Source organism: Spirosoma horti (assembly GCF_054776595.1).
This window is the reverse complement of sequence record NZ_BAAHBQ010000004.1, coordinates 461,371-576,713: the sequence shown is the minus strand read 5'-3', so window position 1 is coordinate 576,713 and position 115,343 is coordinate 461,371. Positions and strand designations below refer to the sequence as shown.

Genomic DNA, 115,343 nt, shown 5'->3' with positions numbered 1-115,343 from the left:
CGACTCCCGATTATAACTGGTAAAATCCAGATCGGTGATGTCTTTTCGGTACCCGTTTGTAATCAGCAAATCCCGACGTCCATCGTTATCCAGATCCGAAAAGAGCGCGCTCCAACTCCAGTCGGTTGCGGCCGTTCCCGCCAGATAACCAATATCGGAAAACAAAGGCAGTGTCGGCGAAAGAGCGGCAGAATTCGTGCCCGGCCAGAAACCTCTGTTCAGTTGTAGCATATTTCGGATATACTGTGGTTGATAACCAAGGCGTCGGGCCATCTGGAAGCGGTCGTAGGGAATTGACGCAAACATAGTTTTCTGCCGCAGATTATCTTCGGGTAGCATGTCAACCACAGCGAGGTCGTTCAGCCCGTCGTTATTCATGTCGGCCATATCCATGCCCATGCTATTATGGCTCTGGTGCTTGAGGGTCTCGGCAATTCGGTTACTGAACGTTTTATTCTGATTATTTACCAACCAGACATCATTGGACTGAAAGTCGTTGGCAACATAAATGTCTGGCCAACCATCCTGGTTTACGTCGTTTACGATCACGCCCAGCCCCCAGCCTTCATGCACCAGCCCCGCCTGATCGGAAACGTCTGTAAAGTGGAGGGCGGTATGGCTTGGCGATTTGGCCTGAGTAGACGTTCGCAACGTGGAATCAGGGGATGCTCCCGACGTGATGGCGTCATTCCGAAAAAGTTTATCCCGGCTTCGGGCAGAACCGTCGTTATGTGGGCCGATAACGTTGTTTCGGTTAAATGTCTCCAGGGCATTCGTCAGCAAGAAAACATCTAAATCACCATCGCGGTCATAATCCAGAAAGGTGGCCTGAGTCGAGTAACTCGAATCGGCCAGACCGGCTGCCTGGGCCGACTCCTGAAAGTGTGGAATACCATTGGCGTCGTTTCCCTGATTAAGGAATAGAAGATTCGGGACGGCCTTTTTGCGATCAGGATGAATCGTCGATACATAAATATCCTGTCGGCCATCCTGATTGATATCTGCTACGGCAACGCCCGTACACCAGTATGCCGTATGCACACCCGCCGAATCGGTTATATCGCTGAAGCGAAAGTCCCCTTTGTTCAGATACATCCGGCTCGACACCTGATTCCCGGCAAAAAACACATCGGCCAGTCCATCGCCGTTAAAGTCGCCGACGCCAACACCGCCACCGTTGTAGAGGTATTCGAATTCCAGGACATTGAGCGAGTCGCTTTCGGTAATGGTATTGGCAAAGTCAATACCAGTATGGCTGGCGGTTACTCGTTCGAAGCGCGTAGGCGTTTGTGTACAGCCGATCAGCGTGAGCAACCCTAATCCAATTAGCCTGACGAAGTAATGCATGAGTGAAATGTAGCCAAAATCCCCGGCCTGGCAACGAGGCCAGCCGGGGATTTAATCGATTGGGTGGAGCATCCGCTCGGCCCGGATATGGGTATTAGTAGCCCGGATTCTGGTCTTTTTGGGTCAATTTGCTGTTATTGTCCAGTTCCTGCTGAGGAATGGGGAGCAACTCCTGCTTACCTTTCATGAAATAGGGAATCGGGTCTGTTTTGAATTTATTTTGTGCCCGCCAGCGCAGAATGTCACGGTTGCGAATTTGTTCACCGGCCTGTTCGACCCGCTTTTCGTGCATAACCGCCCGAAGAACTTCATCTTTGCTATTGACCGGGTACTTCGCCGTTGGGTAAGCGGGCATGGCTACGCTTTTCCGAGCCCGAATTTGGTTGAGGAGCGCAATGGCGTTGGCACTGTTACCCGTTTCATTCTCCGTTTCGGCCATCATCAGCAAGACTTCGGCGTAGCGAATCAGGCGCATGTTAATGCCCGATGTGTAAAACGTTTCATTGTTTTTATACATAGCCGTGTATTTCCGCCAGCTGATTTTCTGAGCCGTACCATTGAAAACTGACGTATTGCCCTGTACCTGCGAATCCATCAGCGTGTTGAGTCCGTTGTTGTACGTATCGCCAATGAAGTAAAAATTATACTTCAGGCGGGGGTCCGTTTTGGCATCGCCTTTGGCCGTATTCTCATACTCGGCCAATAAGCTCTCCGACGGGATCAGGTTCCGCCAGCCAATGGCCGAATATTCCTGACTACGAGTCATGTTTTCGTTGGCGCCGTTATCGTTGCCGTCGCCATCCCAGTTAAACCCACCGATTAGCGAAAACCCGATTTCGAAAATTGACTCGGAGTTAAACTCGGCTTCCTCGATGAAGTTGTCGGTATATTGATCCGTCAACTTGTAGAGACCCGAATTGATAATTGACTGGAGTTGAGTTTTGGCGCTGGCATAATCACCCTTTTGCATGTAAACCCGCGCCAGTAGCGCCTGGGCGGCTCCTTTGGTTGCACGGCCAAGATCCGCTCCGCTAAAGCTGGCTGGCAGGTCGGTCTGGCTTGCCAGCAGATCAGTGGTTAACATGGTGTAGATCTCGTCTACCGAAGATTTGGCTTTTGTGCCATTGACTTCGGTTACGTAGTCTGTATACATGGGCACCGCACCCCAAAGCGTTACTAAATCGAAGTAAGCTAATGCCCGCAAGAATTTAGCTTCGGCCACTACCCGTTTGGCCAGCGTTGGGTTGTCTTTAACCGCCGGGCCGTTATCAATTACCACGTTGGCCCGGTGAATGGTCCGGTAAAGACCGTTCCAGACGGAAAAGGCTACGGGATTCGTCGGATTTTGAGTACCAATTAGGATTTGGCTGCGAGGGGCTTCCAACTGGCCACCACCCGATGCTACGTCGTCCGAACGGAGGTCCTGCACAAAGAACCACTCGCGGCCGGTCAGGTTGGCACTTTGCCAGACGGCGTAGACGGAGTTGACGCCTTTAAGCAGTTCGTCGGACGTTTTGTAATAATTATCCGTAATAACCTGATTCGGATTCACTTTGTCGAGGCTGTTGGTACTGCATCCGAAGAACAGTCCCATGGCCACTATACCCGTTGTCCAGTATGTCGATTTCATTGTGACGTTAGTTATATCTAATTTCTTAAAAACCAAGTTGTAAGCCTACCATAAACGTGCGGGCCTGTGGAAACTGGCCGTAGTCAATTCCGTTGGTCAGCGTCGGGTTGGTATTGCTGGTCCGTGAGCCGACTTCAGGGTCGTAGCCTGTGTATTTAGTGAAGGTTAGCAGGTTCGTTGAGGCTACGTACACCCGTGCCCGACTAAGCGTTCCGCGGGAGAACGATTGGAGAACGCCCGCTGGTACCGAATAACCGATGCTCAGGTTTTTTAGTCGCAGGTAAGAGCCGTCTTCAATAAACCGGTCTGATGTACGGGTATTCCCGTTAGGGTCGCCGTCGACAGCCCGGGGCACGTCCGTATTGGTATTGGTTGGTGTCCAGGCCCGTAGTACATCCGTCCCGGCGTTGAACAACCGCAGCATTCCCTGCTCCAGCACTTTCACGCCATTATAAATTTTATTGCCCTGAACACCCTGGAAAAAGAGAGACATATCGAACCCTCTGTAATTGGCAGACAGGTTCAGGCCATACGTAAATTTAGGCAGGAAGCTACCCAGATTTACACGGTCATTAGCGTCAATTTTACCATCGCCGTTTGTATCCACGAAGCGTAGATCACCTGGCTTGGCATTGTCCTGCGTAGGCGCTGCTTTAATCTCATCGGCGTTCTGGAAGATACCCGCCACCCTATAACCATAGAAATACTGAACCGACTGGCCGGCTTCGGTCCGGGTGATGTCGCCCCCGCCGTAATCGGCATTGGCTCCATTGAGCAGTGGCGAAACTGTTGGTCCTAGGCTCAGTACTTTGTTGCTGATAAAACTAATGTTACCCGATGCATTAAAACGAAAAGCGCCTTTTGTTTTATTGTAGCCCAGCTGCATTTCTACCCCATTGTTCCGCATGCTGCCCACGTTCACAATCGGCGACTGCGAATAGCCGATGGAAGGCGCGATGGGTTGATTCAGAATCAGGCCGTCTGTGTTGCGCTGGTAGACTTCGGCAGACAGGGTAATGCTGTTGCTGAATAAGCCCAAATCCACGCCGAAGTTGCTCATTTTGGTTACCTCCCATCTCAAATCGGTGTTGCCCAACCGGTCGAAATAGGTTCCCTGTGCCCGGGCGTCGCCCAGAATAGCATTGGTGTTTTGCGAAACCGCCACCTGCCACGAGTAATCGCCGATTCCGTTGAAGCCCATCGTGCCATAACTTGCCCGAAGTTTCAGTTCTGAAATAGCCGGAACATTTTTCAGGAACGCTTCTTCGCTGACCCGCCAGCCTGCCGATACGGATGGGAAGTTACCCCACTTATTACCGGGTGCAAACCGCGAAGAGCCATCCCGACGGAATGAAGCTCCCAGTAAATACTTGCCGGCATACTCATAATTGACACGGCCCAGATACGAGAGTAGCACGTTTTGCGAGCGGGTACCCGTCAAACCGGCACTCGTGCTGATAACGGCGCTCAATTCGCGAATAGTATTTGAGGCCGCCTGGCCCGTACCAATTATTTCCAGGGTATTACCCGCCTGCCGTTCAGCCACTGCCACAACATTCAGCGAATGCTTGCCAAAAGTTTTTTCGTATGTCAGCTGATTCGAGATAAGAGGAGACGCGTAGGTATATCGGTCATCGGATAGACTGGCTAGGGCACGTGCGTTGAAGCTTTCGCTATAGATAGGCTGGAAGGAGAACGTACGCGCCGACACATAGTCGATACCACCCCGCAACCGGTACGTCAGGCCGTCGATGATTTTCACATCGACATACGCGCTACCCAGAATCTTCATGCGTTGCGTATTACTTTGGTCTTGTAACGCAGCGCGCACCGGATTCTGCGGATCGGAACCGTCCGACCCATCGGGCCCACGGTAGCCACCAGGCAACGTAGGATCTTCAACGGGCATGTAGGGCGTCATCCGGATCATGTTTTGCACCTGCGTCCGGCCACCGGCACTTACTTCATTGAGTTTGTCATCGTACGAGATGGTAAGCGTCTGGCCGAACGAAAAACGCTTGCTGATGGCATGGTCGGAGTTGATGCGGAAGTTACCACGCTTGTAGCCCGTACCAATCATGATGCCCTGTTGATTGAAATAGCCTACAGACGAATAAAAACGGGATTTCTCATTGCCACCCGATAATTGAACGCTATGCTGAGTAATGGGCGCATTCCTAAATACAGCCTTCTGCCAGTCGGTATCCGTTTGGGCGTAGGTTTGCGTAGCCCCGGCGTAAATGGGCTGATTCAGATTGGCAAAGCGGGTAGGCACGGGCTGGCCGGCATTGGTCCGCAACGCCGTTCCAAACTGAATGTACTCATCCCGATTCAGCAGGTCAAGTTGACGCCAGGCACTTTGCGTACCCACGTATCCGTCGTAGCTAACGTGCAGTTTACCATCGCCGGTCCCCTTTTTCGTTGTCACGATGATAACACCGTTGGCCGCCCGCGACCCATAAATAGCTGCTGAAGAAGCGTCTTTCAACACATCGACCGACTCGATGTCGCGGGTGTCGAAATTATTCAGATCACTGGTCGGAAAGCCATCGATAACATACAGCGGATTGGCCGCATAATTGATCGAGCCAATGCCACGGATGCGGACAATCGGCGTTTCACCAGGTGAACCGTTGCCCACGACGGTCACGCCGGGTACCCGCCCCTGAATGGCCTGCTCGACACTGGGCACTGGTAACTGGGTCACTTCCTGCGCGGATACGGACGAAATGGCACCGGTTATCGATGCCCGCTTCTGCGTACCATAGCCGACAACAACGACTTCGCTGAGGGCTTTTACATCATCCAGCAACGTGATGTTGATGCGACTGCGGCTGGATACGGGTACTTCCTGAGACACGTAACCCACGAAGCTGAAAACCAGTGTGGCGTTGTCGGGTGCATTCAGGCTGTAGTCGCCGGTGGCGCTGGTCGTCGTGCCCCGGTTGGTGCCTTTAATAATGACGCTGACGCCGGGAATACCCTGTCCGTTCTTATCCAGTACCTTCCCATTGATATCAGCCAGCGGTTGGGCAGACGTCATGGACCAGCCAATACGTTCGAGTTTGTTAATTGTCTGGGCTGGCAACGTCACGGTCTCGCTCGTCTGATCGGGGTTAGTCTTTGTTTCGATGTGCTCGATTTTACGAAAAAGCCGATTGCTCTTTTCCTTCGTTGACACGATGGCGTAAAAATTTGGCTGGACTTTTCGGAAAGTCAGCCCTGTGGTGGTCAATAGACTCGTCAATTCGGACTCCAGATTCTGGTCATGCCGGTTGGCCATAATGACTTTCGTATTGACCAGATTGGTTGGGTAAATAAAGGATACGCCATAATGCTTCTCAAGCTCGCCCAGGGCACTTTTGAGCGAGATCAACCGGGTGTCAGCGGATTGACTCTGATAGGGTGTGTACCGATTGTTGGAAGCCAGAAGCTGAGCCTGAACGGGTATACGGCCCATTAGAAGCAGCAAGCCAAACGCAACTAGTTGTTTAGTCATAGTTTTGGGAGGGTGGTTCATTGGATAATGATACGGTTTGCGTGTTGAGTAATGTGGAGATCGAATACGGTGGAAAGGCCGTTCAGAATGGTATGCATAGATTGATTTGGAATGGTGCCAGATAGGGTCTGCTGGCGTAAGTCGGGGTCGGAGATAATGACGGTTACACCGTAAGTGTCCTCCAGCATCTGCGCGACTTCCAGTAGCGTTGTGCCATCAAAAGTTAATTTACCGGTTTGCCAGGCCGATTGAGCCGCTGCATCAACTCGTTTGCGGTAGTACACTTTGGCCTTTACATCCGCGTAGAACAGGTCGCCGGGTTGCATGACGAGTTTATCTTTTGCCTGTTCGCCCACATCGAGTCGAATTTTGCCGTTGTTCAGCACGACCTTCGCCCGATTTTCCCGTGCCATTACATTAAACTGGGTTCCCAACACCTCGATATTCAGCTTATTGGGTAAGTGGACCACAAATCGCTCATGATTTCGCTGATGCGTTACCCGAAAAAATCCTTCGCCATTGAGCCACACTTCGCGGGTCTGGTTGCCTACCCAGCGAGGAGCATAGCGCAGGCGACTGTTGCCATTCAAGGTGACGACCGAGCCGTCGGGTAGGGTCAGCGTCGACATTTTTCCGAAAGCTGTTTGGTAAATCAGATCGTCCGGATGTAGTTCCTTGTAGCCGTAAAAAGCACCCGTTGCCAGCAGCAAAGCCCCGATAAGTACGGCTGCCCAGCGCATGGGTTGATGCCACCAGATTAGTTGCCGGATGGGTGTCTCCACGACGGGTAATGTCGCAGCAGGCATTCGCTGGCGGATTGCGTTCAACAATTGATCCGCATCAGGAGCAGGAACGTTGGGCGGAGCATGCCAGTCTGCTTTCCCGAATTGGGTATCGAGCCGATGGGTCAGGTACGCTTGTCCCTCATCGCTAGTAAACCAATCCAGTACCTGTTGTGCTTCAAGGGCTGTAAGCTGGTTGGCGAAGTAGTCATTGAGTAGCTGTTCGGTCATAGGTATAGAAAGCCTGATTGCTTACCTATACACCAGCTATACGAGAAAGTATTATTGGAAAGGAAAAAATATTTCTGGGTTAATTCCAAAAAGTAGCTACAAACAGCAGCATGGCTTCAATTCCCGCGTGTTGACGTAAGTAGTTCCGGAGAAACTGGCAGGCCTGGTAATAATGAACCTTAACCGTGTTGATGGAAATATGGAGTTTAGACGCTACTTCTTCATTCGATAGTCCTTGCTCGGAGCGAAGCATAAAAACTAATTTTCGCTGGGCGGGAAGCTGACGGAGACCATCCAGAAAAACCGAGCCGTATTCGTTGAGAATAAGGGTTTCTTCCGTAGTTGTATCTACCTTAGACTGGGTCGTCTGATGCTCTAAGTGACGTAGGATCGCCCGTTTTTCATTACGAATGATATTCAGCACCTGATGCCGCATGGCTATAGCCAGGTAGTTTTTAAGGCACTGCGATTCGTCTAACTGTGCCCGGTTTGTCCATAACTTAAGATAAACCTCCTGGAGTGCATCCTCGGCCAGATTGGGATCTTTCACATATTGAATAGCAATACTGTATAGATAATGGTAATATCGCCGAAACAATGTCTCGAACGCTACCTCGTCGTGTTGTTTCAAACGAAGCGTTAACTCCATATCTGTCAGTTCCATATCGTTTCGTCGAAAGAACTTGCCAAGTGGCTATATTCAAAATGAGTTTTTGAACCAGCATTACCGACAAATTTAAAAAAGAATAACCTGATTAGGAAAAGAATACTTTTTATTTGCTGTGTGCAATCCTGAACGTACATTTATTCACCGTTACTTGTCTTTATGATGCGTTATATGAAGGCGATAATTGTTTCGCTAATTACAGTGGTCGTTGTCTGGGCCCTAAATCGCCCCTGGGGAAGTATTCCTGCCTTTGCCCCCCTGCTAAGTCCCTTTGTTGGCTTTTGGCAAAACGCGGAATCCGTCAACAATGTCGATGAAGAGATTATTCTCAATGGGACTAAATCGCCCGTTACGGTTGTCTTTGATGAACTGGCTATTCCCCACGTATTTGCCCAGAACGACCACGATGCTTACTTCGCGCAGGGATACCTCACAGCCCGCGATCGGCTCTGGCAAATGGAATTTCAAACGCACGCGGCTGCCGGTCGCGTTTCCGAGCTGGTGGGCGATAAAGCTCTAGAACTGGATCGATACAATCGGCACCTCGGCATGGGTTTCGGCGCTGAACGGGCTGTAAAAGAAATGCTGACAGACCCGCGTTCGAAAGAGTCGGTCGAAGCGTATACGGCGGGTGTAAATGCCTGGATCAACCAATTAAAACCAGCCCAATACCCACTGGAATATAAATTATTGGGATATGCGCCCGAACCCTGGCAAGCCATTAAATGTGCCTACTTTCTCAAATACATGTCGGGTGTGTTGGCCCTCGGTGCCGATGACCTGAACATGAGCAATGTCTTGAAAAAGGTTGGACCCGTTGTTACGGCCGACCTTTTTCCGGATTATCCATACCGGGAAGATCCTATTATTCCGGTGGGTACAAAATGGGATTTTACCCCCGTTAAAGTGCCTGCTATGCCCGCCAGTATATTGCCCGATACAAAGCCCGTAGCTATGCAATGGCAGGAGCATGACCCCGGTATTGGTAGTAACAACTGGGCCGTTGGTCCCCAGAAGTCAGCAACGGGCTATCCCATTCTCGCCAATGATCCACACTTGTCGTTGAGCCTCCCCTCGATCTGGTACCAAATGCAGTTAGTGACGCCAACCATGAATGTCTATGGCGCGACCATGCCTGGCTCGCCGGGCGTCATCATCGGCTTCAACAAGCAGGTTGCCTGGGGTGTCACGAATGTAGGCGCTGATGTACTCGACTTTTATCAGATTCAATTCAAAGATGCATCCCGTCGTGAATATTGGCACGACAACCGCTGGAAACCTGTTCGCCGTCGCCTGGAGATCATCAAGGTAAAAGGCAAACCAGATGTTGTCGATACGGTGCTGTATACCCATCATGGACCGGTTATGTACGAGGCTGGTCAGAAGCCCTTTGCCAAAAACGTTCCCGTTGGTTATGCGGCCCGCTGGATCGCCCACGAAGCGTCCAATGATTTCCTGACCTATTATTTGCTCGATCGCGCCAAAAACCACGATGATTACCGGAAGGCTTTGTCCTATTATGGTGCCCCGGCTCAGAATTTCGTCTTTGCCGATGTTGCCAAAGACATTGCCATATCGCCCAATGGCCGTTTTCCACTCAAATGGAAAGATCAGGGTAAATTTTTGCTGGATGGTACCAATCCCACTCACGACTGGCAGGGCTGGATTCCGGCCAGTCAGAATCCCCACGTAAAAAATCCGCCCAGAGGGTTTGTCAGTTCGGCCAACCAATCGTCTACCGACCCAACCTATCCTTATTATATCAATTGGCAATTTGCACCCGCCGAGCGGGGAACTCGCATTAACCAGCGGTTGGCTGCCATGCAACAGGTCACCCCCGACAGTTTGCGGATGCTGCAGAACGATAACCTGAATTTGCGGGCGGCCCATGCGTTGCCGGTTTTTCTGCCTTATGTGCAGGAGAAAGAATTGTCGGGAGAGCAGGCTAAGGCGTTGGCCATCATGAAGACATGGCGGTATAATCACGACGTTGCTGAAACGGCACCAACCATTTTTACAGAGTGGATGCGCCAGTTCATGGATAGTGTCTGGAAAGATGATTTCCCTAGCAACGATACGACCACACTCCGCTACCCAAGCTTTGATCGGACGCTTCAGCTTTCAGAAAAAGAGCCTAACGCCCATTGGTTCGACGATGTCACAACGCCCGCCCGCGAGACAATCGGTACCGTGATGACCCAAAGCTTTCGAATGGCCGTTGACTCGCTTACCCGCCAGCATGGACCCATCGGTACGGCCTGGCAGTGGGGGAGTCATAAGGGTACCCGAATCGCTCATTTAGCCCGATTAGATGCACTAAGCGCTTTGAATGTACAGATTGGTGGAGGGCGCGATATTGTCAATGCGACCACCGAACGAACCGGTCCATCGTGGCGGATGGTTGTCGCCTTAGGGCCGACCCCTAAAGCCTACGGCGTCTATCCGGGTGGGCAATCAGGTAATCCCGGCAGCCCGTATTATTTGAATATGCTCGAAACCTGGCGGACTGGTCAGTTGAATGAATTGCTGTACTTACAGTCAGCGCAGGACAAAAGTCCCCGGATTAAACGGAAACTAATTCTGAAGTAAGACGGGCTTCTCATTAATCAGCTAAACGTATAATTTTTATCAAAGTGGTATTCCGGCCGCTCCATGTCGTATGATCGAATTCATTCTTATTGCCATAGTAAGCCTGTTGGCTCAACTTGTTCTGCCGTGGTGGAGTCTTGCCATAGTGGCGTTTATTATCTGCTTCTGGCGTAGTCCTGGCGGTGGATGGGCCTTTTTATCCGGGTTTGTCGGTATTGCTCTGGTATGGTTGGTTTATGCTACTATCATTCATACGCGTACCGATGGTGTGTTTACCGGCCGAATGAGTGAGTTGCTTTTTAAAACCAATGCAAGCGTACTGCCCCTGTTGGTGACGGCGCTGGTTGGCGGTCTGGTTGGTGGGCTGGCCGGATTGTCTGGCTACTTCGTTAAACAGGCCATCGGAAATCAACCGGAAAACCGCACCGCCAGTCGTTCCCGCGCATAATTCCATAAATCCCTGTACCTTTGTATTATAAACTGCTAACTAACTGATTCGTTTCCTGTGAAGAATGCCTCGTTAATTCTAAACGTCATCCTGACGATTGCCGTAGCCGTACTGTACTACCTGCACTTTAAAGATCACCAGCCTGAAGCCGTTTCTACCGTAAAAGCACCCGCTGAAGCAAAAGGTAAGGCGATCGTTTATGTAAACGTTGATTCGCTGTTAACAAAGTACGACTATTTCAAAGACACGCAGAAAGTCTTGGAAAGCAAGCGTTTTCAGTTAGAAAACGATTTGGCTACCAAAGGTCGTAATCTGCAAAACAAAGTTGCCTTTTTCCAGCAGCGGGCGGCTACCATGACTCAGGAACAGGGTCGTGCTACCGAAGCATCGCTCCAAAAGGAGCAGCAGGATATTCTGGCCTACCGGGAGCGGGCTGCCCAAAACCTGGCTGCTGAAGAGCAGGCAAAAAACAAACAGCTTTACGACCAGATTTTTGATTATCTGAAGAAGGAAAACGGCCAGAACAAGTACGAATTCGTTCTGGGTTACACAAAAGGTGGCGGAATTCTGTTCGCTGATCAATCGGGCGACCAAACCAGTAAAATTCTAGCCGGTCTGAATAAAGAATATCAGGAAAAACAGACAAAAAAATAAAGTCTGATCGGTTCTCCCGATGGCCTATTTATCCGGCTACTAAACGAAGGTTTGGTAGCCGGATTCGTTTTTGTCATTCTGACAAGAAAGTAAAGAAGGCGATTTTTTTAGCTCTGGTAAACCTCTCTTACTTTTCAGGTGTTGCTGCTCTTACCGGGTTACCTGATTCGCCCGACTGGCCACTGCTTAGTCTGTTGGAGAATTACCGGTACGGCCTATTATCCAATATCATATATCCAACATCAATACATGGCTTCTGCGTCTATTGTTAAACAAGTTGATATCCGAAATCGTCGGGCTTCATTCGAGTATTCGTTTTTAGAGACGTATACCGCTGGTATCGTGCTGACGGGGACTGAAATAAAATCTGTTCGGCAAGGGAAAGTGAATTTGCAGGATGCTTATTGCCTGATTCATGGCGAAGAGCTCTTCATTCGCCAGATGAGCATTGCTGTGTATACGGAAGGTACTCATTATAATCATGAACCGCTCCGGGATCGCAAACTGCTGCTGACAAAGCGGGAGATCAGGCGGCTCGCCGAAAAATTGAAAGATCAGGGCCTGACTATGGTGCCCATCCGCATGTTTACGAATGAGCGTGGCTTTGCCAAGGTCGATATTGCCTTGGCAAAAGGTAAAAAGCTGTTCGACAAACGGGATAGTATTAAAGAGCGGGACGTGGAGCGGGAAATGCAGCGGGAGCGGTATTAGGGCATCTAAAGGCCAAAAACCAGTGACTTTGTAGGGTAAAATACTTTCTACGGGCTTTTTGGCTGTGTTACTCGGATTTTATTTTCACTCTATATTGTCTGATATATTTTTCACAAGTATTGCCGATATGTGGATAACTCTGTAACTTGCTACCGTACAGAGGCTCTAAACGCAATATGGGTAGGAAAGTATTAGTCTTAAATCAAGATTACAGTGCCTTCAGCATCTGCTCCGTTCCCAAAGCATTTTTGCTGGTTTATCTAGATAAAGCCGAACTCGTTGCTGAATCGGAGCAGTTCATGCTCCGTACCGTTTCGGCAGAGTACCCGATGCCATCGGTCATTCGCCTGCACCGGTACATAAGTTTACCCTACAAAGGGGTTATGCTCACTCGGCAAAATATCTTCAAACGGGATGGCCATCACTGCCAATACTGTGGTACCACGGACGATTTGACCCTCGACCACGTGCTGCCAAAGTCGCGGGGGGGCAAAACCAGTTGGGACAACCTGACTACAGCCTGCAAGCGGTGTAACTCACGGAAAGGTGATTACACGCCTGAAGAAGCTAACCTTAAATTACGACAGCGGCCCTTCAAACCTACCTTTCTGGTGTTTCTGCGTGAGTTTTCGGGCTCTCTCGAACAAAGCTGGATGCCATTTCTGGCCAAGAAAGAAAAGGCCTTTAAGTAGGACAATCGGGTAGAAAAGGAAAATGCCCTGGGTGTGATCCATGAAATCAGCGCAAGCCGCCTGTTTCATGGATCACACCCAGGGCATTTTCTGTCTTTGGCCCTCAACCTCAAAGAGTTTTGCCTCCAGCGAAACTTTTTATGGAAAGCAATTGCTATCTTTGCAGTCCTTTTTCGAAAGGAAAAAATTTCACAACTAAAGTCAGCCCGCCATTGACCCACGGACTGATGTACTGAGCGGGTCAGGAAACATTTTTTTATGAGCAAAACGCAGCAACGCGAACTGCCGGCATTTGATTGGGACCGGGCAGACAACAAAGGGTTTGGAAGCGGCTATTCGGTTGAAGAACACAACCGGATGTTGGAACTTTACGACAACACACTGTCGGAAGTAAAAGAGAAAGAAGTGGTCATGGGAACCGTCGTTGGGATAACGGATCGGGAAGTACTACTCAACATCGGCTTCAAGTCGGATGGCTTAGTGCCAGCTTCTGAATTCCGGGATATGCCGGACCTGAAGATGGGTGATGAAATTGAAGTTTACGTAGAAAATCAGGAAGACCCGAACGGTCAGCTGGTTCTGTCGCGCAAGAAAGCGAAAGTGATCACTGCCTGGCAGAAAATTCAGCGTGCGCTGGACGAAGACCTCGTTATCGATGGTTTCGTGAAGCGCCGGACGAAGGGTGGACTGATTGTTGATATTTTCAGCATCGAAGCGTTCTTACCGGGCTCGCAGATCGACGTGAAGCCAATTCGCGACTTCGATGTGTTCGTTGGCAAGAAAATGGAGGTTAAAGTCGTCAAGATCAATTATGCTAATGACAACGTTGTCGTTTCGCATAAAGTCCTGATCGAGAAAGACCTCGAAGCACAACGCGCTCAGATCCTGAACAACCTCGAAAAAGGTCAGGTACTGGAAGGCGTTATCAAGAACATGACAAACTTCGGTGTGTTCATCGATCTTGGTGGCGTAGACGGTCTGCTGCACATCACGGATATTTCGTGGGGCCGCATCAGCCACCCATCCGAAGTACTTCACCTCGACCAGAAGGTCAACGTGGTTGTTCTTGACTTCGACGAAGACAAGAAGCGTATTTCGCTGGGCATGAAACAACTTCAGGCTCATCCATGGGATGCACTGGCCGAAGACATTCAGCTTGGCTCGAAAGTGAAAGGTAAAATCGTGAACGTAGCTGATTACGGCGCGTTCCTTGAAATCCAGCCGGGTGTAGAAGGTCTGATCCACGTATCCGAAATGTCGTGGTCGCAGCACCTGCGTAACCCACAGGAGTTCCTGAAAGTTGGTGACGAAGTAGAAGCGCAAGTGCTGACACTGGACCGTAACGACCGCAAAATGTCGTTGGGCATTAAACAACTGACGGAAGATCCCTGGACTCGTCCTGAACTGCGTACGAAATACGCCGTTGGTACGAAGCACAAAGGTATGGTACGTAACCTGACGAACTTCGGCCTGTTCCTCGAACTGGAAGAAGGTATCGATGGACTCGTACACGTATCGGATCTGTCGTGGACGAAAAAGGTGAAACATCCTTCGGACTTCATTAAAGTTGGTGACGAACTCGAGGTTGTTGTACTGGAACTGGACGTCGACAACCGTCGTCTGGCCCTGGGTCACAAACAACTCGAAGAGAACCCATGGGATACGTTCGAAACCGTATTTGCTGTTGGCACTATTCACCGTTGCACGATTCTGAACAAGAACGACAAGATGGCTACCCTCGAACTGCCGTATGGTATCGAAGGCTTCTCGTCGCTCAAGAATCTGGGTAAAGAAGATGGTACCTTCGCTGAAGTTGGTGAAACACTCGACTTCAAAGTAACGGAGTTCTCGAAAGAAGAGAAACGCATCATGCTCTCGCACACCAAAACGTGGCAGGAGAAAAATGAGCCAGTAAAAGAAGCAAAAGCACCGAAAGCTGCTACACCGAAGACAGCATCGGCACCAGCTCAGGCTGAACGTGGTGCTACGCTTGGCGATCTGGACGCTTTAGCTGCTTTAAAAGAGCAACTAGAAGGCCGGAACTAAGCTAGTTCGGTTTAGTCTACCTATATGGAATGCCCCTAACCTTTTGGATTAGGGGCATTTTTTTGGACAGGGGTTTCCTTATACCGGATAAAATCGTATGTTTGCACTCCCGAATTCGTGATCTGTCCTGAATTCGGGCTCATAAGGTTCCGTGGCCGAGTGGCTAGGCAGTGGTCTGCAAAACCTCGTACAGCGGTTCGAATCCGCTCGGAACCTCTCATATGTAAAAGTGCCATTTGACTAACATTCTCGGTTGAGAACTGGTCAAATGGCACTTTTTTTTGTTTGAAAAAGATTAAAACCAGAGCCTAAAATCGGGCTATATCAGGCTTCTTAATTAGAAACAATATAAATAAAATAGGCAATCAAATAACTAAAGAGCAAGTTTTGACTATACAGCAATCGTGTCGTACTTTTGGGCGCTAATAAAATGGCGGTGGTGATTATGTCAATCAACTCAATAAATATAGTTCATAAAATGAGTCGCTTCTATAAGCTTTGCGTGGCTATTGTTCTATCGCTGACACTGTTGGTTTCCAACAGCCAGGTGAAAGCGCAGGATGCAGCAGCCGGTGGTGCTCCAGCTGCAGGTGCGGCAGCCCCTGCTGGGGGCGGTGGTGATGCCGAAAAAGGGAAATCGCTGTTCACAAATAACTGTGCTCAGTGCCATGCGGTAACGGATGAGAAAGTTGTTGGTCCTGGTCTAAAAGGAATTGAAGGACGGGCACCTAGCAAAGACTGGTTACACAAATGGATCAGGAATTCATCGGCGGTGATTGCCTCGGGTGATGCTTATGCAAACCAGGTTTTCAATGCCAATGGCAAAGTACAAATGTCAAGCTTCCCGAACTTGTCGGATGCAGACATCGATGGTATTCTCGCTTACATTGATCAAGCTGGTAAGCCTGCTGCAACGGCTGCTGTAGCAGGGGCTGACAATACAAAGAATGCTGGTGGTGCAGGTGGATCTGGTCCGTCTACAAGCGGAGGCCCTTCTGAACTGTTCACGTTTGTTCTGGTTGCGCTTCTGATCGTTATGTTGTTGGTGCTCGGCGTATTGTTAGCGATTGTAACGATTCTGTCGAAAGCCGTAACGCCTGCAACGATCGATGGTACACAGCCTGCCGGTTCGCTAGGCCAACGGATCAAAACGGGTCTTTCGGACGCGTTCAACAACCCAACCCTTCGTTCGATTGTGATCTGGTTGTTTTTGCTGGTCGTCACAAAAGCGACCATCGATGGAGCTTATGGCGTAGGTATCCAACAGGGTTATGCTCCAAAGCAGCCAATCGCTTACTCGCACAAACTACACGCTGGCCAGTACAAGATCGATTGTAATTACTGCCACACGGGTGTTAACAAAGGCAAGAGTGCTACGATCCCATCGGCGAACATCTGTATGAACTGCCATGGTGTGATCAAAAAAGAGTCGCCGGAAATTCAAAAGATTTACGCGGCCATTGAGAATAACCAACCTATTGAGTGGGTTCGGGTTCACAACCTGCCTGATCTGGCTTACTTTAACCACGCCCAGCACGTAAACGTGGGTAACGTACAATGTCAGACTTGCCACGGTGCCATTGAGCAAATGGAAGTAGTTGAACAACGGTCATCATTGACGATGGGCTGGTGTATCGACTGTCACCGTCGGACTGAAGTTAACACCAAAGACAACGCTTACTATGACAAGTTGGTCGCTCTGCACCGCAAGGAAAGCAAAGAACCACTCAAAGTAGCGAACATCGGTGGTCTGGAATGTTCTAAATGTCACTATTAATTTGATGTATCACGAACACCAGGGGGAAACACTGATTCCTGGCTGATCTCACTGTATACATTACTCATTTTAACCATTGCCGCATACAACACGCATGGAAAATACATCTAAACGGTATTGGAAAGGGGTTGAGGAGTTACGCAATGACGCGACGTTTGTCAAGAACGCCAATAGCGAATTTGCTAACCCCGATCTGAGTGAATCATCGAAAGATCTGGACGGTCTGCTCGGTGGTTCCAACACCCAACGCCGTGACTTTTTAAAAGTAATGGGCTTTGGTATGGCCGCTGTCTCACTGGCCGCCTGCGAAACGCCGGTACACAAGGCTGTTCCCTATATTAACAAGCCAGAGTTCACGTTCCCTACAATCTCCGATTATTACGCGTCAACCTATGTTGAGGGGGGCGATTACTTAGCTGTTCTGGTAGAAACCCGTGAGGGAAGACCTATCAAAATAGAAGGTAACCCACAGTCAAGTATCACGAAAGGTGGTACGACGGCTCGTGCTCAGGCATCTCTTCTGTCACTTTATGACATCGATAAGCTGAAAGGCGCGAAGCGTGGCGAAACAGATATCGACTGGTCTACTGCTGACCGTGAAATCGTTAGTCAGCTGAATTCTGTTGCGGCTAAAGGGGGAGCGATTCGGATTGTCTCGTCAACTATTCTTAGCCCGGCTACGAAAGCAGTTATTGCTGACTTTGCCGCTAAATATCCAACCGTACGCCACATTACCTACGATGCAAACTCTGTGTTCGGCATTGTGCAGGCTAACCAGGCATCGTTTGGCAAAGCGGTTATTCCTTCCTACGATATAAGCAAAGCCGAAACGATTGTCAGTGTCGGTGCTGATTTTCTGGGTGCATGGATAGCCCCCATTGAATTCATGGGTAACTACGCCAAAACGCGCAAGATTGGTGCTGTTGGTGGCGGAAGCAAAGCGATGTCACGCCATTATCAGTTTGAAACTGGCTTGTCTATGTCAGGTGCTAACGCTGATTATCGGACGGCTATCAAACCTTCACAGGAAGGACTGGTAGTAGCAGCGCTTTACAACAAAGTTGCGGCTAAACTAGGTGGTACGGCGATTAGTACACCATCAGTAACGGTTGATAACTTAGACAAAGCCGCTAACGACTTAGTTAAGTCACGCGGTAAGGCTGTAGTTTTATCAGGGTCTAATGATCCAAATGTACAGATCGTTGTCAACGCGTTGAATAGCCTGTTGGGCAGCTACGGAACGACAATCGATCTTAATACGCCTGTTAATTACCGTCAGGGTAACGATCAGCAAATGAATGCCTTCATCAATGAGGCAAAAGCTGGTCAGGTTGGCGCTGTTCTATTTTATGGGGCCAATCCGGTATACGATCATCCAAGAGGTGCTGAACTTGCCGAAGCGCTGCCAAAAATTCCGCTGTCTGTTTCTTTCGCTGACCGTGCAGATGAAACGGCTTCGTTGGTTAAATACATTACGCCCGCTCCTCATTACCTGGAGTCGTGGAACGATGCTGAACCAAAACAGGGCTATTATAGCCTGATGCAGCCTGCCATCACCCTGATCTACAAAACGCGTCAATTCCAAACGAGTCTGTTAACATGGGCTGGCAAGCCAAGTGACTATCAGGCTTACCTGAAAAATTACTGGCGTGCAACACATTACCCAAAAACATCAGGCTTTAGCTCATTTGATGCCTTCTGGGTGCAGTCGTTGAATGACGGCGTATTTGAGCCAAATAAGGGCCAGGCTGTAGCAGGTGGTGCTTCGTTTACAGGTAATGTAGCCCAGGCGGCAGCCGGTATTGCTCAACGATACAAGCCAACGACGGGCATGGAGCTTTCTTTATACGAAAGTTTTGCTATCGGCACAGGATCAATGGCAAACAACCCCTGGTTGCAGGAGTTGCCTGATCCCGTCTCGAAAGCTTGTTGGGACAATTATGCAGCTGTTTCCCAGAAAACGGCCAAGGATATGGGCGTAGCTCAAAATGACCTGGTGACGGTTTCGGCAAATGGTAAATCAATCGAATTACCTATCCTGATTCAGCCTGGACAGGCAGATAACACCGTTTCTATTGCCGTGGGTTATGGTCGCGAAAAAGCGGGCCGGGCCGCCAATGGTGTTGGTAAAAATGCATATCCGTTTGTAACGTTGACCAATGGCTACGTAACCTACGGGTCAACGGGTGCGAAAGTTGAAAAAGCAAGTGGTCGCCATGAGATTGCCCAGACGCAGACACATGACACAGTTATGGGACGTCGGGCTGTACTACAGGAGGCACGGTTAGCGGCTTATCAAAAAGATTCACAAGCAGGCCGTTATAAGCCGAAAGTACAAACTTCAGTAGGGCCGACAGATCCAACCGACATTACACTGTGGAATGGGTATGGTAAGCCAAACCATTCGTGGGGTATGGTTATTGACCTGAACTCCTGTATTGGTTGTAGTACGTGTATAGTGGCCTGTAACGCAGAAAATAACATTCAGGTTGTTGGTCGTCAGGAAGTGTTGAATCGGCGTGAAATGCACTGGATGCGGATCGACCGCTATTACAGTAGTGATGCAGAAGCCGAAGATTACTCGGCTCTGGAAGTAGCTTCGGCTAACCCTGAAGTCACGTTCCAGCCAATGCTTTGTCAGCATTGCAGCAATGCACCCTGCGAAACGGTTTGTCCGGTTTTGGCCACGACACACAGTACAGAGGGCTTGAATCAAATGACGTATAACCGTTGTGTGGGTACTCGTTATTGCGCAAACAACTGCCCTTATAAAGTACGACGATTCAACTGGTTCAAGTATTTTGACAATGATAATTACGATTATCATTTCAACAACGACCTTGGCAAAATGGTCATCAACCCTGACGTAACCGTTCGTTCACGTGGGGTAATTGAAAAGTGTTCGTTCTGTGTACAACGGATCCAGGAAACAAAACTAACGGCGAAAAAAGAACGCCGTCGGTTAGCACCTGATGAAGTTCAAACGGCTTGTGCTCAGTCTTGCCCAACCAACGCCATTATCTTTGGCGACATGAACAATCCAGAAAGTACAATCTCTAAAGTGCTTGAAGTTGAAGGCGAAGGCCGGGCTTTCCATGTATTGGAAGAGATTAACGTGAGACCGCAGATTTCGTATCTGACGAAAATCCGGAACAAAGACGAAGAGCCTAAGCAGAACAAAAACGCTACTCAAGAGTCACACGCTTAAAATAACCGCGAATTGTTAGGGCTGGTAACTGAATTTAGAACAATCCATTACCACAAATCGTAATTCGTGTATCATAAATCATACATTGTAAATTAGTAAGATATATGTCGCATGTAACATCAGCCGTTAGAACTCCCCTCGTCACCGGTGGCAAGACCTATGCCGATGTGACGGAGGATATCAGCAGGCAGGTTGAGGGAGCCCCTACCCGAGAGTGGACCATTGCCTTTACCATCGCTGTGGTTGTGCTAATCTACGGGGCCGCCTGTGTATTCTGGACCTGGTGGGAAGGTTTAGGGGTTTGGGGCCTGAACAAAACCGTCGGTTGGGCGTGGGATATTACCAACTTCGTATGGTGGGTAGGGATCGGTCACGCTGGTACACTGATTTCAGCAATCCTTTTGTTGTTCCGTCAGAAATGGCGGACAGCGGTAAACCGGGCTGCTGAAGCTATGACCATTTTTGCGGTATTATGTGCTGCCAGCTTTATCCTGATGCACATGGGCCGTCCATGGTTAGCCTACTGGGCGTTACCGTTGCCTAACACATTTGGTTCATTGTGGGTGAACTTTAAATCTCCCCTTGTGTGGGACGTATTTGCCATCAGCACTTACTTCACCGTATCGCTGGTGTTCTGGTACATGGGTCTAGTCCCTGATTTAGCTACGATTCGTGACCGTGCCCGTAGTAAAGTGTCCCGCTATATCTATGGTGCCTTTTCCTTAGGCTGGAATGGTTCAGCAAAAAGCTGGGCACGGTATGAATACATGAGCTTAATCCTGGCTGGTCTGTCTACGCCACTTGTATTGTCTGTGCACACAATTGTAAGTATGGACTTTGCTACGTCGGTTATTCCGGGCTGGCATACGACCATCTTCCCTCCATACTTCGTTGCGGGTGCTATCTTCTCCGGATTCGCCATGGTGCAGAACCTGGTGCTGATTATCCGGGTGGTTTTCAAACTGGAAGATTACATTACAATCGAGCACATTGAGTCGATGAACAAAGTCATTACGCTGACGGGTTCTATTGTAGGGGTGGCTTACCTGACAGAATTCTTCATTGCCTGGTATTCGGGCGTTGAATTTGAAAGTTATGCCTTCATTAACCGGGCAACGGGACCATACTGGTGGGCCTACTGGGCGATGATGACCTGTAACGTAATCACACCTCAGCTGTTCTGGTCACGGGCTATTCGCCGTAGCATTGTCTGGACATTTGTGCTGTCGGTTATTGTAAACATCGGTATGTGGTTTGAGCGGTTCGTTATCATTGTAACTTCCCTTCACCGCGATTACCTGCCATCGAGCTGGGCTATGTTCCACCCAACCTTGTTTGACATCAGCGATTATATTTTCTCGTTTGGTTTCTTCTTCACTTTATTCCTGCTGTTCTCGAAATTCCTGCCAGTAGTGAACATGGCCGAAGTAAAAACTGTCATCAAGTCATCATCTGAGAAATTACCCCTTTCTGTATCGGGTGTAGCTAAAGGTGAGCGTGTTACAAATCCAACGTTCAACAAAGACGTAGAATAAGACTGTTTCAAGTTCCAGGCTATTGTGAAGCTAGAAGCAACGCTCACAATAGCCTGAAGGTTGAAACTTGAAACTTGAAATAGACTAACAAAAGTATGTCAGACGTAAATGGTAACGGTAAATTCTTAGTCGGCATCTATGATGATGATGATGTCGTATTGAAAGCCGTTAAAGATGTTAAGGAGGCAGGTGTTCGGATTCATGAAGTCTACACCCCATTTCCAATTCACGGACTAGATATCGCGCTTGGCCATCCCCGTACTCGTCTGGGTATCGCTGCCTTTCTGTTTGGCTTAAGTGGTACGCTTACAGCGTTAGCCCTAACTTATTACACAGAAGGTTTTGACTGGCCTATGATTGTTGGCGGTAAGGATTCTTATTCGCCAGTCATATACGTGCCGATCATATTCGAATTAACGGTTCTCTTTTGCGCTTTAGGCATGGTTGCTACCTTTTTGGTATCTAATGGCCTGGGCCCAACCGTAAAGCCGTTGATGTATGATTTAAGAACAACCGACAATAAGTTTGCTATGGCTATTGACTTAAGCAAAAACAATATTGTCGAAAGTGATATTGAGCAGATCCTGAAAAAATCAGGTGCTGCTGAAGTAAATGTTAAGCAGTTCTAATAGTCAGAATAGGAATGATTACGAAACATACAGGTATAGCAACACTAGCTGTTATTGGACTGTTATTTGTAGGGGCATCCTGCACCGATAGCCATAATAACACAGGCGTTGTTTATGCACCGCAGATGTACGAACCTGTTGGTTATGAGCCTTACAAACAAGTGAGGGCTAATCCAATTAATGCCAGAGAGCATGGTCTGAATATGCGTCTTCCGGCACAGGGTACGGTAGCACGTCCAAATTATCATACGACATTCGGTGAAGGCGCCAACAAGACGACGGATCTGATGATGTATAATATTCCAGCTGATAGTATTGGAATCGCTGAGCGGGTCTTAACGAACCCAATTGCAGATTCTGAGAAAACACAGGCTGAAGGCCAGGTTCTATACACACGCTATTGTAGCCATTGCCACGGTGCTACCGGTAAAGGAGATGGTCCTGTAGCAGCGCAGTATAAAGGCGTACCAAACTACTCGGCCGACGCTTACAAGACAATGAATGACGGACACATTTTCCACGTCATCACTCATGGTAAAGGCCGTATGTGGCCACACGGCTCGCAGGTAACACCGGAGGATCGGTGGAAGATTGTACAATACGTTCACAAACTCCAGCAAGGATAATTTAACGTAAGGCGCGACGAAAAGGATTGGTGAGTACCAGTTCATAACACCCTGCGTCCATCGTATTTTAATTAATTGACAAACCAATAAGAATGGCATCGGCTCACGCAATACCGTCCTTAGACGAAGAATTTGAATTTACTGCGGACTCCAAACGCCGGTTAATGATTGGCATTGGGGCTGGAGTCGCGTTAGTAGCAATTGGCGCCTATCTGTTAGCGTCTGGTGCTGGTTCGCACGAAACTCATGCCGTGGCGCATAGCGCTGGAGGGCATGAAGCACATGGCGCAGGCCATCATGCGTACAAGTGGACGAATCGTTTGTGGGCTAACGTTTGGTTGAATGCCATTTATTTTACTGGCGCAGCTGTTATCGGAATGTTCTTTATTTCCTATAACTACCTGGCTCAGGCAGGGTGGTCATCGGCCTTTAAACGGATTCCTGAAGCGTTACCGGCTTTTCTGCCATTTACAGGAATCGCTATAGTCGCCGTGTTTTTTATTGCAGGACATGATTTATTCCACTGGACTAATCCGGCGCTGTATGATGCCAGTAGTCCTGAATTCGATCCGATCATCAACGGTAAAAAAGGCTTCTTGAATACGCCTTTCTACTTGGGTCGTATTGTCGCTTATTTCGGCTTATGGTACTTTATGTGGCGTATGATCCGCAACTACTCATTGCAAGAAGATTTACAGGGTGGTACGGAATATTATGACAAGAGTATCAAACTAGGAACGGCGTTCCTGCTGGTATTTGGTGTTACATCATCGACTTCAGCCTGGGATTTTGTTATGTCGATTGATACCCACTGGTTTAGTACAATGTTCGGCTGGTATACACTAGCTAGCTGGCACGTAACAGGTTTAGCAATCATTACGCTAACAGTCGTTACACTAAAAGAGCAAGGGTATCTTAAGATCGTGAATGACAGCCATTTGCAAGATCTGGGTAAGTTCATGTTTGCTTTCAGTATCTTCTGGACTTACGTATGGTTTGCTCAATTTATGCTGATCTATTACGCAAACTTACCTGAAGAAACAATTTACTACAGAGAGCGTTTCAGCGGGTTTGGTGGTATTTATAAAGCTCCATTTTTTGTTAACTTGTTCCTGAACTTTGTTTGCCCATTTCTCATTTTAATGACAAGGGATTCAAAGCGTACGTACATTATTTTAAAACTGGCGGCATGGTGTATTATCATTGGTCATTACTTTGACTTCTACGTTAATATCATGCCTGGAACGGTAGGTGAGCACGGTGGTTTTGGACCGGTTGAGTTCGGTATGATTCTCATTTTTGCGTGTGGTTTTATCTGGACAGTTTCTTCGCAGCTGGCAAAAGCTAATTTGATTCCTAAGAATCATCCGATGCTCGAAGAAGCAATACACCATGATATTTAATTAATAACCTGTATCGAAATGGTTTATATAATCGCTTTATTATCGGTAATCTTTTTGGGTCTGGCGGCTATGGTCGTTTCCAAGATGGGCGCCGTTGTGAAAAATGCAAGCGGGCCTTCCGTGGACGGTCAAATAGGCATGAGCAACCGGATTAACGGAGCAATGTTCATGATCTTCTTTATTGTCGGTTTGATTGGCGCTGTGTGGTCATTCATGTATGCCCGTCAATTCTTCTTACCCGAAGCCTCGTCTCCACACGGTCGGCGGACAGACAATTTGTTCTGGATCTCCATGGCTATGATTACAGTAGCGTTTGTTATTACAAATGCGCTGTTATTCTTCTTCGCTTGGAAATACCAGCATAAAGAAGGCCGGAAAGCTGCTTACTATCCAGAAAACCACAAGCTGGAATTGATCTGGACGATTGTTCCTGCTGTAATCATGGCGGTCATGGTTTTCACCGGATGGCGTGCATGGCGCGACATTATGGCTGAAGCGCCGGCTAATGCTCAGGTATTTGAAATTGTAGGGAAACAGTTTAACTGGATTGTGCGCTACCCAGGTGTAGACAACAATAAACTTGGTTCGTACAATTACAAGCTGATCGACAATAACAACGATACCGGGATTGACTATACCGATGAAGCATCGTTCGATGACTTCACCTCTACATCGGAATTACACATTCCTGCCAATAAGCCAGTTTTATTGAAAATCCGTGCTCGCGACGTATTACACAGTGTATTCATCCCTCACTTACGCGTTAAAATGGATGCTGTGCCAGGTATGCCAACACGGTTTTGGTTTATTGCGGATAAGACGACGGATGAAATGCGGAATATCACAGGTAATCCAGATTTCGGTTATGAAATTGCCTGTACAGAAGTTTGTGGTCAAGGCCACTTCTCAATGCGTATTCGCCTGATCGTTGAAGACGAAGCTTCATGGGCAGCCTGGTGTAAACAGCAAAAGCCTTTGTTGACATCGACTCCGGAATTGGCTGCTCGTATTCCTGCCAATTTGAAAGCAAAAGCAGCCAAGTACCTGCCTGCTGATGCTACGGCCGCTCCAGCGGATAGTTCAACTGCGTCACTACCCAAAACAGGTGGAGTAACAACAGCCGTTGCGAAACTCCGTTAAATCTAACCTTACAACAAACCAAATACTATGGCGACTGTAGCAGCTAATTCGGCGGTAGTGGCACATGCAACTGAGCATGACCATCATGAACCGCAAAGTTTTTGGCGCACGTATATTTTTTCTGAAGATCATAAAACCATTGCCAAACAATATCTGATTTCAGGTATCATTTGGTCGATCATCGGAATTAGCCTGTCTGTTATGTTCCGGCTTCAATTGGGTTTCCCAACGATGAAGCTTGAATTCCTGCGTCCTATCTTAGGAAGCTGGATCAATGAAACAGGCAAGTTGGATCCTGATTTTTATCTGGCGCTGGTTACCATGCATGGTACCATTATGGTGTTCTTCGTATTAACGGCCGGTTTGAGCGGTACTTTCTCGAACTTCCTGATTCCTCTGCAGATTGGTGCCCGCGATATGGCATCGGGTTTCCTGAACATGTTATCCTACTGGTTCTTCTTTATTGCCAGTGTTATTATGTTCTCGTCGATGTTTATCCAGACAGGGCCAGCAGCAGGTGGCTGGGTTATTTATCCACCACTGAGTGCATTGCCTCAGGCGCACAAAGGTTCTGAGTTGGGTATGACCCTTTGGTTGACCAGTATGGCATTATTTATTGTATCGCAGTTACTGGGTGGTATTAACTATATCACGACCGTAATTAACCTGCGTACGCGTGGAATGTCATTCAGCAAACTTCCATTAACAATCTGGGCGTTCCTGCTGACTGCCATCCTAGGCCTGATTTCATTCCCTGTACTTCTTTCGGCTGCTTTATTGTTGATTTTTGACCGGAGTTTCGGTACCAGTTTCTACCTGTCTGAAATTTACATTAAGGGTGAAGCGCTTCCAAACGTAGGCGGTAGCCCTATTCTGTTCCAGCACTTATTCTGGTTCCTGGGTCACCCGGAGGTGTATATTGTGTTACTACCAGCTCTTGGTATGACATCTGAGATCATAGCTACGAATGCTCGTAAGCCTATTTTCGGCTATCGTGCCATGATTGCCTCTATGATGGGTATCGCTTTCCTAGCCTTTATCGTTTGGGCTCACCACATGTTCGTAACAGGTATGAACCCATTCCTGGGCTCTATCTTTATGTTCCTGACGCTGATTATTGCCGTTCCATCGGCTGTAAAAGCGTTCAACTACATTACGACACTATGGCGCGGTAACATTCGGTTTACCCCTGCTATGCTGTTCTCCATCGGTCTTGTATCATTCTTTATCTCGGGTGGTATCACAGGCTTGATTCTGGGTAACTCTGCGTTGGACATTCAATTGCACGATACATATTTCGTTGTTGCTCACTTTCACCTTGTAATGGGTGCTGCATCGGCCTTTGGATTGTTAGCTGGTGTTTACCATTGGTTCCCAAAAATGTTTGGGCGGATGATGAACGAGAAACTGGGATATATCCACTTCTGGCTGACGTTCATTGGAATTTACCTTGTGTTCTTCCCAATGCACTATGTTGGTATTGCTGGCTTCCCACGACGGTACTATGCATTTACAAGCTATGATTTCACGAAGAATATCTTTGCTGATATGAATGCATTCATTAGCCTGGCTGCTATATTCACCTTCACGGCTCAGTGGATTTTCGTTTATAATTTCGTTCATAGCCTGATCAAAGGTCGGAAAGCAACCTTAAATCCATGGAAGTCAAATACGCTGGAGTGGACAACACCAATCCAACCAGGTCATGGTAACTGGCCGGGTGAAATCCCTGCCGTGTACCGTTGGCCGTATGATTATAGCAAACCGGGTGCAAAGGATGATTTCATTCCTCAAAACGTACCTTATTCTCAAACTCCAGAATCAAATCTTCCTCATGAAAATGAGTTGATTGGTTTGGAAAAAGAAATCGAGGTACAAAACCTGAATGACCAGTTCAAACAGCCTCATTGATAAAAAAGAACAGCGGTTCCGGAGCCTGGTATCCATAACAATAGTTGTTATTTATCTGCTTATTTTGGCAGGTGGTATTGTTAGAGGTACGGGCTCTGGAATGGGCTGTCCGGATTGGCCAAAATGCTTTGGCCGTTGGGTTCCTCCCACTGAAATCTCTCAGCTACCAGCTAACTATCAGGAAGTATACGGTGCGAAGTTGAAGGGTGAAGTTTTATTCAACCCCGTAAAAACCTGGATAGAATACACCAATCGTTTGCTGGGTGTTTTGTCAGGTTTTCTTGTTTTTTCTACATTACTTGCCTCTCTCTCTTATTTGCGTAAAGACAAAGCCATCGTTTGGGGAAGCCTCATTAGCTTTCTTCTGATTGGTTTCAATGGTTGGCTCGGTTCCCGCGTAGTAGCTACAGAACTGGCGCAGTACGTGATCACGTTACATTTGCTACTAGCTATCTTACTCGTCTTTACATTGCTGTATGTATGGCTTAGATCTGGTTCGCACCAATGGAACGTTGAGAGCGAAAAGACGAATAAACTCCGTGTGATACTGGCCATTACGTTGCTGTTGACTTTCATGCAGATTTTATTGGGAGCACAGGTCAGAGATGTGCTCGATAGCGTGGTAAAACGGATAGGCTATGGCGAGCGGGATAACTGGATCAGTCAATTGGATTGGCGCTTTTATGTCCACCGCTCCTTTTCACTTATTGTATTTGCCTTACATATTAGCGTTATCTATCAGCTCCGTAAGCTTAATAAGAGCGGCCAGTTAGTTAAGTTAACAAACATACTGATCTGTCTTGTTGTAGCTGAGATTGGTACGGGTGTCATCATAGCCTATTTAGGCGTACCGGCTTTTGCTCAGCCTATTCACCTGGTCTTAGCCATATTAATGATTGGTTTTCAATTTTCGATTAGTCTGCTTTTGACACCTAAGCTTATAGCAAAAGGTAGCCTGAATCAAGCAACTCGATTAGTAAAAGCATAACATGGAAAAAGTATTGGATTGGTCTATCATCAACGAAAAGGCAAAAGCATACCTTGAATTAATAAAACTGAAGCTCACGCTGGCTGTCGTTTTTTCTGGTGTGTTCGGCTACTGCCTTGCCGCTGATCAGGTAAGCTGGTGGAAGATCGCTGTTCTTACAATTGCATCGATCAGCATTACCGGGGCCGCAAACATTATCAATCAAATAATCGAGAAAGAGTCGGATAAAGTGATGAAGCGCACCGCTGTGCGGCCATTGCCAACCGGTCGTTTATCGGTAAATGAGGCTGCCACGTTTGCTTTCATTTTATTTGGATTGGGTTGTTACCTGTTCGTTGAATTCTTTAACGTGAGGGCTGCTGCATTAGCGGTATTATCGCTTTTGTTATATGGATTCGTTTATACACCCCTGAAAAGAAAAGGGCAAATTGCTGTATTTGTAGGGGCGCTTCCAGGCGCATTTCCACCCATGATCGGCTGGGTTGCTGCAACTAACCACTTTGGCTGGACACCCGGCATATTATTTGCTATTCAGTTTTTCTGGCAGTTTCCGCACTTTTGGGCCATTGGCTGGTTGGCCTTCGACGAATACAAAAAGGCTGGCATTCAAATGATGCCTGGCGATGGAAAAACGACCGAAACAGCGTTCCGCATTATGATTTATACCCTATTCCTGATTCCGGTTGGCTGGTTGCCTTACCTTCTGGGTATGACGGGTATAAATTCAGCGCTGGTTGCCATGGTGGGCGGAATCTTGTTTCTAGCGCAAACGTTTCACTTAATGAGAACCTGTACGGACAAAGCGGCACTGCAAATGATGTTTGGATCACTGCTGTATCTGCCTGTTGTACAGATTGTTTACCTACTAGATAAAGTATAACAACAAATCATGAGTGAGTTAGTCAACGATATTTCAATTGTCGAAGAGCCACAGGAAACGCTCTCGATGAACCCCCGCAAGTTTATCATGTGGTTGTTCATCGTAAGCATCATTATGCTCTTTGCGGCTATGACAAGTGCCTATCTTGTCCGCCGGGCGGAAGGCAACTGGCTGGAGTATGATATTCCTTCCGTGTTTACGTATAGCTCCGTCGTATTGGCCATTAGTAGTTTAACCATGCACTGGGCCTACCTAGCTGCAAAAAAAGACAACTTTGGCAGTCTTAAAATAGCGATAACTATTACTTTTGCACTTGGAATTGCTTTTCTGTACATGCAGTTCCAGGGCTGGGTTGAGTTAGTGAAAGAAAATGTCTTTTTTGTAGGCAATCCAGCGGGTTCGTTCATGTACATTTTTACCGGTTTACACGGGTTTCACCTGATTTCCGGCTTGATTGTGCTAGTCTTTGCGCTAATTGCTGCTTTCCGGCTCCGTATCCACGGAAAAAGCTTGAACCAGCTTGAAATAGCGGCTACTTACTGGCATTTTTTAGACATTTTGTGGTTGTATTTGTTTTTCTTTTTAGTCTATTTTCATTGATAATCCTTTTAGACGCATGGCGGCTACTGTAACGCACGATACCCTGACAACCGACTCGGAGCAAGTGTTCGACAAGAAAACCTGGATGGGTGGTGTTGAACCGATGAAAGTGAGCTACGGCAAGCTGATGATGTGGTTCTTCCTGATTTCGGATACATTCACCTTCTCAGCTTTGCTGGTAACGTACGGATTGATCCGTTACAGCTACCCCGCCTGGGATCCGGCGGTTTATGGTGAAGTATTTAAATTCTCAAACATGTACTGGCCAACGCCAGAAAAGGTGTACAATTCAGTACCGTTTTTACATGGTGTTGACCTGCCCCTGATTTTCGTTGGTATCATGACCTTTATCCTTATCTTCAGTAGCGTAACGATGGTGTTGGCAGTGGAAGCCGGACACCGGATGGATCGTAAAGATGTGGAGAAATACATGTTATGGACCATTTTGGGCGGTTTCACATTCCTGGGAAGCCAGGCATGGGAGTGGAGCCACTTTATTCACGGTACAGAAACCGGTACTACCATTAGTGAATTAATAAACGGACAGACGATTCAACGCACGATTTTTGGTGCTAATCTGGTCGAAAACCAGTATGGTCCCCCTGCCTTTGCTGACTTATTCTTTTTCATTACAGGTTTCCATGGAACGCACGTATTTAGTGGCGTTTGTCTGAACATTCTGATCTTCTACCGAGCGGCTACTGGCCTTTACGAAAAGCGTGGTCATTACGAGATGGTTGAGAAAGTAGGCTTATACTGGCACTTTGTCGATCTCGTTTGGGTATTTGTATTTACATTCTTCTACCTGGTTTAATTACCTACTATCATGTCTGATCAAACACACGGAACACACGAAGTTGGTGAGATACCACCAGCAAATACGGGTCTAATCTGGCGCACCTTCGTTATCCTTTCAGTTATTACAGCCTTTGAATTTACGTTGGCTTACTTTATGAAGGCTGGTGGCTTTCGAACCTCCATCTTCGTAATCATGACACTCGTAAAAGCTTTTTATATCGTTGGTGAATTTATGCACCTTAAACACGAAGTGAAAAGCCTGATCTGGGCCATTGTTATACCAATAGTTTTTATCATCTGGCTACTTATTGCCTTGTTAACTGAAGGCGGTTCGATATTTCAATTACGATAATTCATGACGGTCAATCGAAAAGCCGGGATCCTGCTCGTTACATTGCTGGTCCCGGCTTTGCTGTATATTTTCCTGCGGTTTGCCACCCAGAATCATTTCGTATTGCCTCGCTACTTACCTAAAATTGACTCGACAAAAGGTGAGCCATTAATGGGGAAAGTAACCCTCGCCGATGGACAGGTAATAACCGATACGATCTTCAACCGAATTCCTCACTTCAAGCTTATTGATCAGGATGGAAAAACAGTAGATGAGTCGATTGTAAAGAATAAAATCTATGTGGCTTCGTTCTTTTTTACCCGTTGTATTACGGTCTGCCCCCGAATCTCTTCACAGCTCACCCGTGTCCAGGATATTTTTCGAAGTAATCCATCAATTGTTTTTCTGTCCCACTCGGTCGATCCCGAACATGACCGTCCGGAGCAATTAAAGGCCTATGCGAAGAAGTATGAGGCTATTCCGGGCAAGTGGTATTTCCTGACCGGGAGTAAAGCAGATATTTATGATCTGGCCATGCATGGATATTATTTACCAGCAGTCGATGCCGGGGTGAAAGAGGGAAAGCCAGACGAAACTTTTATTCACAGCGAAAAGTTGGTATTAGTAGATAAAGAAGGCATTGTCAGAGGGTTTTACGACGGAACTGACAAGGAAGATGTGGATCGGCTGGTACTCGAAATCCGGGTGCTGCTTGATATTTACAGCAAAGAATAACCTACGGCTTATGGAAGCACTACAACCCGTTAAAGAGCAGAAAGCGAACCGGGTTATCACCATTCTCTCCCTGGCCATTCCAATTGCCGTTGCTGTATTGCTTGGCATTCGGCAGAAAGTGGACTTAGGTAGCTGGACAACCTATTTGCCACATGTAAATGGCATTATCAATTCCATTACATCTGTCCTCTTGCTTGTAGGGTTTTATTTCATCCGCCAGAAAAACATTGTGGCCCACAAGCGCACTATGTTAGCCGCTTTTACCTTCGGCTCGTTGTTTTTAGTTAGCTATGTACTCTATCATTTAACAAACGAGTCAACACCATTTGGTGGCCAGGGTTGGATACGACCAGTTTATTATTTTCTGTTAGTATCACACATTGTCCTCTCGGTGGTTGTGGTGTGGTTCGTGCTGAGAGCCGTTTATTTTGCATTAAGTGGACAGATCGCCCGGCATAAACAAACGGTTAAATATGCGTTTCCGATCTGGTTGTACGTAAGTATCACAGGCGTCATCGTGTATTTACTGATTAAACCTTATTACATTCATTAACGCTTGAAAATCATGAGAAATTGGAAAGTGTGGTTAGTTGTTGTAACCTTGATGAGCATTACACCGGATTTAATGGCTCAGTGTGCCATGTGCCGGGGAACCGTTGAAAGTACCGTCAGCAATGGACGTAGTATAATAGCCTCTGACTTGAATATTGGTATTGTTTATCTATTAATGATTCCTTATCTCATTATAGCCTCAATCGCTTATCTGTGGTATCGAAATAGCAAACGTGAGTATGGAAGACGTCTCGAAATTGCAGGCCGCGTTAAAAGGGCTTTGTCCTAGGTGCCGACAGGGAAAAATCTTTAAAAAACCCTTCTATTCGCCCCGTGGGTTTGATGAAATGTACGAGCACTGTCCACACTGTGGATTGCGTTACGAAGTTGAGCCAGGATACTTTATTGGGGCCATGTATGTTAGCTACGCCATATCAGGCGGAGTTGCTTTGGTACTTGGGTTTTTAATCTTTTACCTGGGCAATGATCCTGATGGCTGGGTATACGCAGGTATTGTGGCGCCTGTTATGATTGTCATAGCACCCGTCAATTTTCGAATATCACGCGTCATATGGCTACATTATGTAGCCGGTATTAAGTATGTAGAAGGGCTGTAAGGCCCTTTTTTTTATGACCTTGATTGACGAAAAATAAGTGAAATTATTTTTCGTCAATGCAACCTGCACCGTATATAGTGCATCTGATAGACGAACCTAAACAAATATGCTCCGACTTATACCGTTTTTTACGACAGAGGCACAACTGATTGTTGCGCTGAAGCGGGGCGAAAGCCGCGCGCATAAGGTCGTTTATGAGCGGTTTGCGGGTAAAATGCTTGCAGTATGTACGCGTTATTGCGCCAATAAGGATGATGCCGAAGAGGTAATGCTCGATGGTTTCATGCGGGTATTTGAGAAGATTGAGCAGTTTCGGGAGGAAGGGAGTTTCGAGGGATGGATCAGACGTATTATGGTTACAGAATCGCTGATGTTTCTGCGGAAAGCAAAGCAGTGGCGTCAGGAAGTACCTATTGATGAAGTCACCGTTGAACCGGATTATGAGTGGGCCGATACCGCTGTGAATGAAAATGATTTAATGCGTTTAGTCAATCAATTGCCTGATGGCTATCGAACCGTATTTAACCTGTATGCGATTGAAGGCTATACGCATGCCGAAATAGCCGAAATGCTGGGCATATCGGAAGGTACGTCCAAATCGCAGTTGAGCCGGGCCCGAATGATGCTACAGGCAAATCTAAAAAAGATGGAACAGGATTTCAGGAACGTATCCTATGAAAAAACATACAGAAAAGCCGCCAATTGACGAGCTGTTTGCCCGGAAACTTGGCAATACCTCGTTGAGGCCTCGTTCAGATGGCTTCGCCAGACTGCAGGCCCGTATGGATCAGAGCAGACCAGAACCCCGAATGGTATTCTGGCGTAATCCAACTATGCAGCGGTATATGGCTGCTGCAGCCTGTCTGCTGCTGGTTTGCCTGTTCGGCTGGCTCTACTGGCCATCCACGGGAGCGATGGAACAGGGGCGGACTCAACTGGCAACGAATCAGGGAGTAGGGTCAAATGAGAAAAAGCCGGTTCAGAAAGAAATAGACCGGCAACGCAAAGACCAAATACCCGGTGTATCGAACGAGAAAGATGTAGCACCGGAATCTACCACCAACCAGGTGGCTATTATCGATCATACAGAAAAGAGTGACGATACAGATAACCCAAAAGAAAGCCGGACCTCTGTACGGCAAAATCCAGCTCGGTCGAGCCAGTCAGTACCCGTAGCACCTAGGCTGGCACAGGAAAAGCCAGTGGAGAATAAGCCGAAAGCCGAACCAGCTTCCCCAACGTATGTGGCGCCTATTACGCAGGTTCCAGCCGAACAGGTCGCCGACGCAAAACCGGTTATTAAACCCAGTCCGATAGCTGAACGGGTGTTAGTCGTCACGATTGCCGAACCGGAAGCTTTGGTGGCCGCTCGCCAGATAGCTAAAGCGTCGGTTGAGGAAAAGGCGGCTGCCGCGCAGGACGAAAAGCTTGCCAAAGAAACAAAAGCCGGTGGCCTGTGGCAGCAGGTAAAACGAATTAAGCAGGGAGAGGTGTTTGCTCGTCAGGACAACACAGGTAACGAAGAAAGTGGCTTGCTGGGCCGGGCATATAGTGGTTTGAAACACAGTTTAGAGAAAGATAAAACAACAAAACAATGAACCGACTGCTACGTGCCTTCGCTCTATTAACGGGTTTAATTATAGCTACGCAGGCTCAGGCCAAATCATTAAATCCAACCGATTCGTTGGTGATTCGATTTGCCAACCGCACACGCCTGGTCATTTATGCGCCCGATAAAGCAGGAATCCAGGCCCTATCGAACTACGATCTGAATAAGATTGTGCGGGAAATGGGCATGAAACTGGATTCGGTACCGGGTGGACAAACGGCTATCTCACAGGATGGCGGCCGTTTTTTGAAAGATACCGTATTGGTTATTACAAAGCAGAAGGATGGCATGACAATCGTTGTCAATGGTGACGACGATACAACAAAAACTTCATCGAAAAATAAAGACAATACCGACCGGGACTACGATCGGGCAAGACGGAGAAAGCGGAGTGATGGGAATAATTTCGATTATACCCTCAGTATTGGCCTGAATACACTGGTTCAGCAAAGTGCAAACCCGAACTATCCCGAAAGTGACTATGCGTTGAAGCCGTTAGGGTCGCGCTACTTCGCCTTATCGGCGGGCGCCATGCCAACGCTCATTCGGGGTAAATACGCATCCTTGAAGCTGTATTACGGCGTGGAAGTAGCCTGGAACAACTTTATGTTCGAGGGCAACAAAATTGCTGAGAAAGGAGCTGCTGGTGTTGCCTTCACCGATGCAGGCAGGGAATTACAAAAAAGTAAACTGACCGTTTGTACGCTGGGTATTCCGGTCGTGCCGCGAGTAACGTTCTACAATAGCGACGGTGAAAAAGTTTGCCACATTGGGTTTGGTGGCTACGTAAACTACCGACTCGATAGTTATCGGAAAATTAAAGAAGCAGACGGCAGCAAAGACCGACGGCACGATGACTATTACCTGAATAGCTTTCGATATGGCCTGGTCGCTCATCTGGGCGTTCGTAGTTTCGATTTTTTTGCCAAATATGATCTGAACCCATTATTTCAAACGGGTAAAGGGCCCGACGTCAGAACCCTTACTTTTGGTATTGGATTCTAAAGTATGACTCACAAGATCGTTTCTATTCTAGGCTGTGGCTGGTTGGGTTTACCTCTGGCCGAAAAACTCCTCGATATTGGGTATACCGTAAAGGGCAGCACCACATCGGCGGAGAAATTGCCCCTGTTGCATCATAAAGGCATCGATGCCTACCAACTGAGCTTGGCCCCTGAGCCAGTCGGCGATCTTTCTACTCTATTACAGGCAGATACACTTGTCATTGATATTCCTCCAAAAGCCGGAAAAATGGGTGATAACTTTCATCCGGAACAAATCAGACAGTTGGCGAATGCTCTACGTCAATCGTCAGTCGGGCATGTTATTTACGTAAGCTCGACATCGGTATATCCTGAACTGAGCCGGGTTATGGTGGAGGAAGATGTTAAAACGCCGAATGAATCGGCCGCGCCGGGTCTGGTGCAGGCCGAACAATACATTCAGGAACTTACACCCAATTGCCAGATAACACTGTTACGCTGCGGTGGTCTGATGGGATACGACCGTATTCCGGGAAAGTACGTAGCCGGCCGAACCGTTGATAGCGGGGCGGTACCCGTCAATTACCTCCATCAGGATGATGCGGTGGGACTATTGGCCGCTATAATTGGATTGAGTCTAACCGGTACGTACAACGCCGTTGCGCCAGAACATCCGACACGCGAAGCTATTTACCGCAAAAGTTGCGCTGATTTCGGGTTTCAACTGCCCAGCTTTATTGTGCCCGAAAAGCCGGTTTCCTATAAGACCATTTCGGTAGAAAAACTGATGCAGGCAACAAAATATCAATTTGTTTACCCCGATCCATTGCAGTTTTTATACCAGTTATAACCGGATCAGATGCCGAAGGCGTGTTGATAGAAAACCACCGGACGACGGTTTGCTGGTTGGCGTAACGGCCCGGTTCAGCGCTGCCAGAAACAAGAAATAGCCCTGTGCATGCCATGCCCGGAATCGTTCGCTTACCTGCGGGTCATACTGGGGAATATAGGCCAGCAGTTGATTCAGGTCAAACCGATCCGATGCGATGCCCACGCCCGCCCGTTGGCTGTCGATAGCGTTGCAGGATTGTTCGTAGTGATTTGGTTGAGGAATCATCAAGGCTGGTTTTCCCAGATACAGCGCTTCACAAACCGATTCGAATCCGGCTGTGGTCACAATTGCCTTGCAGCGGGCCATAAAGTCCAGAAACCGTTTTCCATCGATGGCATGGTAGGTCAGCGTATCGTCAATGACTTGATCGGGGCCGTTTGCATCCGAGTGAAACGCATCCATCCGAACGTCGGGCCGTTGCTGGTGTGCTTTCTCCAATTCGATTTTCAAGCCGGGCTGCGTAACATAGGCCAGTAGAAAATCACCGGCAGCGTTCGAATCAGCTGCTCTGGGTTTTAGCTTCGTTACTTCCTGACGCAATAGAGGAGGCACAACACGAAGGCGTTTGCAAGGTTCATTGGCCTGTTTATCGAACGATAGGGCAAGTAATTCCTGGGCGCCGAAACACGTAAGCTGCGTATTGAATTTGAAGGCCTGCCGATAAAGCCATTGTCCCTTAGGGCGCTGGAAATCTGAATGGAAAGCCATGTATTGATGGGCAATGCAAATCATTGGGGCCGACGGCCGCATAAGGGCATATGTCATACCACCCAGCATCTCATAGAAATTAACGACTACGTCGGGCCGCTGGGCATCTATGTGGTCACGTACCCGCTTTAAACTACGCCAGAAGGGACGCATACTTCGAATAGCCTGTACGGTCGTCCTGAACGGTTCCAGCGCGTTAGTGCCCGCATTGTACACCAGACCCGGACTAAAGACAGGTATAATTGGTGCACTGAATTGCTCACTGAAAAAGGTTGGAACGGTTCGCTCAGCCGTTACACCAACAAGGGCTCCAACCACTTCGTGGCCCGCCATGCGTAAAATTTGTGCCAGCGACAACGCTTGTGTTAAATGACCTCGGCCTTCTCCCTGTACTAAGAATAAAACACGCATGATAAGAAGAATTAGATTGTCTGAATCGGTAGGCCAGCGCTAACGGCTTGGGCAGCTGGGGTTTTTATGGCCTCTTTTTCTTCTTGTTCGTCGGCGTCAGCCGTGTAGTAGAGCAGACTCCAATCGCCGTCATGATCCTCGACCAGCGCACTGAGAGATTCAACCCAGTCGCCAGAATTCATATAGATTATGCCTTCATATTCGTGGATGGCAGCCTGGTGAATATGGCCACATATGACGCCATCGCAGTTCCGGGCACGGGCCAGCTCGGTTAATTTTTGCTCGTAATCGGAAATGTAACTGACAGCCTGCTTGATGCGGGACTTCACCAGTTGGGAGAGCGAGTAATAAGGCAATCCACGCCAGGTGCGATACTGGTTATAAAACTTATTGACCCACAGTAGAAAGGTATACCCTATATCGCCTAGATAGGCAAGCCACTTCATGTGCGAAGTAATGGAATCGAACACATCGCCATGAGTAACGTAAAATTTCTTCGTCCCCGAAGTCAGAACATAGTCTTTCTGTATCGAGAAATTTTTGCCCACTTTGAGCGGCATGATCTGATCCAGAAAATCGTCGTGATTACCCCGCAGATAGATAACTTTGGTATCGTAATGAACGATTTGCTTTAAAACCGTCTTAAAAAAAGCGGTGTGTTTCTTTTTCCAAGTTCCATACTGCTTCAACTGCCACCCGTCAATGATGTCGCCGTTGAGGATAAGTTTCTGACACGAATAATTTCTTAGAAACTCAGTAGCTTCTTTGGCCTTCGACCCGGTTGTGCCCAGATGAATATCTGACAAAACAATCGTGCGAAACTGGGTACTTAATTTCATGAACGAAACTAAACGCCAGACGTTAAATAGGATTTATCGCATTGTTACCAAATTGCCAAGATTAATAGGTTATAAGACAAGTAATTAACATTGACTTAACAAATTCGAGATAGATGGAGAATCCGGTGCTTATTATAGGAGCAGGTAGCCTTGGGCTAACAGCTTTGGACCTGTTTCAACGGAATAATGTTGTTGTGTATGGCCTGCTGGATGATAACAAAGACCTGCATGGGAAGGAGTTCAGCGATGTATCGGTGCTGGGAGAAACAGACGATGATGGTTATCTGAAACTCATTGGGCAGAAGTGCGAGGCTTTCGTCGCCATCGCCGACGGCCGCGTCCGCAAACGGCTCGTTAAAATGCTGAACGAACGGCGTAAGGTTCAGCCTGTCAATGCGATTCACGATACCGCAACGGTATCAACGCTGGCCGTCATCGGCCATGGTAACCTGATTGCAGCCCGCGTCGTGGTAAACCCATTTGCCGAGTTGGGGCAGCATTGCATTGTTCAGGCGGGAGCAATTATTGAGGCCAAAGCCAAAGTCGGAGATTTTGTCCACATTGGCACGGGCTGCATCATCAACAGTGGTGTAAGTATCGAAGAAGGAGCCTTTATCGGAACCGGCGCAACGATTGTAGCGGGAATCACCATTGGGAAAAACGCCCGCATCGGAGCCGGCTCGGTCGTAGTCGAGAATGTAGAGGCTGGTACGACCGTATTCGGTAACCCTGCAAAAAAACTGTAGAGACGCGTACTCGCGTCTCCTGTGCGTCAGCAATTAGTAGAATCTGTACTACACGTTCAGATATAAAATGCAAAAAGATTGCTGACGCACAGGAGACGCGAGTACGCGTCTCTACATTATTCAATATACACTACTTCGTTCGCCAGGAAATCCTGATACGTACGTTGGAGGCCATCTTTCAGTTCGGTGGTGTGTTTCCAGCCCATATTGTGCAGTCTTGACACATCCATCAATTTGCGGGGGGTACCATCTGGCTTATCGGTATTCCAGCGGAGTTCGCCCGTAAAGCCAACGGTCTCCTTGATCAACTCGGCTACTTCACGAATTGTAACGTCTTCGCCCGTACCAATGTTGACAAACAGGGCATCGTCATAATTTTCCATCAGGAAGAAACAGGCTGCCGCCAGATCGTCGGCATGAAGAAATTCGCGCTTGGGTGATCCCGTTCCCCAGACTTCGACCGTGGGCTGGCCGTTAATTTTAGCCTCGTGAAACTTACGGATCAGAGCCGGAAGTACATGCGAGCCCTGAAGGTCATAGTTATCATTGGGTCCATACAGATTCGTCGGCATGGCCGAAATGAAGTTACACCCGTACTGACTCCGGTATGCTTCACAGAGTTTGATTCCTGTGATCTTGGCAATCGCGTAGGGTTCGTTCGTTTCTTCCAGAAAACCACTCAGCAAATACTCTTCTTTGAGTGGCTGAGGAGCTAATTTCGGATAGATGCAAGACGACCCCAGAAACAATAATTTTTTTACGGCCGTCTGATAAGCACTGTGAATAATATTTGCCTCAATGAGCAGGTTATCGTACAGAAATTCGGCACGATAGATGTTGTTTGCTAGAATACCACCAACTTTGGCGGCAGCCAGAAATACGTAGTCGGGGCGTTCCTGCTCAAAAAAATCAGCAACAGCAGCCTGATTGCGTAAATCAAGTTCCGACGAGGTGCGGGTAATAATATTAGAAAAGCCTTCGGCCTGGAGTTTACGGACGAGAGCTGAGCCAACCATACCCCGATGTCCGGCAACGTAAATGCGAGCGTGTTTTTCCACAAGTTTAGTGTATTAAATTGACTGTCTGGAAGGTAGTCTGTACAGTGGATAAAATAATAAAGCTTTTTACAGCGTTGCAAAACTAACAAACTTAAGGCACCAATCGTTTGTCTACGCCATGTTTGCACCGAACTTGAAACGACTGATTCCAATCTTATTATCGTGTGGTCTTCTGACGCTTACTGCTCAGGCACAAACGGCCCCGGCTTCGCTCACAACGGCGTCGAAGCCGGTGATCGCTCCGTCGGGGGCGGCTCCGTCGCCTTTAGCGGGCTTCTCTTCGGTGCCGTCGTCGCTCACCACCCTGGGTTTGCCCACGATGTCGTCCCTGAAAGACCAGAAAGATGCTTACTTAGCCGGGGTTATGCCAGACCTGGGTTTGAAAGTAAAACAGCTTAAAAAGCTGAAAGCCGACCGGAAAAGTAAAAGCAAATTATCTAAAACGGAATATGAAGGGCTGTCGATGATCAAAGCCTACACCAAGTTTGGCAGTGGCGACCGAACCGTTGTGGAGGAGTTTTATGTACTGCGTGACAATGATGCCGCAAAGCCACACAACTATATTCGGGACATTTACCGCTATTATCAAAAATCAGCGCGCGTGACCAGTTCCATTGTACGCGATGAAGGGGCGGGCTTATTGCTGCATGGCCCTTACAAGCGCTACCAGAACGGCGATCTTGTTGAAGAAGGCTATTATTATGCGGGTATGAAAGATGGTCGCTGGGAAAAATATGACAGCAAGTTTATGCTTACCGACAAGGTTCGCTGGCATCGGGGCGTACCTGCTGAGTCGCGCCTGGTATTTTACGACTCGACGCATCACAAGATCAAAGAAATTATTCCGATGGAATACGGAAAAGTGAAAGGCACTTATATGGCCTTTTACGAGAATGGGTTACTGTCTGAAGAAGGAAAATATGATAACGGCGTAAAAGTGGGCCGATGGACCGAATACTATCCTGTCAATCCAAATGGTCGGCGTATGCGACGCAAACTAACCCAATATGCCAGCAGCCAGTGGGACACCGAGTTTGAGCCTTACATTATCAGTGAATGGGACGAAAAAGGTAAACTGACCTTTGAACGAGCCAAAGAAAAAGTCGTTCAGGACGAAGAAACGGAGAATTGAGCAGGGTATATTTTCTGGCATTTTTGTCCTTCCGACCAGTCTGCCAGACAAAAACTTACAAAGTAAAGAATGGAATGTGCTGCCGTCGCAAGTGTTTTGCGACGGCTTTTTTATTTAAACACCTTTTTAGGATCAGGCTGTTTGGCCAGTAACTCGTTCAGATAACCCAGATCGAGAACAGACATATCCAGATTATGGGTCTGGTGGAAATAATCCCAGGCCTTCATATAATCAGCCTTCAGGTAATACACGATGGATAGCTTCTGGTACGATGAAGCGTTGTTTGGGCTAATCATGACCGCCCGCTGGAGATAGTTTTCGGCTTCGGTAAGCAGATCAGGCTCGGGCTTGATCTGATACTGTTTTATTTCTACAGTGGCCAGATCGGTTATCAATGCCACATTGCTATCCGCCATGGCTATGCCTTTCTTCAGCATTCGGATAGCTGTTGGTAACTGGTTTTTCTGGTAATAGACGACGCCAAGTCCCCAGTAAGCATCCGCATTTCGGTTATTGAGCAACCAGGATAAATTGAATCGATAGGCCGCCGTATCCAATTGCCCATCAGCAACATAATCCCAGCCACGAGCCGCGAAAAAATCACTGGCTTCAGAGCGGGTGGCAAAATTGCGATCGCAGTCGTTAAGAAAATGGATTTCGGCATCAATCTGATTCGCTGTTTTTGGCTGTTCACCAAAAAGAGGCAGCGTGTTGAAGGATCCACTGGCCAATTCGGCAGCATTCGTAGACGTAGATTCGGCGGGCCGTTGCGTCGTCGGTTCAATGGGGCGCTGAGTGGCCTGGGTTTGTCGAACCGAATCGCCCGAACGTGCCGATATGACAAGTTGCTTTGGCTGAGCTTCCGTCAAAAACGGTAGCGCAACTAAAGCCCACTGTATCAGATTCATCCGAACGTTCATAGAAAATACTATACCAGGGAGTTTTGTCTCGATAAGAACGAAATGGGAATCCAAGTTAGTACATTTCCAATCGATTACCGGCGTCCCCCGCGCGGTCCCGATTTCTTCGCACCACCTGACCTATTACTACCTACCTTTCCACCAGATTTGCCCTTAAACCCACCCGAACGGGCACCTGTACCCGGCGATGAGGTTTTTTGGGTACCCATCAGTTTGGCCTTCGCTTTCAGGCGAGCTTTATCAGCGGGAGTAGGCGTCGTTTTTTTATCGTGAAAAGCACCTAAAAAAGTCGGATCTTCTTTCCGACGTTGTTCGTCAATCTCGCGAAGCATTGCCTGCTCTTCGTCAAAAGGAGTTTCCGTTACCTCCACTTCCGGTGGCAGCGGTTGGCGGGGAATCGTCATGCGAATGATTCGCTCAATCTTTTGGACGTGATAATCCTCGGCTTTGGTCAAAAACGTGATGGCTTCGCCTGAGCGGTTGGCGCGGCCTGTTCGACCAATTCGGTGAACATAGTCTTCGTAAATTAAGGGCAGGTCGAAGTTGATCACATGGCTTACTTCAGCTACGTCAATGCCGCGGGCCGCCACATCCGTCGCTACCAGCACCTGAATATTCCCTTCTTTGAAGGCCTCCATGGCATTGATACGCGTATTTTGCCCTTTGTTCGCGTGAATTACCCGGACTTTGTCAGGATCTAACACTTTGCGTGCCAGGAATTTATAAATATTTTCGGCAGTGCCTTTTGTGCGGGCAAAGATGATCACGCGTTGAAATGCTTCCTTCGTGATCAGGTAATCCAGCATGTTGATTTTGGTGCGAAAGTTGGGTGCTTCGTAAATCACCTGATTCACCATGTCGGCAGTCGATGCCTGTGGTGAAACCTCGATTTTGATGGGCGCTTCCAGAAATTCGGCCGATAATCGCTCGACTCGCCCACCAAACGTAGCCGAGAACAGCAGGTTCTGTCGTTTCCTCGGGATGATTTCCAGAATTGACCGAATCTGGGGCATAAAGCCCATATCCATCATTTTATCAGCTTCGTCGAGAACCATCGTGCGAATCTCTTTCGTCACAATTTCGCCGGTGCGGTACAAATCCATGAACCGGCCGGGGGTAGCCACAATTATATCGATCCCGTTGCGAAGCGCTTCAATCTGGGTTTTTGGTCCGAGCCCGCCATATAGAGCCACATGGCGCAGGTCGGTGAATTTGCCTAGTTCGCTCACCGCCTGATTGATCTGCATAACTAACTCGCGGGTAGGCGCCAGGATCAACGCACGCGGGTTCTGGCCCTGTGCGTATTTGACTTTCATCAGAATCGGAAGCAGGTAAGCCGCTGTTTTGCCCGTTCCGGTTTGTGCAATGCCCAGCACGTCGTGGTTTCCCAGGCTCAGTGGAATCGTTTGCTGTTGAATAGGGGTCGGTTCTGAATAACCAAGTTCAGCGACGGCGTTTAGCAACTGCCGATTCAGCTCGAACTGTTCGAACGAAGTAATTTCCATAAATGTCTGGCCTAATTTCCTGAGTAGACCGTTTGAATAATGCGTGGTTAATCTCCCGATTAGCCTGAATACTAGAACTGTTTTAGTACCCGTTCTACGCTACTAACGTAGCCCGAGCCAAACAGATTCACGTGAACCAGCAGTGGATACAAGTTATAGATGGCTATGCGCTCGCTGAAACCATCCTGAAGGGGAAACGTTTCGTGGTAAGCGTCGTAAAAACGGTCGTCGAAACCGGCGAATAATTTGGTGAAGGCCAGTTCCGATTCGCGGAAGCCATAATAAACCGCCGGGTCGATGAGCGCCGGTTGCCCGTCCTCATTAACCAACACATTGCCCGACCATAAGTCGCCGTGGAGCAGCGCAGGCCGCTCATTGGGCAGCAAGTCCGGCAAGCGTTCACGAAGCCGGAACAGAGCGTCGTAGGTCGGTTTAGTCAGCAGCCCTTTATACAACGCTAAACCAGCCTGCGGGAGCAGCCGGTGTTCAAAGAAGAAATCGTATCCGTTGGCGGTCAGCGTATTGGTTTGTGGCAGCGTGCCAATGTAATTAGCAAAATTTAACCCAAAAGCTGGCTGTGTGTGCGAATGCAAGACGGCCAGTGAATGCCCCAGGGTTTCCCAGTAAGCTTTATCGGGTGTTCCAGGATCGACGTAGTCAAGAATGAGGTAAGACTTTTCCTGATGCCGACCATAGCCAATTACGTTCGGTATGTGCAGCGTGTCGGTTTGCCGAAGCAGATCTAAGCCACGGGCTTCGGCCGCAAACAAATCGGGTTGTCCATCGGTAGCCGGTTCCAATTGATTCCATTTGACGAAAAAGACACCTTCCGACGAAAATACCTGAGCCGATGTGTTAATGTTACCACCGGAGATGAACTGCATTTCAATCACCTCGACCGATTGGCCAAGGGCTGAAAACAGAATGCTTTCGAAAAAAGAAAATTGCTCGTCGCCCCAAAAATCCATGCGTTATTTGCGTGTCGGCTGTTCTGTTTTAAAAGCTACTGGTCAAATGGCCGTTTTTAACAGCCTCGTTCTATTTACCTGATTGATTGTCTATGAATTCACAAATTCAGCATCTTTATGACATAGCCCGGAAACCGGACCGCCGAATCATTGGCCTCATGTCGGGCACCTCGCTCGATGGTCTTGACGTAGCCTTATGTCGTATTTCGGGCAGTGGGCCAGCGACATCGGTTACGCTCGAACGGTTTGCAACGGTTCCCTTCGATGAGGAGTTCAAAGCCGAAATTCGCACCATTTTTGCTAGGCAGACCATCCACTTCGAACAGCTTTGTTTGTTGAATCCATACATTGGACGGCTTCATGGTCAGCTTATTCTCGACTGCCTGCACAACTGGGGAATAGACCCCGCTGAAGTGGACATCGTGGCGAGTCACGGGCAAACCGTATATCACGCCCCCAAAAGCCAGCACCGGCGCGATAAGTTCCCGAATGCCACACTCCAGATTGGTGATGGTGATCACGTTGCCGCTGTGACGGGTATTCTGACAGTTAGCGATTTTCGGCAAAAGCACGTTGCTCACGGGGGAGAGGGCGCTCCGCTGGCGGTATATGGCGATTATTTTATGTTTTCTCAAGCGGGCAAAAATCGGATTTTGCTCAATATGGGTGGCATCGCCAATTTCACCTATCTGCCCGCCGACGAGGATGCCAGCCATGTCTTTACCACCGACACAGGTCCGGGAAACACGCTCCTGGATGCTTACGCCCGGAAGTTTCTGAACAAGCCATATGATGAAAATGGTCAGTTAGCAGCTCAGGGGCTGGTCGATGCTGATTTGTTGAGAGCCTTGAAAAAAAATCCGTTTTTCGACGCTCCATTTCCAAAAACTACCGGTCCCGAAGTTTTCAACGTATCGTATGTGGAGCAAGCACAGGAACGTAGTCTGACGCTTGATTTATCCCCCGCCGATCTGATGGCCACGCTCGTGCAGTTCAGCGCCGATACCATCACTAGTGCCATAAGGCGCGTTTTACCCGATTCCCCTAAAAAAAGTGGAGTAGTATTTCGAATTTACATGAGTGGGGGCGGAGCGCACAACCCGCAATTAACCCGACGACTTCATGAGGCACTTCCTGATTGCCAGTTCGATAGCACAGACAGCCTGGGCATCAATGGCGATGCGAAAGAAGCGGTCTTGTTTGCGGTTCTGGCCAACGAAAGTCTGGCTGGTGGAAGCACCTCTTTTGGGGATAGACAGGGCGTTCCTACGGTTTCAATGGGAAAAGTTAGCTTCCCGAAGTGAAGTCTTGATTGGAGTTATTGTGTACTCACGGGCTTCAGCCCGTGTATAAGTTGGAAGGAATACAGGCTGAAGTCCGTGGGTACACCCAGGCAAAGCTGGGGAATCTAGCTTTTGGGTCTGAAAACAGGCATTTTATCGTCGTGTGTGGTCAGGAATGGCCCACCGATCAGATCAATACAATAGGGAATAGCCGGGAAAACGACCGACAAGCATTGACCAATGGCTTTCGGCTTACCCGGCAAATTAAGAATGAGCGTCTGATTACGGATGCCCGCCGTCTGGCGCGATAAGATAGCCGTCGGTACATATTTGAGGCTTTCCTGTCGCATCAACTCGCCAAAGCCGGGCATCATCTTCTGGCAAACGGCTTCCGTTGCTTCGGGGGTGACGTCGCGAAGGGCGGGGCCGGTGCCGCCCGTTGTGACGACCAGGCAGCAGCCTTCCGTGTCGGCCAGTTCAATCATCGTGGCTTCCAGTTGATCCTGTTCATCAGGGATGATGCGGTACACGGGTTGCCATTCGCAACTGAGCCATTCCGTCAGAAAGCCAACAACGGCTTTTCCCGGAATGTCTTCATATATGCCTGCGCTGGCCCTGTCCGAAACGTTAATAATGCCAATTTTTATCATAAAAAAGCGTAAGCGATCAAGCCTAACTCAACCGAACGTTTAAACGCAAAATAGTAAAGGTTACTTTACGGTTTCCGCCGTTTCAGCGCTAAATCATGCGCCGTGTCGTAGTAGGAACGGAGGCTGCTCCAGTCGAAGACATCGGCAATGCTCTCGACGCGGTTGCGTTGCTGAATCCGGTCACGCTGGGCCATGCGCACAAAGCGATAAAGCACATCGGCTAGTTGATCTGCCGCTTCTTCAAACGACTGCGTCCGGCGGTTGATTACGTAAATGCCTCGATTCTCGTAATCACGCATGATCTGCATGATAAAGTCACCAAAGCCCGACTGATCGCTGGTAACCGTTGGAATTCCCCGGACTACGCACTCCAGAGGTGTATATCCCCAAGGCTCGTAGTAGCTTGGAAATACGCCCAGGTGGCACCCGCGCACAAATTGACTGTAATCTAATCCAAAGAGTGGATTCGTCGAGGCAATAAAATCGGGGTGATAGACGATTTTTACGCGGTCGAATTCATTGTTGACCAGATTCGCTTTTTGAATAAACCGCGTCATATCATCCTCCTGCACCAGATTGTGCGTTACGAAGGGTGGTAGATGCTTGGTTTTCCAGCTTTGTACCGTGCGCCGGAGCCGGAGCCGCCAGTACTCATCAACGAAGTTATTCAGATCGGGCAGTGTCGTACCCTGTGGATCGGAAGCGGCTGCCTGAAATAAACGCTCTCCCACCTGTTTCTCAATGCTTTCGCAGGTTTCCTGAATTTCATCGAGCAGGGCTCGTGAGTGAAGCACATCGGGATTGATGGAGGTATAGGGCTGTTTGGTGACCATAAACATCACCACGGTCATGTCCATACCAGCTTCCCGCATCCGATAGTTCAGGCGTGCCAGTGCCTCGAGCGTGAGGTCATAGCCCTTATTCGTAAATTCGAAACGACCGGAGGTAAAGAAGTAGAGCGTTTTTTCCAGGTCGAATGAATAACTCTGGAAGAAGTGGCCCATCACAAATTCATGAATTTTCTGCTTGTAGCGAACGTGCAGGTTCTGAAACTCATGGACAGCCGCAAAGCGTGTTACGTTGAGGCCGTTGGGCAAAACAAGATCAGGATTTCGTCCCAGAAAAACCTCACATTCACGAGCCGTAACATCACTCACCGTTGTAAAAACGTGCGCTTGTAAAGCGGATAACCGCTCGATAGTGGCCTGGCAATCGATGCCGTAATGCTGCGCTTCCCGTTTCCAGTCAAAAAATGGCAATTTGCCATAAAAACCGGGTTCGTTCTGGGCCAGATAACGCCCAAGCATAGTCGCGTGGGTAGTGAAAACGGTGGCCACTTTCACATTGTCACGACGCAGGTCGGGCAGCCCAGTGCTGGCCATCCATTCGTGGAAATGCGCCACGAAATCGACGCGCCGGGCGTGGTCCTCGGCCAGTAGGGTAATAAACAGGCGCACCATTTCGCCGAAGGCAATCGTCTGGTTAACGAGGTCTTCAACATTCAGGGTAGAGAGTTGATAATTGAGCCAGAGGTCGGTTTTTATCTTGTTGAGCTGCTCGGGCGTAATGCTGCTAATGTCGAACAAGACAACCCGTGGGCGACCGGTAACGAGCCAGTATCCATACTCGACGCGGTAGCCCAACTGCCGCATCTTGCGAACTGTCTGGCCGATTTCAGTTTCGTCGGAATCCGTGATGGGTTCAAATTCAGCGGCTGCCCGCTGTGGAAAATAAGGGCCTAAAGCGACATAATTATCATCCCACTTTTCAACCATTGCCGGCACTTTCGACCGGATAACCGTATAAATCCCGCCTACCTGATTACACACCTCCCAGGCGATTTCGAGTAGTAACTTACGCTTCGATGTTGAGAATACCGCTTCCAAATTAGTTAGTTGTTTTGGCGCAATGGTTAATTACGACGACTTCCTGGCTGTTTTCCGTGCAAGTAAACGATATAAACAATGCGAGATAAATTTGTTTATTTTAAATATGACTTGGCGTTGGTCACCTGCGTCTGTTTGTCTTGCGATAAGGTGAAGTTAAATCCTGGCTGAATACTGAAGGCCCCGTGCTCGCCTTTCTTGTTAACGGCCAGGAAACCAACCTGTATATCTTTGAATTCCTGTCTATTAACAATGCGCAAGGCTGCTTCTTCACAAGCCTGTTGTGGCGTGCGCCCCTGCCGCATTAATTCGACAACTAAAAATGAGCCGCAGGTACGCATCACCAGTTCACCAAGTCCGGTGGCGCAGGCTCCCCCAATTTCATTATCAACGAACAAGCCTGCCCCAATAATAGGCGAATCGCCAACGCGGCCGCGCATTTTATACGCTAGCCCGCTGGTGGTACAGGCTCCCGAAATATCGCCTTTGCTATCAATGGCCAGCATACCGATGGTATCGTGCCGCTCAATGTTGGCAATGGGTTTATACTTGGCTGTTTTAAGCCATTCACGCCATTCTTTTTCGGCTTTTTTAGTGAGCAGATTCTCTTTCTTAAACCCCTGGGAAAGGGCAAAGTTGAGGGCTCCTTCACCGGTAAGCATCACGTGGGGCGTCTTCTCCATAACGGCCCGTGCCACAGAAATAGGGTGCATGATATGCTCCAGAAACGTAACAGCGCCTGCATTGCCTTTTTCGTCCATAATGCAGGCATCAAGAGTCACATGACCATCGCGGTCGGGGCGGCCTCCATAGCCAACGCTCATATCTTCAGGGTCGGCTTCGGGCACCCGAACCCCAGCTTCTACGGCCTCCAGGGCCCGCCCGCCCCGATCAAGCACCGCCTGAGCTGCTGCGTTGGCCTTGGGTTGTTTCCAGGTTGAAATAACCAGCGGGGATGGCCCGGCTGTAGGTATGTCAGAATCAGGCGAATCAAGAGCCTGAAGCTTCTTTGATGAACCTGAGTGCATTAATTTTGAGTGGCTGAATGACAGCGAAGGAACAAGTCCGGCTAGTGAACTAAGAGTTAGAAAACGGCGTCGATTTACCATTGATATAGGGCTTACGGCTCAAATTAAAGGAATAAACGGCAGGCATTTACTACTTTTAAACGATTTATTCAAAACGAAGTATGACGCTTTCCGATAAACACATATTGCTCATGGATGGCCCGGATAGTAAGGGCCTGATTTATCACGTGACGGGCGTATTGTTCCGGCACGGTCTAAACATCATTCACAATGATGAATATGTGAGCCCGTCAGGAAGGTTTTTTATGCGGACGGAATTTGAGTCTAGTTCACGTCAGGCAGAAGGGGCTACTGATGTGTTCGACAGTGCCGCGTTGCTCAATGAGCTACAAACCACAGTGCCTGGGTATGGTAATCAAGTGGAAGGCGCTGCCCAGCAGTCGGGGATTACGTTTCGCCTGAATCCCAAGCGGAAAAAGAACATTGTCGTGATGGTGACGAAGGAGCACCACTGCCTGGGGGAATTACTGATTCGCTACGCGTTCGATGAACTGGATGCCAACATTCTGGCCGTTGTGAGCAACTACAATAGTCTGCAGCCATTGGTTAGTAAGTTCGGAATTCCCTTCCATTACATCTCACACGAAGATAGAACCCGGGAAGAACACGAGGAGGCAATTTTGCGGACGATGGCTATTTATGAACCCGAGTACGTAGTGCTGGCAAAGTACATGCGTGTGCTCACCGCCGGGTTTGTCAACCGTTTCCCAAACCGGATCATTAACATCCATCACTCATTTTTACCGGCTTTCGTGGGCGCCAATCCCTACCGGCAAGCCTATGAACGGGGTGTTAAAATCATTGGTGCAACGGCTCACTTTGTCAATAATGATCTGGATGAAGGCCCAATCATTGCTCAGAATGTAAAAGAAGTGGACCACCGTCACACCGCGGCCGATATGGCGACGGAAGGAAAAGACGTAGAAAAAATCGTGTTGTCGCAGGCGCTGAAATTAGTGTTCAATGACCGCGTATTTATATCGGGCAATCGGGCCATTGTTTTGTAACGCGGAACGCACGGGCACCCCCGATCCTGTTCGCGTTACGGGGCAAGCCGAACGACAGCCCGGATTTTATCTTCATTGGCTTCAATGTTTTCATACTCGCCAGGCAACGATGACGCCATGGACACCGACGGTTGCCGAAAAACCATGCCGCTGTCTTCTTTCTGGCCGCCACTTAAATGCAGGGCGTCGACACCGGCATCAATGAATAACTGGGCATTTTGAGCATTCACGCCCGCACCCGCCATAATTTCGATTCGTCCGGCGGCTGCCTGGCTGAGTTGGCGGAGAACAGGTAAACCACGCTCGGCTGTTTGCTGCTGACCAGACGTAAGAATCCGGACGGCCCCCGTTCGAATAACGGCTTCGAGGGCTTCGAGTGGGTTGCGGGTCATGTCGAACGCCCGGTGAAATGTAACAGGAAGCGGATTGGCCAGATCGACAAGCTGGCGGGTTCTTTCTTCATCAACCGATCCGTCGGGTTGCAAAAGACCAAATACCAGCCCGTCGGCCCCTAGTGCTTTTGCCAATTGGATATCCGCTTTCATGACGGCTAGTTCGGTTTCCGAATAGAAAAAATCTCCTCCTCGTGGTCGAATCATCACATACAACGGAATTGTTACCTGTTGGCGGACTAATTGAATAAGGCCTGCGCTGGGTGTTGTGCCCCCTTCGGCTAGGCCACCGCACAGTTCGATCCGACTAGCCCCGGCTCGTTGAGCAGTAAGGCATGAATTAAGCGAATAGGCACATACTTCTATCAGCATGAAACAACGTGAGCTAGAGATGAGAAAGAAATTTGGGAAATAGCCTCGTAGTGACTATATTAGAACTTATTGACAGATAGGTAACGAAACCGAAGTAACTAAAATAGGGGCTTCTATCTGCTTTTCATCTGTATTCGAAACCCTAATTGACGCCTTTCTTTTACGGAAGAAAAACAATCATCTATTTTTCACGTTAATGGCCTAAATCCATTCAGAAGACCAAGCGCGAACATTTTTGCTAAAAAGAGCTTGGATATTAACGGTTTTTTTACTTTTGCACCCATTGAAAAAATAGTCATTCAAATATCGGACATACTATGTACTGGACACTCGAACTGGCATCCTATCTGGAAGATGCCCCCTGGCCTGCCACTAAAGACGAACTAATTGATTACTCGATTCGCTCTGGAGCTCCACTCGAAGTCGTTGAGAACCTTCAGGAACTCGAAGACGATGGGCAGCCCTACGAGAGCATTGAAGAGATCTGGCCGGATTATCCAACCAAAGATGACTTCTTTTTCAACGAAGACGAGTATTAGCCGTTCGGGCATCATTATAAAAAAGGCGTATCCCTTACCTGGAGTACGCCTTTTTTATGTGTTTGCTGGTTATGAATAGCCAACCAATCACACATTAAGCCGGGGTCGATTTAGAGTTGGTTTTCCGCTTTGACGGTTTTTACGGGGCGGTCGTATTTTTTGGGCGCGTAGAGAAACCCAAAGGCTTCTGCACCTTCCCGCGTATGCACTTTATGGTGAATGTAATGCGCCCGCATAATGCGTTGCATATATCGGCCGCTGGTATCAAGTTTCACCTTCACGCGCCGGTGAACAATGACATCGTGGAAAATAAAATAGAACAGCCCGTATAGAGTCACACCAGCGCCAATCCAGGTCAGGAAGCCTAATTCCGGGTCGATAACACCCGCGAGAAACATACCGATGGCGGTCAGGCTAAAGACGACGGCGAACAAATCGTTTATCTCGAAAAAACCGTTATGGTGATTGTGGTGGTCGCGGTGCCAGCTCCATAAAAAACCGTGCATAATGTACTTGTGCGTAAACCAAGCCACGCCTTCCATAAACAGGAAAGTCCCAATAACCAAAGCAACATTTACCAGCATTTTTGTGTTTCTTTAGTAGTACAGATAAGAAAATAACAGACGTGTCAGCGTTTCGCCGGTTCTGTCTTATTTGTCAGATTATCTACTTCGCTAACGGTTTGTGGCATCAAAAAGTTGACACTATTAAATCCGGATTTTATGGCAAAGTAGAGATACGAGCCAAATAATTGCAAGTTTGTGGAAAAGCCGTATCTTTATAGGGAGTCAGTTGTCAACCAGATGAACCCATCGGTTATGGACTATCAAGCACTCAAGAACCTGGTCAAACGGGGAGAGGGTAGCAATCTAGAGTTCAAGCTGAAAACAAATCATCCCGAAAAAATTATTCGGGGCGTGGTCGCCTTCGCCAATACAAACGGAGGTATCATGCTCATCGGCGTCGGAGACGACAAGAAAATTCCGGGATTGAAATACGCCGATGAGGACGAATACCTGCTCGTCCGGGCCATTAACAAATTCTGTTTTCCGCGCATTTCCTACACCATCGAACGGGTGCAGCTTTACGACGAGCGCGAAGTGCTGGTCATTCGCGTGCCACGCAGCCCGACTCGCCCGCACTACATTATTCCCGATCCGGCCGAACCCGACAATAAGAAAGTCTACGTGCGTGTGGGCGACAAGTCTGTGCAGGCCAGCCGCGAAGTGCGTGAGATTCTAAAGGGCGAACAGGCGGAGCGTGACATCCGCTTTCATTACGGCGAGAAAGAGCGCAAACTGATGCAACACCTCGGCGAACACAACAGCATAACGGTTGATCTGTTTGCGTCTATTGCGGGTATTTCCCGTCGAATCGCATCGCGAACGCTGGTCTTGCTGGTGCTGGCGCACGTACTTGACATTCATCCCAGCGACGTAATGGATAAATACACGACACGGGTGCTTCAATAAAGTTAACGGGTATCGTTCGGTATGTTAGGAGAATGTCTTACTTTGTTGGGTTCAGGAATGAAGCCCAATAAACCCTACGATAATGTCCTTACCCACGCCTGCCCACAAACCGTTTGTCCCCGCAACGGAATCGCCCGCCGAGTTTACCCTTAAAGCGATTATAACCGGCTCGGTGTTTGGCGTTTTATTCGGGGCCGCTACCGTCTACCTTTCTTTAAAAGCGGGCCTTTCCGTATCGGCCTCCATTCCCATTGCCGTATTGGCTATCTCGCTGGGGCGCCGGTTCCTTAACACCACTATTCTCGAAAATAACATCATTCAAACCACCGGGTCGGCGGGGGAGAGCATTGCCTCAGGCGTTGTCTTTACCATGCCGGGTTTCCTGTTCCTGACCAACGGAACCGGTGCCGACTTTTTTAACTACTGGACAATTCTTACGTTAGCCATTTTGGGCGGGCTGATCGGCACCCTAATGATGATCCCGCTTCGGCGGTCGCTGATTGTGCAGGAACACGGCACACTTCCCTACCCCGAAGGAACGGCCTGTGCGTCGGTCTTGATTGCGGGTGAGAAAGGGGGCGACTTTGCCAAAACAGCTTATCTAGGTTTAGGAGTGGCATTGCTCTATGCTTTTCTGCAAAAAGTACTACACGTCATTGCGGAGGTGCCGGTTTGGGCAACGAAACAAGCCAATCGCTATTTTCCATCAGCGCAGGTATCGGGGGAGATAACGCCCGAGTACCTGGGTGTAGGCTACATCATTGGTTTTCGTATATCGGCAGTGTTGGTTGGTGGCGGTATTCTGGCGTGGCTTGGTCTCATTCCGCTACTAGCCTCGGTTGTGCCGGGCGATACCATTGCGCTACAGTTACAGAAACTCGGTTATCTGGCCAACCTTCAAACGGCGGGTGGGCCGGGTGGCTGGAATCCATCAACGCATACATTTACTGACACGGCCGCAGCCGTTTATCGCGCCTATATTCGGCAAATTGGAGCCGGAGCCGTTACGGCCGGTGGATTTATGACCCTTATCAAGACCATTCCAACCATTATCTCGTCGTTTCGGCAAAGTTTCAGCCGGGCGTCTATTAGTGCAATGGAAACCGAGGAAGCGTTGAGCGGTAAGAGCACCATTGCCCGTACGGAGCAGGATCTGAATGTTCGAATTGTCATTATCGGTAGTATCGTGCTGGCGATATTGATGGTCGTATTACCCCAGATTCCGGGTGATTCGATATTGACCAAGTTACTGATTGCTGTCCTGGTCATCGTTTTCGGGTTCTTTTTCGTCACCGTCGCCAGTCGAATTGTGGGGCTTATCGGGTCTAGTTCGTCGCCGGTATCAGGAATGACCATTGCCACCATTATGGGTACGGCTCTCATCTTTATCGGTTTCGGGCTGACGGGAAAAGCGTTTGAACCCGCCGTTCTGGTTGTTGGGAGCATGATTTGCGTGGCGGCTGCCAACGCGGGGGCTACCTCCCAGGATCTTAAAACAGGGTATATCGTTGGCGCTACCCCAAAGTATCAGCAAATGGCGTTGTTCATTGGCGTTATTGTCTCATCGCTGGTTGTTGGTGCCACGGTAAAAATTCTGGATACACCTACGCCCGATCTGCTGGCACAGGGCATCACCCACGCCATCGGCTCCGACAAGTTCCCGGCGCCACAGGGGACGCTGATGGCCACCCTCATCAAAGGGCTTCTGTCGTTCAACCTTGATTGGCAGTTTGTGCTGGTCGGGGTGTTCATTGCGTTCGTATTCGAGTTATGTGGGGTCAGCGCGCTGGCCTTTGCCGTAGGACTCTACCTGCCGCTATCGACAACGCTGCCCATTTTTGCGGGTGGGCTTGTAAAAGCAATCGTTGACTGGAATGCAAAGCGAAAAGGTACTGTGGAAGAGGATGCTGATTTGGGAAAGGGAAGTCTGTTTGCAACGGGACTGGTTGCGGGCGGAGCCCTGGCGGGGGTTGCCGTGGCTTTACTGTCAGTCAATGAATCAATTTATACTGGATTGCAGAAACTTACGCTGGAACCATTTCTGAGCGGAGCCCTGGGAGAGGGCGGCTACATGCTACTGGGTGCATTAGCCTTTGTAGGCCTGGCCGTCATACTTTGGCGAGTAGGAGAAGGCAGGCAGGAGGGCTAGGAACCACCGCTCAGTAAACTAAGCGGACTTTGTTGGTAAGGAGTGGGGAATTAGCGTTTATTAACAAGTTATGTTCGCCAGGCTTAGCTTTCATGTCCATGCTTAATACCTTATCTACTCTTTTTTACCGACTCTCCTCCTGGAAAACGCTAGTACTGGCTATTGGCATCTTCGTGCCCTTTCCGGCCTATTTCTTAAAAAATCTCGAAGCAAGTATTAACGCTCAGGCAGGCCAGTCTATTGGGCCAATCGATTTGCTGGTTGGCTATAACCCGGCCAGAATTAGTCAAATGATTGGGGAATATGGGCCGGAAGGACGGGCTATTTATGCCCAGGGCGAACTGACACTCGACGTTGCCTATCCGTTCATCTACACATTTTTATTCTGTATCTTACTAACCTTGTTATTCAGACACAGAACGTACACCTCTTTCCGGCTGGTCAATGTGTTGCCCGTCAGTATATTGATTTTTGATCTCCTGGAGAATAGCTGTATTGTCTATTTGCTCAACATTTATCCAGCTACTTCACCCGTTACGACGGCGTTTTGTTCGCTGCTAACGAACCTGAAGTGGATGGTAACCGCCATTGTGCTGGGATTGATCGTATATGGTCTGGTTAAATTAGCCATACGAAGTGGTCAGGGGAAACTGGAACGTAACTAGCTGAAACGGCTCAATGGAGCTGGCCTGCTTTCCGAATCAACTCCACCACTTTATCGACCGGCAACTGTTCTACCTGATGACCCTGATCGCCGGTGAGCGTTTGGGCGGCAAACAACGAATTGATGATGGCTTCTTCGGTTGCGTCAATAGCAGCCATAAATAGCGGTGAGACATTGTCATTACGCAGAACTTTCTGTTCATCGAACGAGCTGGTTGTCTCATGCGGAATCTGGTAGGCGGTGGATACCGCAATGACGTAATCTCCGCTGCCGTTCGAAGCAATACCACCCGTTTGGGCCAGGCCCATAAACGCCCGCTTGGCCAGCCGTTTGAGGTTGCGGGCGTCTAACGGCGCATCGGTCAGAATAACCATCATGCACGATCCATCCAGATTTTTCTTAAAGTCATAACGCCCCAACGCCACGCCAATGGGTACTCCGGCAATCTGTAAAACGCCCCCGAAATTTGTTTGCACCAGCGCGCCAACCGTGTAGCCGCCCAAGGATGCTGGTAATTTGCGCGATGATGTACCGATGCCACCTTTGAAGCCAAAGCAAACGGTACCCGTTCCGGCCCCAACGTTCCCTTCGGCAACAGAGCCCGTTTTTGCCTGTTTCAAGGCGTCTAGCACATGCTGTTTTGTAACATGCCGCCCTCGGATATCATTTAAAAAGCCGTCGTTGGTTTCGCCCACCACAGCGTTGACCGACCGGACCTGTTCATTGCCTTTTTGCGCGAGTGTGTAATCAATCAACGCATCCGCAGCGGTGGGCACACTGAGGGTATTGGTCAAAATGATTGGTGTTTCGAGCGTACCCAATTCCTCGACCTGGCTGTAGCCCATCAGTTTACCAAACCCATTTCCAATGTAAATAGCCGCTGGGTTTTTTTGCTGAAACTGGTTGCCGCTATGAGGAAGAATGGCCGTAACACCCGTGCGGATGGTCTGATCCTGCTGGAGCGTTAACTGCCCGACGAGAACGCCCGGCACATCGGTAATTGCATTGAGCGGACCCGTGGGCAATACACCAAACCGGATACCATAGTCGCGGGGGCGTTTGGATGGCTGAGCCAGTGCAGACTGAACAATAGTAAGCAGCGTAGTGGCCAGCAGGTAGTGAAGGAACGGCATTATGAGGAGCTTTGAGCGCTTTGTCAGGCTAATATACATGGCCATCCGCTATTTGCCCATCGCTCCCATGAGAGAATGCCTCGTTAATCATACTACGCTGGTGCCTTCTGGGTTTACCCGGCTGAACGGATTATCTTAACGTTCGTAGAAAATGAGCCTATTCTGTAGCCGCGTTACTTGCTGCTGGAGGTCTTCCATCCGGTCCAGCAGATCGTTTACAACGTCAAGATCATCGGGGTGAATAGCCAGATCCTGGTGAAGCCGAACAAATTTTTCAAGGCGCGGAAGTTGCTCAGGCTGAATATAAACAACCTGTTCAAGCGCTACGGTTTCGACAAGACCCTGCTGCGCCAAAAATTGGATAAATGTGATTTCGACATGATTGTGTACGCAGAATTCACGGACGGAGATAAGGTGATTGGGCTGCATAGGAAGAAAGTTTACGGTTTACGGCATGTCGTTTGTAATCGGTTCGATCATGGGCAAAATGACCGTAAACCAAATACCACACGTCTATTTACATACTGGCTAGTTGTCGGAAAAGATCTTTTTGCTCGTCGGTGAGGTTGGTTGGAAGTTTTATCTGCCATTGAACATACAGATCACCAAATGAACCATCCTGCTTATAAACCGGAAATCCTTTGCCTTTCAGCCTGACTTTCCGGCCATTCTGGGTTTCGGGCGGAACGGTTAGTTTTACCTTGCCGTCAAGGGTCTCGATGATCTTTTCGCCACCCAATAGTGCCGTGTACAGGTCAATCTCTTCATCGACGTACAAGTCATTTCCCTTGCGTTTATAACGGCTATCGTCGGCGATAACAAACGTGATATATAGATCACCGGCAGGGCCGCCATTAACGCCCGGTGCGCCATAACCCGTCAGCTTTATTTTCTGACCGTTTTCGATACCCGCCGGCACGGTGATTCGAATGTTTTTTCCATCGACCGTGAGTGTTTGTTTATGCGTCGTATAGGCATCTTTCAGGTTCAGATGCAGTTCTGCCTGATAATCCTGTCCGCGAAATTTAGCCTGTTGGCGGCTTCCTCGCGGTCCTGCATCCTGGCCGAACATCGACGCAAAGAAGTCCGAGAAATCGGCCCCGCCAAAGCCGTCCGAGAAATCATAGTCGCCGGTATCGCCCTGGGCATATTGCGGACGTGAGCGCTGTTGCTGACGTTGCTGCTCGAACTGATCGGCATGCTGCCAGTCTTTACCGTACTGATCGTATTTTTTGCGTTTTTCGGGGTCGCTCAGTACCTCGTTTGCTTCGTTGATTTGTTGGAATTTTTTATTGGCCTCCGCATCATTCGGGTTCAGGTCGGGATGGTGCTTCCGGGCCAGTTTGCGGTAGGCTTTCTTTATATCTTCGTCCGAGGCCGTTTTCGGTACGCCCAGAACGCTATAATAATCGATAAAGTCCATGTTATATAAGGGCGGGTATCTATAGGTGAATGATAGCTAGTAACTTCCTCTATAAACACATATTTGGGTGGGAAGGTTGTTTTTATGGGTGGGAAATGATTGCTGCATGGGTAGGTAGATGTAGGGTAAATTATTGTTTTTAGCCAATAAAAATCAACTCGGTAAAATCAATGAAAAACTATTTCCTGCTTATTCTTCTCTTCTTTTGTTCTTTGACCGCTATAGTCGTTCAGGCCCAGACAGCCGTTAAAGCAGGTTCCCTTTCCGATGTTGCCTTTATGGAAGGACGCTGGCGGGGAACCTTCAATGGAGGCCCCATCGAAGCGGCCTGGATTGCGCCCGTTGGCGATAACTTGACCGGCTTTATGCGGATGATGAAAGATGACAAAGTCAGCATGTACGAAATGCTGATTTTTGAGCAGACACAACAGGGGCCCGTCGTTCTGGTCAAGCACTTTAAACCCGGCCTGATCGGGCAGGAAGAGAAAGATCAATCGGACCGCTACAAGTTTATCGAAGCTGGTAAGGAAAAGGCGCTCTTCGAGAAAGAGGACGGCTCCATTCGGATTATTTACGAGAAACGGGGTAAGGATCAGCTTGCCATCCAACGCGGTCAACAGAAAGATGGGAACTGGGCCTTTGCCGATTTATTTGTCTTCAATCGGGTGAAATAAGGCGTAGTTTCTGTCTGAGTAAAGCTGAAGCTTGTTCCAGACAGAAAACTACCAAGTACCGGGCCCAGCCTCTCAAACTGACGAGAGGCTGGGCCCGGTACTTGGTAGGCGTAAACTCTTTACTTCCCGCTACTCAACCTGGACGCTTTCGCTTCATTCAATTCTTTAATCAGCTCGGCGACAGCCGTATCCAACTGAATATTTTTATCCGTAAAGCTCTCGCCAATGGGCCGGGATACGGCGATGTCGACCGGGCGGGGTGCCAACTCCATGTTTTTGCCCGTATTATCCGTAATCTTTGAAAACGGTAACCGCAGGTTTGAGCCATCGATGAGTTGCGCGGCCGAGGTGTAAATGATCCAGCCTGCCGTGGGTTCACCCACGACTTTGCCTACTTTGAGCGTCCGATAGCCTTCCGTAAAGTCTTCGGCATCGGACAACGAGTGCTGGTTTGTTACCAGAATCGTTGGCGTTTCCAGCGCCCGCTGGCCCAGTTGTGTTCGTGCCGGAGCCGCCGGAAGGCCGCGCGAGGTCATGGTCATGTAGCCTTTGCGCGTAAACACATCCAGCGCATACGCATTGACGAATCCGCCGTTGTTGTTGCGAACATCGACCACGACGCCCTCACGAGCATGATTATCAGCATCCAGATCGAGGCTCAACTGCGCCAGTGATTCGGCCGACATATCGTACATGTGTACGTAGCCAAGCCGACCACCGCTCACTTTCTCAACGTACTGGCGCTGTTGCTGCACCCATTGTTTGTATAACAGCCCTTTTTCAGTCGTTAGATTAACCGGGCGAACCGTCACTTCCTGCGGTGGAGCCGTGGGCGATGAGGCAATCAGGAGCGAAAGTCGACGGTTAACCTGGTTTTCCAGCAACTGGTCAAGATTCGTCGTGGCCGTAATTTTTGTGTCGTCGACGCCGAGCAGGTAATCGCCCGGTTTGATCGTTCCGGATAGAGCGGCCGGACCCAGGGCGATAACTTCCGTAATTTTCAGTTTGCCAGTGTTCTCGTACTCGGCTCGGTCAAAACGTAGCCCAAGCCGACCTGTGGTTGTCTGGATGGAACCTGCCGGAGCCGAAATGCCCGAGTGCGACGCGTTCAGTTCGCCCAGCATGAGGCTAATTAACCGGCGCAATTCGTCGGGCGTGCGCGAACCCGCTGCCAGTGGTTCATATTCCGCCCGGATCGCTTTCCAGTCGGCCCCGTGGAAGGTGGAATCATAGAAACCTTTATTCTGAATGTCCCACGCTTGCCGGAAAACCTGTACTTTTTCATCGCCAAAATCAACGTCCATTTCGGCGGTTACGGCCAGCGGTTTTGGCTCGCGCTTGTCCAGCGCAATCGACTGAATCCGACCTTGCTCGAGGTAAAAGATTTCTTTCCCATCGGGCGAAAACTGTGCCCCGGTTTTGCTGCCTGCTGTTGAGGTCAGCTGCCGGGCCACACTTTGATCGCGTCCTAATTCATCGAGTGAATAGGTATACAAATTTTGCTGCCCCGCCACGGTCGCAATCAGGAGGAGTGTTTTTCCATCTTTGCTGATCGAATGCGCATCGACATCGACGCCCACCGGCAGGAGACTCAACCGTTGCCGAATGTCGTCAAAGACGATCTTCGTAGCGCCACCCCGGCTTAGTTTCGCCGTGTCGCCGAGGGCGAGCGAGCTGGTGTCGCGGGTAGCCGTTTTAGCAACAGCGGGCGATGTAGGCGCTGGCTTTAACGTTTTGGGGACTTCTTCGTTGAATAAATCCCGGAATTGATCTTCGCGGAATTTAGGGGAACGGGGCACCAAATCGATACGGGCAATCTGGGCGGTTTCGGTGCGTTGGGTTGTACCGAACAGGATGTATTTTCCGTCGGGGCTCCAGCTTACGTTACCGCCAAAGGTATTGGCCAGAAAACTAACGGGCTTGCTTTCGCCACCAGCCGCCGGAATAATGGAGATATTTCGAAAGGTCTTTGCGCCGTAGGAGGCAAACGCAACCCATTTACCATCCGGTGACCAGACCACCGAGCCGTTTGCGCTGAAAGGAGGGCGTCCGAGATAGGCTTTCTTCAGCAAACGATCCTTTTTGGTCGCGATGTCCAGTACGCGCAATTCCTGGCCATTCCGAACGTAAGCCAGCGATTTGCCATCGGGCGAGAACACCGGCGATCCATCATCCAGCGTGCCGTCGGTCAGGCGGGTCTCATCGCGGGTGGCGAAATCGTAGCGGTAAAGGTGTGACACACCGTCGCGCGTTGAGGTATAGACAAGGCTCCGGCTGTTGGGTGTCCAGACGGGTTGTGATTCATTGGCGGCACTATGACTGATTCGGGTTGCATCGCCACCGTCTTTGGCTGAAGCAGCAAACACTTCGCCATGCGCCACAAAAGCCACTTTTTTGCCATCGGGCGACAGGCTAAGCTCGCGAAATTGATTCGTTAATTTCAGCCGGTCAACAGCCGGGCTTGCGGCCACGCCCCGAAGCCGAACGGCAATTGGTGCGGCCTGGCGGCTGCCCATGTCGTATTTCCAGAGTTGAAAGTCGCGCTCAAAGACAATGGCTTTGCCGTCGTAGGCAATAGACGGCCACAAAACCCGTCCATTGGTAAACGTTGTGAGCATGGTAGGTTTTCCGCCCAAGGGTTGGGTCCAGAGATTCTGCGCCTGTGACCGATCCGAAACGTAGAAGAGCGATTTACCATCCTGGCTCCACATCGGCCAAAGCTCTTTTGCGCCACCTTCGGTAATGCGTTCGTAAGCCGCACCGGCTTTTTTAGCGTCGGTATGATACAGCCAGAGTTCGGTTTCGTCGAGGTGACTATGGCCTTTCCGCCACCATTGGTTGGAGGCAATTCCCCGTGCCGAAAAAGCCAGCGTTTTGCCATCGGGCGAGGGAGCGCCATAAAACTCGTTGGCGTATCGGTCGGCGGTGATGGCCATGGGCGTGCCACCCGCCACCGAAACGCGGTAGATGTCGTTCATGCCGGCAATATCCCGGCTGGTTGATTGGAAGTACACCATCTTGCCATCCCGTGACCAGGCATTGAGCACCTCGGCGCCATCATCGTAGGTAAGCCGCTTTATAGCGCCGGTTTCCAGCGTCAGCAGATACACATCGCCGTTGCCTGTGCGGGACGAGACGAAGGCCAGATATTGGCCATCCGGCGAATAGAGTGGCCGGGATTCATTGTCAGGATGGGAAACCAGTAGCCGAGCTTCGCCACCAGCGGTGGGTACTGTCCAGATATCACCACCCGACACAAACGCGACTTCGGCTCCATCGGGTGAGAGGCTCGGCTCGGCAAAGGCGAATTTGGGCGTGGGTATGGCTGGTTGCGATTGCCCGGCTACAGGCAAGGCCATGGCAAAGAATAAGGCAAATCGTAGAAAGGTAAATGTAGTCGAGGTGGACATTGGAAAATGGATCAGCTGCTTGATGAGTTGGGTAATTGGACTTGGAAAGGTTGCTTCGCAAAAGGTATTTATTCCGGATGCATTACCCTATAAAAATACGGCTGTTATGCGGATTTGGCAAATTATATAAAGGTTTGCCAGGCTTTTGCTTCGCGTATGGGATCTGGCCAAATTACTTGGTTTCGTCGAACCGAAGGATTTGTCTGGGCGGGTTGCTCAAGCCAAGTATCAACGAAACGCGGGAGATGCGTTACCAGAGCGACTCGGACTGTTTAGTGGGTAGCAGCAAATTCGAGAAACAGTTTTCCCGGTTACCAGCTATAGCGAAGAAATTCGTCGGTGCAGGTGTTTGAGGCCTGGTCGATGGGTTACTTCGTTAATTGACTCAGTCAAAACGAAAGCTGACAGATTCGTGTTGATACACCAAATTAGCCACTTGTTTGAACTCGTTTAGTCATGTCTGATTACACCATTCCCGCCCAGACGCGCATTGGCCATATTCACCTGAAAGTCGCCGACCTCGACCGGGCGCTGGCGTTCTATCGTGACCTGCTTGGCTTCTCGCTCGTTACCATGTACGGAAACGAAGCCGCGTTTATTTCCGCTGGTGGCTACCATCATCATATTGGGCTGAATACCTGGTACAGTAAAGATGCTCCACCTGCGCCAACTCGGGCTGCCGGTCTGTTTCATACCGCCATTTTATACCCGACACGCCGTGATCTGGCAGTGGCCTTGAAACGGCTCATCGACGCAAATTATCCCATCACGGGGGCGTCGGATCACGGGGTTTCGGAAGCTATTTACCTGAACGACCCCGACCGCAACGGCGTTGAACTTTACTGGGACCGGCCCCGTGACGAATGGCCGTTAAAATCCGATGGTTCCATCGAGATGTTTACGCATCCATTGGATTTGGAAGGACTGCTAAGGGAGATATAGTATCGGTGATAGCGCAAGGCTCTGGCCTTGTGCCTAATATTCTCCGTCCTTTGGCCGGTGTAAAGTAATTATAACGTGAGTAATGGCTTAATGGGGTTGGCTAATCCGCTAGGGATGGCCTGTCAATAGTTGGTATAGCTTATGTCTTGTCTGAAGCGCCGTAGGTGCGACCTAAATGGACAAGAGTGGGTCGCACCTATGGCGCTTTCTATAAAGTTCACACTTGCTTTTCTAGTAACAGTTCGCCCCTGACAGGGCTTTCTGTAAGAAGAAAGAAGTCTATGCGCCATAGAGTTAAGGACCCCACTCACACTTAACCTCATTATTCACGTCAATTATATTAAACCGGCCAGAGGCCGGAGAATACTAGACACAAGGATGGAGCCTTGCGCCATCAGGTCCTTGCGCCATCTCTGATATTACAGCTTCACCAACTCCGCCGGTAACTGACTAATGCTCCGAAGTTGAATGTTGCGGTAGAACACCTCAGCTCCTTCGGACTGAATCTGAAGTTTACCCTTTGTTAGTGGCTCTACCTGACCGTTGACAATATGCCGTGTTTTGGTCAGGACCAGATTGACTTTGCCATTCATAACGTGCACACAGGTATCACCGAAGCAGTATAACTCCAGCACATTCCACTGACCCGATGGCTTCTCGGCATCCGGGTTTTTGAGGCACGACCGTCCGACGGGTGTTTTATCCTGAAAGGCTATGAGTGGGGCGCTTGGGTCATACACATAGGCGCCCTTTTCGTTTTTACGGGCGGTAATGTCAGCCAGTACGTTCATAACACCCCAGTAATCCCCACAATCGCCCTCCTGCACCTGCAATTCGAAGGACTCCATCCACAACATGGGCGTTCCGTGCGGACCGACGCTGTGGTACAATAACCCACTGTCGCGGGGGCGGTCGAGTTTGGGCGGCCACTTCTGCGTTCCCCATTTGAATTCCATACGGAGGTGATAGTTTCCGTAGTCGGCCAGCGTGTTGATGCCGCCAAAGGTCTCGCCTGAAACGCGTAAGGCTGGCTTACCATCGACCGTCACGACCGAAAAAACATGGTTCGGGTCGTTGTTCAGACCCAGCGGGGGTGTTTTATCGTTCTCGCCGTCTTTGGCATACGGTTTATCCAGATACGTTTCCCAGCCGCTAAGGTCTTTTCCGTTGAACAGGGATTGCCATTTAGTTGATGATTGGGCTGTAGCAGACGAAGCGATCAGCCAGAAAGCGAAAACCGGCAGAAGACCTAACTTCATTGGGGTCAGCGGTAAAAAGGGTATTCTGTTAAGCATGTCAGTATGGGTTTGGCAACGGTTTAGGCTCGTCGCTAAGCTATTTCAACTTTTAAGGGAACATTAGGTTTATGACGAGATATACATACGTACTCGACATAAAACCATGAAACAGTTAATTATTCCAATTCTACTTGGCCTCAGTCTGGCGGCTGGTTGCCAGAAGAAAGAAAATGCCAAAGGCGTCGATACAGGCGATCTGGACAGTGCTAAAGAAATAGTCTCAACCGTTGGGGAGCCAAAATTGCTTTATACACTTCCCGCCAGGTACAACACCCCTGATGGGATGGCTTTGGCTCCCGATGGATCTGTTTATTTGTCTGTTCCGAATTTGGCTCATAACAGCTATCCCGGCGTTATCGTCAAATTTGCCGCCGATTCGGTGCAGTTCTTCACCAGCTTACCCGCTCACCCCGACACCAAACATGCCTGCCCGATGGATCTGGCGTTTGGGCCCGATGGCAACTTATACTATGCCGACAACCAGTACGAGAATGATAAAAATTACAAATCGCGGCTGATGCGAATTAAAATGAGGGGCGGCAAAGCCGTAAGCGTGGAGCCGGTGGTTACGGGCTTCGGTCTGTCGAATGCGGTGGTCTGGAAAGGCAACACCATTTACGTGACGGACAGCCAATGGGACATGCCCGATAATGACAAGGGCAGCGCCGTGTTTCACTTTACACTCGATGAGTTGAATAAGGGAGTTGTTACGTTGAAGCCGAAAACGCTGGATCCGCACGTGCTGGCCACTTTCACCACAACGGTCAACGAAACCGGTGTCGACAACGGTGTCGATGGGTTGGATTATGATAGTAAGGGGAATCTGTTTACCGGCACCTTTGGCGACGGGACACTTTACAAACTAACGCTCAAGCCCGATGGGAAACTGGCTTCGAAAGAAGTGGTGAAGGTAAGTGAACCGATTGCCTGCGTAGACGGCCTGATCGTTGACCGGAAAACGAATGTCATCTACCTCTGCAACTCGCGTATGAACGCCATTATGAGCGTGTTGCCCGACGGCAAAGTGGCCACCATAGTTCAGAACGGCGACACCGATGGTAAAGATGGGCGAATTGATCAGCCTGCCGAAGTCCTGTTAAAAGGTAACCGGCTATTTATCACTGACTACGATAACCCCGAAAAGAAATTCGTAAATACCAAAGCCGACGATGTGCATACGATGTCGTATGTTGATTTGGCCAAGTAATGGGATGATGGGACATTCCGACTTTCAGGCCGCGAAGCCGCAGGCTAATCATATAATTGATTGCAGCCTGCGGCTTCGCGGACCAGACGTCCACGCGACGAATTATAATTCCTGTAATTTAAAATTCTTCCAGCGGACTTTGATGCCACCACCGTCGTGGATTTGCAGCGCTACAGAACCTTCGCCTTTGCCGATCTTTTCGTCGGTCAAGTCGACCATCTGCGTGCCATTCAGGAAGGTTTGGACGTGATCGCCCTCTACGCGGATGCGAAGCTTGTTCCACTCGGTAGGTTTCAGGATGTTTTCTTTTTCGTCGGGAATCTGGACAAGCCAGTTCCGGCCGTAGGATTCGTAGATGCCGCCCGTATCATGATTCGGTGGGGCTACCTCTACCTGCCAGCCACTAACTTTGGTGCCTTCGATGGTAGAGCGGAAAAATACACCGCTGTTTCCATTGGCTTCCTGTTTGAATTCCAGCGTCAGGTCGAAATTTTTGTAATGTTTCTCCGTCGCCAGATAACCGTATTTTTTATCGGGACCGCTTTCGCAAACGAGTTCACCATTGTCGACGTACCATTTTTCGGTGCCGTAGATTTTCCAGCCTGTCAGGTCCTTACCGTTGAACAGTTTAATGGTTTTGGTTGGTGCCGTGAAGGCAAAAGCCGCCATGATTAGGCAAAGTGCAATGCAGTATTTCATTGAGTATTGGGGTTTGTAAAATTGGACGCACGTAATACGCCAGGCAAATTAGTGCGTTATTCGTTATGGCAAAAATTCTAATTGCCCGCCATGAGCACACATACCGGTGCTGGAACCTTCACCGATTGGCCGGTATAGGTTAGTTTGCCCGTCTTTTGGTCTCGTTTGAAGATCGTTATGTTGTCTGTGTCCTGATTTGCTACGAAAACAAAATCACCTTTTGGGTCGACCAGGAAGTTGCGGGGCGTTTTACCTTCGGTCGGCTGATCACCCACTTTTGTTAGCCGCCCATTGCTGCCAATGGCAAAAATCGCCAGCGTATTCGCTCCTCGATTCGAGAAATAGAGAAACTTGCCCGACGGATCAATGTGAATATCAGCGCTCGTATTTTGTCCACTAAAGCCGTCAGGAAGCGTCTTCACGTTGTCATCAATCAGCGTCAAAGCACCAGTTTTGGCATTTCTGGAGAATACGGCTACCGTTGAGGTTAACTCTTCAACCAGGTAGGCGTATTTACCATTCGGATGAAACGTGAAATGGCGCGGACCAGAACCGGGTTTTACTGTTACGTAGGGTGTGGCCGCTGGCTTGACCATACTTGCTTTAGTATCTATATCGAAAATGTTCAGCTTGTCGGTTGTCAGGTCTGCTACATACACAAAGCGGTTATCGGGCGCAAGCGTTGCCGAGTGAACGTGGGCTTTGTCCTGACGCTTTGCATTTGGTCCGGTCCCCGCATCCTGAACACTGTCGGTAGGAGCGGCCAGACTACCATCGGTATTAATCGGTAATACAGCCAGGCTACCGCCACCATAGTTGGCGACAAAAGCAGTTTTACCCGTTTGATCGACGCTAACATGGCACGGACCGGCCCCAAGCGAAGACTGGCCGTTTATAAATGTCAGCTTACCAGTTGATTTATCAATCGCATACGAACTGACTCCACCTAGTTTGTCAGCTCCTTCGTTTACGGAATACAGGTACTTACCGGTCGGATGAATGGCGAGAAACGACGGACTTTTAGCATTTGAAACGGACTGAACAGGTTGCATCGAACCTGTTTTTCGATCAAATTCAAACACATAAATCCCCTCGCTACCCCGAAGCGAATAAGTGCCGACATACATGATTTCTTTACCCGATTGGGCCTGTGCTGCCAGACTCATTCCAGCCAGCATACATACTACTAATTTGTTCATGCTACATAAGTGAGTTCGGTTAATAAGTATGGAGTTACCCTAAACTACCGATTTGGTGCATAGGACATAAGCAGGCAATAAACAGTTTTTGAAAAATCGAGTAGTAGATAAAGAAATTATATAATCAGAATGGTTTTAGATTAAAATGATATAAAGACGATTGGATGGAATGCGTTACTTTTGTGTAACGATTAGTGCCGTTCATTCTCAGCATTTATCATTTAAACCTAACTTTTCGTTAACTCCTCCAGTACTATGAAACGAGTATTGATTCTTTTTGCGGCCGTAGCAATGTTAGCCTCCTGTAATAGCAAGAAGCGCATGGCCGAAATTAAAGCGTTGCAGGATGCACGTGACAAAGCTGTTGCCTCCCTGAATGACTGCGATCAACGTACGGCCACCCTACGGACGCAATTGTCGGCTAAAGACACCGATTTGCAGGGTAAAGACAAACAAATGACCGATTTACAAGCTCAGGTCGATTACCTCAAAAAGACAAACACAAACCTCCTGGACCGGATGTCAGATTTGTCTATTGTCAGTAAGTCAGGCGCTGAGAGCATCAAAAAATCGCTCGAAACCCTCAATGAGCAGACCAAGTACACCAACAATCTGAACTCGACCATTCAGCGGAAAGATTCCCTGAACCTGGCCCTGGTGATGAGCCTGAAGCGGTCGCTGGATGACATAAACGATCAGGACGTTCAGGTTGAAGTGAAAAAAGGGGTCGTCTACGTATCGATCTCCGACAAGCTGCTGTTCAAGTCGGGTAGCTACGACATTACGCCAAAAGCTGAAGTCGTGTTAGGCAAAGTAGCTAAAGTGGTCAATGACCACAAAGATCTGGACATCCTGGTTGAAGGGCACACAGATGCTGTCCCCATTTCAACCGCTGCTATCAAGGATAACTGGGATTTGAGCGCCTTACGGGCTACGTCCGTTGTTCGGACGCTGCAATCTAAATTCGCCGTGGCTCCTGAACGCCTGACAGCTGGTGGTCGGTCGGAGTTCGCGCCTAAAGATGATAACAGCACGGCGATGGGCCGCCAGCAGAACCGTCGTACAGAAATTATCATTACGCCTAAACTGGATCAGTTCTTCAATTTATTGTCGAGTGGTCAGGCAGGCGGAAGCAAATAATAAGACTTTTCGATACAATCGAAAAAGCTCTGTAACAAAAGGCCCGTACCGGAATCCGGTACGGGCTTTTTGTTATACGTTGTTCAATCGCTATTCAAGGGACAGAAGTCTACCTCTAGTGATTAAGGTTTTGTTTTTGGCTACTTTATTCAACTATTCAGACCGTTTCGGTTCCTCAGGCCAAACAGATTCCGGTGTTGGATGCTGGTTATCATTCGTTGGTGTTTCACGGTCTTCATCAGCGGATTTTGCTGTAGGTTCTTCGTCCACCAGTTCAGAAGCGGGCAAAACAGACGCTTCGGTCGCGTCGGGCCCTGTAACGGGCAGAAGGCTGTCTTCAATGGGCGGCTCGCCAAAGAACCGTCGCTGGAAAAACAAAATGATACAGACGCCCACAAAAATGCAGGAGTCAGCCACGTTAAAGATAGGCGTCGAATAATACTGACCACCCCAGACGGGCACCCATTCGGGAATGAAACCCTCCCAGACGTCCACGAAAATCATGTCGATTACCTGACCGTGGAACCAGGGCGTAGGCGAGCCATAAGGCGCATTATTCAGGAAAACACCGTAGAAAGTGCTATCGATGACATTGCCGACAGCTCCGGCCAGAATCATGGCCATAGCCCAGAGCAATCCATTTGGTGCGCCCCGATGGGCCAGGTTGACCAGGTAATACCCAATGCCAACCATCGCAAACAGGCGAAAAATACTAAGCAGGAGCTTTCCGTATTCATGGCCCAGTTGCATTCCAAAAGCCATTCCCGGATTCAGAACATAGTGCAGCTTGAGCCATTCACCAGCCACTTTAATCTGACCCGCAAAGCCGGGTGCCATGTAGAAATGTACCGCCAGCTTTACGCCCTGATCGAGTGCAATCAGCAGCAGTGTCAGCAGGAAAAATTTATAGGGGCTTTTCTGAATCATGTTAAAAAATACAGCAAGGTACCGATCGACGAACCGGGGCCTTGCTGTCTATGAATACTCGGTTACTTACAGCCCTTACGGCGCTTCAATTCATTACTCACTAACGTAAATTCCCGGCTGCTTTGTCCGGCAATTGATTTGTTCTCATCGGCCCGACGGAACAAATAAGGCATAACGGCTTCAACCGGGCCATAAGGCACGTATTTAGCAACATTATAGCCAGCGTTGGCCAGGTTATACGAGATATTGTCGCTCATGCCCAGCAGCTGCGCGAAATAAATATGCCTGTCGGAGGGTTCGATGCCCATTTGGCTCATGTGCTGCACACAATACTGACAACTTTCCTCATTGTGCGTACCTAGGCAGATGGAAATGGTTTCGCGGTTCTGAAGGCAGAAATCAATAGCTTCATTGAACGCGATATCGGTATCTTCTTTGGTGGCCTGAATAGGATCCTGGTACTCCTCTTCATGCGCCCGGAGACGTTCTTTCTCCAGATAAGCGCCCCGTACCAGCTTCACGCCCAGGTAGTACCCTTTGGCCTTTGCCTCGGCCGTATCACGACGAAGGTGCGCCATTGTTTCCCAACGGTACATCTGGTACGTGTTATAAACGATGGGACGCTCATGGTTATAGCGGTCCATCATCTCGTAGGCTAATGTGTCGATCGTGTCTTGTATCCAGCTTTCTTCAGCGTCGATAAACACACGCACATTCCGTTCATGAGCTCGCTGACAGATGGTGTCTACGCGCTTCATAACGCGGTCAAATTCGGCTTTCTGGTCTCTTTTCAGTGAATCGCCAATTTGAATGGCTTCCAGCAGCTCCGTAGAAGCAATGCCGGTCACTTTGAACACAGAAAAAGGAATGTCGTTGGATTCGCTGGCTCGCTCGATGGTACGAAGAATTTCGAGCGTGGTTTCATCGAAACTTTTTTCAGTTTCCTCACCCTCAACGGAATAGTCAAGGATTGTTCCTACATGAACTTTGTGCAGGGTCTGAATGGTTTTTTCAGAATCCTGGATACTCTCTCCCCCACAAAATTGTTCGAAAATAGTGTTTTTAATGAGGAATTTGATGGGGAGACGTAAACGAAGGGCGATCTTTATGAAAAAAGTCCCTAAATTTACCAGCCATCCCTTATTCATCAACGCAAATAACCAGTAGGTCTTTCGGAGTTTGAAATCCGACTGGGACGAAAAAGCAATCGAAGTGTCCTCAAATGATAAGGGGCGTGTGTTCGGCTTTAAGTCTGTAAGGCCCTGGACAGTCTCCGGCATTAAATTACTTCGGTTTGACATATCAGTGCTCCGTTTGGGCGGTGCTACTAGCATAGCTTAAGTGCGTGTCGGCTAACACGACCGAAATATATAACGAAATTTCGGTCAATCGGTTAAAATGCCAACACGGCTTGGTTCGACAAACTAAAAACGGTTATAGACAAATGAAGGAACCGGCTTGAAAAACAGCCAATTCCCATACAAATATACCACAAAATTAAATTGAAAGTTCCCCATAGAGTAGCAGTGTTACTCTTAGATTAAGCGTTTAGTATGAAAGTAGAATTAGCCGTAGAGCCGCTTGGATCCTGGATTGATACCAACGGCAAACCTCTGATCATTGCAGGTCCCTGCAGCGCAGAGACCGAAGATCAATTAGTTGAGACCGCTCGTCAGTTGAAAGAACTGAACGCGGTTCACGTCATCCGTGCGGGCGTCTGGAAACCCCGCACCCGGCCGGGTAGTTTCGAGGGAATGGGCGAAGCCGCTTTACCCTGGATTCAGCGCGCCAAAGCCGAAACGGGTCTGCCGTTTGCGGTTGAAGTCGCCACACCCGAGCACATCGAGCTCGCGCTGAAATATGGTGTTGATATTTTGTGGGTAGGTGCCCGTACGACGGTTAACCCATTCAACGTACAGGAAATTGCGGATGCGCTGCGCGGAGTAGATGTACCTGTACTAGTGAAAAACCCCGTCAATCCGGATCTGGCCCTTTGGGTTGGCGCATTCGAGCGTCTGGCCGGAGCGGGTATCAAGAAACTGGGTGCTATTCACCGGGGCTTTGCCACGGGCGAAGCCAGCAAGTACCGTAACATTCCGATGTGGCAGATGGCCATTGAGCTGAAGTCGATCTTCCCTCAATTACCACTCATCGGCGATCCTAGCCACATGGCCGGGAAACGGGCTTACCTGAACGAGTTGGCTCAGATGGCCATGGACCTGAACTACGATGGTCTGATCGTTGAATCGCACATTGATCCGGATAAAGCCTGGAGTGATGCCGCGCAGCAGTTGACTCCGGCCGCTTTTGGTGACATGCTCGATCACCTGCAAATCCGGCAGGTGGAGTCGCAGAATCTGGAGTTCCAGAGCTTTGTCGAGCAGTCGCGTCGTAATATCGACAATGTCGATCGGCAGATTGTTGAAATGCTGGGTGCCCGTATGGCTCTCGTTGAGCGTCTGGCTGAATACAAGCGGGACAACAACGTTACGTTATTCCAACCAGATCGCTGGAAGGAGATTCTGAAAACGCGTACCGAACTGGGTAAAAAATTGAACCTGTATCCTGAGTTAGTGGAAGAGATCTACAAGATCATCCATATGGAGTCGATTCGGAAACAGACCGAGATCATCCATAGCGCAGCGCAGGACGTATAGAAAACAGTAGCTAACGATACGTTAGCCTCGATATACAGCCCCGATTTCTTCCCGAAATCGGGGCTGTTTTATTTTAAAGTAAACGTAGTGACTGAGTTATTATAACCGGCAAAGCAGCCCAGTCCACCCTCGATGTTGCTCGGGATCAGGACGGGCTCGGCGAAGGGATTGTTACGCACGCGTCGCTGCCGGATTACGGCTGTCTGAAATTGATAATAGGTCCGCTCAACACTCATCAGGTTGACGGCGACCGATGCTTTTCGGTATTGCCCGTAAAAACTGGTCGATTCGTTTGTCGAGAACGTGGTCGATGTCAGAAAAGAACGGCCTGAAAGCAGTACTGTGCCATCTAAACCTTCATCGGAGAGCAGGCCCCGATTGTCATCGTCGTAGGTCAGGGGAAAGTTGCCAAGCTGATCCAGTTTGCTTAGATAGCGGAAATAACCGGCTAGCTGGTAATAATTAGGCTGACCGGCAGGGTCCGTCCAGAGGGTCTTGATAAAATACCGGCGAACCAGTGAGCGGCTCTGATTTTGGGTCAATGAGTCGAAGGTTATGGACATTGGTTTGATCGGAACCGGTATGGTACAGGTGCTGCTGGCCCGCTGACCATTGGCCGTTATGACAGAAAGTGTGTAGGTCCGACCCGCTATGATGGGTAATAGCCGAGCGCTTGCGCCGTAATAGGACTGCTTTGTTGAATCGGTTGGATGCGTACTGGTATACTGCAACCGGACTAACTTATTGCCGTCAGATAGCGTCACGGTAGCGTCGGTAATGTCGTTTCCCGTTTGTAACAGGCTAAGGCTATCGCCTACCACAGTGTTGGAGCGGGTTAATTTTATGGCTAACACTGTATCCTGAGGGGATAAATAACCATTGATCACCAGTTTAGGCGATGCTGATCCCAACTGGCTGGGGTCGACTTCATTGCGTAGGCTGCCGCAACCAACCAGGAGCCATGCTACGGCCAGGCAACTAGCCAGCGTGTTGATCACAGAACGGAGTTGAGTAGGGGAGTGCATCAGAATTTGATGTTATAGCTGATTGCCGGGACAATGGGGAAGACCGAATAACGGAACAAAGCTGTTCTGGCAGGAACGGTCGCCGTAGCTGACACGGATTCGAGTCGATAGAAAAACGGATTCCGACGGTTATAAAGATTATAAAAACTAACCTCCCAGGTACGTTCGTGGTGCTTTTTCTGTTTATGAAACTGAATGCCAACGTCGAAACGATGGTAGGGTTCAGCCCGAAAACTATTCTTCTGTAAGCCATAGTCGTCTGACGTTCGGGCATTTTGAAAAAGCGTTTGATTGATGCCAGCATCACCTCCATACACCAGCGTGTTATTGGCCCGATACGTACCAAAACGACCCACAGGTACGGTAAGGGCGTTGCCGGTGCCATACACCCAGGTCGCCGATACTGTAATTCGCTTATTGAGTTCGTAAATACCGACCAGCGAAATGTCGTGCCGACGGTCGTAGCGTGGGTAATAGGGCCGTCCACCGTTGAGTTCGGCAAATTGCCACTGTGTCCACGAGAGCGTATAACCTACCCAGCCGGAGAAACGGCCTACTTTTTTTTGGAGCAGGATCTCGGCACCATACGACCAGCCCCGGCCTGCCGTTACGTTGTCTTCCCAGCGCACGCTGTTGGCCGAGGTGGGATCGTTGATCAGCAGAAAACTGGCGCCTTCCTTGTAATTGATGATGTTGTTCATCGCCTTATAGTAACCTTCTACGGTGAGGGTTACGCCTTTGTCGACGAAGTCTTTGGCAAGGCCAATAGCTACCTGCTGCGACTGTTGCGGCTTGACAATATCGGTCGTCGGTACCCATAAATCGGTGGGGAGACCGATGCCTGTATTGGACAGCAGATGAACGTACTGGTTCATCAAAGCATAAGAAGCCTTGAGGGACAGGTCTGGCCTGATGGTGAGAGCCGCCGACAAACGCGGTTCCGGCCTGACATACTGCGCCTTCTGTTGCTGAAAATAACTTAGCCGCAGTCCTCCATTCAGGCGCAACCGGCTGGACGGACGCCAGGTATCCTCCGCATAAATGCCCGATTCGAGCACATCGATGTTATCGACATTGTTGATTGACTGATTGATACCCGCGTTTTGCAAGACCACGGCGCTGGGCGTAAAGCGATGGTAGGTGCTTTGCAACCCCATCCGTACCGAGTGTCGAGGAGTCGGGTAATAGTCTACGTCGTATTTCAGGGAGAAATCCCGAATCCCCGAATTATAGAAAAGCGAATATGTATCCGTTCCCTGGGTACTTTTCTCGACCGATGAGATCTGGAATTTATAGTCGCTGAAAATCAGGGATAGATTCGAAAACAGCTTTTGATTGAACAAGTGGTTCCAGCGAAGCGTAGCCGTTGCGTTGCCCCAACTCAATCCGGTATTAGTGCTTTCGTCGGTGTCGTTCGCGTAAAACCGGTCGCGGCCAAAGTAGGTGCTTAAATAGAGTTTGTTTTTGGGTCCAAAGTCGTAGTTGGCTTTGGCATTAAGGTCATAGAAATAATAGCCTGCCGTCAGCGTGCCGCCCGATTGTGCCCGGATCAGGGGAGCGGCCAGAATATCCAGATATGTCCGCCGAGCCGATATAAGAAAGGATGCCTTCTTGTTTTTCGTCAATGGTCCTTCGAGCAGAAGTCGGGACGCAATCAGGCCAATACCGCCTTCGCCATGCAGTTTTTCGCGGTTGCCCTCTTTCATGTTCAGATCGATAACCGACGAAAGACGACCGCCATACCGCGCCGGGAAACCGCCTTTGATGAGCTCGACACTCTTGATCGCATCACCGTTGAAAACCGAAAAGAAGCCAAATAAATGGTTGGCGTTGTAGACGACAGCATCATCCAGAATAATGAGGTTCTGGTCGGGGCCGCCCCCCCGGACATAAATGCCCGTTTGGCCTTCCGATCCCTTTTGTACGCCCGGCATCAGCTGGAGTACTTTCAAAACGTCTTTCTCGCCCAGAAAAGCCGGTATTTTTTTGATCTGGCTAACCGGTATATCAATGGAACTCATCTGAGCACTCTCACTAACTTTAGTGGTCAGGCGTCCGGCTTTTACATCGACCTCCGTCAAGGCCCGACCGGGCGTCAGCGATATATTGAGCGTCTGATTGGTTCGCAGGCTAATGGTTCGGCTCACGATGTCGTAGCCCACGAAGGAATAAGCCAGTTGAAGACTGTCCTGCGCAGGGATCGTTAACGAATAAAATCCGTACGTATTTGTGGTGGTACCGGTTGTTGTACCGGGAAGGTATACATTCACTCCGATCAGCGCTTCCTGACTACCCGTTTCATGCACATAGCCACTGATCGTAAAGCGTCCGTTGGGCGTTTGTGCTTTCAACAGGCTGATCGACAGGAGTACTAGTAGAAAGCCGGGTAAATAGTTGGGCATAACAGAGATTGGCAGTGACGACTACGGAGGGAGCTTAGTAAAGGAATAGCCCACTTTAGCTGGGTTAATTTAGCAAGTAACATCGCTTAAGAAAGGAATCCTATAACGAAACGAAGTGGTTGGTTATCCATTGCTCAATTTCCGGGGTGCAGTTGAAACAAAACCACTGATTGTAAGGTACTATAGTCGGAAAAGATCGGTGTGTCAAACGCCTTACCCGTATGCTTCAATTCGACAAGCTCTCGCTCAATATACCTAATACGACCAAACCCCGCGTTGTCATCATTGGTGGTGGATTTGGGGGAATGAATTTAGCCAAAAGCCTGCGCAATACCGATGTGCAGGTGGTGCTGTTCGATAAGCAAAATTACAATGGGTTCTGGCCGCTGCTGTATCAGGTCGCTACGGCTGGTCTGGAACCCGACGCCATTGCCGAACCTTTTCGTAAAATGTTCGATGGGTTCGATGATTTCCATTACCGCATGGTGCGGGTCAGTAAGATCGACCCGGCGGCTAAAACGGTGACGACCTTAATCGGTGAGTTGCATTATGACTACCTGGTTATTGCCAGTGGCACAAAATCCAACTTTTTTGGCAACGAGCAGATCAAGAAATATTCGTTTCCGCTAAAAACGATTCCGGAAGCATTGAACGTCAGAAGTCAGTTTCTGCAGTGTTTTGAGCAAGCCAGCGTCACGACCGATCCGGCCGAACGGGAGAGTCTACTCACGTTTGTAATTGCCGGTGCGGGCCCAACGGGAGTAGAGATGGCAGGCTCGCTGGCCGAAATGCGGAAGCACGTGCTGCCTAACGATTATCCGGGTCTGGATTTTAGTCAGATGCGTATCTACATCGTTGAAGGGTTGGGTAAAGTCCTGCCACCTATGTCGGATGAGGCCGGCCAGAAAGCGAAACGGTATCTTGAGGATCTGGGCGTTATCATAAAATTGAATACGCTGGTTGAATCCTATGACGGGGAGACCGTTACCTTTAAAGGGGGCGAACAAATCAAAACCCAGACGTTGGTCTGGGGCGCTGGTGTAACGGGCGCTATGATCGACGGCATTCCGGCCGAGTCGACCGAGCGTGGCCGGATTCTGGTCGACCCGATCAACCGGGTGCAGGGGCTAACCAATGTATTTGCCATTGGTGATATTGCCTTCATGAAGCTGGAGGATTATCCAAAAGGCCATCCTGGCGTTGCTCAGCCCGCTATTCAGCAGGGCCAGCATTTAGCCAAAAACCTGCGTCGGTTGATTAAAAATGAACCTACCGAACCCTTCAAGTACTTTGATAAAGGTTCATTGGCTATTGTAGGTCGTAGCCGGGCCGTCGCCGATCTGCCCGGAAATATTCACCTGGGCGGATTCATTGCCTGGATGGCCTGGTTGTTTGTCCATATCTGGTACCTGGTTGGATTCCGTAGCAAGCTGGTTGTCTTTAGCAACTGGGTATACCGGCTCTTCACCTATGAACGGGGAACCCGAATTATCATCCGACCCTTTGTTCGTAAGGATGACAAGGTCGGTCAGGAAATCGTAGCGCAGAATGAGATGAGCTAAGGAGAGCAGGAACCCGGATCAACCAGCCAGAAGCTGCGTGATCCGGGCTCTTAGTTATAGCTTACTCAGTGGGTAGTTAAATCCGAAAGCGTAGATGTACTGGAGTGAATAAAAGTGGTGCGTGGCCAACCCCTGGTGATCGGCACCGAGCTTGGTGTTTGTGTAATCGACCCAGGCACCCTGAAGATTAGTCTGTAAAAAGAAATACTTGAACAGGTCGAGCTTGAGTCCTGCACTGAGTGCGGCTACCACGCCGTGGTAGTGAAAATAGCCTTCGTCATTGTTCCCCAACACCGTAGAGATCGTATATGAAATGAGCGGCCCGGCACCTACCTTACCGATTCCGCTCAAGTCAATATATTTTGAATGCCAAAGTTTCTGGCGCTTTACCAGATTGATCATCAGGTAGTTGTTGCCATTGGTATGTTGCAGGTGAACAAAGTCGGGTGTTACCAATGTGTCCTTGTCAATCTGATGCCCCCTGATCTGGCCCTGCACATGAATAACCTGATTGTCCGTAACGATGTACTTGAGGTGGTCCCAGCTTAGTTCGATACCCAGATCGTGTTTATCGTTAAAGAAATAGCCGACATTCATGTCGTACTGGGGAACCGTCAGGTTGTTAAGCTTGTAGAAATCGTGTAAATCGGGACGGTCGTGCGCTTTGGCCTTGATGAAGGTGAAGTCGTAATTGTCTGTTGTCGTATTGCGGAAGTGAATCGTACTCTTTGTGTACCAATCCCGGTTATATCCCCAGGTGAAATAAAGGCTACCTGGATGTTTACCTAGCTTTAAGGTAGTAGTAGGTAATGGTTGCTGCGCAAATGTGGAAACCGATTTTAGCAAGCAATAGAAAAACAAAGGCACAAGTAAACGTGTCTGTTTCATACTGTATGTTTTGAATGGTGGTATAGAGGTATGTAGCCTCGGAGAAAGAAGTGTAAAACAAGCCCACGAGTTCCATAATTAAGTAATCAAAAAAAAAGCGCTTACTACATTTAAGTAAGCGCTTTCCTGATTTTTGGTCCTGTTTTACCAGCCCGGACGGCCATAATTACCGTAGCCGTAGCCCCGGTTTCCATTATAGGGCCGTGGTGGTGGGCCATAGTGACGGCGGCCATAATGGGGTGCATTTCGGTTCGTATAGTATGTAGGGCCGCAACTGGTTACCGAAATGATGAGCATCAGGGCCGCTAGGAAGCTAAGCAATTTTGTCGTTTTCATAAGGTTGCATTAGTTTTTTTACAATTCATACGTTAGATAAGCCAAGCCACTGATCGATTAAAATCGGTCGGTTAATCTTTCATTAAAAGTTTAACAGGAGCGTAGTCATTTAAATACGTCCTGGAACAGTCGAAACGTTTGGGCTAAATTCACGTTCTGGTACAAAGTACTGATTCAACCAATGCAGCTTATGAAATTTCGTTCTGCTCAACTGGCCATTCTGGGTGTTGCCTTACTGGCTGGCTCGGCTTTAGCCCAAAATACGCCCACGATCGGAGTCGATTCCAGTAAAGGCGGCCCACTTGATCTGGGCAAGATGTGGACCTTCGACAACCCCCCCTCCGCCTTTTTTCAGAAAACCTATAAGTTCACGGCCGATGACAAGTGGTTCGATGAAGCACGGCTGGCTTCGCTCCGGTTTGCCGATTACTGCTCGGCTTCGTTCGTGTCGGCCAATGGTCTGGTTATGACCAATCACCACTGTGCCCGCGAATCGGGAACGGGCGTTACCCGCAAAGGAGAAGACCTGAACGCTACCGGTTTTTTTGCCAAAACACCCGCTGAGGAGCGGAAGGTCGATGGGTTATTCGTGGATCAACTGGTGAAGATCGATGACATCACCAAGCGCGTTCAGGATGCCATGACCAGCGCAGCCTCGGAACAAGCCCAGTTACAGGCTCGCGAACAGGCCTTTGCAGCCATAAAGCAGGAATACGGCACCAGAGAGGGCTGGAAAGGGCTGGAACTACAGACCATCACGTTCTACAACGGCGGTCGCTACGCGCTTTACGGATTTAAGCGGTATACCGACGTCCGGTTGGTGTTCATGCCCGAGTTACAGCTTGGCTTCTTCGGTGGCGATTACGACAACTTCACCTACCCCCGCTACGCGCTGGACTGTTCATTCTTCCGGGTGTATGATGGTGGCAAACCGCTTAAAACAACGCACTTTTTCAAGTTTAACACCAACGGTGTTCGTGATGGAGAACCCGTTTTTGTGATCGGTAATCCGGGCCATACCGAACGACTGAAGACCGTTGCCGAACTTGAGTTTGACCGGGATCTACAAACACCAGCTACCATTCAACTGTTAAAAAACCGCTCGGCGGCTTTGCAGGCGTATAACGAAACGGCAAAAAGCGACAGCGTTTTAAATGAAATTTTTAGTTACGAAAATAGCCTGAAAGCCTATGGCGGACAACTCGATGGGTTGCGCGATGCGGGTTTAATGGCCCGTAAGTCGGTCTTTGAGGAGCAGTTTAAAGCAGCTGCCAAAGCGAAAAACCTGCCCGCCGATCAACTAAAAACCTGGGATGATATTGCTGCCAATACGGCTCAACTGCGGTCCATTTTCAACGATGCTAACTACCTCGCGCCCAGCGAGCGCACAATGGGCGAGCTATTAACTTTCGCCAACGTGGTGAGCCAATACAGTGAATTGCTGGCTACTCGTCCGCAGGATGCCGAACGCGCGCGGTCTCTGATGGAACCTCCGGTTGTTAAAAACAGGGCGTTGGAAGAAGCCTATCTAGCCGCCCATCTTGCCGAAGCGCAGACGGCTCTGGGCAACGACGACCCGTATGTAAAGGCCGCGCTCACCGGCGCTGACGGGAAGCCCCGAACCCCCAAAGAAACGGCGGCTTACCTGGTGAAAAACACCAAACTGACCGATCCCACTTTTGTGAGTGAACTAGCCACGCGGCCCGGAGCGGCTGCCGTCTCGAAAGATCCCATGCTGGCCCTGGCGCGTATTGGCTTCCCCCGGTATATAGCCGCTGGCCGACAAGCTCGCCAGATTACGCAAAAGCAGGAGGTGCTACGGGGACAGTTAGGCCGGATGCTGTATGATGTATATGGCACGGCTGTTCCGCCGGATGCAACGTTCTCCCTGCGCATCAACGATGGCGTGGTACAGTCGTACAATTACAACGGCACGAAGGCACCGATACTGACCACCTTTGCCGGGTTATACGACCGTAATTACTCATTTGCCGACAAGGCTCCCTGGAATTTGCCCGACCGCTGGAAAAATCCGCCGATGGAGTTGTTGAAACAGCCGATGTGCTTCATCTCCACGAACGACATCATTGGCGGCAACTCCGGCAGCCCGATGATCAACAAAAATCTCGAAGCCGTTGGCCTTGCCTTCGACGGCAACATGGAAAGCTTACCGGGCGAGTTCATCTTTGTGCCCGATGCCAACCGGACTATTTCCGTCCATACGGGCGGTATCATTGCTGCCATGCGCTATATCTATAAAGCGGATCGGCTGGTTAGTGAGCTAACCGGAGCAACCGCTATTGCGCCAGCCGCTACCCCCAAAACGACAAAAAAGTAGTCAATTATCGTTGAATCAGCTTAATGGGCCGCACAAACTCCCCGAAAGTTCAGTACTTTCGGGGAGTTTGTTTTTTGATTCTATACAACCTGACTATGACCAAATCTGACATTCCGGTGATACCGAAATTCTTCGATCGGTATATCAACCTGGCCGGGAATGACTGGCTGCTGCTTGACGCCCTCATGCAAGGAGCGTCCTTTGAAGACCTTATCCCTGCCGAAACGCTCGAAAAACTCGGCGACCTACGGTATGCTCCCGACAAATGGACGGTGAAGGATATTTTACAGCACATCATTGACACCGAGCGGATTATGAGTTATCGGGCTATGCGGTTGTCCCGTAATGACCAGACGCCATTACCTGGTTTTGACGAAGAAAAATTTGGCGAAACGGCCATGGGCTCCCGGCGTACCATTCCGGATCTGTACGACGAATATGCCGCTGTCAGAAAATCGAATATTGCCTTGTTCAGTAGCTTCGATGAGGAAATGATGTTACGGACCGGTACCTGTTCGGATCAGCGAATTTCAGTGTTAGCCCTCGGGTTTGTGCTGGTTGGCCATGCTACTCACCACGTTAATGTTATCAATGAACGCTATCTTCCTCTTCTCGCTTAATCAACCCTTCATGAAAGCAACATTTTTAGTACTGATTGCCCTGATGGCACAGACCGTTTGTGCCCAAACAAAAACAAAAGTTACGGCGACGGATTTGACCCGCATCAAACAGGTAGGCGGTATCGAACTAGCGCCCGATGGGCAGCGGGCCATCTATGCGCTCGCTACCATAGAGCCCAATCCCGACCAGAAAGAAGAGTACGAGTACAAAACACACATTTACTTAACCGGCCTCAAGCCCGGCGACAGCAAAGCGTTGACGCGCGGGGCCGAGTCTGCCCGGCAGGCTGTGTGGTCGCCTGATGGACAGCGGATCGCTTTTGTGCGATCAGTAAAGGGAAAAGGGCAGATTTTTGTCATGTCGCTGGATGGGGGCGAAGCCTGGCAGTTAACAAACGGTACATATGGCGCTTCCTCGCCACTTTGGTCGCCCGATGGTAAGCGTATTGCGTTTACGGCGGGCCTGACAATGGCCCAGATGCTAACGGACTCCCTGGTGAATCCCGGTAAAAATACACCATCCTGGTCGCTCGAAAAGCCGGGCTTTTCAACCAACAATTTCATTAAAAGCGACAAAAAAATAAAGCCCAATCCCGACGGATCGCTGGCCGAAATACGGGCTTATCTGGAAAAAGATGTCGAAGACAAAAAAGCGAAAGTATTCAATCGGCTCAACTTTCAGGGGGAATCGACGACGGAACCTGACCTGAACTTCAGTCATTTGTATGTCGTGGATGTTAAGGAGGGCGCAACGCCAAACCCCCTCACCCGTGGCTTCTCGTCCTATCAGGGCGCTAACTGGTTACCAACAGGTCAGGGATTGCTGGTCGTTACGGATCGGGATTCATTGAAACACCCGGATCGGGAACAGGATAATGCGATTGTTTACGTGCCCGCCGATGGATCGGGTACGCGGAACGTTATCCTGGCCGAAGCGGGCAAGAGTTACCGATCTCCCGAAATTTCCCCCGATGGCAAGCAACTGGCGTTTCTGGTGAGTCCGTCAGAAGGAGTCAACTTCGCTCAAATCGGGTTGGCAACGCTGGCAGGTACCCGTATATCGGGTGTCGAACTCGTGACCTTCGACCGGGCGGCAAGTGGGTTAAGCTGGACAACGGCTGCTACGTCGGCAAAAGGTAAAAAAGGAACAGCAGGCTACGCGGTTTACTTTACAGCCCCGGCCAATGGCGGGTCGCCCCTCTATCGGCTCGATCCGGCCACACGGCAGGTCACCCAGCTAACGGACTTTACGCAGGGCGTCACCAGCTTCGATGTCAACGGCAATCGGGTGGTGCTGGCCAGAACGGAAGTCGCCAATCCGTCGGAATTATACCTGACGGACGCGTCGGCTAAAAATCAGACTAAATTAAGCAACCACAATGATTGGGTAGCGCAGCGTCAGTTGAGCATGCCCGAGAAGCGCACGTATAAAAACTCGCTGGGTCAGACGGTCGATTACTGGATCATGAAACCTGCGTTTTTCGAGGCTTCTAAAAAATACCCGCTGCTGCTCAACATGCACGGTGGCCCGACGGCTATGTGGGGACCCGGCGAGCCGTCTATGTGGCACGAATTTCAGTACATGTGTTCGCAGGGCTATGGCGTCGTATATGCCAATCCCCGTGGATCAGGCGGATACGGCCTTAATTTCCAGCGGGCAAATATCAAAGACTGGGGCACCGGCCCCGCCGAAGATGTGCTGGCGGCTGTGACCGACGCGGCTAAAGAGAACTGGGTAGATACCAGTCGGCAGGTGATTACGGGCGGCTCCTACGCCGGTTACCTTACGGCCTGGATTGTTGGGCACGACAACCGATTCAAGGCTGCTTTTGCGCAGCGGGGCGTTTATGACCTGACTACGTTTCTGGGCGAGGGCAATGCGTGGCGGCTTATCCCGAACTACTTTGCCTATCCCTGGGCGGCTGATGCTAAAGTACTTGATGCGAATTCGCCCTATACCTTTGTTCAGAATATCAAAACGCCACTGTTGATCAAGCACGGCGAAAATGACCTTCGGACAGGCCCGATCCAAAGCGAAATGATGTACAAAAGCCTTAAAATTCTGGGTCGTCCAGTGGAATATGTGCGGATGCCCGGTGCTACTCACGAACTAAGCCGTACGGGCAACGTTCGGCAGCGGATCGACCGCATCCTGCGTATTTATGAATTCTTCGAACGGTATGTGGGGCCTGATGCTCAGGCGATCACCCAGAAGTAGAGCGCACCTCTCCGGTTGACCCAGGTGTCAACTAACCCGGACTGGGTTAACCGGAGAGGTGTAAATCAGCCTTAAAAAGCTTTTTAGCTTGTCTATCAACGGTTTAACCTTTTATTTGAACGCGTCTCAGACACTATTTTATAGCTTAGCTGAACATAATTGCATTTACATAACAGCGAAGTTCCAACCATATCATCTTAGTTTAGGTCAGTTCAGTAAAAAACCATATGACTATGAAATATATTGGATCGTTGCTGGCCTTATTACTCATTTGGAGCTGCCAACCCAAGGTATCAATTGAACCTACAACGGTGGGGCCTGAGCCTGAACCGTACCGGATCGTTCGAGATAGTGTCAAGACGGGGGCTTATCTGGACATAACAATTGGTGAAGATGCATTCACTGCTTATCCCAAAATTCAAGCCCTTCGCACAACCAAGGGTGTTGCCTATCTGAACATAGTTAGCAACGTATTTGCCGATCTGTCTCCCTTGAAAGAGCAATTACCCCTTTATCAGTACATTCTACTTGATCAAAGGCCAGGTACTGACACCGGTGTACAGATTACCATCGAGGGCCAAACCGTTAAAAGTATCTTTCTAAACAGTGGCCAACAGCTTAGTCAATGGCCTGAAAAGCAAAAAGCTAGCTCATCGGTGCGGGTGGGTGATGCTGTCTCAGACTTGTACGATAAACTAATTAATGTGCGTAATATAGACCGTTATACTAACAAGTTTGAATACATCTCCTTACTGACCAAAAACCTGTCCACCAAGTATGATGAGGTCATGAGTCTATCGCCACAATGGTACTTTGGGTACTCGACCGGCCAAAACCAGATGGATCAGATTCAAGTCCATTTTCAGAGGAGTAAAGTCAGTAAAATTTACATCGACCACTACGCCAAATAGTAACTCAATCTCTGATTTCGAGGTGTATCGAAACGTTACAAGTGAAAGGGTATTCATGAAACTATGTCAAGAACTGGCCAAGTAAATGGGAGTTTCTACTTGTCTATCAATGCCTTATCGTACTAGTTAATGGCTGTCCCCGATGGGTAGTGGCAACCCAAGTAAGGTCTATACAGGTACGTTTATCTGAAAATCTGCCGCAAACTAAAAGAAACGCTTTGCCAATTAGTGGATTGGGTTAATTTGTTCGTAGTCAAAAACAGGTCAACTCAATCTCATGAATAAACAGCACATTCTACTCGCTCTACTTTTCGTTGCTACCACGACCTTTGGGCAAATCGCCAACAGTAACACGCTGAAGGCTCAGGTGGATGGAAAGGAATTTCTGGCACAGCCACGCCGGATCAGAATCGGTAATTTCTGGTGGATAACCGCCAATACCATCAAGCCCGATAAGTCGCTGAGAATATGGCTGAGTGCTTACAACAAAGGCGATATTCTTGAAACCGGTACGTATCTGGTTGTGGATGCCGACAAACCCGACACCAAGGAGAATCGGAAAAAGGTGGAAGATCTGACCAAGTATAAAGGGCTGGCGGCCATAAAATACGTGGAAGAAACCCGGGAACCCCGCATGGAGTACCATACGGGTAAATCGCAAAACGCCGACGAAACAATTGAGGTTAAAATAGGGGCAGATGGTTTCCTGGAGGCCACATTCAGTACCACATTAGTGGGAAATTATTGGAAAGAGAAAGCAACCGCAACCGTTTTTGGTGGTATGGGCCGCCTGGTCAGTAAGATGGAAGACAAGGCTATTACAAAAACCTCCGGTTATGATTCTTCTATTGATCCTGAAGGGAATGGCTACAAGAAACAGGATAAGCAAGATCAGATTGTTATCACAAACGGTAGTTTTAAGCTGAAAATGAATTAGAGGAAGCACGTAACTATCCCGGTAAGTGCCTCGTTACGTCTTTAACTTGACCCCATTTGTCAGGTTGAAGACGTATTTTTTGTATACTTGATTTATATGAGCAACCACAAAGAACTACTTGAAGAAGCGCCCAAGTTTCGGTACTGGAAAAGTCAGGCTGAAGCCAATGGACTAAAAATTAATGCGGTAAACGATTTTTATATCCGTCGTCGGCACAATGGCGAGGTGCTGTTTGCCATGCTAGAAGTGGACGCCGACACGCCCGAAGGTGATAAAATACCCCCCGCGCTCTTCTTGAAAGGCCATGCGGTCTGTATGCTGGTGTGCTTGATAGAGAAAGAGACACGGGAAAAATTTGTGGTGCTGGTGAAGCAACGACGCATTGCCGATGGCTCGCAAACCTACGAACATCCGGCCGGGATGGTCGATGCCAGCGACGCCCCCGACGAGGTAGCTGCCCGCGAGTTGGAAGAGGAAATTGGCCTGACTGTTACGGCCGCTGAACTAACCAGGCTAAATTCCCGGGTATGGCATCCCAGCACCGGCACCAGCGACGAGGGGATGCATTTCTTCTACCTCGAAAAAGAAATGACCCGTGATAAAATCATGGACTTTCACCTTAAAAATATGGGGAATCAGTCTGAACATGAGCGTATTGTCAGCGTAGTGGCTACATTGCCCGAAGCTCATAAGCTAATTACGAACGTCAATGGGCTCTTGCTTCATTTCCTGTATTTACAGCACGTTGGTGATTACGAAACAATGAAATTGTTGTGATTTACGGTTTTGGGTATTCGCTATACCGATCAGAACGGTGCACAGGCGTCAGCATGAGGGAGTCCACCGTAAACCGTATACCTCAAACCAACTAACCTATACACAAACCCAACCAGTATGGATGAATTTATGCAGGAGGCCATCAATCAGGCCCGAAAAAGTTTGAGCGAAGGCGGTATTCCCATTGGGTCTGCGCTTATTAAAAACGGTGAGTTAGTCGCATCGGGGCACAATAAGCGTGTGCAGGAAAACAATCCCATTCTGCATGGCGAAATGGATTGCCTGAACAATGCCGGGCGCGTCGGCTCCTTTAAAAATACCGTTATCTACTCAACGCTGATGCCCTGCTACATGTGCGCCGGGACAATTGTACAGTTCAAGATTCCCAAAGTAATTGTTGGAGAGTCACGGACGTTTCCGGGCGCACGAGAATTTATGGAGCAGCATGGCGTGGAAGTAATTGACCTCGACCTGCCCGAATGCGTCGATATGATGAACCAGTTCATTGCCGAGAAGCCGACCCTTTGGCATGAGGATATCGGTGAGTTATAGAAGGAAGATCGATTAGTTACCTTTGTTTGCTAAGAACGTCACATAGACTATCCTTAATCAATTGATTCTGTGAGGCTTTTGTGGCGTTTTTTCTTTCTGGCCACCTGTGTTGGCTGTTTTTCTGATTGTCTGGCGCAGCGTTCGGTAATCTGGCGGGAGAAGCCGGGCACCTGGCTCATGAACGTTGGGTTAGGCGCTACCTACTATTTAGGCGATTTGACCGAAGCGGGTAATTTTGGCCACTTACGGCTGGGTGTGGCCGCAAGTGCAGCCGTTGCTTACCGGTATTCCCCGCATCTGACACTTCGGGCAGAGGGGCAGGTTTATTACATTCGGGGAAGCCAGAAAAACACGCACCTCGCCTATAATAACCTGTCCTTTTTTAGCGTAAATCCCGACGTCTGGGCGGGTGTACAATGGGATTTCTGGCCCGAAGATGACCGTAATCATGTCATTATTCCCTATGCGCTGGCGGGTGTGGGTCTGACCCACATAACCCCCAAAGCGAACTATGGCGGTCGAGCCGTTAGTTTGGCTCCTCTACATACCGAAGCGATCGCCTACAACCGCTGGCCTATCATTATACGCTATGGCCTGGGCTTTCCGATTGCCACCGGCGAGCGATTCAAATGGAATCTGGAAGCTACTTACACGCATGTACTGAGCGACTATCTGGATGATGTAAGTACCGTATATCCTGATCAAAGAAATAGGACCGCTCTGGAGGTTGCCCTGTCGGACCGGCGGCCCGAATTGGGGCAACCACTTAACCGACCCGGTGCGCAACGAGGCAACAGTAATCGGCGCGATGGGTATTTGATTGTGTCGGCGCGGCTTATTTATGTTCTCATAACACCCTCGCAACGGAATTACCGACGGATGTTTCATCGTTAGGCTTTTGGGGGCTTTTGCTGTATTTTTGGCGTAAAACCCTCGCCTTGCCGAATGAGTCCAGCTATTTTTATTGATGCCCTTCAACGTGAACTTCAATCTATTCAATACGGTCAGAATCCGCCCGAACTCTATGATCCGATCAAGTACATTATGAGTTTAGGGGGTAAGCGGATGCGTCCACTACTCACGTTGATGGGTGCTTACTTATTTACCGACGACTGGCAAAAGGCCATCCGGCCTGCCCTGGGCGTAGAGGTGTTTCACAACTTTACGCTCATGCACGATGACATTATGGACCAGGCTCCTTTGCGCCGGGGCCAACTGACGGTGCATGAAAAATGGAACGGCAATGTGGCCATTCTATCGGGCGATGTTATGCTCGTTAATGCCTATCAACTGCTGTTAAATGTGGAGGCTACTAAATTGGCGCCTGCCCTGGCCCGTTTCAGCCGTACGGCGGCTGAAGTTTGCGAAGGCCAGCAGCTGGATATGAATTTCGAGACTCGATGGGATGTTTCCGAAGCGGAATATATTGAGATGATTCGCCTGAAAACATCGGTTTTGCTCGGCTATGCGCTTGAACTGGGTGGCTTGATTGGGGGTGCCGATGACGAAACGACACGGCATCTATACAATGGTGGGGTGAACATTGGCATCGGGTTTCAGTTGAAAGATGATTTACTGGATGTCTATGGCGATCCGGCCAAATTTGGTAAACAGGTTGGCGGAGATATCATTGCCAACAAGAAAACGTTTCTGCTGATCGAAGCGCTGGCGCAGGCAAAAGGGGCCATTCGCGACGAGCTGATCGGCTGGCTGACCCGGACCGAGTTCAGTAAATCTGAAAAAGTGCAAGCCGTTACGGCCATTTATGACCAGTTAGGCATCCGGGAGCTTACCGAATCCCGGATCAATGAATACTTCGCCCTTGGATTTGCTAACTTCGACCAGGTTGACGCCGATCCTAACCGCAAAACCTTATTGATTCAATTTGCCCGTCAACTCGTTGAGCGGGAAAGCTAGTAAGAGAGATGTATGATGTGGTATGTAGGCTATTCGGCTTTCAATTTTATAGCATACATACCGCATCATACATCATATACACTACATCATACATCAACTCATGAGTATTACCCTGATTATCATTGTTGTTACGGTTATTGTTAGTGTGGCCGCCTGGAACAACTACGGCCTGATGGATAGGTGGATTATGAATCCATACCAGGTGGCAAGCCGTGGGCAATATTACCGGCTGATCACATCGGGGTTCCTGCATGCTGACTGGGGGCACTTGTTTTTCAATATGCTTAGCCTGTATTTCTTTGGCGGCTTTATCGAACAGGTGTTTGGCATGCTGTTCAACGGCAATGCGCCAGTTTTCCTAATTGGCTTTTATCTGGTGGCAATTCTGGTTTCCGACATTCCAAGCTTCCTTAAACACCGGAACGATCCCGGTTACAACTCATTGGGCGCGTCGGGGGGTGTGTCGGCTATTATTTTTGCCGCTATTCTTTTTCGGCCCCTGACGCCTATTTATCTTTACTTTATTCCGATTGGCATTCCTGGGTTCATCTTTGGCGCTTTATACCTGGCTTATTCCTACTATGAATCCCGGCGCGGAGGAAGCCACATCAATCACGATGCTCACTTTTATGGTGCCTTGTTCGGTGTATTGTTTATGATTGTGATTTACCCCGCCGTCATTCCCAGCTTTATTGAGCAGATTGCCGGGTGGCGACCATTCTAATTCTGGTATGTAACGACCATGTTCCGGCTTCTCAATCAACCCCTTCCTTTAGATGACTCGTCGGTCCGGCAACTTCGCAAATCGGCTCTGATCGGTTTGTTTGTCGGTCTGTTTTTGTTGGTCTTTCAGCCATTCGGCCTGAATAGTTGGGAAACGGAGAGCAAGGTAATCAAAGTGCTGGGCTTCGGTCTGGTTACGTTTGTTATAACAGCGATCAATTTTGTCATCCTGCCGAGCGTAGCTCCCCGGTTTTTTGATGAGAAACACTGGACAGTAGCCCGCCAGATAATCCTCGTGATGGCCAATATTCTGCTGATCGCGTTGGCAAATCGATTGTATCTGGCCTGGCTTTTAGATTCGGAAGATGTAGGTTCGATCAGTTGGGGCGGCATGATTCTCGTTACCTTTCTGATAAGCTTTTTTCCGGTTGTTGGGTTGGTTTTGCTTGGTTACATCACCGAGCTCAAAAAATACAGTAATGCAGCCGCTGCCATACCCATTCATGTACAAGGGACCGATAGCCTACCTTCCTCTGGAGTGTCCGCTACACCATTGCCTATCCAAACGGTTACGCTCCTTGCCGATAATGAAAAAGATACCGTAACCGCCTTGGCTGATGATCTGCTCTACATCGAGTCTAGTGATAATTACTGTACGATTGTTCATTTGAAGAATGCACAGGTTGCGAAACCACTTTTACGGAGTAGCCTAAGTCGGCTGGAAAAACAGATAGGCCACCCGCACATCGTCCGTTGCCATCGTTCGTATGTTGTCAATCTGGATCGGGTTGAGCGCGTAACGGGTAATGCACAGGGGTATAAACTTCATTTAGGTGCCGGAGAGTTTGTAGTGCCCGTAGCCCGCCAATACAACGAGACGATTATTGCGGAGCTAAAAGCTTTGTAAAACAGCCCACCATTCGTCCCAATGCCCGGTTTTGTTTGCCAAACGCCCCAAACCGTGCTATCTGGCCCTTTTATTTGCTGTGGGCTATCTGCTTGCCGTACGTTTGTCTCAACGAAAAACAAACCCGGCAACGGCCATGAAAACGCTCATCATTTCCCTGCTTATTACTCATATTGCTACCGGCTGCATCGCCTTGCTGGTGGGCCTGATCCCCATGTTCTCCAAAAAGGGTAGCCTGTTGCATAACCGCGCCGGATTGATTTATGTCTACTGCATGATTACCGTAGCGGTCACGGCTTTATTGTTATGTGGGCTACAGCCATTCAGAATGATGCGGGTATTTTTGACTGGCATTGCCATCTTCAGTTTCTACCTCTGCATGACTGGCTGGCGGGCTACGAAACAGAAAAAGACGGGCCCTACTCAGTTTGATAAACTACTCACTTACCTGACTCTGGTCGTTAGCGGACTCATGATTAGCTTCGGAATTTACCTTATGCTGGTAAATGGAGGGGCATTCTTCCCCATCGTCTTCTCATTCTTCGGTGTGCTAACGGGCGTTTTTGCCGTGAAAGATGTTCGGCAGATGGTGCGCCCTACCGAAAAAATGCACTGGTTCTTCCAGCACTTTACCCGCATGGGCGGTTCGTACATTGCAACGTTCACGGCTGCTCTGGTAACGAATATGGACCGGATGATACCCGCCAATGCACCCGATTGGGCAGCGACTATTGGCTGGATTGCACCCAGCGTTATTGGTGGTCTGATTATCAGCCGGACAGCGCGGTACTATAAACAGAAGTACAGCGGCCCGAAGGCACCAACTCTTGCCTAGGCTACTTCGTCAATAACTCCTTTGCGACGGGTAGCGCTTTTTCAGCCCAGTGCTTCATCTGCTTGCCCGAATAATGCAGGCCATCCGAAGCGAACTGGCTGTTATCACCAGCCGCCGACCGGCTAAGGGGCGTAATATCGACATAGGCAATGCCCGCTTTCTGGCATTCCTCCTGGGCGATGGTATTGAACTGATCAATCTCGCGGGAGACCCTGGCTTTATCGCCACCGGCCGCAAAAGGCGAAACGCCCCAATCGGGAATAGACAACACAAAAACACGGTTGGTTTTTCCGTCCGCAAATTTAGTGGCCGTTTGAAGCAGCTCCCGAAACTCTGTCCGGTACTGATCCTGACGCTGCCCCCGATACTGGTTATTGACGCCGATGAGCAGCGAGACCAGGTTATAAGTTTTCTGATTACCACTGGCCTTGATGGCCTCCTGTAGTTCGGCGGTTGTCCAGCCGGTGCGGGCAATAATATCGGGGTTACCGACATCTACGTTGTCTTTTCGCAGCAATCCGGCCAACTGAACACTCCAGCGGTCGCCTTCAGAAACCCGTTCGCCAATTGTGTATGAATCGCCGAGCGACAAAAAGGTATATTCGGATTTAGCTGCGTCTGGGTTTATGATCATGTCCGGCTGGGTTGGGCGCGACGTGCAGGCCAGTGAGAAAGTCAGAATCGCGACGGCGACCCGGCAGGTTTCTGCGATTTTTATGAGTATCATGATTTTTGCCAACCCAATGGGCGTTTATTGATAAGGAAATAAACGTGGGTAATGTAAGATCAGATTTTACCGAGTCATGGTCGGCCAAAAAATCACAAAATCCTGCCGGGGCGCTGGAGCTATTCAGAATTATTCTTGCTCCAGCAAAAATGCCTTAATGAATGGGTCGATGTCGCCGTCTAATACCGCTTCCGTATTCGAGGTTTGATAACCCGTTCGGTGGTCTTTCACCCGTCGATCATCGAGAACGTAGGAGCGAATCTGGGAGCCCCACTCAATTTTCTGCTTGCTGGCCTCTACTTCAGCGCGGGCTGCATTCCGTTTCTGAACCTCAATTTCGTAGAGTTTCGATTTCAGGAGTCGAATGGCAACTTCCTTGTTTTGCAACTGGCTGCGCTCCTGCTGGCACTCAATGATCAGGCCCGATGGCTTGTGTTTCAACCGAACTGCCGTTTCAACCTTGTTTACATTCTGGCCACCCGCACCGCCCGACCGGAACGTATCCCAATCAATATCAGCCGGATTCACTTCAATCTCGATGGTATCATCGACCAGTGGATAGGCATACACGGACGCAAAGGATGTGTGTCGACGGGCGTTGGAATCGAATGGGGAGATGCGCACCAACCGGTGTACCCCGTTCTCGGACTTTAAAAACCCGTAGGCCAACGGACCATCCACTTCAATCGTGGCTGATTTGATACCTGCCGTATCGCCATCCTGGTAATCGACCTGTTTGAGGCCATAGCCGTGTTTTTCGGCCCAGCGCATGTACATGCGATAGAGCATATCGGCCCAGTCCTGACTTTCGGTGCCACCCGCTCCGGCATTGATTTCGAGAACCGCGCTGAGCTGATCTTCCTCGTTGCCGAGCATTTTTTTGAGTTCCAGATCTTCAAGCGTCGTGGTCACGTTCCGGGCTTCCTGATCGACCTCTTCTTCGGGTACGTCGCCTGCTTCGTAGAATTCGAAAAGCGTTTCGAGATCGCCGAACTGGCTGTTCAGTTTCTCATAACTCGTTGTCCAGCCTTTCAGCGTTCGGACCTGCTTCATTACGCCTTCGGCACGGGCCGCGTCGTTCCAGAATTCGGGCTGGAAGGTTTGCTGTTCCAGCTCAGCTAATTGTTCTTTCTTATTATCGTAGTCAAAGATACCCCCTCAGGGCCTCTACTCTGGCTCTCAAGTCGGTCAACTGGTCGGTTGTCATGAACTTGTCGTACTGGTTAATTGAAATAAGGATAGCCTAAAAGTCTTACCGGAAGACCTTCAGGGACTGCAAAGATAGAACAAAACAAGGCGGGGTAAGGGTTTACTTCGGGTATCAACTTTTCGGCCTACCTTTGCGTTCTCCTCTTGAGAAGAGTTTATTTTATTCATTCTACAAATTCATTCATTAACTAATGGCTTCACAGTACGATGTAATCGTTGTGGGTAGCGGACCAGGCGGCTATGTAGCTGCCATCCGGGCGTCGCAGTTGGGTATGAAAACGGCCGTTATCGAGCGCGAAAGCCTGGGCGGTATCTGTTTGAACTGGGGCTGTATCCCAACCAAAGCCCTGCTGAAATCGGCGCAGGTTTTTGACTATATAAAGCACTCTGCCGATTATGGTATTACCGTTTCGGGCGAATCGAAGGCCGATTTTGGCGCCGTTATCAAACGGAGCCGGGGTGTTGCCGACAGCATGAGCAAGGGTGTTCAGTTTCTGATGAAAAAGAACAAAATCGACGTCATCAATGGCGTCGGTAAAGTGATACCCGGCAAAAAAGTAGCGGTGACTGCTGCCGATGGCAACGTGACCGAATATGAAGCTAAACACATTGTCATTGCCACAGGAAGCCGTGCCCGCCAATTACCGAGTGTTCCCATCGATGGGAACAAGGTAATTGAGTATCGCAAGGCTATGTCCCTTGAAAAACGGCCCGATAGCCTTCTGGTGATTGGCTCGGGTGCCATCGGCGTCGAGTTTGCCTATGTGTACGCCAGCATGGGTACGAAAGTAACCATCGTCGAGTTTCTGCCAACCGTAGTTCCAATTGAAGATGAAGACATCTCCAAAGAACTGGCCAAGCAATATAAGAAACTGGGTATCGATATCTTCACGAAGTCGGAAGTAACGAAGGTCGATACCAGTGGTAATGGCTGTAAAGTGTTTGTAAAGACACCAGACGGCGAGAAAACCTTCGATGTGGACGTTGTCTTGTCTGCAGCCGGAATTGTCGCTAATATTGAAAATATTGGTCTTGAAGAATTGGGCATAACCGTTGATCGGGGTAAAATCGTGACCGACGATTATTACCGGACCAATGTCGAAGGCTATTACGCCATTGGCGACGTAACGAAAGGACAGGCATTGGCACACGTAGCTTCGGCCGAAGCGATCATCTGTATCGAAAAAATTGCCGGACTGCCTCATGTTGAACCTCTGAATTATAACAACATTCCGGGCTGTACCTATTGCACACCCGAAATTGCATCGGTGGGGTATACCGAAAAAGCTGCCCGCGAAGCTGGATACGAACTTAAAGTGGGTAAGTTTCCCTTCTCGGCATCGGGTAAGGCCAAAGCGGCTGGTGCGCCCGAAGGCTTCGTTAAAGTTATTTTCGATGCCAAATACGGTGAGTTCCTGGGTGCTCACTTCATTGGTGCGAACGTAACCGAGATGATTGCGGAGGTTGTAGCGGCCCGTAAATTAGAAACAACGGGTGAAGAGATTCTGAAAACGGTTCACCCACACCCAACCATGTCGGAGGCTATCAAAGATGCTACCGAAGCGGCCTATGGTGAAGCCATTCACCTGTAGGTCTTAGACCTGAGCGATTATAAACAGTGCCGCCAGCCCCGAACGGAATCCGTTTGAGGCTGGCGGCACTGTTTATAGGAATCGTAGAAATTTATTTTTTGAGCACTTTCCAGTTGGCCAGTCCAATTTTCGTCAGGAAATAAAGCGCAGAGGTTCGTAGAACGCCCAGTCCATAGATCGAGCTGCGTTTGAAGTTGATTGACGATGCTTCTTCGAAGTACTTGGTCGGGCAGGTAACTTCACCGATTTCGTACCCTTTGAAGAAAATCTGGGCAACCATTTCGTTGTCGAAAATGAAATCGTCGGAATTGTGCGTAAAGTCCAGGCTGCGTAGGACGTCGCCGGAGAAAGCCCGATAACCCGTGTGGTATTCAGAAAGCTTCTGATTCATCAGCAGATTCTGGGTGAAGGTCAGAAAGCGGTTAGCAATGTACTTGTACATAGGCATCCCCCCTTTCAAAGCACCTTTGCCTAAGATACGAGAGGCAAATACTACCGGATACAGGCCATTACCAATGATGGATATAATGGCAGGTAACAGCAAAGGCGTGTACTGATAGTCGGGGTGGAGCATCACAACGATGTCAGCGCCAAGTTCCATGGCTTTCGCGTAACATGTTTTTTGGTTGCCGCCATACCCTTTGTTTCGGTCATGACGGATAACATGACGAATGCCTAATTGCCGGGCTACCTCAACCGTATTGTCGGGACTGGCGTCGTCGACCAGAATAACATCATCTACAAGATCAAAAGGAATTTCCTTATATGTTCGCCCTAATGTGAGCGCTGCCCGATAGGCGGGCATTACTACAATAACTTTTTTGCCATTAAACATAGGACAAAACTAATGGGTTGGTGTGAATATGCCAATTATTTACCGCAAGAAGCCCACAGCTTCAACGGATTGGGCGTAGATTTGTATCATTTTCTCATCTTTCCGGGCGACAGATACTTATTCTTCTATCTGCCATTTTTGTATGCTTTCCAACGAAACTTTGTTTTTTCTGGCGTTCGCAGCGTTTGTCCTGATCATTATGGCCTTTGATCTGGGAATATTCTCCAAGCAAAAAAGCCACGTCGTACAGTTTAAAGAAGCGGCCATCTGGAGTGCAATCTGGGTTGCATTGTCCATTGCCTTTTATTTTTTCCTGCAACGCTTTGGATACCTGGTGCACGGTATTACCGACATGGCCCGGCTTGAGGAAGTTCGCAGTAAATATGCCGAACACGTTACACTCGTTCCCGGCAACTTTGCGGCTAGTTTAGCTCGTTTTCAGGCCAACATGTCTCTGGAATATATTACCGGCTACCTGGTCGAATACTCGCTGTCAGCCGATAATATATTTGTGTTCATTCTGATATTCAATTCGTTCGGGGTTCGGCAGCGGTATTATAAGAAAATTCTGGTTTGGGGAATTCTCGGCGCTATTGTCCTGCGATTTGTTTTTATTTTCCTGGGGTCAGCCCTCATTCAGCGTTTCGAATGGATCATGTATCTGTTTGGCGCGTTCCTGGTATACACCGGGGTTCAATTGTTTTTCCAGAAGGAGGAGGACGAAAAAATTGAGCCCGCTACTCATCCCGTGGTGCGTTTTGCCAGTAAATATTTGAACGTATACCATCGGAATGTTACTGATAATTTCTTCGTCCGCCGGAAGTCAGACCGTAAGTTATTCGTAACGCCCCTGTTTCTGATCGTCATCGTTATCGCCTTTACGGATCTTGTGTTTGCCGTTGATTCCATTCCGGCTATTTTCTCGATTACCAAAGACCCTTACATCGTGTTTTTCTCGAACGTCTTCGCCATCATGGGACTTCGTTCGATGTTCTTCTTTTTGTCCAGTATTATGAGCCAGTTCCGCTTCCTGAAAGTAGGTTTGGCCGTCTTGCTGACATTCATTGGAGCCAAAATGCTGGCCGAACATTGGCTGGCCGACCACGGATTCAAACCCGTTTACTCGTTGTACATCATCGTTGGCATTCTGACAGTTAGCGTGCTGGCCTCCTGGCTTATACCCGAAAAGAAAGAACCGGCCGAATAAGCCTATACGAAAAGAAGAACGGGCGAGGGTCACTGAAAAATTTATTTCGGTGGCCCTCGCCCGTTCTAATTCTGGCCGTTCGTGGCTTCGTGATTATAGCCAATAGCTCATGCGCACACTTTTCGGCGGATAAACGTTAGTTTTGAGAAAGACACTTCGCTTATCAGATGACGTTTGCGCCTACTGCCGTATTAAAAACCTTTCGCCGACGCTTAACGAACCTCAGCAGTCGTAATCGTTCTCTGTTACTAACTACCCTGCCCGCCGGTCAATTCCTGGATTTACACGAAACGGATTTTCTGCTCAATAAACCGTCTTTCAGCATCATTGCCGATTTAGTTGGCCGTAAATCGGCGGTGTCGCTTTGTGACGTGCTCGATCCCCGGCAGGAGCGAAGTAACGAAGTGAGTCGTAAACTTCGGCGCATTGACCGAGCGGCCCGCTTTATTGAAGAGGAACGGGGTACGGAAGACCTATACGTTGGCTGGCCGTTTGTGAAAGGCAAGTTTTTGGATGAGTCGGTTGTTCATGGCCCGCTTCTGTTTTTTCCTGTGCAGATCGAGCAACAGGGGAAGTTTTGGAAGCTGGTTCGCCGGGGCGATGAGTTGGCTTTTCTGAACCCAGCCTTTGTGTTAGCCTACCAGCAATTTAACCAGGTAAAATTGTCGGAGGAGCTAGTTGAAAAAACAGTCGATGAGTTTGACCGTGACCCGCTTGTGTTCCGGACACAACTTTATGAATGGCTCAAGGAAAGTCAGCTTGAGATTAACTTCAATCAGGATCTATTTACGGACACGCTTCAGTTTTTCAATAAGCAGCCTGCCAGGGATCTCGCTCAACTCGAACGAACTGGCGAGTTAAAACTGTACCCGGAAGCCGTATTAGGGGTTTTCCCGCAAGCCGGTTCGTTCCTGGTGCCAGATTATGATACGTTGATTGCCAGGAGCGAAGAATCAACCGATGAACAGCTCAATATGGGGCTGGGAAGTACTTTATTGTCTGAAGATTCAGATCGGGTTCCAACGGCTTCACTCCCTGAAAGACACCTCCATACACCCTTGCCCATGGATGCGTCGCAGGAAGCGGCTGTGCGGGCGGTAAGAGCAGGGCAGTCGCTGGTGGTGCAGGGGCCGCCGGGAACCGGGAAATCGCAATTGATTGCCAACCTGATGGCCGATGCAGCTGCGTCGGGAAAGCGGGTTTTACTCGTATGTCAGAAACGCGCTGCGCTGGATGTTGTGCAGCATCGGCTGGAAGAAGTGGGCATGGGCCCATTTCTGGCTCTCATTCACGATTTTCAGAATGACCGTCGGGCCTTGTACGCTCAGATTGCGGCCCAGATCGAACAGGTTGACGCCTATAAGCAGCAAAATAACAGCCTGAACACCGTCTTGCTCGAACGGGATTTCGATATAGAAAGCCGCCGGATCGATGAGACGGTTGGCGCTTTACAACTTTTTAAAAATGCGTTGTTTGATACAGCAGCGAGTGGTGTTTCAGCCAAAGAGCTCTATCTGACAATAACACCTTTGGAAAATGAGGAGCCATCGATTGTTTTTGATGATGTTTATCAACAGTTTCCTTTGGATCATGTGGATAACTTCATCCAACGGGTAACCAGCTTCGTTGCTTATCAACAAGCGCTGGGTTCTGCGTCCGTGTGGGCCGACCGAGTTAGTTTTTCCTCGTTTACGAATACTGATTTGCGCAACGCTGATCAAACAATTCACGCCTGGAATCAACTTCGTCAGAGCGTTACAGAGCAATCGGCGGCTCTGATCGGCCGTTCTCTTTCGCTCGATGAATTACTGACCTGGCAGGCGCATGATTGGGATCTGAACGCTCTGCTAGCCTTCCTCGACGTACCCGATGCTCCGACTCTCTGGGAGATTGTCACTCATTTACGCAGCGAGACCACGCATCCAGCCTTAACGATCAGGGAAACTCGTCTGGACGAATTGGCTGATCGTTGGGAGGAGGCACTGGCCGCACCTGGCCCGGAGTCGTCGCTGGTAACCACTGATCTGCGCGGCTTCCGCGATCTATTGACCGATGCCCTAACTGCCCGTTCGTCGTGGGTAAGCTGGAACTGGTGGCAACTGACGAACGGGGGGAAAACGCAGTTACAAGCGGTCGCTACAGCCAATAAATTGAGTTTGTCCGAACCCGATTTACAAACGCTGACCACGAAGGTTAATCAGCGAATCCGGCTGGAAGCTATCCGGCATGAAGTAGCTCCGTTACTAGTGGGATTTCCATTGCTCGCCTTGCCCGAAAGTCTGCGGGTTTTGCGCCGTGCACAACACCTGACCGAGCGCCTGGCAGCACTTGATGTGCTCCGCTGTTTGCCCATTTCATCCTGGCATTCTTATTCTGCCTTTGCTGATCTGATAAAGAGGATTACGAAATTGGCGATGAACGTTACACAGCAACAGGCTGAATCACTTACGTATTTAACACCGGAACAACTAGCAAAGGGATGGGCCGACCCGGCTTATGGTGCTCAGCTTCGCCAAACCCTCCGAAATGATTTCGATTTACTGGTCGAGGCAGATCGCCTTCAGCAAGGCTTTTCGGAGGTTGAACAGCTTGTCATCAACCGATTGGCTGGTCTGGACACAGCAGTCTGGGTGAAGACCTTCCAAAACAGCCTTCGAGCTGCCTGGCTTGAGCATATTGAGCAGCAATACCCCGAGCTTCGCAGTGTGTCATCGCTCAAAATGAGTCAGCTGGAGCAAACGTTGCAGGAAAGTATTCAGCGTAAACAAGCCCTGAGCCGGGATATTCTGCTGGTTAAATTACGAGAACAAACGTATCGTAATTTAACGTTCAACCGGCTAAACAATGTGATTACCTACCGGGATTTGCTGCACCAGGTGACCAAAAAACGAAACGTCTGGCCTGTTCGAAAACTGATGGAATCGTTTTCTGATGAAGTTTTCAAGCTCGTTCCCTGCTGGTTAGCCTCGCCTGAGTCCGTATCGGCAATGTTCCCCTTACGGGAAGGCTTATTCGACCTGGTCATTTTTGATGAAGCCTCTCAATGTTTCGCCGAAAATGGCGTGCCTGCCATGGCTCGCGGGAAACAAGTGGTCATTACGGGCGACAGCCAGCAACTGCGGCCAAGTGATCTGTATCGAACACAATTAGACGATGCTGAACCGGACGACGAAACGCCAGCCGCTCTCGAAGTTGAATCCCTGCTCGAACTGGCCGCTCAGGAACTACCACAAATGTCGCTCACCGAGCATTACCGTAGTCGTTCGCTCGATTTGATCACCTTTTCAAACAAGCATTTCTACCAAAACAAGTTATTGCTCCTGCCGCATTTCGACGACATCAATCGACGCGAACCCGCCATTCGGTACATGAATGTGAAAGGAATCTGGCAACAGAATACAAATCCTGCGGAAGCGACAGCCGTCATACAACTTCTTGATCAGATCGTAACCGAGATGCCCGGCCGTTCGGTAGGTATCGTGACGTTCAACTTTCCGCAACAACAGCTGATTCAGGATATGCTGGAAAGTAATGTGGATGGTTTACTGACGACCCAGGTGGACGCCACGGCTACGTTACAGCTATTTGTCAAAAACATTGAGAATGTGCAGGGAGACGAGCGCGATATCATTATCTTTTCAGTTGGCTACGCGCCGGATGAGCGCGGCCGTTTGTCTATGCAATTCGGCAGTCTGAACACCAAGGGGGGCGAAAACCGGCTTAACGTCGCCGTGACCAGAGCGCGGGAGCGGATCTATGTCGTTACAAGTTTGTGGCCTGAACAACTCACCGTTGCCGATACCGCCAACGAAGGCCCGCGCTTACTGAAAGCGTATTTGTCCTACGCACTGGATGTGGCGCAGGAGCGCTTTCGGCCGATGCCCAACCCACAGCAGGCTGTCCCAGCGGGCAAGTTGCTAAAAGATAAACTGGCTAGACAGCAACCTAACTGGCAACCCGAACTTCCCTTTGCCGATCTAACTGTGAAAGCGGAGGATGCTACCTACCAGTCACTCATCCTGACCGACGATGATGCTTATTATCAGCAGACGATCAAGCAGGCACATGCGTATCTACCCTGTGCGCTCCAGGCCCGCAAGTGGCCATTTGCCCGGGTCTGGAGCCGGGAATTCTGGCGGACACAACAGTGATACAGGCAAAATATTGGTTGACAGATGCTCAATGCCAGCCTTTTAGGTTAATATTGTGCACGCCTTCACGTCATTTTGTAGCGGCTATCAATCCAAACGCGTATGGTATCATCAACGATACAGGCCACCAATTCGCCAGAAAAGCTACAGGTTCTATGGGCAAGCATTCGCCAACAGGACTATCAAAGCCTGACGGAGCTCTATCAGCAGATGTACACCGATCTGCTCAACTTCGGTCTGTTTTTCGGTCACGATAGTGTGGCTACGAAAGATGCGGTCAATCAGGTATTCCTCGAAATCTGGGAACGTGGTAAAGGCTTGCCCGTTGTTGATAACGTACGTTCCTATCTGATTACCTACCTCCGCCGGAAACTCCTTCGTGAATATGAACATGGAAATCGGTTTGTTGAGTTGACGGATAGCGAAATCCTTAGCCAGCGTTCGTACGAGGAGGTTATCGTTGAAGCCCAGCAGGAGGAACGTATTCGGCAGCGCTTGCAGGAGGCCCTTGCCCAACTGACGCCCCGCCAAAAGGAACTGATTGAAATGCGATTTTTTCGCAACTTATCCAATGAGGCCATCAGTCAGGAAACAGGGATGAACATCAACACGGTGTACAATACGATCTCATCAGCCTTGAAAACACTTCGCCAGATATTGGGGCAGGAGGATTATTACAACCTGCTCACTGTATGGCCGCTGCTGTTTCCGTTACTTTTTCAGGCTGAGTCATTAGCCAACAGCTAAAATTTAATGGTAAATTCTTTGTGAGGTTAAGGCCAGGTGCGACACTATGAAGTAGCACACTTCATCAACAACAGTTTTTAGTTAACCATTAGGATTCATTGCGCTGTTAACGAATGGATTACGAGCATTACACGGTTGACGATTTCCTGATGAACGATCAGTTCCTGGCCTATTGCCAGGGAAGTGATTCGGCAGCCGTCGTATTTTGGGAAAGCTGGCAATTGAAAAAGCCGCCTAACCTTTCTGCTTTTCGGGAGGCAGAAAAAGTGTGTATCCTACTGAACGGCCAGAAACCGCGTCTGGACAAATCATTTGCCGAGTTAGACGCTATGATTCATGGGCGCGGCCAGGCAGTTCCTGTTGTCCCTATGCCTGTACAACGAGCTCGCGGCTTTCAATGGTGGGCTGTAGCGGCTTCCGTAGTTCTGTTTTTAGGATTGGCTTGGGCTGGATACTGGTATTGGAATAATCAATATGTTAATTACGAAACTGGCTATAACCAACAGCGCACGATTTCTCTGCCCGATGGATCCACCGTTACACTCAACAGCCACTCTAGCTTGCGCCACAAACGGAATGGATTTTCGGGTGATGAACGGGTGGTTGAGTTTAAAGGAGAAGGGTATTTTTCGGTTCGGCATCTGCTTCAGCACACGCCATTCAAGGTCTTAACTGACGATGCTTTCGATGTGCAAGTCCTGGGCACCGAGTTTACGCTGTCAAACCGCCCGACACTTCACCGCGTTGTGCTGAATGCTGGCCGGATACAGCTTAGTTTCCATAACAATCGCCCGGCGGTAGTAATGCAACCCGGCCAACTGGTTGAACTGGATGATAGCACCCAACGAATCCGTCAGCGAAATGTACGGGCCGATCAGTACAATGCCTGGCTTCGTAACCAACTGGTGTTCGATAATACCAGCCTGGTCGAAGTAATTCACCGGATCGAAGACCAGTTTGGGGTTAGGGTGCAAATTGACGGAGCCGACCTCGACGAACGAACCGTTACGGGTATCCTGCCCATGAATAAGCCGGAAACGGTGCTCGATGCCGTTGCCGCTCTGACGCAACTCAAGGTTCGTAAAACGAAGAACATGTTTGTGCTTAGTAAACAGTAATTGCCGTTACCTATGCAGTATATGTTGTCCGTTCTGATCAGGCGGACATTGGCGATTGCCTGCCTTACGGGTAGTTTATTTGCCGTTGGCCCCGTGGCCCTCGGGCAGACTCCTATGCCCCTGAGGGAGGGCTTAAAGAAACTTAATCAAAAACGAGGCACCTATTTTCTATATGACCCGAAGCTGATTAATGGTCAGCTTATAACGGGTAAACCTGATTGGAAAGCAGACACGGAACTGTTGCTGACACAGCTTTTAAGTGGCACTCAGTTGGCCTTTCGGAAGGTCAGTGACTGCTACGTTATCGAACCGATAACTGAAAAAGTAGATCCCTTGCCCACTCAACCCACCGTGATCCGACGGTTTACGATCAGTGGGTTCGTTAAAGAGCGCAACAGTGGTGAACAACTGGTGGGAGCAACGGTTTTTGTGGCCGGAAAGTCGGGTACGATGACGAACAATTACGGGTTCTACGCCTTGTCCCTCCCCGAAACCGATGAGGTTGATTTAATTATCTCTCTGGTTGGTTACCAGCGGGCCTATCGGCGGATTCGGTTAGATCAGTCAGTGTCGCTTACGGTTGAATTGACGCCCAACGATTTACTCGATGAGGTAGTACTGACTTCCGATGCCACCGAACGCGCCGGGTTGAATCCGCAAATGAGCCAGCATATAATACCGATTCCATTGGTTCAGAATATGCCGACGGCAGCGGGCGAAAAAGATGTCTTGAAAACGCTTCAGTTTCTGCCCGGAATTCAAAAAGGACTCGACGGCCAAGTTGGGCTGCATGTGCGTGGGGGAGGGGCCGATCAGAATCTGCTTATTCTGGACGAAGCTCCCGTTTATAATGCCAACCATTTATTCGGGTTTGTGTCGGTCTTCAACGCTGATGCGCTCAAGAGTGTGCGGCTACAGAAAGGGGGCTTTTCGGCGCGGTATGGTGGTCGATTGTCGTCGGTGGTAGAGATGAATATGCGCGAGGGCAATAAAGAAAGCCTTCATGGCGAAGTGGGAACGGGTCTGATTACTTCCCGACTGATGCTGGAAGGGCCGATTATTCGCAATAAAGCGTCGTTTCTTCTCACGGCCCGGCATACCAACTTTAGCTCACTGCTAGGGGGCTTCGTCGCTGACTTAGTGGATAACTACACCGGAACAAATTGGAAGGCGAATTTTTATGACGTGAACGCCAAAGTCAATATTGAGCTGAATCGTCGAAATCAGCTTTATCTCAGTGGCTATTTTGGTCGTGACTTTTTCGGTGGGGGCGATAGCCTGGACCGGAGCCGGCGGTGGGAAAACGTCGTGCGCTGGGGAAATGCAACCGGCACACTGCGCTGGAATCACTTGTTTAGTGAACGACTTTTCTCCAACCTGTCGCTTATTTACAGCAACTACGATTTCACCACACACACGAACTATATTCCCATTGACCCGTCAGACCCAGCCGTTAGTCAGAATACGTGGCGGTATTTCGACGGGGTAACCGATTATACCCTTAAGTATGATCTCGATTACTTTCCGACCCTCACCCATCAGCTTCATGCGGGATTGACGACCACACAACGGTCGTTCCGGCTAAACGGGTACGAAGTTATCAACTCGGCTGATCAACTTCACCGGGCTCACCACGAATCCAACCGCTCTACCGAAACATCGGTATATGCCGAAGATAACTGGGAAATTAGCTCCCGGTTAAAAGCACTTATTGGCGCTCGGGCTACCCTTTACCAGATTCAGGCCAAAGCTTATACCCGCCTAGAGCCTCGCCTGTCGCTTTCGGCCAAATTGGGCACTCGTACCGCCTTGCGTGGGTCTTTTTCATTCATGAATCAGTTTATTCATCAACTCACCAACACGGGCGAAGGCCTGCCGACCGATCTTTGGGTGCCAGCAACGGCGCAGGTGAAACCCCAGCAGTCGCAACAGGTAGTGCTGGGTGTGGTGCATGAGCTGATGCCTAAGTGGCAGCTGACCGTTGAGGTCTACCAGAAATGGATGCGGCATATAATCGGCTATCATCAGAATGCCGATTTTATCGGGATTACCAATGCGCAACGAGCGGAAGGCATTCAATGGGAGAAAAACGTAACCAGCGGCTATGGCAACGCGTATGGGGCTGAAATCATGCTCCAGCGAAAAACAGGCCGATTGTCGGGTTGGGTAGGGTACACCTGGGCATTGACCCGCTGGTTTTTTGATGATCTGAACAATGGGCAACCGTTCTACCCGGCTCATGATCGTCGGCATACGCTATCGTGGGTAGGCGCGTATGATTTTACACCAACGTTCAAACTCTCGGCGTCCTGGTCCTATAGCTCGGGAAATCCGCAGTCGCTGCCGGTATCGGGCGTACCTAGTTTTGGGCATCTGGGGTTAGGTAAAGCCGACAATGCGGTTACGCCCGCTGATCAGCTTTTTGGTACCGAAGGCCCTTTAGTGCAGGTTCGGCGATCATATAACGGTTTTCGGGCCGAACCGTTTCATCGGCTTGATCTTAGTTTACAGAAAACGTTTATTGCTCGCCGGTTCAAGCATGTGCTGGAAGCAACGGTCGTGAACGTTTACGGGCGCAGGAATCCATTCTATTATGATTTGCACGTCGATCAGGCAAACCAGACAACGCTCAAGCGGGTTTCGCTGTTCACCTTTCTGCCGTCCATCAATTACACATTACGTTTTTAAGTGATGCGGGTCTGGGTAGTCATTCTATTGGCTCTACTGCTGGTCGGTTGTTTAAAAACAACGGACCAGATCGACTCCGACCTGCTGACGACGAAGCCCTATGTAATTTGCTTTATTTCTCCTCAGGATACGATTCTGGCAGCGAGAGTTGCCTTGTCGAATCCTAAACTAAGCGCCATGGCTGATCCGTCACTTCTGGTCAAAACGGCTACCGTTACGCTTAGCGATGGACAAAACGTGATTTCACTACCGTACGACAATTCACTGGCCTATTATCGGGTGAAACCATCAAACAAGTTTTCGATTAAGGCGGGTCAAACGTATACACTTATGGTCCAGTTGGGTGAAGGGATCCGGGTAACGGCACAGGCTACCGTGCCTCAGGCCGTGTCTATTCAGCAGGTTCAGCGAGACTCCATAATGACGACAACGGCCACAAACAAATCTATTCTTTACCGAACGACTATTTTCTGGAATGCGCCGGGGGGCGTCAACTATTACCGGGGCTATGGGGAGGTGAGTCAGCTGGTTTTCGACCCGCAGGGAGGCTTAGTAGAAACGCGCGTTAGTCACCCCTCCTTTTTTGTTGATCGGGAGAACACTGCCGGACCTTCGCTACGATCGCTTACGGGCACGCATACGCTCATTGTACCGGTAAATGCCCGCGTTCAAACGACACGCTCACGAATTGGGCTGTTCACGACGGATTTGAATTATTATCGGTATCATGAGACGTTACGCGATCAGATCAATACGCCGTCTACTTCATTTTCTGAGTCGACAATTCTGTTTTCCAATATCGATGGTGGATTCGGGGTTTTTGCCGCTTATAATGCTTCATACCTCGCCCTGTAACAAAAATAAGGAGCAAGTAAAACCTGCCCCTTATTCGCACCACCGAGCTTTCCATCTAGGGTAATAAGACCTGATCAATTACATGCACAATACCGTTGCGGGTGACAATGTCCCCAGCCGTTACGTTCGAGGGAGTGGCATTGCTGTTTCCTTTAATAGTTATAGCCTGATTGGGTGCAACAGCTACCAGAACGGTTCGCCCTTGCAGCGTATTAACTTCACCACTACGCAACGTTGATGAAAGTTCACGTCCTGCCACCACATGGTATGTCAGGATGCGTGTCAGGACAGCCGGGTCTGCCGACTGGATCGATTCGATTGTTAGGAAACCCGCTGCCTGGAATGCGGCATTGGTCGGCGCAAAGACGGTTATGGCACCTGCCGAAGCAATCGTTTGTACCAGACCGGCGCGCTGGAGAGCGGCCACTAAATAGGTCAGGTTGGGATTGGCCGAAGCCACCTCGGCCAGATTACCGGTAGGCGGCATCAATACTTTGTTTATAACGTGAATGACGCCATTTGTGGCCTGTACATTAGCCTGCTCAACGAAGATGCCATTCACCGACACGGTTTGCCGTTTTACAACCAGCACTTCATCACCCTGAAGCGTTCTGTAGCCCGTGACGTTATTCGAGAGGTTCTGAGTCGGGAAGCGGTTTCCAATAACGTGGTAAAGCAGAATCTGACGCAACACATCGACATTGGCGCTGTTGATCGCGTCTGCATTGGCAAAGCCAGCCGCCTGAAAAGCCGCATCGGTCGGCGCAAAGACGGTTAGGTTTCCCGTTGCCAATGCGTTAGCAAGCCCTGTCTTAACTACCGCAGCTTTTAATAGCGAGAAGGCAGGGTTGGCGACAACAATATCGGTAATTGACGTGGTTACAGTACCACCATCGGGTAGTAAGACCTGGTCAACTACGTGAACCGCTCCGTTGATGGTAACGATATCCGCCTGAATAATAGACGCCGTCGAACTGTTACCCAAGCCTTTAACTGTTGCTGTTGTCGACGTTTTGGTTGTTGCCAGTGCGTTACCCTGAAGGGTAGTAAGGCTTCCCTCACTAAGCTGCGAGGAGAAGAAACGGCCATTGACTACATGATAGCGGAGGATACGGCCCAATATGTTTGGGTCAACCGCTCTAATGGATTCTATCGTTGGAAAGCCAGCGGCCATGAAAGCCGCATTGGTTGGCGCAAAGACGGTAAGCTGACCCGTTGCCAACGCCTGTAGAATATTGATCTCTCCTTGGCTGGCCCGTTGAACAGCCGCCACCAAATAAGTAAGGTTAGGGCTCGAAACAGCCACTTCGACCGTATTACCGGCGGGTGGTAGCAGCACCTTATTAATGACATGAATAACTCCATTATTTGTTTCCAAATCAGCTTGTGAAACTGGAATGCCATTTACCGACAAGCCTCCCCGCCGGGTCGCAAATACTTCTTGCCCCTGTAGTGTTTTGTAGCCTGTCAGATTCTCCGCGATTCTATCTTCGAAGAAGCGTTCGGTGCCAATGACGTGGTAAAGAAGAATGTTGCGGAGTGTATTTACATCCGCCTTGTTAATGGCGTCTGCATTAGCAAAACCAGCCGCCTGAAAAGCCGCATCGGTCGGCGCAAAGACCGTTAAATTACCCGACGCCAGCGCATCTGCCAGCCCTGCTTTTACTACCGCAGTTTTTAGTAGGGAAAAGTTAGGTGAACCGACAACGACTTCTGTAATCGTTTGATTGAAGCGGATTCGGGCGCCGGACTTTTGTCCTGAATCCTGCGGCTGAATAGCCCGGTCGCAGGCCATGCTTGTGAGCAGAATGATGAAGAATAACCCAATACGTTGTGAGAGAAGTTTGGCACGTTTCATAAAAATCGGTGAACGGTTTTAGTTGAAGAAGTAGTTTGCGCTTCGTCCTTTGTCAATGAAGAAGCGTTTCAACTGATAGTGCCACTGATCTTTATTATCTCACAAAAAATTCGAGAAAATTTATAAAAGCTTCTTTAAACTGTACAGTACATTCTATCGGACTATCTGCCAGGGTCTTACAAAACAAAGCCGCCTTGACGCAAGTCAAGGCGGCTTTATACCGATGGAGCTCTATTTTCTTACTCCTTCATCATGCTGATAAACTGATCGAATAAGTAATGTGAATCGTGCGGACCAGGAGAGGACTCGGGGTGATACTGTACCGAAAAGGCGGGCTTATCTTTCCGACGAATGCCTTCAATCGTTTTATCGTTCAGGTTTATGTGCGTCAATTCAACGTTAGCATGATCCATTACTTCGTCGGCGCTAACAGCGAAACCATGATTTTGTGAGGTGACCTCGCAGTGCCCGGTGATCAGGTTCTTAACGGGGTGATTTAAACCGCGGTGGCCGTTATGCATTTTGTAGGTCGATATACCACTGGCCAACGATAGGATTTGGTGACCAAGGCAAATTCCGAACAATGGTTTTTCAGTTTCCAGCGCTTGTTTGACCGTTTCAACCGCATAGGGCATCGCTGCCGGATCGCCCGGGCCATTCGCAATAAAGTAGCCATTTGGCTTCCAGGCTGCTAATTCAGCGTGAGACGTCCGGGCAGGAAATACCTTACAGAATACACCACGTTGATTAAAATTGCTCAGAATGCTCCGTTTGACGCCTAAGTCCAGCACCGCTACGCGTAAGGCAGCCTCCGGATCACCTTGTTCATAGGCTTCCTTCGTGCATACTTCGGAAGAGAGTTCGAGCCCATCCATATCCGGTACTTTGTTCAATTCAGCAAGCAGAATAGCCGGATCAAGAATTTCGGAGGAGATAATGCAGTTCATTACCCCTTTCGAGCGAATGTAGCGGACAAGTTGCCGGGTATCTACACCATGAATACCAACGATGTTTGCTTTCTCGAAATAATCCTGCAATGAACCATCAGCGGTATAGCGGGAGTGAATGTTCGAGAAGAAATTGCAGACCATCGCCCGGATTTTCACCCCATTCGATTCCTGTTCGGCATTGTTCAGAATGCCGTAGTTGCCAATATGAGATGTTGTGTTAATGATGACCTGGCCATAGTATGAGGGGTCGGTATAGATTTCCTGGTAACCGGTCATGCCCGTATTGAAGCATATTTCACCGCCGGCGGTACCTATCTTACCGAGTGCCAAACCTTTATAAACGGTCCCATCTTGTAAAACCAGGAGGGCTTCAGGTTGTTGCGTATGTTTCATGTATGCGTTTTGGCTTGAAAGACTAAAAAAAAGGGCTAACCGTCGAACGGCTAACCCATTTCTATATGATTTGTGTGTAAGTCACTTGGTTTTTGTTTACCACCGGTGAAACGATTCGGTAACTTTTCCGAGTCGACTCGCGTCGTAATCCAAAGTTGGTTTCTCGTTTCTGGTCGCTTTCTTGTAAACATTGACTGTAAGATTCTCCTTAAACTCGTCGACAGTAGGTTTTCCCTTCAGTCAGTTCTGCAAAAGTAGTCATACCAGCCTTGTTCCGCAACTTAACACAGACTGACTTACGCCTTAGGCTCGGTCGAATCGTCTTCAGCGGCTGGAGCAGCAGGGGCTTCTTCCGTTGGAGTCGCTTCAGCTACTGGAGCGGCTGGCGCTTCATCTTCAACAACCTCAGCAGAAGGCTCTTCAGCCGTGGCCACAGCTGCTGTTTCAGCAACAGGTGCCGCTTCGGCAGTTGAACGAGCGCCTGTCCCACGTCGGCTACGACGGGTTTTCGTTGTCGTTGCAGCCGCTTTCTCAGACGCAGCTGCTAACAATAACTCGTTGAAGTCAACCAGTTCGATTAAACAGGTTTCAGCATTATCACCTAAGCGGTTACCCAGCTTGATGATCCGTGTGTAACCGCCCGGACGGCTGGCGATCTTATCGGCCACGATGCCGAACAATTCTTTCATCGTGTCCTTGTCGTTCAGGGCCCGGAATACTTCGCGACGATTCACGAAAGTATCATCTTTGGCCCGTGTCAGGATAGGTTCAACGAATTTACGGAGTTCTTTCGCCTTAGCAAGCGTAGTTTCAATACGCTTATGCAGGATGAGCGATGACGCCATATTCTGCAACATCGCTTCGCGGTGCGAATGTGTCCGACTTAGGTGATTATTTTTTTTACCGTGTCTCATTATAGTAAGTGTGTGGTTTGTAGTTTGTAGTCTGTAGCTACGAACTACAAACTACAAATCACAAACTAGCTTAGTCTTCGTCTAATCTGTACTTTGCAACGTCCATACCGAACGTCAGGTTTTTCTCAGCAACAAGTTGCTCAAGCTCCGTTAACGACTTTTTACCGAAGTTCCGGAACTTCATCATGTCGGAAATCTCTAACCGAACAAGATCCCCCAATGTCCGAACGTCAGCCGATTTGAGGCAGTTGTAAGCCCGTACTGACAGATCGAGATCAGCCAGCGACGTTTTCAGAAGTTTCCGCATGTGCAGTACTTCTTCATCAACTACATTTTCCTCTTCCGGTTTCGCCGTTTCAAACGTCATCGTCTGATCTGAGAACAGCATGAAGTGCTGAATCAGAATATAAGCAGCACCTTTCAGGGCTTCTTCAGGGTGAATCGATCCATCCGTCTCAATGTCCAGCAGCAACCGCTCATAGTCGGTTTTCTGCTCAACCCGAGTATTTTCAACGCTATATTTCACGTTTTTAATTGGCGTGTAAATAGCATCGATTGGAATATGACCGAAGGGTAACTCGTTGGCTCGTGGTTCGTCAGCTGGTACATAGCCCCGGCCTTTTTCCACGAAAATTTCCATTTCCAGATCCCGTGTATCGTCGATGTGGCAAATTTCCAGTTCTGGATTTAGCACTTCAAACGATGGTGAGAATTTGGATATATCACCGGCTTTGAGAACCGATTGTTTCTTAATATTGACGGTGATCTTGTTGTCGACCATGTCATTGATCTTCTTGAAGCGAACCATTTTCAGGTTCAGAATGATCTCTGTCACGTCTTCAACGACGCCCTCGATTGATGAAAACTCGTGCAACACACCAGGAAATTTTACGCTGGTGATAGCGTATCCTTCCAAAGATGACAGCAAAATACGCCGTAGCGCGTTGCCGATTGTTACACCGTATCCTTTTTCAAGGGGTTTGAATTCAAATACCCCGTGAAAGTCGTCAGCTTTCTCCACTACGACTTTGTCGGGCATTTGGAACGCTAAAATTGACATACGTTTCGTATTTTAAAGCAGTTCTCTGCCTTGGCGTGAAGACTGAAATAGTGTTTACGGTTTTCAGGTCTTCGGTGATAGTAATCTGCGGGTTAATGACCAGCCTCTTACCGAGAACCAATCGCCCATAAACCGTAAACTATAGAAAGAAGGCAAGAACCCGTACGAGTAGTTGCCAACCCAAACTTATTTCGAATACAATTCGACGATTGCCTGCTCGTTGAAGTTCTCTGGAATCTGGTCACGCTCTGGGTAGCTGATGAATTTACCAACCAACTCCTGACCATCCCACTCAACCCAGTTATACCGTTTGGTATTACGAGCCGATAGGCTAGAGGCAACCGCTTCCAACGACTTCGATTTCTCACGAACTCCGATCAGTTGACCTGGTTTGAGGGAATACGAAGGAATGTTGACGACTTCGCCATCAACAATGATATGCTTGTGGGAAACCAACTGACGGGCGGCCCGACGAGAAGAAGCAATGCCCATGCGATAAACGGTGTTATCTAAACGGGCTTCGCACAATTTGAGCAGGTTTTCACCCGTAATTCCTTCCCGAACTTGTGCCCGGTGGAAGAGGGCGCGGAACTGACGTTCCAGAATACCATAGGTGTATTTCACCTTTTGTTTTTCCAGCAACTGGAGTGCATATTCGGATTGTTTCCGCTTACGACCCCGACCGTGCATACCTGGTCCGTAATTTTTTTTCTGAAGCGCTTTGCTCGGGCCCATGATAGGTTCTCCGAACTTGCGCGAAATCTTGGCCTTAGGCCCTGTGTAACGTGCCATTCTTTAATGAATGAATAAATGTGAAACAATGGACAGACACAACCAAATGTCGCCTGCCCTTATTCATGCCATCCGTATTATACGCGACGACGTTTTGGCGGCCGGCATCCATTGTGCGGCAGCGGGGTAATATCACGGATTGTCGTTACTTCGATACCCGAGTTCTGAATGGTACGGATAGCCGATTCACGACCCGATCCTGGACCTTTCACGAATACTTCTGCTTTGCGCATACCCAGATCGTGGGCAACGGCAGCACAGTTAGAAGCGGCCGTCTGAGCAGCATACGGCGTATTTTTCTTAGAGCCACGGAAGCCCATTTTACCGGCCGATGCCCAGGAGATAACCTGGCCGTTCATGTTGGTGATCGAAATGATGATGTTGTTGAACGTAGCCCGGATGTGTACCTGACCAACGGGTTCAACAATTACCACCCGCTTTTTCGCTTTGTCTTTGCGTTTTGCTTGAGCCATTGTTTGTAGGTAATCGTCAATGTGTCATCGGTTTTCATTACTTGTTATCCAAAGAGATTCGTTGAATAACCACAAATGAGTCGTATGACGATGAGCGACCGATTAATTATTTCGTTACTTTCTTTTTATTAGCAACTGTCTTCCGTTTACCTTTCCGGGTACGGGAGTTGTTTTTCGTATGCTGACCACGAACCGGCAGACCTTTGCGGTGCCGCAGACCCCGGTAACAACCGATGTCCATTAACCGTTTGATGCTCAACTGCACTTCTGAGCGCAACTGACCTTCAACCTTGTATTCGTTCGAGATCGCGTTACGAACAGCGCTCGCTTCGTCATCCGTCCATTCGCTGGCCTTCTTATCAACGCTGATACCAGCATCGGTCAGAATTTTCTTGGCCCGGCTACGGCCGATACCGAAAATGTACGTCAGCGCAATTTCGCCACGCTTTTTGTCTGGAATATCAACACCTGCAATACGTGCCATGCTTAGCCTTGTCTTTGTTTATAACGGGGATTCTTTTTGTTGATCACGTACAGCTTTCCTTTCCGACGGATCACGACGCAGTCTTCACTACGCTTCTTGATTGACGCTTTAACTTTCATGATTTTAGTTCAGTTTGATGTTTGAAGTCCGATGTTTGACGTTACAAACTATAAACTTCAAACTGTTACTTGTACCGATACACAATCCGCGCCTTACTTAAATCGTAAGGCGACATTTCCAACTTTACGCGATCTCCCGGCAAAATCTTGATGTAATTCATCCGCATTTTGCCAGAGATGTGGGCAATTACCTCGTGCTTGTTGGCCAGTTCGACCCGGAACATTGCATTCGATAATGCCTCTAAAATCACACCATCCTGTTCTATAGAATTCTGCTTTGCCATCTGTGCTTTAAGCCGCTATTAGTTCCTGGGTTTCAACCATCAGGCTTGTATTGGCGGTAACTGCTTCTATGTATTCAAAGGTTGTCAGAATTTCAGCTTTTCCTTTCCGCACGGCCACCGTGTGTTCAAAGTGGGCTGAAGGCTTCCGGTCAATGGTCCGGATCGTCCAGCCATCACGTTCCTGAACAACCCCTTTCTTACCGAAGTTGATCATTGGCTCAATCGCCAGAATCATCCCTTCGCGTAGTTTAGGCCCTTGTCCACGTTTCCCGAAATTAGGAACCTCAGGCGCTTCGTGCAGATCCTGGCCAACGCCATGGCCCACTAACTCACGGACCACGGAATAGCCGAACTTCTCTGCGTACGTTTGAATCGCGTAACCAATATCACCTACCCGATTGCCTTCAACCGCTTTGTCGAGCCCTAAATAAAGGGACTCTTTAGTGCGAGTCAGCAACCGACGAACAGCCGGACTAACCTCACCAACGGGATAGGTGTAAGCGCTATCGCTATGGTAACCATTTAGCTTAACACCGCAATCGATCGAGATGATATCTCCATCGCGGAGTTCGTACTTGCTCGGAAAGCCGTGTACCACAACATCGTTAACCGAGATACAAAGTGAAGCTGGAAACTTGTTATACCCTAAGAATGATGGAGAGCCACCGTTATCTTTAATAAACGTTTCTGCAACCTTATCAAGTTCCTTTGTGGCTATGCCAGGACGGATAAGCTTGGCTACTTCAGCGTGGGCTTTCCCAAGTACCTGTGCGCTGATCTTTATCAAAGCGATTTCTTCATCGCTTCGGTAAAAAATCATCTTATCCTTTTTGTCGGAACTACTCATGTTAATTAAGCGGCTACTGTCTCGCTATTAGCACGCCCCTGTACCCGGCCTGATTTCATCAAACCTTCGTACCGACGCATTAAT

At 49.2% G+C, this 115,343-nt stretch carries 102 protein-coding genes and 1 tRNA gene (2 of these 103 only partly in view); 60 read left to right on the top strand and 43 right to left on the bottom strand.

The genetic code is table 11. The annotated features are described in order from the left end of the window. The 5 genes from ACYVAM_RS14070 to ACYVAM_RS14050 all read right to left on the bottom strand — a co-directional run. On the bottom strand, window positions 1–1,347 hold the beginning of the coding sequence (locus ACYVAM_RS14070) for a VCBS repeat-containing protein (protein WP_461067963.1). 2,250 nt of this gene lie to the left of the window's left edge; the window shows 1,347 of its 3,597 coding nt (coding positions 1–1,347); the start codon lies at window positions 1,345–1,347; its stop codon lies beyond the left edge, outside the window. Window positions 1,348–1,441: 94 nt separating this feature from the next. Further along, window positions 1,442–2,977, bottom strand: coding sequence for a RagB/SusD family nutrient uptake outer membrane protein (locus ACYVAM_RS14065; RefSeq protein ID WP_461067961.1), 1,536 nt, complete (start codon window positions 2,975–2,977; stop codon window positions 1,442–1,444). A gap of 25 nt (window positions 2,978–3,002) precedes the next feature. Continuing rightward, on the bottom strand, window positions 3,003–6,476 hold the full coding sequence (locus ACYVAM_RS14060) for a SusC/RagA family TonB-linked outer membrane protein (protein WP_461067959.1): 3,474 nt from the start codon (window positions 6,474–6,476) through the stop codon (window positions 3,003–3,005). 17 nt (window positions 6,477–6,493) lie between these two features. After that, on the bottom strand, window positions 6,494–7,489 hold the full coding sequence (locus ACYVAM_RS14055; RefSeq protein WP_461067957.1) for a FecR family protein: 996 nt from the start codon (window positions 7,487–7,489) through the stop codon (window positions 6,494–6,496). Window positions 7,490–7,568: 79 nt separating this feature from the next. After that, window positions 7,569–8,153, bottom strand: a complete 585-nt coding sequence (locus tag ACYVAM_RS14050) for an RNA polymerase sigma factor (protein ID WP_461067955.1) — start codon at window positions 8,151–8,153, stop codon at window positions 7,569–7,571. Window positions 8,154–8,318: 165 nt separating this feature from the next. Between ACYVAM_RS14050 and ACYVAM_RS14045 the strand changes: the two genes are divergently transcribed. From ACYVAM_RS14045 to ACYVAM_RS13915, 27 genes are all read left to right on the top strand, one after another. Beyond that, window positions 8,319–10,745, top strand: a complete 2,427-nt coding sequence (locus ACYVAM_RS14045) for a penicillin acylase family protein (protein ID WP_461068327.1) — start codon at window positions 8,319–8,321, stop codon at window positions 10,743–10,745. Between the two features lie 70 nt (window positions 10,746–10,815). After that, window positions 10,816–11,193 carry a hypothetical protein gene (locus ACYVAM_RS14040; RefSeq protein ID WP_461067953.1) on the top strand — a complete coding sequence of 126 codons (378 nt, stop codon included), beginning with the start codon at window positions 10,816–10,818 and terminating at the stop codon, window positions 11,191–11,193. Window positions 11,194–11,250: 57 nt separating this feature from the next. Beyond that, the gene (locus ACYVAM_RS14035) at window positions 11,251–11,847 is read left to right on the top strand and encodes an OmpH/Skp family outer membrane protein (protein WP_461067951.1); all 597 of its coding nucleotides are present in this window, start codon (window positions 11,251–11,253) and stop codon (window positions 11,845–11,847) included. 249 nt (window positions 11,848–12,096) lie between these two features. Then, window positions 12,097–12,558 (top strand): SsrA-binding protein SmpB, encoded by a 462-nt coding sequence (gene smpB / locus ACYVAM_RS14030; RefSeq protein WP_046577996.1) that lies wholly within the window; start codon window positions 12,097–12,099, stop codon window positions 12,556–12,558. 176 nt (window positions 12,559–12,734) lie between these two features. After that, a complete protein-coding gene (locus ACYVAM_RS14025) occupies window positions 12,735–13,250 on the top strand; it encodes an HNH endonuclease (RefSeq protein WP_460936605.1) in 516 nt (171 codons plus the stop codon). 258 nt (window positions 13,251–13,508) lie between these two features. Continuing rightward, on the top strand, window positions 13,509–15,296 hold the full coding sequence (rpsA, locus tag ACYVAM_RS14020) for a 30S ribosomal protein S1 (protein ID WP_461067949.1): 1,788 nt from the start codon (window positions 13,509–13,511) through the stop codon (window positions 15,294–15,296). A gap of 145 nt (window positions 15,297–15,441) precedes the next feature. Then, window positions 15,442–15,512 (top strand) — tRNA-Cys (locus ACYVAM_RS14015). Window positions 15,513–15,741: 229 nt separating this feature from the next. Beyond that, window positions 15,742–17,073: a c-type cytochrome gene (locus tag ACYVAM_RS14010; RefSeq protein WP_461067947.1), complete on the top strand. Its 1,332-nt coding sequence runs from the start codon at window positions 15,742–15,744 to the stop codon at window positions 17,071–17,073. 94 nt (window positions 17,074–17,167) lie between these two features. Continuing rightward, entirely contained in the window at window positions 17,168–20,281 is a 3,114-nt protein-coding gene (locus ACYVAM_RS14005; protein WP_461067945.1) for a TAT-variant-translocated molybdopterin oxidoreductase, read from the top strand. A gap of 104 nt (window positions 20,282–20,385) precedes the next feature. Continuing rightward, window positions 20,386–21,816 (top strand): NrfD/PsrC family molybdoenzyme membrane anchor subunit, encoded by a 1,431-nt coding sequence (gene nrfD, locus ACYVAM_RS14000; RefSeq protein ID WP_461067943.1) that lies wholly within the window; start codon window positions 20,386–20,388, stop codon window positions 21,814–21,816. 95 nt (window positions 21,817–21,911) lie between these two features. Further along, a complete protein-coding gene (locus tag ACYVAM_RS13995; RefSeq protein WP_461067941.1) occupies window positions 21,912–22,445 on the top strand; it encodes a DUF3341 domain-containing protein in 534 nt (177 codons plus the stop codon). A gap of 14 nt (window positions 22,446–22,459) precedes the next feature. Beyond that, a complete protein-coding gene (locus ACYVAM_RS13990; RefSeq protein ID WP_461067939.1) occupies window positions 22,460–23,071 on the top strand; it encodes a c-type cytochrome in 612 nt (203 codons plus the stop codon). A 92-nt stretch (window positions 23,072–23,163) separates the two neighbouring features. Continuing rightward, window positions 23,164–24,474, top strand: a complete 1,311-nt coding sequence (locus ACYVAM_RS13985; RefSeq protein WP_461067937.1) for a quinol:cytochrome C oxidoreductase — start codon at window positions 23,164–23,166, stop codon at window positions 24,472–24,474. A gap of 18 nt (window positions 24,475–24,492) precedes the next feature. Continuing rightward, the gene (locus ACYVAM_RS13980) at window positions 24,493–25,614 is read left to right on the top strand and encodes a cytochrome c oxidase subunit II (RefSeq protein ID WP_461067935.1); all 1,122 of its coding nucleotides are present in this window, start codon (window positions 24,493–24,495) and stop codon (window positions 25,612–25,614) included. Window positions 25,615–25,641: 27 nt separating this feature from the next. Next, entirely contained in the window at window positions 25,642–27,525 is a 1,884-nt protein-coding gene (locus tag ACYVAM_RS13975; RefSeq protein WP_461067933.1) for a cytochrome c oxidase subunit I, read from the top strand. Then, window positions 27,500–28,513, top strand: coding sequence for a COX15/CtaA family protein (locus tag ACYVAM_RS13970; protein WP_461067931.1), 1,014 nt, complete (start codon window positions 27,500–27,502; stop codon window positions 28,511–28,513). Before ACYVAM_RS13975 ends, ACYVAM_RS13970 begins: the two co-directional genes overlap by 26 nt. 1 nt (window position 28,514) lies before the next feature. Then, the gene (gene cyoE / locus ACYVAM_RS13965; protein ID WP_461067929.1) at window positions 28,515–29,393 is read left to right on the top strand and encodes a heme o synthase; all 879 of its coding nucleotides are present in this window, start codon (window positions 28,515–28,517) and stop codon (window positions 29,391–29,393) included. 9 nt (window positions 29,394–29,402) lie between these two features. Beyond that, complete coding sequence (locus ACYVAM_RS13960) at window positions 29,403–29,993, top strand: cytochrome c oxidase subunit 3 (protein WP_461067927.1); 591 nt, start codon at window positions 29,403–29,405, stop codon at window positions 29,991–29,993. Window positions 29,994–30,009: 16 nt separating this feature from the next. Continuing rightward, window positions 30,010–30,807, top strand: a complete 798-nt coding sequence (locus tag ACYVAM_RS13955; RefSeq protein ID WP_461067925.1) for a cytochrome c oxidase subunit 3 — start codon at window positions 30,010–30,012, stop codon at window positions 30,805–30,807. Window positions 30,808–30,819: 12 nt separating this feature from the next. Further along, the gene (locus ACYVAM_RS13950) at window positions 30,820–31,143 is read left to right on the top strand and encodes a cytochrome C oxidase subunit IV family protein (protein WP_461067923.1); all 324 of its coding nucleotides are present in this window, start codon (window positions 30,820–30,822) and stop codon (window positions 31,141–31,143) included. Between the two features lie 3 nt (window positions 31,144–31,146). Next, complete coding sequence (locus tag ACYVAM_RS13945; protein WP_461067921.1) at window positions 31,147–31,857, top strand: SCO family protein; 711 nt, start codon at window positions 31,147–31,149, stop codon at window positions 31,855–31,857. A 10-nt stretch (window positions 31,858–31,867) separates the two neighbouring features. Beyond that, window positions 31,868–32,410, top strand: coding sequence for a DUF420 domain-containing protein (locus ACYVAM_RS13940; RefSeq protein ID WP_461067919.1), 543 nt, complete (start codon window positions 31,868–31,870; stop codon window positions 32,408–32,410). 238 nt (window positions 32,411–32,648) lie between these two features. Continuing rightward, the gene (locus tag ACYVAM_RS13935) at window positions 32,649–33,026 is read left to right on the top strand and encodes a DUF983 domain-containing protein (RefSeq protein ID WP_461067917.1); all 378 of its coding nucleotides are present in this window, start codon (window positions 32,649–32,651) and stop codon (window positions 33,024–33,026) included. 106 nt (window positions 33,027–33,132) lie between these two features. Next, complete coding sequence (locus tag ACYVAM_RS13930) at window positions 33,133–33,732, top strand: RNA polymerase sigma factor (RefSeq protein WP_461067915.1); 600 nt, start codon at window positions 33,133–33,135, stop codon at window positions 33,730–33,732. Continuing rightward, complete coding sequence (locus tag ACYVAM_RS13925; RefSeq protein WP_461067913.1) at window positions 33,701–34,624, top strand: hypothetical protein; 924 nt, start codon at window positions 33,701–33,703, stop codon at window positions 34,622–34,624. The genes ACYVAM_RS13930 and ACYVAM_RS13925 overlap by 32 nt, the downstream gene beginning before the upstream one ends. Further along, the gene (locus ACYVAM_RS13920) at window positions 34,621–35,640 is read left to right on the top strand and encodes an outer membrane beta-barrel protein (RefSeq protein ID WP_461067911.1); all 1,020 of its coding nucleotides are present in this window, start codon (window positions 34,621–34,623) and stop codon (window positions 35,638–35,640) included. Before ACYVAM_RS13925 ends, ACYVAM_RS13920 begins: the two co-directional genes overlap by 4 nt. Before the next feature lie 3 nt (window positions 35,641–35,643). Then, complete coding sequence (locus ACYVAM_RS13915) at window positions 35,644–36,468, top strand: Rossmann-fold NAD(P)-binding domain-containing protein (protein ID WP_461067909.1); 825 nt, start codon at window positions 35,644–35,646, stop codon at window positions 36,466–36,468. Here ACYVAM_RS13915 and ACYVAM_RS13910 read toward each other — a convergent pair. Together ACYVAM_RS13910 and ACYVAM_RS13905 are read right to left on the bottom strand one after the other, a co-directional pair. Then, a complete protein-coding gene (locus ACYVAM_RS13910) occupies window positions 36,463–37,629 on the bottom strand; it encodes a glycosyltransferase family protein (RefSeq protein ID WP_461067907.1) in 1,167 nt (388 codons plus the stop codon). The two genes, ACYVAM_RS13915 and ACYVAM_RS13910, sit on opposite strands and share 6 nt — an antisense overlap. Window positions 37,630–37,640: 11 nt before the next feature. Continuing rightward, window positions 37,641–38,468 (bottom strand): UDP-2,3-diacylglucosamine diphosphatase, encoded by an 828-nt coding sequence (locus ACYVAM_RS13905; RefSeq protein WP_461067905.1) that lies wholly within the window; start codon window positions 38,466–38,468, stop codon window positions 37,641–37,643. Window positions 38,469–38,581: 113 nt separating this feature from the next. Between ACYVAM_RS13905 and ACYVAM_RS13900 the strand changes: the two genes are divergently transcribed. Beyond that, complete coding sequence (locus ACYVAM_RS13900) at window positions 38,582–39,214, top strand: acetyltransferase (RefSeq protein ID WP_461067903.1); 633 nt, start codon at window positions 38,582–38,584, stop codon at window positions 39,212–39,214. A 116-nt stretch (window positions 39,215–39,330) separates the two neighbouring features. On the opposite strand, the gene fcl is transcribed toward ACYVAM_RS13900, so the two are convergent. Next, window positions 39,331–40,272: a GDP-L-fucose synthase gene (gene fcl, locus ACYVAM_RS13895; RefSeq protein ID WP_461067901.1), complete on the bottom strand. Its 942-nt coding sequence runs from the start codon at window positions 40,270–40,272 to the stop codon at window positions 39,331–39,333. A 118-nt stretch (window positions 40,273–40,390) separates the two neighbouring features. Here fcl and ACYVAM_RS13890 point away from each other — a divergent pair, with 118 nt between their 5' ends. Beyond that, entirely contained in the window at window positions 40,391–41,404 is a 1,014-nt protein-coding gene (locus tag ACYVAM_RS13890) for a toxin-antitoxin system YwqK family antitoxin (protein ID WP_461067899.1), read from the top strand. Window positions 41,405–41,514: 110 nt separating this feature from the next. Here ACYVAM_RS13890 and ACYVAM_RS13885 read toward each other — a convergent pair whose 3' ends face one another. The 3 genes from ACYVAM_RS13885 to ACYVAM_RS13875 all read right to left on the bottom strand — a co-directional run bounded on the left by ACYVAM_RS13885 (window position 41,515) and on the right by ACYVAM_RS13875 (window position 44,797). Then, window positions 41,515–42,324: a tetratricopeptide repeat protein gene (locus ACYVAM_RS13885; protein ID WP_461067897.1), complete on the bottom strand. Its 810-nt coding sequence runs from the start codon at window positions 42,322–42,324 to the stop codon at window positions 41,515–41,517. Window positions 42,325–42,398: 74 nt separating this feature from the next. Beyond that, entirely contained in the window at window positions 42,399–43,829 is a 1,431-nt protein-coding gene (locus tag ACYVAM_RS13880) for a DEAD/DEAH box helicase (protein WP_461067895.1), read from the bottom strand. 71 nt (window positions 43,830–43,900) lie between these two features. Next, on the bottom strand, window positions 43,901–44,797 hold the full coding sequence (locus ACYVAM_RS13875) for a fructosamine kinase family protein (RefSeq protein ID WP_461067893.1): 897 nt from the start codon (window positions 44,795–44,797) through the stop codon (window positions 43,901–43,903). Between the two features lie 92 nt (window positions 44,798–44,889). On the opposite strand from ACYVAM_RS13875, the gene ACYVAM_RS13870 reads away from it, so the two are divergent. Then, a complete protein-coding gene (locus ACYVAM_RS13870) occupies window positions 44,890–46,101 on the top strand; it encodes an anhydro-N-acetylmuramic acid kinase (protein ID WP_461067891.1) in 1,212 nt (403 codons plus the stop codon). A gap of 104 nt (window positions 46,102–46,205) precedes the next feature. Here ACYVAM_RS13870 and mog read toward each other — a convergent pair whose 3' ends face one another. The 3 genes from mog to ACYVAM_RS13855 all read right to left on the bottom strand — a co-directional run bounded on the left by mog (window position 46,206) and on the right by ACYVAM_RS13855 (window position 49,725). Then, window positions 46,206–46,730 carry a molybdopterin adenylyltransferase gene (mog, locus tag ACYVAM_RS13865; protein WP_461067889.1) on the bottom strand — a complete coding sequence of 175 codons (525 nt, stop codon included), beginning with the start codon at window positions 46,728–46,730 and terminating at the stop codon, window positions 46,206–46,208. A 65-nt stretch (window positions 46,731–46,795) separates the two neighbouring features. Further along, window positions 46,796–48,616 (bottom strand): glycosyltransferase, encoded by a 1,821-nt coding sequence (locus tag ACYVAM_RS13860; RefSeq protein ID WP_461067887.1) that lies wholly within the window; start codon window positions 48,614–48,616, stop codon window positions 46,796–46,798. A gap of 95 nt (window positions 48,617–48,711) precedes the next feature. After that, a complete protein-coding gene (locus ACYVAM_RS13855) occupies window positions 48,712–49,725 on the bottom strand; it encodes an isoaspartyl peptidase/L-asparaginase family protein (protein ID WP_461067885.1) in 1,014 nt (337 codons plus the stop codon). 80 nt (window positions 49,726–49,805) lie between these two features. Between ACYVAM_RS13855 and purU the strand changes: the two genes are divergently transcribed. After that, window positions 49,806–50,711 (top strand): formyltetrahydrofolate deformylase, encoded by a 906-nt coding sequence (gene purU, locus ACYVAM_RS13850; RefSeq protein ID WP_461067883.1) that lies wholly within the window; start codon window positions 49,806–49,808, stop codon window positions 50,709–50,711. Between the two features lie 35 nt (window positions 50,712–50,746). Here the strand turns inward: purU and ACYVAM_RS13845 are convergent, their stop codons facing one another. Further along, window positions 50,747–51,475, bottom strand: coding sequence for a copper homeostasis protein CutC (locus ACYVAM_RS13845; RefSeq protein ID WP_461067881.1), 729 nt, complete (start codon window positions 51,473–51,475; stop codon window positions 50,747–50,749). Between the two features lie 317 nt (window positions 51,476–51,792). Here ACYVAM_RS13845 and ACYVAM_RS13840 point away from each other — a divergent pair, with 317 nt between their 5' ends. Beyond that, window positions 51,793–52,014, top strand: coding sequence for a DUF2795 domain-containing protein (locus tag ACYVAM_RS13840; RefSeq protein ID WP_009284883.1), 222 nt, complete (start codon window positions 51,793–51,795; stop codon window positions 52,012–52,014). 110 nt (window positions 52,015–52,124) lie between these two features. On the opposite strand, the gene ACYVAM_RS13835 is transcribed toward ACYVAM_RS13840, so the two are convergent. Then, the gene (locus ACYVAM_RS13835; protein ID WP_461067879.1) at window positions 52,125–52,598 is read right to left on the bottom strand and encodes a sterol desaturase family protein; all 474 of its coding nucleotides are present in this window, start codon (window positions 52,596–52,598) and stop codon (window positions 52,125–52,127) included. Between the two features lie 219 nt (window positions 52,599–52,817). Between ACYVAM_RS13835 and ACYVAM_RS13830 the strand changes: the two genes are divergently transcribed. From ACYVAM_RS13830 to ACYVAM_RS13820, 3 genes are all read left to right on the top strand, one after another. Next, complete coding sequence (locus ACYVAM_RS13830) at window positions 52,818–53,486, top strand: AlbA family DNA-binding domain-containing protein (RefSeq protein ID WP_461068325.1); 669 nt, start codon at window positions 52,818–52,820, stop codon at window positions 53,484–53,486. An 82-nt stretch (window positions 53,487–53,568) separates the two neighbouring features. Further along, entirely contained in the window at window positions 53,569–55,635 is a 2,067-nt protein-coding gene (locus ACYVAM_RS13825; RefSeq protein ID WP_461067877.1) for an OPT family oligopeptide transporter, read from the top strand. Between the two features lie 98 nt (window positions 55,636–55,733). After that, the gene (locus ACYVAM_RS13820) at window positions 55,734–56,300 is read left to right on the top strand and encodes a hypothetical protein (RefSeq protein WP_461067875.1); all 567 of its coding nucleotides are present in this window, start codon (window positions 55,734–55,736) and stop codon (window positions 56,298–56,300) included. 10 nt (window positions 56,301–56,310) lie between these two features. On the opposite strand, the gene ACYVAM_RS13815 is transcribed toward ACYVAM_RS13820, so the two are convergent. The 3 genes from ACYVAM_RS13815 to ACYVAM_RS13805 form a co-directional block, all read right to left on the bottom strand. Then, entirely contained in the window at window positions 56,311–57,432 is a 1,122-nt protein-coding gene (locus tag ACYVAM_RS13815) for a DmpA family aminopeptidase (protein ID WP_461067873.1), read from the bottom strand. A 135-nt stretch (window positions 57,433–57,567) separates the two neighbouring features. Then, window positions 57,568–57,861: a chaperone modulator CbpM gene (locus ACYVAM_RS13810; protein WP_461067871.1), complete on the bottom strand. Its 294-nt coding sequence runs from the start codon at window positions 57,859–57,861 to the stop codon at window positions 57,568–57,570. A gap of 88 nt (window positions 57,862–57,949) precedes the next feature. Next, on the bottom strand, window positions 57,950–58,855 hold the full coding sequence (locus tag ACYVAM_RS13805) for a DnaJ C-terminal domain-containing protein (protein WP_461067869.1): 906 nt from the start codon (window positions 58,853–58,855) through the stop codon (window positions 57,950–57,952). A gap of 170 nt (window positions 58,856–59,025) precedes the next feature. Here ACYVAM_RS13805 and ACYVAM_RS13800 point away from each other — a divergent pair, with 170 nt between their 5' ends. Beyond that, entirely contained in the window at window positions 59,026–59,529 is a 504-nt protein-coding gene (locus ACYVAM_RS13800) for a DUF6265 family protein (RefSeq protein ID WP_461067867.1), read from the top strand. A gap of 119 nt (window positions 59,530–59,648) precedes the next feature. Here the strand turns inward: ACYVAM_RS13800 and ACYVAM_RS13795 are convergent, their stop codons facing one another. Continuing rightward, the gene (locus ACYVAM_RS13795; RefSeq protein ID WP_461067865.1) at window positions 59,649–62,939 is read right to left on the bottom strand and encodes a S41 family peptidase; all 3,291 of its coding nucleotides are present in this window, start codon (window positions 62,937–62,939) and stop codon (window positions 59,649–59,651) included. Between the two features lie 456 nt (window positions 62,940–63,395). Here ACYVAM_RS13795 and ACYVAM_RS13790 point away from each other — a divergent pair, with 456 nt between their 5' ends. Continuing rightward, the gene (locus ACYVAM_RS13790; protein WP_461067863.1) at window positions 63,396–63,881 is read left to right on the top strand and encodes a VOC family protein; all 486 of its coding nucleotides are present in this window, start codon (window positions 63,396–63,398) and stop codon (window positions 63,879–63,881) included. 419 nt (window positions 63,882–64,300) lie between these two features. Here ACYVAM_RS13790 and ACYVAM_RS13785 read toward each other — a convergent pair whose 3' ends face one another. Next, window positions 64,301–65,140: a 3-keto-disaccharide hydrolase gene (locus ACYVAM_RS13785; protein WP_461067861.1), complete on the bottom strand. Its 840-nt coding sequence runs from the start codon at window positions 65,138–65,140 to the stop codon at window positions 64,301–64,303. 142 nt (window positions 65,141–65,282) lie between these two features. On the opposite strand from ACYVAM_RS13785, the gene ACYVAM_RS13780 reads away from it, so the two are divergent. Next, window positions 65,283–66,386 carry an SMP-30/gluconolactonase/LRE family protein gene (locus tag ACYVAM_RS13780; RefSeq protein WP_461067859.1) on the top strand — a complete coding sequence of 368 codons (1,104 nt, stop codon included), beginning with the start codon at window positions 65,283–65,285 and terminating at the stop codon, window positions 66,384–66,386. A 102-nt stretch (window positions 66,387–66,488) separates the two neighbouring features. Here ACYVAM_RS13780 and ACYVAM_RS13775 read toward each other — a convergent pair whose 3' ends face one another. Further along, window positions 66,489–67,085: a 3-keto-disaccharide hydrolase gene (locus ACYVAM_RS13775; protein WP_461067857.1), complete on the bottom strand. Its 597-nt coding sequence runs from the start codon at window positions 67,083–67,085 to the stop codon at window positions 66,489–66,491. 77 nt (window positions 67,086–67,162) lie between these two features. Beyond that, window positions 67,163–68,284 (bottom strand): lactonase family protein, encoded by a 1,122-nt coding sequence (locus ACYVAM_RS13770; RefSeq protein WP_461067855.1) that lies wholly within the window; start codon window positions 68,282–68,284, stop codon window positions 67,163–67,165. A gap of 255 nt (window positions 68,285–68,539) precedes the next feature. Here ACYVAM_RS13770 and ACYVAM_RS13765 point away from each other — a divergent pair, with 255 nt between their 5' ends. Further along, on the top strand, window positions 68,540–69,424 hold the full coding sequence (locus tag ACYVAM_RS13765; protein WP_461067853.1) for an OmpA family protein: 885 nt from the start codon (window positions 68,540–68,542) through the stop codon (window positions 69,422–69,424). Between the two features lie 153 nt (window positions 69,425–69,577). On the opposite strand, the gene ACYVAM_RS13760 is transcribed toward ACYVAM_RS13765, so the two are convergent. Beyond that, window positions 69,578–70,351 carry a lipoprotein signal peptidase gene (locus tag ACYVAM_RS13760; RefSeq protein ID WP_461067851.1) on the bottom strand — a complete coding sequence of 258 codons (774 nt, stop codon included), beginning with the start codon at window positions 70,349–70,351 and terminating at the stop codon, window positions 69,578–69,580. A 62-nt stretch (window positions 70,352–70,413) separates the two neighbouring features. Beyond that, a complete protein-coding gene (locus ACYVAM_RS13755) occupies window positions 70,414–71,631 on the bottom strand; it encodes a proline dehydrogenase family protein (RefSeq protein WP_461067849.1) in 1,218 nt (405 codons plus the stop codon). A gap of 273 nt (window positions 71,632–71,904) precedes the next feature. On the opposite strand from ACYVAM_RS13755, the gene ACYVAM_RS13750 reads away from it, so the two are divergent. Next, the gene (locus ACYVAM_RS13750) at window positions 71,905–73,008 is read left to right on the top strand and encodes a chorismate mutase (RefSeq protein WP_461067847.1); all 1,104 of its coding nucleotides are present in this window, start codon (window positions 71,905–71,907) and stop codon (window positions 73,006–73,008) included. A 68-nt stretch (window positions 73,009–73,076) separates the two neighbouring features. Here ACYVAM_RS13750 and ACYVAM_RS13745 read toward each other — a convergent pair whose 3' ends face one another. Together ACYVAM_RS13745 and ACYVAM_RS13740 are read right to left on the bottom strand one after the other, a co-directional pair. Then, a complete protein-coding gene (locus ACYVAM_RS13745) occupies window positions 73,077–74,033 on the bottom strand; it encodes a DUF4249 domain-containing protein (protein WP_461067845.1) in 957 nt (318 codons plus the stop codon). Beyond that, the gene (locus tag ACYVAM_RS13740) at window positions 74,033–76,435 is read right to left on the bottom strand and encodes a TonB-dependent receptor (RefSeq protein ID WP_461067843.1); all 2,403 of its coding nucleotides are present in this window, start codon (window positions 76,433–76,435) and stop codon (window positions 74,033–74,035) included. Before ACYVAM_RS13740 ends, ACYVAM_RS13745 begins: the two co-directional genes overlap by 1 nt. Before the next feature lie 221 nt (window positions 76,436–76,656). On the opposite strand from ACYVAM_RS13740, the gene ACYVAM_RS13735 reads away from it, so the two are divergent. After that, complete coding sequence (locus ACYVAM_RS13735) at window positions 76,657–77,997, top strand: NAD(P)/FAD-dependent oxidoreductase (RefSeq protein ID WP_461067841.1); 1,341 nt, start codon at window positions 76,657–76,659, stop codon at window positions 77,995–77,997. Between the two features lie 54 nt (window positions 77,998–78,051). On the opposite strand, the gene ACYVAM_RS13730 is transcribed toward ACYVAM_RS13735, so the two are convergent. Together ACYVAM_RS13730 and ACYVAM_RS13725 are read right to left on the bottom strand one after the other, a co-directional pair. Then, window positions 78,052–78,885, bottom strand: a complete 834-nt coding sequence (locus ACYVAM_RS13730) for a hypothetical protein (protein WP_461067839.1) — start codon at window positions 78,883–78,885, stop codon at window positions 78,052–78,054. 144 nt (window positions 78,886–79,029) lie between these two features. Next, complete coding sequence (locus ACYVAM_RS13725) at window positions 79,030–79,221, bottom strand: hypothetical protein (protein WP_461067837.1); 192 nt, start codon at window positions 79,219–79,221, stop codon at window positions 79,030–79,032. Window positions 79,222–79,402: 181 nt separating this feature from the next. Between ACYVAM_RS13725 and ACYVAM_RS13720 the strand changes: the two genes are divergently transcribed. The 12 genes from ACYVAM_RS13720 (at window position 79,403) to ACYVAM_RS13665 (ending at window position 91,956) form a co-directional block, all read left to right on the top strand. Next, window positions 79,403–81,559, top strand: coding sequence for a S46 family peptidase (locus ACYVAM_RS13720; RefSeq protein WP_461067835.1), 2,157 nt, complete (start codon window positions 79,403–79,405; stop codon window positions 81,557–81,559). Window positions 81,560–81,654: 95 nt separating this feature from the next. Further along, window positions 81,655–82,179 carry a DinB family protein gene (locus tag ACYVAM_RS13715; RefSeq protein ID WP_461067833.1) on the top strand — a complete coding sequence of 175 codons (525 nt, stop codon included), beginning with the start codon at window positions 81,655–81,657 and terminating at the stop codon, window positions 82,177–82,179. Between the two features lie 10 nt (window positions 82,180–82,189). Further along, on the top strand, window positions 82,190–84,397 hold the full coding sequence (locus ACYVAM_RS13710) for a S9 family peptidase (RefSeq protein ID WP_461068323.1): 2,208 nt from the start codon (window positions 82,190–82,192) through the stop codon (window positions 84,395–84,397). Window positions 84,398–84,630: 233 nt separating this feature from the next. Next, window positions 84,631–85,308, top strand: coding sequence for a hypothetical protein (locus tag ACYVAM_RS13705; RefSeq protein ID WP_461067831.1), 678 nt, complete (start codon window positions 84,631–84,633; stop codon window positions 85,306–85,308). A gap of 277 nt (window positions 85,309–85,585) precedes the next feature. Beyond that, window positions 85,586–86,245: a hypothetical protein gene (locus ACYVAM_RS13700; RefSeq protein WP_461067829.1), complete on the top strand. Its 660-nt coding sequence runs from the start codon at window positions 85,586–85,588 to the stop codon at window positions 86,243–86,245. A 96-nt stretch (window positions 86,246–86,341) separates the two neighbouring features. Further along, entirely contained in the window at window positions 86,342–87,022 is a 681-nt protein-coding gene (locus tag ACYVAM_RS13695) for an NUDIX hydrolase (RefSeq protein WP_461067827.1), read from the top strand. A 117-nt stretch (window positions 87,023–87,139) separates the two neighbouring features. Continuing rightward, a complete protein-coding gene (locus ACYVAM_RS13690; protein ID WP_461067825.1) occupies window positions 87,140–87,574 on the top strand; it encodes a nucleoside deaminase in 435 nt (144 codons plus the stop codon). Between the two features lie 69 nt (window positions 87,575–87,643). Next, window positions 87,644–88,468, top strand: coding sequence for a hypothetical protein (locus ACYVAM_RS13685; protein WP_461067823.1), 825 nt, complete (start codon window positions 87,644–87,646; stop codon window positions 88,466–88,468). Between the two features lie 51 nt (window positions 88,469–88,519). Then, on the top strand, window positions 88,520–89,491 hold the full coding sequence (locus ACYVAM_RS13680; protein WP_461067821.1) for a polyprenyl synthetase family protein: 972 nt from the start codon (window positions 88,520–88,522) through the stop codon (window positions 89,489–89,491). A gap of 100 nt (window positions 89,492–89,591) precedes the next feature. Next, window positions 89,592–90,215: a rhomboid family intramembrane serine protease gene (locus tag ACYVAM_RS13675; protein WP_461067819.1), complete on the top strand. Its 624-nt coding sequence runs from the start codon at window positions 89,592–89,594 to the stop codon at window positions 90,213–90,215. An 18-nt stretch (window positions 90,216–90,233) separates the two neighbouring features. Next, entirely contained in the window at window positions 90,234–91,121 is an 888-nt protein-coding gene (locus tag ACYVAM_RS13670; RefSeq protein WP_461067817.1) for a LytR/AlgR family response regulator transcription factor, read from the top strand. 136 nt (window positions 91,122–91,257) lie between these two features. Next, entirely contained in the window at window positions 91,258–91,956 is a 699-nt protein-coding gene (locus tag ACYVAM_RS13665; protein ID WP_461067815.1) for a DUF2306 domain-containing protein, read from the top strand. 1 nt (window position 91,957) lies between these two features. Here the strand turns inward: ACYVAM_RS13665 and ACYVAM_RS13660 are convergent, their stop codons facing one another. Next, on the bottom strand, window positions 91,958–92,683 hold the full coding sequence (locus ACYVAM_RS13660) for an SGNH/GDSL hydrolase family protein (protein ID WP_461067813.1): 726 nt from the start codon (window positions 92,681–92,683) through the stop codon (window positions 91,958–91,960). Window positions 92,684–92,812: 129 nt separating this feature from the next. Next, window positions 92,813–93,890 (bottom strand): peptide chain release factor 2 gene (gene prfB, locus ACYVAM_RS13655; protein WP_461067811.1). Its coding sequence is split into 2 segments (ribosomal slippage): window positions 92,813–93,829 and window positions 93,831–93,890, totalling 1,077 coding nucleotides; the frame shifts between segments, so codons are not numbered across the junction. A 193-nt stretch (window positions 93,891–94,083) separates the two neighbouring features. On the opposite strand from prfB, the gene lpdA reads away from it, so the two are divergent. Further along, the gene (gene lpdA / locus ACYVAM_RS13650) at window positions 94,084–95,484 is read left to right on the top strand and encodes a dihydrolipoyl dehydrogenase (RefSeq protein ID WP_461067809.1); all 1,401 of its coding nucleotides are present in this window, start codon (window positions 94,084–94,086) and stop codon (window positions 95,482–95,484) included. Window positions 95,485–95,575: 91 nt separating this feature from the next. Here the strand turns inward: lpdA and ACYVAM_RS13645 are convergent, their stop codons facing one another. Further along, window positions 95,576–96,319, bottom strand: coding sequence for a glycosyltransferase family 2 protein (locus ACYVAM_RS13645; RefSeq protein WP_461067807.1), 744 nt, complete (start codon window positions 96,317–96,319; stop codon window positions 95,576–95,578). 142 nt (window positions 96,320–96,461) lie between these two features. On the opposite strand from ACYVAM_RS13645, the gene ACYVAM_RS13640 reads away from it, so the two are divergent. The 6 genes from ACYVAM_RS13640 to ACYVAM_RS13615 all read left to right on the top strand — a co-directional run bounded on the left by ACYVAM_RS13640 (window position 96,462) and on the right by ACYVAM_RS13615 (window position 107,085). After that, window positions 96,462–97,526, top strand: a complete 1,065-nt coding sequence (locus ACYVAM_RS13640) for a TerC/Alx family metal homeostasis membrane protein (protein WP_461067805.1) — start codon at window positions 96,462–96,464, stop codon at window positions 97,524–97,526. 167 nt (window positions 97,527–97,693) lie between these two features. Then, window positions 97,694–101,677 carry an AAA domain-containing protein gene (locus tag ACYVAM_RS13635; protein ID WP_461067803.1) on the top strand — a complete coding sequence of 1,328 codons (3,984 nt, stop codon included), beginning with the start codon at window positions 97,694–97,696 and terminating at the stop codon, window positions 101,675–101,677. Window positions 101,678–101,779: 102 nt separating this feature from the next. Beyond that, window positions 101,780–102,424 carry an RNA polymerase sigma factor gene (locus tag ACYVAM_RS13630; RefSeq protein WP_461067801.1) on the top strand — a complete coding sequence of 215 codons (645 nt, stop codon included), beginning with the start codon at window positions 101,780–101,782 and terminating at the stop codon, window positions 102,422–102,424. Window positions 102,425–102,537: 113 nt separating this feature from the next. Further along, window positions 102,538–103,542: a FecR family protein gene (locus tag ACYVAM_RS13625; protein WP_461067799.1), complete on the top strand. Its 1,005-nt coding sequence runs from the start codon at window positions 102,538–102,540 to the stop codon at window positions 103,540–103,542. 12 nt (window positions 103,543–103,554) lie between these two features. Beyond that, complete coding sequence (locus ACYVAM_RS13620) at window positions 103,555–106,230, top strand: TonB-dependent receptor (protein WP_461067797.1); 2,676 nt, start codon at window positions 103,555–103,557, stop codon at window positions 106,228–106,230. Window positions 106,231–106,233: 3 nt separating this feature from the next. Further along, window positions 106,234–107,085 carry a DUF4249 domain-containing protein gene (locus ACYVAM_RS13615; RefSeq protein WP_461067795.1) on the top strand — a complete coding sequence of 284 codons (852 nt, stop codon included), beginning with the start codon at window positions 106,234–106,236 and terminating at the stop codon, window positions 107,083–107,085. A gap of 55 nt (window positions 107,086–107,140) precedes the next feature. Here ACYVAM_RS13615 and ACYVAM_RS13610 read toward each other — a convergent pair whose 3' ends face one another. The 11 genes from ACYVAM_RS13610 to secY form a co-directional block, all read right to left on the bottom strand. Next, entirely contained in the window at window positions 107,141–108,943 is a 1,803-nt protein-coding gene (locus ACYVAM_RS13610) for a fasciclin domain-containing protein (RefSeq protein ID WP_461067793.1), read from the bottom strand. A gap of 239 nt (window positions 108,944–109,182) precedes the next feature. Continuing rightward, window positions 109,183–110,286: a glutamine-hydrolyzing carbamoyl-phosphate synthase small subunit gene (carA, locus tag ACYVAM_RS13605; protein ID WP_461067791.1), complete on the bottom strand. Its 1,104-nt coding sequence runs from the start codon at window positions 110,284–110,286 to the stop codon at window positions 109,183–109,185. Window positions 110,287–110,582: 296 nt separating this feature from the next. Next, on the bottom strand, window positions 110,583–111,200 hold the full coding sequence (gene rplQ / locus ACYVAM_RS13600) for a 50S ribosomal protein L17 (RefSeq protein WP_461067789.1): 618 nt from the start codon (window positions 111,198–111,200) through the stop codon (window positions 110,583–110,585). A 70-nt stretch (window positions 111,201–111,270) separates the two neighbouring features. After that, entirely contained in the window at window positions 111,271–112,260 is a 990-nt protein-coding gene (locus ACYVAM_RS13595; RefSeq protein ID WP_046577854.1) for a DNA-directed RNA polymerase subunit alpha, read from the bottom strand. 186 nt (window positions 112,261–112,446) lie between these two features. After that, window positions 112,447–113,052 (bottom strand): 30S ribosomal protein S4, encoded by a 606-nt coding sequence (rpsD, locus tag ACYVAM_RS13590; protein ID WP_461067787.1) that lies wholly within the window; start codon window positions 113,050–113,052, stop codon window positions 112,447–112,449. 77 nt (window positions 113,053–113,129) lie between these two features. Then, on the bottom strand, window positions 113,130–113,525 hold the full coding sequence (gene rpsK / locus ACYVAM_RS13585) for a 30S ribosomal protein S11 (RefSeq protein WP_012930219.1): 396 nt from the start codon (window positions 113,523–113,525) through the stop codon (window positions 113,130–113,132). Between the two features lie 106 nt (window positions 113,526–113,631). After that, the gene (rpsM, locus tag ACYVAM_RS13580; protein WP_046577849.1) at window positions 113,632–114,009 is read right to left on the bottom strand and encodes a 30S ribosomal protein S13; all 378 of its coding nucleotides are present in this window, start codon (window positions 114,007–114,009) and stop codon (window positions 113,632–113,634) included. Between the two features lie 2 nt (window positions 114,010–114,011). Continuing rightward, window positions 114,012–114,128, bottom strand: a complete 117-nt coding sequence (rpmJ, locus tag ACYVAM_RS13575) for a 50S ribosomal protein L36 (RefSeq protein WP_046577847.1) — start codon at window positions 114,126–114,128, stop codon at window positions 114,012–114,014. Between the two features lie 65 nt (window positions 114,129–114,193). After that, window positions 114,194–114,412, bottom strand: a complete 219-nt coding sequence (infA, locus tag ACYVAM_RS13570; RefSeq protein ID WP_009284801.1) for a translation initiation factor IF-1 — start codon at window positions 114,410–114,412, stop codon at window positions 114,194–114,196. A gap of 7 nt (window positions 114,413–114,419) precedes the next feature. Further along, on the bottom strand, window positions 114,420–115,232 hold the full coding sequence (gene map, locus ACYVAM_RS13565) for a type I methionyl aminopeptidase (protein WP_461068321.1): 813 nt from the start codon (window positions 115,230–115,232) through the stop codon (window positions 114,420–114,422). Window positions 115,233–115,264: 32 nt separating this feature from the next. Beyond that, window positions 115,265–115,343, bottom strand: the end of a protein-coding gene (gene secY / locus ACYVAM_RS13560) for a preprotein translocase subunit SecY (protein WP_460936763.1). 1,241 nt of this gene lie beyond the right edge of the window; 79 of the gene's 1,320 nt are visible here — the last part of the coding sequence; its start codon lies off the right edge, out of view; it ends in the stop codon at window positions 115,265–115,267.

Bases quoted from the DNA above. Each gene is read 5' to 3' on its own strand.
- ACYVAM_RS14065 (WP_461067961.1), bottom strand. From the start codon at position 2,977: ATGAAATCGACATACTGGACAACGGGTATAGTGGCCATGGGACTGTTC.
- ACYVAM_RS14060 (WP_461067959.1), bottom strand. From the start codon at position 6,476: ATGACTAAACAACTAGTTGCGTTTGGCTTGCTGCTTCTAATGGGCCGT.
- ACYVAM_RS14055 (WP_461067957.1), bottom strand. From the start codon at position 7,489: ATGACCGAACAGCTACTCAATGACTACTTCGCCAACCAGCTTACAGCC.
- ACYVAM_RS14050 (WP_461067955.1), bottom strand. From the start codon at position 8,153: ATGGAACTGACAGATATGGAGTTAACGCTTCGTTTGAAACAACACGAC.
- ACYVAM_RS14045 (WP_461068327.1), top strand. From the start codon at position 8,319: ATGCGTTATATGAAGGCGATAATTGTTTCGCTAATTACAGTGGTCGTT.
- ACYVAM_RS14040 (WP_461067953.1), top strand. From the start codon at position 10,816: ATGATCGAATTCATTCTTATTGCCATAGTAAGCCTGTTGGCTCAACTT.
- smpB (WP_046577996.1), top strand. From the start codon at position 12,097: ATGGCTTCTGCGTCTATTGTTAAACAAGTTGATATCCGAAATCGTCGG.
- ACYVAM_RS14025 (WP_460936605.1), top strand. From the start codon at position 12,735: ATGGGTAGGAAAGTATTAGTCTTAAATCAAGATTACAGTGCCTTCAGC.
- rpsA (WP_461067949.1), top strand. From the start codon at position 13,509: ATGAGCAAAACGCAGCAACGCGAACTGCCGGCATTTGATTGGGACCGG.
- ACYVAM_RS14010 (WP_461067947.1), top strand. From the start codon at position 15,742: ATGTCAATCAACTCAATAAATATAGTTCATAAAATGAGTCGCTTCTAT.
- ACYVAM_RS14005 (WP_461067945.1), top strand. From the start codon at position 17,168: ATGGAAAATACATCTAAACGGTATTGGAAAGGGGTTGAGGAGTTACGC.
- nrfD (WP_461067943.1), top strand. From the start codon at position 20,386: ATGTCGCATGTAACATCAGCCGTTAGAACTCCCCTCGTCACCGGTGGC.
- ACYVAM_RS13995 (WP_461067941.1), top strand. From the start codon at position 21,912: ATGTCAGACGTAAATGGTAACGGTAAATTCTTAGTCGGCATCTATGAT.
- ACYVAM_RS13990 (WP_461067939.1), top strand. From the start codon at position 22,460: ATGATTACGAAACATACAGGTATAGCAACACTAGCTGTTATTGGACTG.
- ACYVAM_RS13985 (WP_461067937.1), top strand. From the start codon at position 23,164: ATGGCATCGGCTCACGCAATACCGTCCTTAGACGAAGAATTTGAATTT.
- ACYVAM_RS13980 (WP_461067935.1), top strand. From the start codon at position 24,493: ATGGTTTATATAATCGCTTTATTATCGGTAATCTTTTTGGGTCTGGCG.
- ACYVAM_RS13975 (WP_461067933.1), top strand. From the start codon at position 25,642: ATGGCGACTGTAGCAGCTAATTCGGCGGTAGTGGCACATGCAACTGAG.
- ACYVAM_RS13970 (WP_461067931.1), top strand. From the start codon at position 27,500: ATGACCAGTTCAAACAGCCTCATTGATAAAAAAGAACAGCGGTTCCGG.
- cyoE (WP_461067929.1), top strand. From the start codon at position 28,515: ATGGAAAAAGTATTGGATTGGTCTATCATCAACGAAAAGGCAAAAGCA.
- ACYVAM_RS13960 (WP_461067927.1), top strand. From the start codon at position 29,403: ATGAGTGAGTTAGTCAACGATATTTCAATTGTCGAAGAGCCACAGGAA.
- ACYVAM_RS13955 (WP_461067925.1), top strand. From the start codon at position 30,010: ATGGCGGCTACTGTAACGCACGATACCCTGACAACCGACTCGGAGCAA.
- ACYVAM_RS13950 (WP_461067923.1), top strand. From the start codon at position 30,820: ATGTCTGATCAAACACACGGAACACACGAAGTTGGTGAGATACCACCA.
- ACYVAM_RS13945 (WP_461067921.1), top strand. From the start codon at position 31,147: ATGACGGTCAATCGAAAAGCCGGGATCCTGCTCGTTACATTGCTGGTC.
- ACYVAM_RS13940 (WP_461067919.1), top strand. From the start codon at position 31,868: ATGGAAGCACTACAACCCGTTAAAGAGCAGAAAGCGAACCGGGTTATC.
- ACYVAM_RS13935 (WP_461067917.1), top strand. From the start codon at position 32,649: ATGGAAGACGTCTCGAAATTGCAGGCCGCGTTAAAAGGGCTTTGTCCT.
- ACYVAM_RS13930 (WP_461067915.1), top strand. From the start codon at position 33,133: ATGCTCCGACTTATACCGTTTTTTACGACAGAGGCACAACTGATTGTT.
- ACYVAM_RS13925 (WP_461067913.1), top strand. From the start codon at position 33,701: ATGAAAAAACATACAGAAAAGCCGCCAATTGACGAGCTGTTTGCCCGG.
- ACYVAM_RS13920 (WP_461067911.1), top strand. From the start codon at position 34,621: ATGAACCGACTGCTACGTGCCTTCGCTCTATTAACGGGTTTAATTATA.
- ACYVAM_RS13915 (WP_461067909.1), top strand. From the start codon at position 35,644: ATGACTCACAAGATCGTTTCTATTCTAGGCTGTGGCTGGTTGGGTTTA.
- ACYVAM_RS13910 (WP_461067907.1), bottom strand. From the start codon at position 37,629: ATGCGTGTTTTATTCTTAGTACAGGGAGAAGGCCGAGGTCATTTAACA.
- ACYVAM_RS13905 (WP_461067905.1), bottom strand. From the start codon at position 38,468: ATGAAATTAAGTACCCAGTTTCGCACGATTGTTTTGTCAGATATTCAT.
- ACYVAM_RS13900 (WP_461067903.1), top strand. From the start codon at position 38,582: ATGGAGAATCCGGTGCTTATTATAGGAGCAGGTAGCCTTGGGCTAACA.
- ACYVAM_RS13890 (WP_461067899.1), top strand. From the start codon at position 40,391: ATGTTTGCACCGAACTTGAAACGACTGATTCCAATCTTATTATCGTGT.
- ACYVAM_RS13885 (WP_461067897.1), bottom strand. From the start codon at position 42,324: ATGAACGTTCGGATGAATCTGATACAGTGGGCTTTAGTTGCGCTACCG.
- ACYVAM_RS13880 (WP_461067895.1), bottom strand. From the start codon at position 43,829: ATGGAAATTACTTCGTTCGAACAGTTCGAGCTGAATCGGCAGTTGCTA.
- ACYVAM_RS13875 (WP_461067893.1), bottom strand. From the start codon at position 44,797: ATGGATTTTTGGGGCGACGAGCAATTTTCTTTTTTCGAAAGCATTCTG.
- ACYVAM_RS13870 (WP_461067891.1), top strand. From the start codon at position 44,890: ATGAATTCACAAATTCAGCATCTTTATGACATAGCCCGGAAACCGGAC.
- mog (WP_461067889.1), bottom strand. From the start codon at position 46,730: ATGATAAAAATTGGCATTATTAACGTTTCGGACAGGGCCAGCGCAGGC.
- ACYVAM_RS13855 (WP_461067885.1), bottom strand. From the start codon at position 49,725: ATGGTAAATCGACGCCGTTTTCTAACTCTTAGTTCACTAGCCGGACTT.
- purU (WP_461067883.1), top strand. From the start codon at position 49,806: ATGACGCTTTCCGATAAACACATATTGCTCATGGATGGCCCGGATAGT.
- ACYVAM_RS13845 (WP_461067881.1), bottom strand. From the start codon at position 51,475: ATGCTGATAGAAGTATGTGCCTATTCGCTTAATTCATGCCTTACTGCT.
- ACYVAM_RS13840 (WP_009284883.1), top strand. From the start codon at position 51,793: ATGTACTGGACACTCGAACTGGCATCCTATCTGGAAGATGCCCCCTGG.
- ACYVAM_RS13835 (WP_461067879.1), bottom strand. From the start codon at position 52,598: ATGCTGGTAAATGTTGCTTTGGTTATTGGGACTTTCCTGTTTATGGAA.
- ACYVAM_RS13830 (WP_461068325.1), top strand. From the start codon at position 52,818: ATGAACCCATCGGTTATGGACTATCAAGCACTCAAGAACCTGGTCAAA.
- ACYVAM_RS13825 (WP_461067877.1), top strand. From the start codon at position 53,569: ATGTCCTTACCCACGCCTGCCCACAAACCGTTTGTCCCCGCAACGGAA.
- ACYVAM_RS13820 (WP_461067875.1), top strand. From the start codon at position 55,734: ATGCTTAATACCTTATCTACTCTTTTTTACCGACTCTCCTCCTGGAAA.
- ACYVAM_RS13815 (WP_461067873.1), bottom strand. From the start codon at position 57,432: ATGCCGTTCCTTCACTACCTGCTGGCCACTACGCTGCTTACTATTGTT.
- ACYVAM_RS13810 (WP_461067871.1), bottom strand. From the start codon at position 57,861: ATGCAGCCCAATCACCTTATCTCCGTCCGTGAATTCTGCGTACACAAT.
- ACYVAM_RS13805 (WP_461067869.1), bottom strand. From the start codon at position 58,855: ATGGACTTTATCGATTATTATAGCGTTCTGGGCGTACCGAAAACGGCC.
- ACYVAM_RS13800 (WP_461067867.1), top strand. From the start codon at position 59,026: ATGAAAAACTATTTCCTGCTTATTCTTCTCTTCTTTTGTTCTTTGACC.
- ACYVAM_RS13795 (WP_461067865.1), bottom strand. From the start codon at position 62,939: ATGTCCACCTCGACTACATTTACCTTTCTACGATTTGCCTTATTCTTT.
- ACYVAM_RS13790 (WP_461067863.1), top strand. From the start codon at position 63,396: ATGTCTGATTACACCATTCCCGCCCAGACGCGCATTGGCCATATTCAC.
- ACYVAM_RS13785 (WP_461067861.1), bottom strand. From the start codon at position 65,140: ATGAAGTTAGGTCTTCTGCCGGTTTTCGCTTTCTGGCTGATCGCTTCG.
- ACYVAM_RS13780 (WP_461067859.1), top strand. From the start codon at position 65,283: ATGAAACAGTTAATTATTCCAATTCTACTTGGCCTCAGTCTGGCGGCT.
- ACYVAM_RS13775 (WP_461067857.1), bottom strand. From the start codon at position 67,085: ATGAAATACTGCATTGCACTTTGCCTAATCATGGCGGCTTTTGCCTTC.
- ACYVAM_RS13770 (WP_461067855.1), bottom strand. From the start codon at position 68,284: ATGAACAAATTAGTAGTATGTATGCTGGCTGGAATGAGTCTGGCAGCA.
- ACYVAM_RS13765 (WP_461067853.1), top strand. From the start codon at position 68,540: ATGAAACGAGTATTGATTCTTTTTGCGGCCGTAGCAATGTTAGCCTCC.
- ACYVAM_RS13760 (WP_461067851.1), bottom strand. From the start codon at position 70,351: ATGATTCAGAAAAGCCCCTATAAATTTTTCCTGCTGACACTGCTGCTG.
- ACYVAM_RS13755 (WP_461067849.1), bottom strand. From the start codon at position 71,631: ATGCCGGAGACTGTCCAGGGCCTTACAGACTTAAAGCCGAACACACGC.
- ACYVAM_RS13750 (WP_461067847.1), top strand. From the start codon at position 71,905: ATGAAAGTAGAATTAGCCGTAGAGCCGCTTGGATCCTGGATTGATACC.
- ACYVAM_RS13745 (WP_461067845.1), bottom strand. From the start codon at position 74,033: ATGCACTCCCCTACTCAACTCCGTTCTGTGATCAACACGCTGGCTAGT.
- ACYVAM_RS13740 (WP_461067843.1), bottom strand. From the start codon at position 76,435: ATGCCCAACTATTTACCCGGCTTTCTACTAGTACTCCTGTCGATCAGC.
- ACYVAM_RS13735 (WP_461067841.1), top strand. From the start codon at position 76,657: ATGCTTCAATTCGACAAGCTCTCGCTCAATATACCTAATACGACCAAA.
- ACYVAM_RS13730 (WP_461067839.1), bottom strand. From the start codon at position 78,885: ATGAAACAGACACGTTTACTTGTGCCTTTGTTTTTCTATTGCTTGCTA.
- ACYVAM_RS13725 (WP_461067837.1), bottom strand. From the start codon at position 79,221: ATGAAAACGACAAAATTGCTTAGCTTCCTAGCGGCCCTGATGCTCATC.
- ACYVAM_RS13720 (WP_461067835.1), top strand. From the start codon at position 79,403: ATGCAGCTTATGAAATTTCGTTCTGCTCAACTGGCCATTCTGGGTGTT.
- ACYVAM_RS13715 (WP_461067833.1), top strand. From the start codon at position 81,655: ATGACCAAATCTGACATTCCGGTGATACCGAAATTCTTCGATCGGTAT.
- ACYVAM_RS13710 (WP_461068323.1), top strand. From the start codon at position 82,190: ATGAAAGCAACATTTTTAGTACTGATTGCCCTGATGGCACAGACCGTT.
- ACYVAM_RS13705 (WP_461067831.1), top strand. From the start codon at position 84,631: ATGAAATATATTGGATCGTTGCTGGCCTTATTACTCATTTGGAGCTGC.
- ACYVAM_RS13700 (WP_461067829.1), top strand. From the start codon at position 85,586: ATGAATAAACAGCACATTCTACTCGCTCTACTTTTCGTTGCTACCACG.
- ACYVAM_RS13695 (WP_461067827.1), top strand. From the start codon at position 86,342: ATGAGCAACCACAAAGAACTACTTGAAGAAGCGCCCAAGTTTCGGTAC.
- ACYVAM_RS13690 (WP_461067825.1), top strand. From the start codon at position 87,140: ATGGATGAATTTATGCAGGAGGCCATCAATCAGGCCCGAAAAAGTTTG.
- ACYVAM_RS13680 (WP_461067821.1), top strand. From the start codon at position 88,520: ATGAGTCCAGCTATTTTTATTGATGCCCTTCAACGTGAACTTCAATCT.
- ACYVAM_RS13675 (WP_461067819.1), top strand. From the start codon at position 89,592: ATGAGTATTACCCTGATTATCATTGTTGTTACGGTTATTGTTAGTGTG.
- ACYVAM_RS13670 (WP_461067817.1), top strand. From the start codon at position 90,234: ATGTTCCGGCTTCTCAATCAACCCCTTCCTTTAGATGACTCGTCGGTC.
- ACYVAM_RS13665 (WP_461067815.1), top strand. From the start codon at position 91,258: ATGAAAACGCTCATCATTTCCCTGCTTATTACTCATATTGCTACCGGC.
- ACYVAM_RS13660 (WP_461067813.1), bottom strand. From the start codon at position 92,683: ATGATACTCATAAAAATCGCAGAAACCTGCCGGGTCGCCGTCGCGATT.
- lpdA (WP_461067809.1), top strand. From the start codon at position 94,084: ATGGCTTCACAGTACGATGTAATCGTTGTGGGTAGCGGACCAGGCGGC.
- ACYVAM_RS13645 (WP_461067807.1), bottom strand. From the start codon at position 96,319: ATGTTTAATGGCAAAAAAGTTATTGTAGTAATGCCCGCCTATCGGGCA.
- ACYVAM_RS13640 (WP_461067805.1), top strand. From the start codon at position 96,462: ATGCTTTCCAACGAAACTTTGTTTTTTCTGGCGTTCGCAGCGTTTGTC.
- ACYVAM_RS13635 (WP_461067803.1), top strand. From the start codon at position 97,694: ATGACGTTTGCGCCTACTGCCGTATTAAAAACCTTTCGCCGACGCTTA.
- ACYVAM_RS13630 (WP_461067801.1), top strand. From the start codon at position 101,780: ATGGTATCATCAACGATACAGGCCACCAATTCGCCAGAAAAGCTACAG.
- ACYVAM_RS13625 (WP_461067799.1), top strand. From the start codon at position 102,538: ATGGATTACGAGCATTACACGGTTGACGATTTCCTGATGAACGATCAG.
- ACYVAM_RS13620 (WP_461067797.1), top strand. From the start codon at position 103,555: ATGCAGTATATGTTGTCCGTTCTGATCAGGCGGACATTGGCGATTGCC.
- ACYVAM_RS13615 (WP_461067795.1), top strand. From the start codon at position 106,234: ATGCGGGTCTGGGTAGTCATTCTATTGGCTCTACTGCTGGTCGGTTGT.
- ACYVAM_RS13610 (WP_461067793.1), bottom strand. From the start codon at position 108,943: ATGAAACGTGCCAAACTTCTCTCACAACGTATTGGGTTATTCTTCATC.
- carA (WP_461067791.1), bottom strand. From the start codon at position 110,286: ATGAAACATACGCAACAACCTGAAGCCCTCCTGGTTTTACAAGATGGG.
- rplQ (WP_461067789.1), bottom strand. From the start codon at position 111,200: ATGAGACACGGTAAAAAAAATAATCACCTAAGTCGGACACATTCGCAC.
- ACYVAM_RS13595 (WP_046577854.1), bottom strand. From the start codon at position 112,260: ATGTCAATTTTAGCGTTCCAAATGCCCGACAAAGTCGTAGTGGAGAAA.
- rpsD (WP_461067787.1), bottom strand. From the start codon at position 113,052: ATGGCACGTTACACAGGGCCTAAGGCCAAGATTTCGCGCAAGTTCGGA.
- rpsK (WP_012930219.1), bottom strand. From the start codon at position 113,525: ATGGCTCAAGCAAAACGCAAAGACAAAGCGAAAAAGCGGGTGGTAATT.
- rpsM (WP_046577849.1), bottom strand. From the start codon at position 114,009: ATGGCACGTATTGCAGGTGTTGATATTCCAGACAAAAAGCGTGGCGAA.
- rpmJ (WP_046577847.1), bottom strand. From the start codon at position 114,128: ATGAAAGTTAAAGCGTCAATCAAGAAGCGTAGTGAAGACTGCGTCGTG.
- infA (WP_009284801.1), bottom strand. From the start codon at position 114,412: ATGGCAAAGCAGAATTCTATAGAACAGGATGGTGTGATTTTAGAGGCA.
- map (WP_461068321.1), bottom strand. From the start codon at position 115,232: ATGATTTTTTACCGAAGCGATGAAGAAATCGCTTTGATAAAGATCAGC.